The organism is Pseudomonas mediterranea CFBP 5447, assembly GCF_000774145.1.
Lineage (GTDB): Bacteria > Pseudomonadota > Gammaproteobacteria > Pseudomonadales > Pseudomonadaceae > Aquipseudomonas > Aquipseudomonas mediterranea.
The window spans coordinates 57672-146422 of sequence record NZ_KN322961.1; the positions used below are offsets into that span (position 1 = coordinate 57672).

Genomic DNA, 88751 nt, shown 5'->3' on the forward strand with positions numbered 1-88751 from the left:
CGCCGCTACCCTGCCCTTGTTCACCGTGGGCACTGACAATTGCCAGCATCCCGAGAAACGACACCATCAGCCAGAACAGCTTTTGCGCGGTGATTTTCTCCCCCAGGAACAGCGCCGCCAACCCCACCAGCATGAACGGCTGGACGTTGTACACCGCCGTGCCGATGGCAATCGAGGCTCGCGAGTAAGAAGCGAACAACAACACCCAGTTGCCAACGATCGCCACCCCGCTGAGCACCGCCAGCAGAAATGTCGTGCGGGTCAGGATGTCCCGGCGTAAAAAACCGAAACCGGCGCAAATCAGCAACAAGGTGGCCGCGCCGAACACGCAACGCCAGAACACCACATCCAGCACCGGCAGGCCGGAAACCAGCACGAACCAGCCTATGGTTCCGGAAATCAGCATGGCGGCGGTCATTTCCAGCGAACCGCGACGTAAGGTCTTGTCCATCATCAGGCTCCTTCAGCAAGTGGGCACAGTATGACAAGCCGGCGAAGGGGTTCTCCATGGGCCGAAAAAGGCTAAACTGCCGTTCGACCTTTTTTATCAAGGCAACTTCAGGCATTCGCCTAACGGAGTCGAAATGACGGACGATATTGACCAGATTCTCATCAGTGCGCTGATGGAAGATTCCCGGCGCTCGCTCAAGGCCCTGGCAAACCTGAGTGGCCTCTCCTCGCCCAGCGTGGCCGAACGCCTGCGACGGCTTGAAGAGCGCGGCGTGCTCAGGGCCTATACCGTCGAGGTGGACCCGAAGTGCTTCGGCTACCAGCTCCAGGCCATTGTCCGCATCCGCCCGTTACCGGGGCAGTTGCAGGAAGTGGAACGGCAGATCCAGACCATCGCCGAATTCACCGAATGCGACAAGGTGACCGGCGAGGACTGCTTCATTGCCCGGCTGCATGTACGTTCCATGGAACAACTGGACACCTTGCTGGACAAGCTCAACGTCCTGGCCGAAACCAATACCGCCATCGTCAAGAAGACCCCGGTCAAGCGACGTCTGCCACCGATGATGTGAATCGAGGCAGAAACGGGGACGAAAAAAAGCCCGCCGAAGCGGGCTTTGAAAACGTGTGCGATCAGTCGTCGCGGCCCATAAGGCCAAATAGCTGCAGCAGGCTGACGAACAGGTTGTAGATCGATACATACAGGCTGATGGTCGCCATGATGTAGTTACGCTCGCCGCCATGGATGATGGCGCTGGTCTGGTACAGGATCATCAGCGCGGAGAACAGTACGACACCGGCGCTGATTGCCAATTGCAGGCCGCTGATCTGGAAGAAGAAGCTGACCAGCATCGCACCCACCAGCACGAAGAACCCGGCGGTGAGGAAACCACCCAGGAAGCTCATGTCCTTGCGGGTGATCAGCACATAGGCCGACAGCCCACCGAACACCAGTGCGGTCATGGCGAAGGCCGAGCTGACCAGTTCAGCACCGCCCTGCATCTTGAGGTACAGGTTGAGGATCGGGCCGAGTATGAAACCCATGAAGCCGGTCAGGGCGAACGCCGAGACCAGGCCCCAGCCCGAATCACGAAGCTTGTTGGTCAGGAAGAAAAGCCCATAGAAGCCGATCAGCACCACGAACACGTTCGGGTAGCCGACATGCATCTGCTGGGCGACATAGGCCATCACACCGCTGAAAGCCAGCGTGAGTGCCAGCAGGCCATAAGTGTTGCGCAGGACACGGCTAACCTCTAGCTGCTCGGCCTGCACGCTGTTGTTCACTGCGTAATCCTGTTCGCGCATGGCGACACTCCTCCGGTTTGAAACATTCAGTGGCAAGGATCATAACAGACGCCCTGTAACAAGCTACGTAGAGAGTTTGACAGTGTGTTTCATTCGGGTATTATGGCGCCCGCAACGCAATACGGAGGTGTGGCCGAGTGGTTTAAGGCAACGGTCTTGAAAACCGTCGACTGTAACAGGTCCATGAGTTCGAATCCCATCGCCTCCGCCATATTTGTACGTCAAAGCCCTGATCATTCAGGGCTTTTTCGTGTCTGGCGTTCAGAAAGCAGCTGTCGACTTCAGTGCCGGATCCGGCACATCGCAACCCCAGCCCACTCTCAAAGGAAAGAACAGTGACCAGCAAAACCATCGGCTCTCTTGTTGCAGCAATCGTGGGCGTCGTCCTGCTCTGCGTATTCTTTGGCAGTTGGTACACCGTCGACGAAACCGAACGCGGCGTGCTGCTGCGCAACGGCGCGCTGGTCGGGGTCGTGGAGCCGGGATTGTCGTTCAAGACGCCCTTCATCGAGTCCGTGCGACTGATCAGCGTACAAAGCCAGGTCACTTCCTATGAAGACCTCCAGGCCTACAGCAAGGATCAGCAATCCGCCCAGTTGAAGGTGTCGGTGTCCTGGCACATTGCGCCGGCGGACGTGGCGAAGGTCTACAGCCAGTTCAAGGATATCGAAGGTATCCGCGACCGGATGATCAGCCGGCAGGTACCGACCCAGGTAGAGAACGTGTTCGGCAGGTTCAATGCCGTGGCCGCCGTGCAGAACCGCGTCCAGCTGGTCAACGATATTTCCAGCGCCATCAAGTCCACCATCACCGGCCCGGTGATCATCGACAGCGTCCAGGTCGAAAACATCGATTTCAGTGACGCCTACGAAAAAGCGATCGAAGCGCGCATGGCAGCGGAAGTCCAGGTCAAGACCCGCGAGCAACAGCTCGCCACCGAGCAGGTCCAGGCACAGATTCGCGTGACCCAGGCCCAGGCCGAAGCCGACTCGCAGATCGCCCAGGCGAAAGCGGATGCACTGGCCACGGAACTGCGTGGCAAGGCCGAAGCCGAGGCGATCAAGGCGCGGGCCCAGGCCCTGGCCAGCAACCAGAACCTGGTGGAACTGACCAAGGCCGAGCGCTGGAACGGGGTCTTGCCGACCACCGTGCTGCCCAATGGCGCCCTGCCCTTCATCGACACCAAGTAATCCCGCTGGCGCGGCCTGCCCTGGCCGCGCCTGTTTCGCAACGTCTGGAGCCATTCCCCCCGCCAGCATCGCTCCATCCCGTTAGCGCTACACTGGCCTGAGTGACTGTTCACCGCCAGCAGGGAGCTCAACGTGTACCCAGGCAAAAGCAGGCCAGCGCGCCCATCAATCCGCTCAATACAGCCTCAGTCCATCGTTCCACGCCCTGAAACCCTCGCCCGCCCCGTAAACCCGGCGACTCCGTCGATCAACATCCCGGACAGGAGAACAGCGTGACCACCACTATCCAAAAATATAAGTGGCCTGCCTTGTTGGCCGTCGCACTGGCCGTTTTCTCAGCCTTGATATTCTTCCTGATCAAGTCCTATACCTACGACACCACGACCTATTTCGAGTCCCGCGATTTCATCCGGCAACTCAAGCAGTCCGACGCCAACTGGAACGTCAAGATTCTGAGGAAAAAGATCGGCGTCAATAACAACCTGTCGCTGGTCCCACCGCCGGAAGCAGGCAGCCGCTGGGAGCAACTGGAACGGCTCAACAACACCGGCCCCTTGGCCGCCCTTTGGAACTCCAGGCGCCAGGGTTATGTGGATGCGATCAAGAACAAGACCCTGCTGGTGGAAGAGTTCGAACGGCACAATGCGAACTTGCGCACGGCCCTGGACGCCTTGCCCACGGCCGAGGATGACATTCAGACCCGGCTCAAGGAATTGCAAATGGGCAGTGCGACGGAGCGCCTGACAGCGGCTTCCAACGTCCTTGAACTGACCTTGACGACCATGGAGTACGCCGCCTATGTCACCTCGGACAAAGCCAGGGAAGTAGAGAGTCAATTAAGCGAGCTGGAAAACTACATCCGCCAATTGCCCGCCCCCTATCAGCCTCCCTTTGTCACGCTGACGCAGCATGTCCGATCGATTATCGAAGAGCAGCCGATCGTCAATGATCTGCTTGACCGCATCAACGTGATTCCGGTGGCCCAGGAGCTGGACAACATCAATGAACTGTTGAATGAGACACAGCGCCGGACCGCCGCAACGGATCGTCAATACCATATCTACCTGGCCGTATGCGCCAGTCTCATGGCATTGCTGATGATTTACCTGGCGGTGCGACTGGTGCGCAGCTACGCCGTTATCAACCTGATCAACCATGAGTTGCAGTCGTCCAATGAGCGCCTCGAGGAACGGGTCGAGGAGCGCACCCGCGAACTGATGGAGGCCGAGCGCGAACTCGTGGACGCGGCGCGGATGGCGGGCATGGCCGAGATTGCCACGAACGTATTGCACAACGTCGGGAACGTCCTGAACAGCGTGAACATTTCCGCTGAGCTCGTTACCCGCAAGTTGAAGAACAGCAGGACACTGGGACTCGGAAAAGCGGTGAAGATGATGAATGAACACGCCGAAGACCTTGGCCAGTTCATGACCCTCGATGAAAAAGGCAAATTGCTTCCCCGTTACTTCAATGAGCTGGTCGACTCCATCGCCGCCGAGCAGGCACTGCTGATCGACGAACTGGCGCAATTGACCAAGAGCGTCGACCACATCAAGGAAATCGTCACCACCCAGCAATCCTATGCCGGGGCGGCCCGGCTGATCGAGCCGCTCAATGTCAGTGATTTGTTCGAGGACGCGTTGCGCATGAACTCGGGCGCACTGAGCCGGCATCACGTCACGGTCATCAAGGACTATCAGGATGCGCCCACGATCATGGGCGATAAACACCGGCTGCTGCTGGTGCTGATCAACCTGATCAGTAATGCAAAATTCGCAATGTCCCATGTTGCCGAACCACGGGAGATGACCTTGGGTATACGGATCGTCGACCGGACAACGTTATGCCTGAGCGTCAAGGACCGCGGCGAAGGCATTGCCCCGGATAATCTGGCGCGCATCTTCAACCACGGGTTCACCACTCGCAAGGATGGTCATGGGTTCGGCTTGCACAGCTGCGCCTTGGCAGCGGTCGAAATGAATGGCCGCCTCCACGTCCATAGCGATGGACCTGGTCAAGGCGCCCTCTTCACCCTGGAAATTCCACTGGAACTGGCACGGCCTTGAAAAGCCTGGTGTAGGGCAAGCGATTGGTGGTGAATGTGCCGACGCCATCGCGAGCAGGCTCGCTCCCACAGGTGCTTGCTGGAAGCCAGGATTGTGTGATCGCGCAGAACCCTTGTGGGAGCGAGCCTGCTCGCGATGGCGGTGGGTCAGTCAACATCAACGCAAGCAGGCCCACTGCTATCGCGGGCAAGCCCTAATGCCAGTCATTACGCCACAAACCTGTGGGAGCAAAGCTTGCTCGCGATAACGACAGACCAGTCAACATTGGTGCTGACTGACTTACCGCAATCGCGAGCAAGCTTTAATCCCAAAGGCGTTGCGCCGTTTGATCCTTAACTGACAGGCATCAGGGCAAGCCCGCTTCCACAGAGTTAACGTCCAGCGCAGTTATTTATCGTTCATCGTCCGCGCCTCGCGGCTTCTCCTGGCCGGCAACGCCGCCGCATAAGCCAGCGCTTCTTCACGCGAGGCGAAGGAACCCAAGCGGTCAGCCTGGGTACAGACCCGCCATGGGCCGCTGTTTACGCTGAGGACGTCATATCCGTTGATGTGCATTTTCGTCAGCATTGCGGTACTCATCGTCAACCTCCTTCGGTATGGACCAAGGGTTACAGCGTCTACCTTACACTCAGTTGCGCCAGGGTGCCGACCGAACGTCGCAACTTGCATCAGTGAGAATCCGAGTCCCAGAGCCAGTTCCACAGGCCGGGCAGGCGCTCCGGCTGGCCGCTTTCCTTGACCGTACGCGCCATGGCGGCCCGCTCCAGCGCCTGGCGATCGTCATAGAACGGCTTGGCGTCGGTCCTCACGCCCGTGGCACTGGCGCTGTCGAGCAGGATCTGCAGGTATTCCCGGGCGTGTCGGGCGGTATAGCGATTGAGGTCGTGGAACGTCACCACCACCGGAATCACGCCATCGACTGCCGGCAATTGCCCGGCAGCGATGCGCTCGCGCACCTCGGAGAGCTGGCGGGTCAGGTTGATCCGTCGGCGCGGACTGACGGTGATTCCCCAGATCTTGCCGTCGTTGGCGCTCAGGTCGGTGAGCAGCACATGCATGCCATGCCGTTGATAGGCCGCGAAGGTGCGCCGGTCATAACTCCAGAATGGCGGCCTTACCAGGAGGGGCGGCGCACCGGTAATGGCAGCTATGTCGGCCCCACCGTCAGTGAGCGACTGCTCCAGATCCTCGGGACTCAGGAAGCGATGATTGGTGTGCCAATGGGTAGCCGTATGAAAACCCAACAGGTGACCTTCGCTCTGCTCACGGTGCATCACCGATCGACCGATATCGCTATCGCCGGCGCGCCAGGCACGGGTCTGGACAAAGAACACAGCCTTGATCCCGGGCTGCACCGGGTTCTGCGCAAGGGCATCCAACACATCAATACTCGGATTCCAGAAGGACGATGCGCTCGGCCCGTCATCGAACGTCAGCAGGAAACGGATCGGGGGCTGTTCGCGCAAGCGTTGCTCGGTTTGCGCAGTCAATTCGATGGGTGATCCGATGCACCCCGACAAACCGCTGGCGAGGACTGCAATGACCAGCGCCCTGGCGATGTTTTTCATGTTCTGCCTTTATGTAGTACCGCACTGCTACGCCTCCGCTCCCTGGCGCATGATGTTTGAAGCCCACCTTGGAGAAGGTTAACCGGGTTTGGTTCCTGGCGGTGAGCATTGCTTCGTTTCGCTTGTCGTAGACCGGATCTGCCGCCTGACGTGTCTATTTCGACCGTCTGGAAATCCGATTGAATTTTCCGAACGCCTCCGCATCCATCCGTATAGGACTAATTAGGGAGGATTTATGGGCGGGCCATCGCTTTACATCATCGACTACATGCTCCATGGCGAGCCCAAGTCATTCATCATTCGAGCCGAAGTGATGAATAACTCCGAAGCTTGGCATTGGGCCAGTTGCGACGCGGGTGTCGGGCGCATACCCAAATTCGGCAGGGAGAAGGTCAAGCGGGTTACCAAACCTCTTGCAGAGAAGTACGGCATTACCGACGTGCGCTGGCGGGCGAGCGTCGCGCCCAGTTGGATCAAGGAGTCAGGCTGATTCCATGACCTTCATTCATTCGGCGCGCCGGCCACTCGTCGAGCGCCGGATGCCCGGCAAACCCGCAATAACTCAACTACGCTTTAAACGACCAGCACGACCCGCCCGTGGCGGGTCTAGTGCTGCCTCATCAACCCTGAATGGAGGTGTGACATGTCCGAAAAAGAGTCCATCACCACCCTGCTCACCCTGCTGGAATCGCGCCAGACTCGCCTGACGGCGGCTTGCAAGGAAATTGCCGACTGGGTCGACCACAATGGCGGCCACCCGACCGCCGTACGCATTCGGGATCGCCTGAACGATATCGATAAGGACGTTCCATCGATCCAGCATGCGCTGTCATCCCTCAAGCCCATGGAACGGCCCTTGCCCAAATTCCGCTAACGCCTGGCGTCAGCCGCGCGGCTCCTGAGTTCTACCGGCTGGAAAGCCGATGGAACGCGCACTCCTTTTGCGCCTCGATATTGATAGGTGCAAAAAAACGCGAAAAGGAGAGCCACCATGAATACCAGAATCCTGTTACTGATTGCCTGTGCGAGCCCTGCCACCGTCATGGCGCAGGGCTGCGACGTCATCACTCGGGCCCAGAGCCAGTCGGTTCCAGCCGTCGAAACCCATGCCTGTTACGAATACAAGGGCATGCCGGACGGAGCCATCGGCTGGTCATGCAGCAACGAAAACCAGACAGCACTCAGCACCCAGAAAGCGCAGGTCGAACGCTGTGCCGAAGGATATGTAGCGACCTGCCAGGCCAGGCTCACTCAGGAAACCCTGGCGAACCCTCGCTCCACCAGCAAAGACAGCAGCGGTGGATCGGTCAACATCCCCGATCAAGCGCAGATCACCTGGTACTACTATGGCGTCGAACAGTTGCAGCAAGCGCAAAAAGACTGTGAAAGCACCGGCGGTCGCTGGAAGAACCGTTAGCCCTTGCTGTGTTCCGGCGACGACGGGCCTTCCTTGATTCCCCGAGGCCCGGCCACGCCCCAGATGATCAGACCCAGCACCGGCAGAATAATCAGCAACAAGGCCCACCCTGCCTTGGTCCCGGCCGACTTGTCACTGCGAAACACACTGACGATCGCCCACAGGTCAACAAGCAATAGAAGTACCGCAACAGCGATCCAGAAATAACTGGCTAATTCAGACATGACCCAATCCTCGTTTTGATGGCCTGCACGAATCAGCTACACAGGTCACTGTTGATTAGGCACAGGCACTTCGGGTCCGTTCAAAGAATCTGTCGTCGGCAGGTCTATGAACGCTCGTTCAAATAGCCGATCCATCGTTCATAGGCTTCATGCTGGCGGCGCACAGCCTCTTCCCAAGCCGCCCCGGACATCTGATGGGCACAAATAAGCGTCATCATTTCCGATGTCGCCGAGTCGAGCTCCACCAGGAGCTCATGGGATTTGACTTTGAAATCTTCAACAGTAGTCATCTTTCCTCTCTCCCCGCTGCCTCAGGGGTCGGCCATCCACCCAACATGGATACCTTTTTTTGGATCTGATTCATTTTTGGCGATGGCCGGTCATGGAAGCAGCCAGCGCCAGCCTGCCCGCCACACGAGTAAGCAGGCAGAAAATGAAGGCAGTCTTTCCCGCAGCGCTGCGGTCGTAAAGGTATGAGCCGACGAGCGTTGCCCGGGAATGTCGATGACGCCAGACGCAAATATTTCAGTTATATTTCATTTTAATGACAGTCACTGAACGAGCATGCCGATGAAAATCCGAGCGACCGTCATCTGTGAGGAAAATCGCCACATCTTGCTGGTACGCAAACCCAACAGCCGTTGGGCCTTGCCGGGCGGTACCATCGAGCGCGGCGAAAGCCATGCCGATGCAGCCCTCAGGGAACTTGCAGAAGAAACCGGACTGGGCGCCGAGAACCTGCTCTACCTGATGCGCATCAGCGATGGCGACACCCTGCATCACGTGTTCGAGGCTTCAGTCAGCGACATCGGTGCAGCGAGGCCACAGAACGAGATCAGTGATTGTCTCTGGTACCCGCTGGACACCATTGCGCAATTGCAGATGAAGAAAGGCATGCGAGAGATACTTGAAGCGTTCAGGCGGCGGTTATGAGAGTCTTCGACACCACTCGGTAAACTGAGCGCAAACAAAAAGGGTTGCTTGAGATATCTCACGCAACCCTTTGTTTTGTATGGTGCCCGAAGCCGGAATCGAACCGGCACGCCCTTACGAGCGGGGGATTTTAAGTCCCGAGAGGAAATCAATCAGGATGCGGCTTCCGATAGGTTTTCTGGTTCGCAATCGTGCGCAAATGCCTGCCATACAGCCCAATGTTTCTGCATGCCTGTAAATAATTGCGGACCAGAAAATGTTGCAGATTTCGACGGCTGATTGACGACTCCGCAGATGCAACGGCCGGACGGGTTATGCCGATGTTGCATACATCACACTCGCCCAGCAGGCAATCAGAACCGAGGTGCCGATGACGAGTCACAGGTATGTCCATCGTGGATAAGCAAATCGGAATCGCACTACCCAGGAGACTGACATGACCAAATCAAGTGGCGGATCAGGAGGCCCCAGCACGGGCGGAAAGTCTGGCGGATCGAAAGGAGCACCTGTTCCCAATCTGCCAAGCAAGACCGGGAACCCATCAGGTGGCGGCCGTGGAAATGCGGCACCGAAAGGAAAGTGATTACGATGCAACCGGCGCCCGCGCTTAGGCGCCGGATCGTTGTCAGCCCACCACCGTGTCAAGGTGACCATAAAACCTGCGCAACCGCTTGATCTAAAAAGGAAAACAGGTGTCATTGAGTAGGTAAAAAACAAGCATATTGCCCCATAAGAATCAATAACTTAGCGTTGGATATTCCTACAGTATTCCCTCTCCTCTCCGGCGTCATGGCTCCCGAAAATCCCTACCCTGCTACGCTGATCTCTACTCAGCGGGAGTCAAAAATGCACAACCTCGATCTGCTTCCCCAACTGCTTTCCAAGATCAACGAAAACCAGCTTGCGCTCGAGGCAGCCATCATGGAGTTGTCTAACTGGGTCGCTCTCAACGGCTCGGCCGTGGTCGCTGCCAATGTGCACGGCGCCCTGGATACACTCGTTCAGAATGATGAGTTCATCAAAATGGCCTTGGCGGTAATAAGCTCTCCCGACTGACAGCACGCTGCTCGTCGGCGAGTCCTCACCGGTTTCCTAGCGCCTCGATTACTGTATATCCAAACAGTAAAGCTTGAGGCGTTACCCGTGGATCCGCTAGACATAGAAGACACCGACGATTGGTTGGGCTGCCCTACTCCTCTGGAGATGTACAGGCACTCCTGCCTCATGCTGGAGAACGAAGTGCAGGAGCTGACCACCCAGCTTCGCAAGGCTCGCCAGGATATTTTCGGCTTGATAGAAATGCATGCAGCCGAGGCTAAAGAGTGCGCCCGACTTCGGGCTGAGCTGGCAAAAATCAGACGGAACCTGAGCGATCAGTACCGGGAAAATACGAAACTCGCGAACAGCACTCGGTCGGAACTCTTGGGCCAGGACGCCCTAATAGCTGAATTATACAAGCGGCTTAAGGTCTTTGAGGGTGATCGCCTTCCGGATATGCGAACAGGGAAGAATCGATCCTGACCAGCCCCGGAGAACTTATGTGCGGACGTCTCTCGCAATAACCGGCATCCACGACTTCGTGGCTGGGTCGGTCATGTGGTCCGGGACCTTTGTCGATACCCTGGCGCCCCCGGAGCGGTACAGTGCAGCGCCTTCGCAACTGCTCGCCCTCTTCCACCAGGAGGGCGACGATTTGTACGCCGAACTAGTACGCTGCGGCTGGAAGTCGTACAGGGCAAAAGATCGGGAAGCACCGATGATGCCAGAGTAGAGAAGGTCACCCACGGCCCACTCTTCCGCGCGAACTGGCCGCACCAGGCGATAATCGGCGACCGAAATACGGTTTGAGTGGGTTGACGAGGACGGACCAACAAACAGCCTTACCTGATTAGGCAAATGGAGCAAGCGCCAAGCCACTCTGCCGCCATCGGCCAGTATCCGAATGAAGTGCGCGATGTCGGCGAGGCAAACAGAACGAGCTCATAACTCAATCCATCGCCTAGACTTCCCATACAGGGTTGAGAGATAGCGTATACAGAAAGCTTTGTGACCCTCATGTCATATTCTAAAATTTATCAGGCATACAACCACATGGAAGAGCCACAATGAATAGGAATATTATCGTTATACATCCTTTCGAAACAGAAGAAGACACTCAATTTTCCGACACCAAAAAAAACTGGAATAACGCACGCACCGCAAAAAGAAAAATCCTATATGAAGAAATACGAAAGGAGATACAAATAGAAGAAAAAGAACCTGCTGACTCAGACTCCGACGACGAACCATCCTTAAAACACAAAAAAAGACAATTACACAACCAAATCACCGAGCAAAATATCAAAAAAGTCAAAATAGATTCGAGCGAGCGAATTAATTCAATAAAAAACCACTACACAGACTATCGCTTCATCAATGGATCAGACATCAAGTCTACAAACCAAAGAATCCGTACAAAAGCTGAATCTACTATAAGCTCAGCAGCTTCGTCCTTTGATACAATATACATTCTGGGTCACTGCTCCATTGGAGAAGATTCGATCTCATCTATCGACAACGACAGCAGAATAACCGCAAAGGAATTAGCCGACTTTCTGAAAGAGGCAGGATTAAAAACTAGTTACGCCGGAAAAATTAAAATATATGGCTGCTATTCTGGCTTGGGAATATCAGCGGAAAGTAAATCCTTCGCAAAGAGATTCAGCGAAGAGATGAAAATATTAATGTTTCACAATTGTAGAGTCCAGGGTTATACCACTTATGTAGGAAACTATTTCAAGGGCCATAAAATCGCCTTCACTGGCAACGAAAAAGAGTTAGATCAATTTCAAAAACTAGACAGCACCATAATGAAAACTCACGATTTCGAAAGAAGACAATTATTGGAAAAGAAACTAGATAAAGGACTAAAGAAAATATCAACCCGCTCTAGCAATAAAATAGTAGACGTCTGAAGACATTGCAGAAAAAACCAACAGAAATCACCATAAGATCTGAACTGCGAGAGGCTCTAAGAGATTAACGCACATACATAGCTGGTCCACTGGCAGTTCTCCGGTCGTCACTCCCAACTGCTTCAGGCTTGCTAGTCTCTCGCACACAAGCTTGACATATTCCACGGCAATCAATTGCTGATCAGACACGGTTTTAGCCCTGAGCCAACTACTGAATTCGGTACTGGATGGCCAAACAGCCAACTGTTCGTCCTAAATGTGCTTGCGCCGAACTTTTTCAGCGAGAATTTTCAAGCACATAATTCTGGCATGCCTTCAGCGCGATCAGCCCCCGGTCGCCGTCGTCGGTGATGGCGACAATTCTTTGAGCATGCGCTGGGTCAAGTTGGGCTCTTGCTCCTCCATGAACCACGCCGACGGCGCCGGCAGTGGCAGGCACTGCGCTGCAACTGGCTGGATCCTCGAGGAGGACTGACAGCCGCAAATCAGAAGTGGCAAGGCGATCGCGCAGACGAGCCTGATTGGTTTGAGCATCGCTCAGTTCCTTGAAGTGGGTTTGTTCGCTGGCTGATAGCCGCTGCTCGAGCGCGAGGCGTTTGTCCTGCTCGGCTCGGGCCTGGGTGGCGGCTGCGTTGCTGATGGCGGTGAGGTCATCCTTGTGCAGGCCGGCCTGCTCCGCCAACTGCTTCCCATAACGCCAGTCCTGGACTTTCCAAGCTGCAACGAATGCCAGCAGCACGGCCACCAGCAAGCCGACTGCCCAGGCCTTCCCACCCACGGGGTTCATGGCACGTCCTTGAAGAACAGGTGATTGCCCAGACGCAGGGTCTGCTTCGCCTTCGCCGCCCAGGCCGGTGCCTTGATGCTAGTCGCGTAGTAATGCGTGGCGCCGCCGGTTGGATCGGGCACCGCACCATCGATCACTTTGTCAGCAGCGATCCGGCATTGCGCCAACTCGCGGAACGGGATCTCCTTCACACCGATCAGGAACTGATAATTCGGGTCTGTCTTGTTCCAGCAACTGAACTGGTATAGCGCCTGGCACACACCGGCATATCCCTCGCCCCACCAGGACTTGGCCCGGCCATCTTCCACCCTGTTGCGGATGGCCCAGGCCACAGCGATCTGGCCAGCCAGCCCTTCGCCGCGGGCCTCGCCCCACAGCGTGCGGGCCAGGGTGTCGCGGTCTTTCTCGGATACGGTCATAACTTTTCTCCAGGCAAAAAAATCCCGCTCAATGGCGGGTTTCGTTGGTTGATCTAAATAACGTAATTAGAGCTTGGCAAATACAGCAGGTAGAAAGAATGCAAATGGATTTGAAGAGCCGACCGTTAATGCATAAAGATTCCCTCCAGAGAAATCCCACCAACAGTAAAGCTGCCTATTTTGCACTCCATCATCAAGCATAGGCATGCCAAATGTATTAATCAGCATAAACTCACCAACAGGAAAATTAAACGCAACTCGATAATAGTTTCTGGGAAGCCCCGGACCTGTGTAGTCGGTTTTTACATAGGTCCAATTTTGAAATGATCGTGTAAACCTCGCATAAGGCGTGCCGCTATCAAAAAGCAGCTTCGAATCACCGTCCCACAGCCTCATTCCGAAATCAGCCAAGGCTGTCGCAGCAAATCCACAGGCAAAATAGGATCCATTGGGCTGGAGCGTATTGACATCATAGGCCCGAACATAAAAACCGGTCCAGGCTCCAGGGGAGCCGATCACACGCATCTGGCACAAACCAGCTATACCGCTGCTACCAGACGGCCTTATAAATACAAGTGGTGGTTCTTGGCTCGTTATTGTCCTAGGAAATGTGGTTGCCGATCCAAGTCCAGACTCTTGGTTAGGGACATATACACCCTTCGCAAGTACCACTAGCCGCGTGAATTCTGAATCAACAGTCACGACATCACTACTATTTGTGTACTGTAATCCATATGACATCATGAGAACCTTATCACAACAAGTCGCATTATTGTTCCGGTGGTATTACTGTACTGCTCGCGACCTCTTATGTAGCTATATACACGAACAGCACCTGTCAAAACTTGCGTCTCAAGCTGCATGTCAACATTCATATTGTAGTTTCCAATAGGTACGACAAACGCCGTGCCATTGGTAGGAGTCAGCCCAGGAACCGATATTGTTTGATAAGAGATTGAGTTCGACCCCTTCACAATCCCACTGTAAACAACTCGCATCGTGAACGAAGTTTCATCAAGCGTTACGTTTCCGCTCTCATCCCAGATTTGCAGGCCATAACTCATGCCGATAGATCTCCGAGCTGCACCCGTTTAACACCGTTTTCGTCAAAAACCTTGATGGCGCGATTGGTCATGGTCAGTCGACCGCCTCCGGGCGCTGGCCCGTTGAACTCGAGATTCCCTGCTTTGTCCAGGCGCCATCCTTGAACGCCGGCGACGTAATTATCCGATTGCAGGTATTGGCCGATCTTCAGCATGCTGATGCTGCCGTCACGGATGAAGGCGGTATCGATGTATGCCGCACCGCCTTGAATCACGAATGGATAGAACACATTGGTGGTGTTCGGATCGACCACGGCGAACCGGCTGGCCGCGATCAGCACCTGGCTGGTGATGATCCCCTCGTCATTCTCAACGCCAATGCCAATGCCGGCCAGGTAAGGCTTGCCGTCAACGGTGAGCTGGGTCTTGATGCTGTACATCGCAGCGAGCTCGGTTTTCAGTGCCTCAACTTCAATCTGAGCGCCGCCACCGGAATCGATTTTTTCCAGCAGATGCTGACTGAGCTGTGTCTCCGTGATCTGGTCGTTGAGGTAATCGAGTATCGGTCCTGCATCCGCTGACGACTGCCCGAAGACGGGACCGAAGAAAGCACCTACATTGCCGATTCGATCAACCAGGCGAGCCCAGAAGAAGAACGTTTTTCCGGAGGCCAGCCCCATGATCGTCAGGTCGGTCTGCGGATATGCGTAGTCGCCGAACTTGATCGCGTTGCTGATTTGGTTTGTCTCGCCGTACCAGATCTCCGTCCGCTGCAGATCGGCAGTGTTCAACTCCTGCGGGATCCCCCACTTGAGCTTTATGCCGAACACAATCGAGTCAGCAGTGAACGTGGACACCACCGGAGGCGGCGTCGTCTTTCCGTTCAGCACTGTTTCCTCGGATGTCGCGAAAATCGACCCAATGTCGAGCGAGTTGATCGCCCTAACCTTGGCAACATAGCGGCCGGCATAAATACCGCTCACCTCGATTGAGGTGGTCCCGGTGCGGCCCGCGAAGATCCAGTCACCATCGTTCTTGCGCCAGTACACCTCATAGGCAATCGCCGCCTCCGGCTTCTCCCATGCGATTGTCATGACGCTGACGGCGCTGCCCTGGTCCACAAAGTGGTCATTGCTGACCGTCACGTTGGTAGGCGGTTTTTGAACGCTGGGGGGAATCACGGTGATTGGCGGGCGCTCGATTCGGCTGCCGTTGTCGATTGCGTCATATTTGCTTGAGTTGTGCCGGACAGCGCTGATGGTGAACTTGATGTCTGTATCCGAAAAATCCTCAATCACTGACATGACACGGAACTGCTGCACCGCCAGCGTCGGTGAGTCGATTGCCCACATGGAGTGTTTCGGCGGAAGGTCGTCGAGCTCTTCGCTCAGCACCACCTGCTGAACCTCAGAGGGGAAGCCAGTGGTGTCGAAGGTCAGGTTCCCGTTGTCCCAGGTGATGCCGGTACTGTCCCAAGTCAGCGGGTAACCCACAGACTGGATTGAGCGGGACACAGCCTTGCCGTTGGGCATGATCAGGGTAATGGTATCGCCCGGGAAGGCGGAGACATCAGCATCAAGAATCAGCGTGTCCAAGGTGGCAGAGCGTAGACGGCCACCAATGCGCCGGCCTGCCCGATCGTTATCGGCGACGCGGATAATTTGCCCGGGGCGGGCCAGGGTTCCGTCCAGGCCGACCGAGAATCCAACGCTTTCGGTTTCCAGGCGGTTGGTGAGTAGTGCCCATTTGCCAATCCTTTGCGCCTGTGCCTGGGAGGTGCAGCCTGTTGCCGTGATCTCGGTCTGTTGGATGCCATACCGGGTGATCCCCGCCTGATCGTCCACATACTCAACCTTCTGGCGGTAGAAGTCGGCCGGGTCGTTCCAGCTCACCAGGGCAACAGTGTAACGAGTCTTCTTGGCCGATCCGGTGTAGCCGAATTTGCCATCGATGACGTTGGCATTCGAGTAGGTGTAAACAGGATCTTCGGGAATATCTGCCACGGCCATCACCGAGCCGGCAGCCCAGTACGCCATGCCTCGGAACGTGGTAGCCAGGTCCTGAAGCACGCGCAACGCATCGGCGCGCACGGACAGATACAGGTTGCAGGTGAAGCGCGGCTCTGTGCCGCCTTTGCCGTCTGGAACAGGTTGATCGCAGTACTGCCCGATTCGGTACAGCTCCCACTTGTCCACCTGTGCGGCATTCAGCAGGTGGCCGAGGCCATAGCGGTAGTGCAGCAACAGGTCGTAGAAGATCCAGGCAGGGTTGTCAGTCCAGGCGCTCTTGAAGCTGCCATCCCAAACGCCGGCATAAGCCCGGGTTTCCGCATCGTAGTTGCTCGGTACCTTGATGATCCGACCGTACCAGTCGCCCGAGCGGGTTGGAATCGACTGAAACTGCGAGGCGTCGAATTGCAATCCCATGAGCGCTGAGCCTGGGTACCGCAACTTCGCGTCGATGATCTCGGTAATGGCGTCGACATTGGTGGTGTCAGCAATAGCGCCACTGGTGGAGTTGGCGGTCAATCGAACAACCCGCACGGTCCATCCACTGGCTGCTTCAGGGAGATCCACACGGTGCGAACGCTCATATTTCGTCGAGGTCTTGCCGCTGAAGGCGGCAGTCAGCACAGGAACGAATGGCCCGCCGTCCGTGGACAACTCGATCCGGTAGCGGATGGTGTAGCCATTGGTGTCGCCATTGGTCGTGTTGGTCTGCGCCAGCCGCGGTACCGAAAGACGGATACGTACCGCTGATAGCTGCAGGTTGCTGATCGCCCGCACCCATGGCTGGTCGGAGCGAAGCTCAACGCCAATTCCAATCTCGCTTTCCACAGCAGGGAAGCCAGGAATATGCAGTTGGTCCTGACTACCGGTGCGCACGTCCAGGGTCACACCGCTGAAGTTCAGGCTGCCATCCGCGTTTGCCAGCGGCGTCTCGTCGAGGAATACCGAGCGCATGCCATTGACCAGGCCCCGGATCTCCCCTTCGCTGACCAGATCAAGGATCCGCGCAAAAGCGGTGCTTTGCAGATTGTCCGGCGCCTCAACAGACGGGCGCGGCTTTGACTCTCCGCCCTTGCTGCCGGCGATAGCTAAGTTGGTCATGGCTTTCCTTCAGGCGAAAAAAAGCCCGCTCAGTGGCGGGCTGTGTGGCGAGGGTGAGGGTTACATCTGGTCTTCGGAGTAGATACCGGCGCTGACAACGGCGCTACCGACGATCATGCGGCCGTAGAGCAGCGGCACGCAGCCACCCTGGACGCTGGTGTTGACGGCACCATTGAAGCTGTAGCTCGGCCGGTTATTCGGGCTGTCCTGAGTGCCCAGGCCTTTTGCTTGAGGGCTGAGCATTTGCACAACTCCCCCGATAGCCATAGAAGTGCCAGCCGCATAGAGAAATGGTGATGCTGCGGCAAAAGGCGTGAATGAAAGCACGTAAGCGGCAGCGATCATTACTGTGCCGATGATCGTCTGCAAGCCACCGGCACGCTTCGATCCGACAATTACAGGGGAAATACTGATTACTTTGTTGCCTGTAGGCTTCTGCAGATCATCCTCGCCGATGTTTTTTTTGCCGTTGAACACAGCAAAACAGAGTCCTTTATCTCGGCTTTCCATCATAAATTTTTCGAACCCAGGGTACTGCGATCTGAAATAGCCCATGATGTCTGCCCAGCCGCTGCTGGTCGTCATCACATGCTTTCGCTTACCGGTGATCTTGGCTAGCGGGCCATAGACCATTACTGTCTGCATCTTCTCTGCTTTGCGACTCATGCTTTTCTCCAGGCGATAAAAAACCGCCCGAAGGCGGTCGCTCAAAGTGTCGTAGGAAGTATGTCTATCTGCCCGTCGCCACCAGTAAATATTCGGTATTTTTTGACCGTGCCATCTTTCACGATCGCTTCGCGCTCAACTCGCTCGGCGCCCATGGCACAAATGCCAGAACCGGTATACGCCGCTCCCACCGAGACGGAGTCAGGCGGCAAATAGAAAGATGCCTTCTGCCCAGGGTCCAGCTTCGCGGCCTGCTTGCCATTGATGAAAATTGCCATAGAGCAAAGGCTGCCGGTTTGCCCTGAGTCGCGGATTACCTGGAGGGTTCCGTATGCACCAGAGGGCTTGGCCTGGTACGCGGAAAGCTGGCCGGCCGGCGCCTGGACTGCCTTGCTTGATGGCGTTGGGGACGTTGCACACCCTACCAACAAAGCAACAGCTACCACGCCTACGAATAATTTCATCTCGGTCCCTCGCTTGGATTTGAAACGACTTTAGCATTCGGCGAGGGAAGGACCAAAACCCCGCTTATGCGGGGTGATGGCCTGAACGATAGGGCGGTTTAGCGGGTGACGCCGCCGGCAATCACCGAAGGCATGTCAGACCTGAGCTTTTCAGCAAGTCGCGCAAGCATTTCCTGCACCGACTCCTTCCAAAGGATCTGCTGGACCGGCTTTCCGTCGCTGTGTTTCTTGCCAGTGTCGGTAATGACGACGAACAGCTTGCCGTCGGGCGTCACTTCCCAGCGCTTCTTGCCGGGCTTGTAGATCACCTGATGTTGAAGGCCGCAATCAGCCAGCAGCTTGTTCATGCTGATCGCGCTCACTCCGAACTTCGCACCAAGCTCCGTCGGCGTGTAGTTCAGCTCCTGCGATTCATTTACCAAGCGTTTCACACCGGCCATTTCCATCAGATCAACGCCGATGGCTGATTTGACCATGTTGTTGGCGCACAACATAGCTTGATTGCCCGCAAGACCCAGGCTTTCTGCGATGCGCTTGGCCGCGTCAAGATTTTCGGCAGCGATTGGCAGACGCTTCTCCTGTGGGATCACATGGTCATTTGCGGCGACAGTGTCGAATGTGCGAATCACGTGAAGGCTGAAAACTGGGCTTACCCACATGGCATAGGCGTAGACCAATTCTTTGCAGGCGTAGGTTCCCGGAGCCCTACCGCCTCTGACTACCCTCAAAGCCGGAATTCCGGCTTTGCCGATTTCGTCGACCAGATCCTGAGCCTGCTGATTCTCGACCCATCGTGAAGGTCGGTGACGATCCTCCCCGCCAGCAGCCTTATGAAAGTCATTCAGGCTGAACCGACCGTCCTGATCCTTGTGAATCTCGATGCCTGCAATCATAAGCGCGCTCATGCTGCTTCCTCCTCGCTGATTGCATAGCGATGAGGCTCTTCGATTGCAGTGCCAAGACCTTTCACGAAAGATTCGAGCTGGCGCAGCTTATTCCGGTAGGTGCGAAGCTCCCACCATGCCCCATCAACGTTATAGCCTGCCTCTCGCAGCGCATAGAGGATGGATTCGCACGGAGTGCTTTCGCCTTTCAAGTCGCGCAGATCATGAATCGTCACCTCGAGCCAAGCTTGGTTGCTTCCGCGGAGCTTAACCATTTCAGGTCGGCGCTTCGCAAGCGCCTGGACCGGAAAATGAATTTCCAGAGCAGACTTATCGTTCTGATTTGCCTTGCCAAGATACTCGCCTTCAATTGCATAGTTGGCCACAAAGTTGGCTGCGGCGTCGAATTGGGAGCGCGGGATCAGCTCAATTCGCGGAACACCGAAACAAGCATGCACTGCGGATGCGAGCTTGGCAGTCGCGCTACGCTGATGCTCGGCATCCAGCTTGGCAACTCGGCAACGCATCACATTGCTAAGCCTCAGCGCGCCCGACTTGCCGAGCAGATCGTCGACCATCGGCACCATCACACCCTTGGAGTCCTCATAACGACCGTACTTACGAATTGCTGGCAGCACCTCAGCAGTCACCCACTTCTTGAAGCGTTTGGCTTCAGCCTTACGGCTTTTGAAAATCAGCGCATAGAGGCCCGATTCGCTCACAACCAGCATTTCCTGAGAGCCAGAGGAGGTATTGACAGTGGCAATACCCTTCTCGTCTTCATCCAGGCCGTCAGATTCACGGTCGGCCCGACCGTTCACGGCAAGGGACACGTTGCCGATCCCCAAAGACGCGCAGACATCTGCCGCCACGAACCAAGGTTGATTATCAATCAGTAGCGTACGAACCGGCTTCGATTCGAAACGGAATGGGATGACATTGTTAGCCTCTGTGCTAATATTCGACATGACGATTTCTTCCTCGAAGTTGATCTCGTTTCCCGAAGCCTCAGTGTTCCCGCACTGGGGCTTCTTCGTTTTCAGGCTGCTGCCTGCTTGCTTTGTGCTTCCCGCCATTTCAGCCCCTCCTCAATCAGAAGGCCAAGCTCAGCGTTCAACCTGCGTCTATTTTTTCTGGCTTCTTGCTCAGCCTGCCCCTTAACAGACAAATCCAGGCTCAATGGGTACCGCGCTTTCTTTTCGCAGATCATCGTTACACCTCCTTGCTAATCACTTGATATCATTTGGCATCATTTTAGGTGTCTAGTCAACATCATTTGACATCATTCTCTTGCAGGAAGAATGTTTCCCGAACATCATGCCTCCATACGAGACTATGGAATCACCATGCATCACCCGAAAGGCTTCCCCTCAAAGTTAGTTCGCTTGCGTGCAGACGCGGGAATGACGCAGCGCGAGCTCGCCAAGGCCAGCGGACTCAGCGTTCCGCAGATCAGTCGGTATGAAATGGGCACGTCCAAACCGCGCATGACAGCCCTAGTTAAGCTAGCTGCCGCGCTTAATAGGGACGTTTCAGAGCTTGTCGATGTTGAGGATCAGCCGGAAATTACTGAAATAAGCCTTGTATCCGAGGATGAATCATCCATACCAATAGCTTTGCCAAAGGAAACTTATGAGCGCCTACAGCAAGAAGCCAATGAGTATGGTGTTTCGCTTGATGTAATGCTTAGCGCGGTGATTCATTGGCATCATTCACTGCACACTGGCAATGTGCTCACTCTAGAGGAAGCGTTGGAAAAGGCCGTCGCCGAGCTTGAAGCTTGGCCAGGATGAGTGTCAGTTCCCAATCACGCTTCCTATACGCATCCTAAGTAACGCACCTAGACATTAGAGTAGTGGCCCTCGACCTCCAAAATAATAGGACCGATCAACCTACGTCCCGGTGCCGCCAGTAGCTGACCGTGACCCCAGTCCAGTAGCCGCCGAACACGTCCCGCTTGCTGTTGGGGTTGTACAAGTGGTGCAGGATCGAACCCGGCGCCGGATGGTGCTCGGGCTCAGTCTTAAGCACCCCGTCGGCCAGGTACGCCCCCGCATGGTTCGGTACCGGCGACCGGATCTGCATCAGCACCAAGTCACCGTGCTGCAGTAGCCTGGTACCGGTCGAGCGACCAGAGCGTTCAGGCCTCCAGCTTCGGCCAATTGAATTTGTAGTTGAGAGGGGGCAACTCGAAATGCTGAGCTAAATAAAGCGCAAGCATCTCGCCTTCCTTGGCGTACGCCGCTGATTTATCAACGGTCGGGTACCAACTGACCCATAGCGTTTCCAGTGGAAAAATAGTTTCGAAGGAGGAGCTGCTAAATCGCCAGCCGGCCATATGCCCAGCTACATCACGATCTTTGGCACACCTAACAAAAGCCGAAAGTCTGCGCCTCAAATTGACTGATTCACCGATAGTCAGTATGCCGTTCTCGTCGACGCCGACAGCACGGTTGATCGGCCGATCCGCGCAGATCAAATAAGCACCAGGTGCTGCCGGTGCATTTTTGAAATGATCAGTCAGCTTTAACCATTCAGGCTCCCAGCCTTTCCAGCTACTCATCTTCATTGGTGCCTCCCTAGTTGAAGGCAAAACGATATCATAACTGGACGAATCCCCAGTAACGCCCCGCTTCGCTCCAATAGTAGCCTCATGCCTTCATGCAATGGATTCTCCCAGTCCTTTGCCTGCAAGCCCAAGGACTGGGAACTGCGCCAATTTCGGCGCGCTTGTGACCGTGGAGGTCAATGTGAGTGATTTACCAGCAGGTTTTTCTGATCGAGATGCATATACGCTTGGACTGCTCCGCACAATTCAATCGCTAACGGCTGCCGTATGTTGCGATTCAAAAATGCGGGCAGTCCTTCAGGATCGACTTGGAGAGTCTCTACAAAAAGTGGATTCGCGTTATACGGACCCAATGATTGCTGCGTACCGTGGACCAATTCTCAACGTGCTGGATGTCGTTAAGCAGGTTAACGATCATATCGCGAGCAAGAAATCCTGAAGCTCATTCCCTGTGCAATAAGGTAGTCAATTGAGCTTTGCGTGGCGCTAACACCTTGTGGTCTGGCGCCACCTTTCGACTGATTGTTATCGGTAGTTTTCTTCATAGCTCCCTCCAGGAAAATACAGTTTCAATTCGAAGGTGCGCTTCGGTGCCGCCAGTAGCCGACTGTTACCTCAGTCCAGTAGCCGCCGTACACATCCCGCTTGCTGTCGCGGTTGTACAAGTGATGCAGGATCGAGCCCGGCGCCGGGTAGTGCTCGGGCTCGGTCTTCAGCACCCCGTTGGCCAGGTACACGCCTGCATGGTTCGGTACCGGCGATCTGATCTGCATGAGGACAATATCGCCATGCTGTGGTGCGGATACCCTCTCGAAGCCGGCGGCGGGCAGGTTCTCCAGATACAGATTCCCGCCCTTGTCCCACCAGCCGTCCTCGCGCTCGTAGTTGCCCAGGTCAATTCCCATCTCGCGACGGTAAAAGTCCAGGATGATGCTGAGGCAGTCGTGCACGCCGTGGACGAACTTCCGGCCGATCAGAGGCGCCTCATATCCAACCGGCGCAAAGCTCACCATTTCACCAGCACGCACTATCCCGTCACCACCCTTGCGCACCTCCAGGATGTACCAGGGCAATTCTGAGGCTTCACATGAAACGCGGTCCGCTTCACTCGGCGTGGCAGGGTAATCCGGATGGCTGTGCACCACGGCCAACACATGGCCGCGATCCTCGGCGGCGGCATAGTCCTCCGGCGCCAGGCGAAAGTGCTCGCTGGGCGTCGAGGCTGTATTTCGACACGGCACGTACACTTCTTTGCGCCCTTCGCGCACCAGCAGCCCGCAAGCCTCGCGCGGATACTCGGCCAGGGCATGGGCCTCTACTGCCGCTCTGTTTGACTTGTTCATGGGTTCACTCGCTGAGGCGTTATTGCCGCAAGAGGCCGGCGGCGGGGAAAGAGCCGTAAGGCAGTGGGTTGTTTTCACCGAAGCGAAGCTTGCAACTGGTCAGGCGGCCGCCGCATTTGTCTTTGGCTGCGTCAGTGACAATGACGTCGTTCTCGTCCGCCACGGGCGGCCCGTTGTAGCCACAGTACGGCCCTCGGTATCCACCACATGACAGCCACCAACAGACGTTCGCCACAATTTGCCGACGAGGCAATTGCACTCCAGCGAAGTCCAGCGCGGTTGCCAGTTCGAACTGAACGACCTGGTTGTCCTCCGAGGACTTGCGCTCGACGTACCAGATGTCTGGTGGTAGCTCTTCGTCTGGGTCGGCTTCGGGCTGGCCGTCCAAATACTTGCCCAGTGTGCGATGGCGAATCAGCTTCGCTCCGACCAGATCCTCGAAGTAAAGCACCAGGGCCGTGATGAAGCCGCCAACGTTGCCCACAGAAAGCGTGGGTGTAGGCTGGGCGCCCTGCCCTGTCATTTCGAAGCCCTCAGCTTTGATCGGCCACGGCGAATACTCCTGTCCCTGCCAGAAAATTGAGGACTGTTGCGGGTAACCGTGGAATCGGTAAAGCTCAGCACCAAGAATCGTGGCATCGAGCTCGAAAAGCTCCACCCACGCGCCCGGCTCCAGAGTCTGGATATCAGCCGTGATCGGCATGGAATTTCCTCAGAGAAACACCCTTGCTGGGTGCCGGTGTTCAGAAGGGGATCAGGTCGGTTTGACCGGTCGCTTGGTGGTGTCAGGGAAATCCGTATTTGCCTCATTCCACGCCCGAAGCGCGATGCGGTAGTCTCGCCATTGGCGAGAGGTTCCAGGCAAAGCCGAAGGGTCTTCGTCCTCTAGCATCACCAGCTGCTCGGCGATGACGACCATCTCCTCCTCCACCCAAGAAGCCTCGCGTGCGGCGGCGATACGCTGTCGGGTTGTCTCAGAGATAACCCACCTCCCTGTATCAGACGCCGTGTAGAGCAAGGTATCTTCGCCATCAGGGCGCTGGCTGATCATCTGAATCCAACCGTCCGGACAATCCCCGCCGACCTGTTGAAAATTGCTTCCGACCTCAGCATAAACACTCAATGTCATGCGTGTACCCTCCATACTTTTAAGCGACAAGTAGCAGAGGACAGCCCTGTGGCTGTCTGTCCGAAGGGGTCACCACTGGCATTCGACGTATAACTAACTCGCGTCGCCCCCGTTTGAACAACCAAAGTGTTCAAATCCAATTGCGAACCCTTGGTCCCATAGCCACCCGAACTGTAGAACCAGCCCGCATCGCCCCACTTACCTCCTATCAGGATTTCGGCGAGTACAATCACTTCATGGCCAGGAAACGGGTTGGCTACGGTATATCGACTGTTGATGGTGATGGTGGCGGGGGCAGCTTCCGTTCCGCCATTCGGATAGGCATATGCAAAACCAACCGTTGCGTCAGTAATCGTCAATCTCCAGTCGCTCCAGACAGCTACGTATCTTGATCTCACATACTGTTCACCGGTGTTGTACACGGTGTAGGTCTGAGTAGTGATAGCGCTCCCGAGCTGGACGCTCACAAGGGATCCTGCAGCTGCAACCGGGTAATTCAGAGCAAGAGTCGCGTTAGCGTTAGCCTGCTGCATATAAAATCCGGTAGCTTGAATGTTATTCAAGTCAGTTCCGGTAGGAAGATTTATTGCCGAGTTTATACCTAGCGCCGTTTGAGCAGCAGCAAGCGATTTGGCCCCTGTCCCACCTTGAGCAATCGATAGAGCCGTAGTTAATCCGGACAAGGAGGTGATATCTCCGTTGGCACCATTCGTAGCTTTATTGCCCAGCGCCGTTACTGCATCGGTGATCTGCCGCTGTAACTTTCCTAGGGCGCCAAGAATGCTATCGGCCGCAGCGATTGCAGAAGGGTTGGTAGTGACGAGCCCTGTAAGAACACTCGCAATGGTTCTGGCGTTGGTCCAATACTTGTTGACCGTGCCTTCCGGCACCGCGTCCGTAGAGCCTGGTGAAGCGGAGAGCTGGATGTACTGGGAACCGCTCCAACGGTACTGACTGTTGGCGTTGATGGTGACGTAGATCTTGCCCGTCTCGCCTGTGACAGGAAATGCGGCGGCGCTGGCGAACTCCAGCACGTCGTCCACATAACTCGGCAACTGGCTGGCCGGCACGACACCGCTGCTGTCCAGGGTCGCCACTCCATCTGGCTGCCCCTTCTGGGTTGCTGGAATAGCGGCGTCAGCCTTAGCCTGGGCTCTGCTCGCTTGAGCACCTGCATCGGCCGCACTGCCTGCTGCGGCGTCTGCTGTCGCCTGTGCCGTAAGGGTGCGCTGGTCCAGTTCGGCGAAATTGGCATTGATAACCTGACCGCCAGAACGCAGATTCTGTCCAGCGCCGTCATTCTCAGAGGCGCCAAGGTTAAGTGAGACAATGCTCATGGATGGAAGGCCTGTTCGAAAGTTGCAGTCAGAATGTAGGCGTTTCCGCCGGCGTGCTTAGGCTGGTATTCGCGGCAGCGGATCAGTAAGGACTCACCGAAGGGCTCAGTCCAACTGAAGGCCGCAGCGCCCTTGTGCGCGTCGAGAAACGCCTTGATTTGAGCGATCCGAGACTTGGGGCCGGTAAACGTCAACGGCCACGACTGGGTTTTGTTGTTGATTCCGTCCTCCGCAACCTGCTCGTAGCCGTCACCGAACTTTGCAGACTTGACGCGAAAGCTCACGGTCCCGGAAGGCCCCTTGTCGGGAGCCCAGGTAAAGGTTTCCATTGCCAAATGCCTCCCTGAAAAAGAAAACCCCGCCGAAGCGGGGATTGATTACCGGCCATTGATGGCTTGCCAGATCTGGCCGCCCGGGCGCAGATCTCTTGCAATTTGCTCCTGCGCGCCCTGCTTCGCTGCCCTGGCGTACGCTTGGGCAACGGCCTGGCTGGTGGATGTATCAGTGCCACCACCGGTCTGTCCTTCCGGTACCGCGAAGCTCTGCTGAATCACCACCTGGTTGTTACTGGAGCCGTTCCCGCCACCAACAGCCATGACGCCAAGCTTTCCGCCAGCAGTGCGGGTCAGGGGCATGATCGCCTCCTCCCCTGCCTCGCCCATTACGCCGATGTCACCACCGGCCATGCCAAACGCGGTCGGCTTGTTGACGATGGAGTTGGTAAATGCCGCGCCGTTGGCGAATAGCTGCACGCCACCCGACCAGACGCCACCCTTGGCCTGAAGGCTGCCAGGGGTGAATCCGGACAGGTCGCCGGAATACCCGGCCTGGGTAGAGCCGGCAGATGTCGCCCCGCCGCCGAAGTACGAACCGGCAGCAGAAGCGGCAAGGCCGAACAGCGAACTGAGGGCAGAGGAAGCTGCTGCCCGGGTTGCGATCCGAGCCATGTCCGCCAAGATTGATTTCGCAAAGTCAGCAAACGACAGTTTCCCGGTCATGGCGAAGTTGACGAGCGCATCCTCCATGGAGCCGAAAGCGTTGGTGAACAGGCTTTTGGTTTGCCCGGCCACGTCCCGCGCCGACTCCAAGTAGTTTTGCCAAGCTGAGGACGCACCCGCGCTCCAACTACCTTGAGCAGCCGACATGTCGTCATAGTTGGCCCGGACGGTGTCGTGCAGGTCCTGCTGCGTGGCCTTCAGTGCGTTCAGCTTCTGAGTGTATTCATCAAGGCTCATGCCTCTCGAACCATCGCCATACTGGTTCGCCAGCTCCAGCTTCTGCTGATCGAACCGGTCGTCGATGCCATTCTGCTGATTCACCAGATCACGCTGGCGGTCCCCCATGCCCAGGCCCGCCGCCGCCCGCCGGCCCTGCTCGCGCAGAGTTTCGACTTGCTGCTGCAGCGCCCCCCTATAGGTATCGACTGCCAGGGTTTGCTTTTTCAGCCGGCCTTCTTCGTTCGTTGCGAGAACGTTCAGCTCGGTATCGGCATCCTGCTGAGCCTTGACCATCGCGGCTCGGGCGTCAGCGATCTTCTGGTCCAACTGGATGCTTTGCGCGGCAGTCGTGGTCTTCCTCTCCTTGGCTTCCTGCAGCGCGGTGATCTCCGCCTGGTAGGCAGCAGTCACCTCGTCGCGTTCATTGCCGATCAGCGCCTCACGCTTCAGCAGGTAGTCGGCCTGTGAAACCAGCCCAGCTTTCTGGGCAGCATCCAGTTCCTTCTGGGTGTTTTTGTACTCATCGAGGATTGCAACGAGCTGATTCTTCGAGCCGTTGAATGCAGTCAGGTCAACGGATGCGGAGGCGGTTTTCGGATCTTTGTTCTGATCGTCAATCGCCTTGCGGAGCTGGTCATACGCACCACCTGAGAACCGTTTTCCATCAAACTCAACCCCGTCCAGCAGCGGAGATTTCTGGCGGGTTTTCTCGGCGTTCTCATAGAGTTTGGCGAACTGATCATTGAGCTTTTTGTAAGCATCCTGACGCTTCGCGAGCGGACTCAGGTTATCCATTTGTCTGTCCAGTTCTCTCTGGACTTCGATCAGCTCCTTGTTCGCCCGAGTCTCTTCACTGACTGCAGCGGCGTTGCTCTCGCTTGCGGCCTGCCGTGCTTTCAATGCGGCAAGTCTAGCCTCCAAGGCCGCGGTAGAGTCGTCATTCTCGCCATCGTCCAAACCCAAGAATGAGTTGAGCGAACTGAGGCCATTCGACACTGCCCCCGCCACGCCCCCCCTATTGCGCGTGTCCAGCACCCGCTGGGTGATTTCGATCTGCTTCGCCAGGTCTGGAAAAATCTCCGAACGAACTTCGGAGTAGGCTCCTTTGATTGCCTCCTTGACCCGGTCCCAATCCCGCTCGATATCGGAGAGCGATTCACGGTAGTTCTTCAGCCTCTCCTGCGCCGATTGGTTCAGGTTTTCACTGAGCGTATCCAGCGCACGTTGGTGGTCGCCCTGCTCGTCAATAGCTTTGATGGTTTGATATTGCTCATAGGTCAGCAGCCCATACTGGTCGCTGATCTTCGCCGCTGCGTCAGTCGCCGTGTCACCGGCATTGGCGAGTGATTTTGCGATATCCCCCGCACCCTTCCCTGTCACCTCGCCGATTGCCGCAGCGGCTTCAGCAAGGTTTCGCATTTGGATGCCACTGGTTGCCGCGCCAGAAGCCAATGCGACCACCGCCTCGCGAGCACCCGCCAAGTTGCCGGTAAGTACACCGGCCGAGTCGCTCATCAGCTTCAAGCTGGCAATGCTTTGGCCCGCGTCATTCGAGCCACCATTAATGGCTACGTTGAACTCCCTGGCCTGCTTCACTGCATCGAGGTAGGCGTATCCCAGGCCACCGATTACCCCGGCCAGCAGTCCAGCGGGAATCAACGCCGCTGCAAGGCTCTTCGCCGAAGCTCCCGCGCCCGCGCCAAGCTGCGCGACAGCCCTTGCACCACTGCCCCAATCACCAGACTGCAGCGCGTTGGTCAACTGCATCACGTTTTCTTGAGCCTGGCGGGTGCCGAGCTTCAACTTGTCGAACGCGGTTTCCGTTGCAGTGAGGCCGGACCGATCCTTACCGATCTTTGCCAGCCTGTCCGCATATGTTTCCGCGTCAATTCCGCCGGATTTTTGGAGGTCGTTAAGCGCTTTCTCCTGCGCTTCCAGCTTGGCCAGCTTTGCCACCAGCGGGTCGATTCCGTTGACCGTGCGCTTCAGCGCTTCGACTTGCCGGTTCTCTGCATCAATCAGACGCTGCTTTTGCGCCGTCTCCTTGGCTTCGGCCTTCTCGATCTGGTCGTAAGCCTTCCCAAGCTTTACTTGATATGTCTCCTGATCCTCCGCAGTGACCAGGCCACCCTTGCGCGCCTTTTCCAGCAGGCCCTCGGCCCGGATCAGCGACTCCATGTTGTCGATGTTGCCGCTCATGGCTTTATCGAGCTGGCGGATTATTGCGATTTCGTTAGAAGCCCCGGCGACCATCCCTCTGCTGCTTTCCGCATAGGCGGAGCCCAGGCCCTTGGTGGAGGACAGCACGCCTTGCTGTGCTTCTGAAAGACCTGTGGCGGCTGATGCGAGGTTCCGCTGGGACTCGCCCGCGGTAACCGCAGCCTCTGCCAGCGCGATAATGCTTTTCCTGGAGACATCGGCAGTTGTACCAGCCGACTTTTGAGCATCACCAATCCCAGCGAGCGCGTTAAACGATTGCTCGATCTTCTGCTGGTAGGCCGTGAAAGCCTCAGCGCCGATGAGCCCCGCACTTCTCGCCTCTGCGAGCTTCTGCTCCCGATTGGCGAGGTCGTTTAACTTTTTGGTCAGTGGATCAATCTTGCCCAGAAGCGCATCCAGGTCCTGGCGCTGTCTTTTGGCCGAATTGCCGGCTTTTTCAAAGCCCTGGGAAACGCTCTCCGCTGCCTTCTCAGCCCTGCCTCCGGCATCGACAACCTTTTCCAGGTCGGTGGTAGCCTTCGCAACGTCCGACGTATCAATGCTTATGCCGAGCGATGCAATGTCCATTGGCTCACCTTGAATAAGTGCCCGCTCTACGGGCTTGTTTCTCTTGCCTCTGCCATAACAGCGATCGCCTCGACCTCCATCACCTGAAGATCCGGGAATATCTCTGCGATCTGCTTTTTCTTGATGCCAATGAATCTGGCTACGTCGCGGATGGACGTGTAATCAAGACCCGTCGGGCCGGATGCGCCCATTCGCCACTGGGTAGACAAAGCATTGAACAGGCGGAAGGCCGGCCAGTTATCCGGCCAGACCTCGACATCACGCACCAGGTCATCAGCGGACAGACCAAACATCAGCATCTGCGAAGGTGGTGCGCTCGGCTCGTACATGAAGCGCACCACGTCGATCAGTTTCCCAAGCGGGCCGGCTCGAATGCTTCCCGGTACGCCTTGAGAATCGCATCGGCTACACCGGGATAGGTCGCCACCAGTTCATAGATGGCTTCGTGGCTGAGTTGTTCATCAAACCCCCAGCCTACAACCACATCCCGTACTTGATCGGTCTCGCGTGTAATGGAGGCATCGGTGATCTCGGCATACGTCACAGCCTCGCCCTTCTCTTTGATGACATCGAAATCAGCCTTGTTTCGCTGAATCCATGCATCAGTCAGCTCGGCCAGTTCCTTGCGGGTGCGAGACTTGAATTCGAATTCGACCTCAGTCGCAGCATCCCCTAAACGGGGAATGCTGACCCTTGCCGAGAACGTTGGGGCCTGTGCAATCTTGATTCCGGCCATGATTTACACCGTCCCGACATAGCGAGTGGGTTCGGACTGAAGCGCCAAACTCACCGTGCGGGTAAGCAGGTTGCTGCGCGACACGGCCGGCTGTTTGGAGAACGACGTGTAGGTGCCGTACAGCAGCATGTCACTGCCTGGAAGGTTCAGGCGAGCTGCCTCGACCCGTTTGCGAGCATCGGCGGCGAGCAGAACGGCATTGAAGGCTTGAGCCGGATCATCAGCGATGGTCAGCGTCATGCTGGCAGCAGCCTTGTCTGTTGGGATCTGCTTGCCCTGGTCGTTCTCCAGAAAGACCACGTCCAGATAGTTCTGATCGCCGCCGGCGAAGGCCAGGTCTGTGACCTGTGGAATCTGCACCCAGGTCATGATCTTCTTCATCGTGCCTGCGCCGCCGCCGACCGGGTAGATCTCGGTGTCGGTGGTATCGATCCCCTCCAGGGTGATTGCGGTATCGGTAGCGGCTTTGATGCGCACAACCTTGCTGTCCAGCTTGCTCCAACCGGAGGTCAACAGGACGATATCGCCGGCGTAGAGATCGGCGTCGACGACAGTAGCGACTGCTTCTGTCGCGTTGGTGACGGCCGTGAATGCCAGCGGCGCGGCATAAGTTGCGGCGTGCTGGAAAGTGCCGCCGTTAGGAATTTTGTAGCCCATTGGGTGTTTCCTCTTCTCAGAAATGACAAAACCCGCTCAACGGCGGGTTGTAGGGTTGCCCAATGGGCGTTTAGAAAGTGTCTGCGCGGTACTGGAAGGACAGCGGCAAGGTGCTGGTCGTGTCGCCCTGGATAGGCGCTGCACTGGACATCGGTGAGCGGACGAAAACAGAGAAGCCCGCCTTCGTCAGTTCCAAATTATTCGGGTAGAGGTTCTGTATCTCTTCAGCAATCACCCCAGCCGGGCCCCGGCCCAGCCCGGCTTTTGTCACAACGCTGACCTGGAACACACCACGGTATCCGACATGCTTGCCTTCCAGGTCCTGGCTGTCAGTGTTGGCCGGCATCAAGTACGCCCGAAGGTAGGTATCGTCACTCGCCGGCGGCGTGAAAGCCCGGTCCTCGTAGGCTATTTGCAAAGCCGGCGCTCGAGCTGCAGCCCATGCGCCCAGCCGAGACTCGAACAGTTGCCGAATCTTCAGATCACTCATTCGGGTAGCTCCGTAATGGCGCGGTTCACAAACGCCTGAAATTCCGTCACCGAAATCCGAACCATGCCCGCGGGGGCCTGGGTGGACCAGCCCTCATACTCGAGACGGTGACCGTAGGGCAGGTTGTTGATCAGCCAGATACTGCCGACTCCGAGGCTGAAGGTTTGAATGGTTGCAGTGCCCTGTCTTTTGGACAGAGAGCCGCTAGGGTCGATTTGCTCAAGAGTGCCCTCCTTGGCGGTTTCGAAAGACACCTGCCAGTTGCCACGGAACCGTCCGCCCACATAATTTTTGCCCGTGGACAGATCCATGCCGTCCTTGATCAGTCGTCCGGGTTTGACCCGGCCATTCGTGGCTAGGTTTTCGGTATTGGCCCTGATCGCCGCGTTGAGCCGGCTCACCTCGTTGTTGTATTGCACGGCCACGGCGTTCGAGGCCCATAGCTCAGGGTTACCGACCGGTGACCGATCAACCACGGCAGCCAGCAGGTCGATGGAAACCTTCTTGACCACCTGCTCTGCATTCCCTTTGGCCTTTTCTACGAACTCCTTGAGGTCGAGGCTGAAGCTCATTTGCGGGCCTGCACGTAGAAGCCGACTGCCAGACCGGCATAGTCCATCGGGTCGACGCTGTTGATGGTGTAAGTCTCACCGTCGAACAGGACGATGTCTTGAGTCGTCGGCCTCGGCATATCGTCTCCGTTCAGCAACACCGGGGAAATCATTATCTTGAAGTCGCCGTGCTTGATCAGGGTGCCGTCGATATCCTTCAGTGCGTAGCTTTCCCTGAAACCAGATCCTTCGTAGTCGATGGTCGCCCCGCCAGTGCTTCCCGAAGTCTCAGGGTCGTATTCGCCTTCCGTGGTGCGGCGCAGGATGAGCTCCAACCCCTTGCCGCCCCTAGATCGGGGAGCAAGGTTTCTCGCGACAGTAGCCTTGGCGCGATCATAAATATCAGGCATAAAAGAACCTCGACAGGTGAAACATAGGGCCAAGGAATGAGGACAACTGATCAGCACATCGAGGCAATCGGAAAGGCTATAGCCAGATTGGTTGAGGCCGTGGTCGAAGACGCAGATTTGTGGTCACCCAGCCTTGGGCTGCGAGACGCTTTGCACGCGCCTTTTCAAGGCACTACCGCTTCAGCCTTCGGCGCTGCTTTCGTATCCCGCTACGTCAAACCCGGCGAGTTCCCAAACGACAACTCCTGGCAGGCTATCGAGAGGCTGCTGGAGGAGCTGGAGACCGGTGGACATATGCTGGCATTTTGCGAGCAACACCTTGTTCGCGATCTGGGCCTTTAGCTACGCAGCAGAGCAACCTGACTCGATGACTCCAAAAAGCCGGTGAACTGCGCATATGACTGCCGGCTTGCGGCCGGCTTGCTTACATTCGCGCTCGCTACGGCGAAAGTGGTACTGATCGGTCCTACGGTCTCCGAGACGATTGCCCCAGTCTTCGTGTTTGGATCGACCAAATCATCGGCATGAATCTCGGTTGCCAGCGCAAGCTGACCTGCCTTGATCTGTGCCGGAATCTCGTCGGAGGGAGCGATCCACTGCCCCCGTTTAACGCGTGCCCTGGGCCAGGCAAGAGCCTGATGCGGACTCACCTCGTAGCCTTTCCAGGGCATGGAACTCATTTCCAACGCTGCCCGGCGCAGTAGCTCCTCCTGCGCGACTTCATCCACTGGTACGGTCTTGCCGAAGTTCGCGGCATAGGTGACCAGTTCGGCTGCGGTCGCAAAGCTGTCAGCACCTGGCACCACTTGGCCTGTCTCGATCACCAATGCCATAGCGTTACTCCGCTTCGTCCAGCAATTTCTGCAGATCCGGTTTGGAGGCGCTTGCCAAGTAAGCAATGCCCTTAGCATCCAGCGCTGCCTTCAGATCATCGACCTTCAGGCCATCAGAGGGCTTCTTCGCTGACTCCTTGACCCGCTCCCGCACCAACGATTCGTCGCCGTCAGTGAACAGCTCACCGAAATGAGTGCGCATGTGCTTTACCACGTACTCGGGATTGGTGTGATCGCCCGGAAGTGCAGACAAGGCGGAATCCAACTCCTCGCGTGTAGGGGAGATGGTTTCGATCTGGGCGCCCGTGGGTTGGAACCGGGAGTCAATGATCCGCAGGCCCTGGCCGCGCAGTTCGGCTTTCCGCTCCGGCAGCACCGGATGCGGCTCGTAATGAATTTCCATGATGATCTCCTGAGGAAAGAGGCGACCCAGCAGGGCCGCCAATATCGGCTTTAGGCCTGGCCGATCGCCATAACACCAGCAGTGTGCTTGATGCTGGTAGCAACCTTGTCCCAGTTGGCACCAGTACCCAGCGCGGCGTCAGACGGAGAAGCACCGCCGTTGGCGATATCCCAGGCGTAGCCGCGCAGTCCCACGCCGAAGCTGTAGTCGATCTGCAGCGTGGTTTCGATGCGGTCCTTCCCGTTGCTGGTATCGATGTTCGAGATCAAGTCCCGGGCATCGTGGACAGTAGCTGCGCCCTGAGTGAGTGACAGCACACGGCGTTTGGCAGGAGCCGCAGGGGTGGTCGTTGCGGCGCTGTAGAGTGCCGGGGCATCAGTAACGACGATCAGGCGACCCAGGATGTCCACCACCTGCACACTACCAGCCAGAAACAGGCGCTCGGCGTTGGCGAGGTTCTGGCCGATGAAGCCGTGGAACTGCGCACCATCCATGACCTGGGCGATCAGTTGGCTGGAGCTATCGCCGAACAGGGCGTGACTGTCGTTGACCGAGATGTAATCCAGCTTTTTCGAGCCGGATACGTCCACAACTGCCGCGGCACCTTGATTACCGATGGCTGCTGCCAGAGAGGCGATAGCGGTATTGAGCTGGTCCTGCAGCAGCGACTCAGCAAAGAAGCGGGAAGCCACTTCAACGCCTTCAGCAGTCGGCTTGCGCAGCCAGGTCATTTGCGATGGCTCATAGCGTACCGGACCAAAACCGCCTGCAACTTTCACCGTGTTGTGGCTGAGTTGGGTGAGATCAACCGAAGCGACGGCGCCATTCGCACTGTTGCGGTTAACACGACGGCGCGCACCGGCCAGGCTGGCGTAGAAGCTGGTTTGCAGGAAATCGCCACTGAAACCTTCAGTGGTCAGCAAAATAGCGCCGCCGCTCGCAGCATTGAAGCGATCCACCATCTGCGCCAGCGTCTCGATAGTCGCGGGCATGAAGTAGGTGTTGAACACCTCCATATCGGAAAGTGCCATGTGGTATTACCCCTTTTTTGGTATTGCCCGGACGGGCGGATTTTAAGGAAAGTCGGGGTATCCACCCCATAGCGCCGCACCCCATCCGGGATTACAGCCTTCCTCCGATCAGCCGTTGGACAGATCGGGAAATTGCGAGCTGATCGCGGCAAGACGCTCTTCACGCGACCCGCCGAAATTGCCTTGAGTTTTGCCAGGTACAACCTTGTTGCCGTTCTGGCCTGCGCCGCTGCCCGACTGATTATTCCCCTTCAAGATTTGATCCTTATAGGGGTACTGATCGACCAAGGTTTCCAGAGCTTCATCGAAGTCGGCCAGTTCTCCAGCGCGGGAGCGGCTGTAAATTTTGTTGCCGGCTTGGTCGTAGGCCACGACCTTGCCGTCCTCGAATTTGAAGGATTGGCCGAAACGGGCCTGGACCAGGTCTGCTGGAATGGAAAACTTCTCACCGATCAACTTGGAGCGATTGAAGTTGCCGCCGATGACCTCTCCATAGAGTTGGCTCTGCACCTTCTCCAGATCGGCGGTGAGGGCCTTCTCACGCTCAGTCGAAGCCTTTGCTGCAGCAGCTACCTGCTCTTCCGCCGCTCGCTTGGCGGCCGCCTTGATCTCTTCAACCTTGCCGACGGTAACCAGATCGCCGTCTTTCAGATTCTTCACCGTTTCCAGGGCCTTGAGTGCTGCCGCTGCATCCTCGATACCTTCGAAAGACTTGGCGCGTGCCTCGGCCTGCTCCTTCGCCTCGCGGTGGCCCTGAGCTTCTCGGTTCAGCGCAGAAATCTTGCTGACGGCGGATTGCGCATCGAAGGGCGCTTCTTTGCCATCATCGTAGACGTAGACCGGCTGGCCGTTCTGTACAACCACGTTGCCGTTTTCGTCGAGTTTGAGTTTCATCTGTATGTCTCCGGGCATCCGCCCATTTGGTAGGCCATCCGGCCCGGTGCGGCGCTATCCATCCGGAATCGCGCCCATAAAAAAGCCCCGGCGGATGCCAGGGCTTGATGTAATTAAAAACGTGAAGGCTAGTTGTGAACGGTAGCCATGATTTTGTAGCCGCCGTCTGGGTACCCATCGGACCTTACGGTTCGCTTGGGAAAGCGGGCTTTCAACCATGCCACGAATTGGTCGCGAATCTCTGATCCCACAGATATCTGCTCAGGCTTATCCAACACAAAGGAAAATGTCTGAACCGCTTTATTTGGTTCTCGCTCCTCTCTGTCTTCAACTGCCTGCTTCAACACTTCAAGCGTGGAGCTAATAACGTCAGACATCGCCACCTCCATATCAAGGGGATGGACTCTAAGGCTCAAGTCAGCTCAAGACAACCCTCTCGCCTTGGAGCAGGCAACCAACGCATATCAGGGTCTTCGTCCCCCCAGCAGGCTTGCCGCTCTTGATCATTACGCCAATCTTCGTTTCGATCACCTCTCGCCCTCCGCATCGATGACACTGAAGCATCTCCGCCGGCTTTGGCATGGCTCGCACGCGCTTGCGTACCTGCTCCGCCGGAGTGTCCGGGGCTGGCGTGCCTTGGATGAGGTGAAGGCGGGGTTTCTCGGTCATGCTGCCATCTTAGCGAATGTCGCTGCGTCCCGCTCACGCAACTGCTCCAAAGTGAGGAACGTACCATTCGGGGAGTAGAACTCTTCGAGCTTCATGCCGTCGCGCATCATCTTGGCCCGGACAGGGCCCAGCACCTGCTCCTGGCGTTCCGCCGACTGTCGGCCCAGCCATTCGGCATAGGTCGTATCTGCCGGCACCTGGCCGTCCATACTGGCCCGCTGCTGCTGTGTCATCTCATCTACCGGAATGCCAAGTTCACGCCAGGACCTGGTCCGCGGCGTTGAGGTCGACCTGCAGTTGAAGTGAATCCGGCCAGGCCCTTCGAGCCAGGGCACCTTGTGACCAATTGGGCGATGGGTGCCAACCTCGTAGGGAAGCTTGTCCCGGATGCGGCAGTCCTTGGAGGTTTTGGTATCCAGGGTGCTGGTCCAATCCTCCGACGCGATCAGATCGCTGTTTGCAGCGTTGAAGTTCTCCCGGGCCACGGCCGCGGTATGGCTGACTGCCGTGCGCACGATTGAAGCCAGGTCCTGCCGTGGACGCTCCAAGAAGCCATCGGCGTAGTTGTTCGCCCTGCTGCCCCGGATACTGCGCACGATCTGGTCAGTGGTCTTGCCCTCCAGATAACCGATGCGGACTGCATTGCGAATCTTCGCCATCCGGCCCGCTGCAATCTCCTTGCCCCAGTTGCGCAGCAAACGTCCCTGAAAGGGCCTCGCCATAGCGGCCGCATAGATTTGCTCCGCACCGATGCTGACGATTGGGAAGCGGACCAGAACCGGCTCAGGCACCGTCGCCTTGAACAGATCCTGCTGCCAATCCATTTCGTATCCGGCGAAACCCTTCAGCTCGGTTTCGAGCAGCTCCATGACCTGGGCATACGCAGCCTCGTTGACCGCACGGACCTCATCCAGCAGCCCTTCCAGGCGCTCCACCGTGAACGACTCGGCCGGCATTCGCTCCAGGGCTTCGGCCAGTGCGGCCGTCAGGCTGGCATCGGACCGATTCAGCAAAGCGATGATGCGGCGCACTACGCCCAGCTTGTACTTGTCGAGGTCTACGGCGTGCGCCAGGCCCTCGTCCCGCAGTGTCTCGTTGACCGTTGCCATTTACAGCACCCCGAGTGCTGGCCCCTGGTCAGTGATCCGTTGCTTTTCCTCCTCCCAGTTCAAGTCGTCGGAAACGACGCCACGGCGCTGGAATTCGGAGAACAGGGTCTGATCCGAAAGACGACCCTGCGATGCCATATTGAGCAGCAGAGGCAGGGTTGTTTCAGGGGCGAAATCCACATCGAAATTACCATTGAGCTGGACGTGCCCGCCCTCTGGCTGATTGGTCCATGCCGCGAAGAACTGCAACACCTGGTCGATCATGTCCTCGAAAGATCCAGCCATGGTCTGTAGCGGGCTCATTTCCTGAGCGGCTTCGTCCTCGGCCTGGGTGGCGGTCTTGGTTGCCTGCTTGTCCTTCTGAAGCAGCTTCGCTCCGGCCAGGCGCATGTCATCGACCAGATCCTGCAAGGCTGTTCGCCCTGCTCCGATGGCCGCTCCCGTGTGCTCCACCCACTTCATGTCGCCATCCTTCGGCAACTTGGTAGCGGTGCTGGTGCCGACCTTCAACTCGAAGGCAGCGTCATCGATGCCGATGATCGCCAACATGGGCACCCGGGCGACATGCAGGATGTTGTCCTGATCGCTCTGCGACTGCCAGTGCTTCACCGCCAGATGGGCCAGCTCGAGCAGAGGTGGTGTGGCGGTCATGAAGCCGGTACGCTTCGTGTAGAACGTCGCCAGGGCGATCATATCCAGGCTTGTCGTGCCCTGGTCATGCAGCGCCCATTCCTTACCGCCCTTCTGGCTATCGCGCTCGCGGTAGGTTGCCCAGGCGCCAGGTATCAGCACTCGAATCTGCAAGATTGGCTTCACGCCGAACAGACCGTCATCCTCTTCGATGCACTCCATGTAGCGGAACTGCGTCAGGACCTGGCCGCCATTCTTTGAAGCAGACCGCCAGCCCAGGACCTGATCGGGCCGGATCATAACGGCGTATGGGCGAACCCCGGCAGCCTTATCGTCTGCCCGAGTAATAAGCCCTTCAGCTTTTGGGTAGTCCACCAGCACATGGCAAAGGCCGTGGGACAGCCCGACAGAGAACACCGTCTGAGCCCAAACCTGCAGATTGTTGCCCTGACGGTCGATGTCTTCGGTGTAAACCTGGATCGATTCCGGGATATCGTCGCTCAGCACAATCGGCTCGGCGAACACCCGACCGGTCATGTTCTGCACCGTCTCGCTGTACGCTGGTAGCAAGGTCGAGCTGTTGAGGCGATCCCTGTAAGCGTCGTCTTCCTCCTTGGGCCACTTGGGCAGGAATTTCTTGCCGGCGGCCCGCATCGCCTTGGTCCCGCCCATCAGCGCATCGACGATCTCCCAGTCCTGGCGCATGGCATCCACGGCCGGCAGTGTTTTGCTTGGGTCATCGCTCATATTTACATTCTCAGAGATTCGCTGGAGGCGGTTCGGATCTTGATTGGGTACCGCTTGGCAATGAAGTAGCCGGGGGCATCGACCAGGTGGTCATAGCCGGCCTTCTTGTCGGGCTCGCCCTTGTCGTTGTAGACCTGCCGTTCAAGGCATTGGGTGTACTTGGGGCACTGGTCAACGTTCACCCGGTACCGGCGCTCGCCGTATGTGTTGGCGAACATCGCGCACATGGCGTTGACCCGGTCCTTCACCGCGGGGTTGGTCGAGTCCACCACTACGGTGAAGCCGGCCTTTCTCAGCAGTGACAGGTCGGACTCGCTGGCGCTCTTGCTGCTGGTGTTCTGGCCGCTGGCGTCCGGGTAGATGGCAATACTGTGATCAGGGAAGCGAAGCTTGATCTTCTCGATCATCTCGGGCGTGTCACGCACATCGAAAAACTCACTGAGAGCCAATGGCAAATCGTCACGAATGACATGCACCACTGCCGCCATCTTCATGACGTTGAAGTCCATGCCGATGTGCAGCGCCTCACCGCGCTTGATCGTCTCGCTGGTGCGGTTCGCCTCACGGTTGAATGTGTAGTAGACGACCCCTTGATAATTCTCGAAGCTGGCCTCGTACTCCTGCCTGAACGTCCGCGGGTCCATCTTGCGACGGGCAGCGTCGAGTTCATCAGCGGGAACGTTGCCGCCGTCGAGCGAGGTATAGAGCCAGCTCTTGTGGTCCGGCTCATGGCCTGGCCGCCCGTCTTGGTAGGTGTCGTAGCAGTGATTGAAGCCTTTCGGCGTACCGATGCGCAGCGCATGGCCGCCCTTCCGCATCCCGATACCTGGAATCGTGTACTGACAGGTGGACAGCATCGGCCGCAGGACTTCCTCCCAGGCCTCCCACGGGCAGTCGGCCCATTCGTCCACCAGGACAAAGAACAGACCCGAGCCGCGCAGGTTGTCGTAGTTGTCCAGCCCCACCACGCGCATGACATGACCAGACTTCAGCGTAATCGAGCATTCCGTCTCGTTCGGGCGGTACGCTCGCCATGCTTCGGGAATGGCCTGCTTCAGTCGCCGCCAGAACACACGCTTGGCCTGCTTGAAGGTCGGCGCCCCATACCAGATCTCGTCCTCAACGCTCACGCCCCACTCAGCAGCCAGTCGCGCAGCGCGGCGCATCTCCGCCTTACCCAGGAACGTCTTGCCGAATCGTCGGCCACACACCGCATCACGGAAACGCGCTTCAGGCTGGAAGCCCCAGCAATAAATGTTCGCCTGTTTCGGCGTCAGCTTTACCGGTGGCTCATAGGTACGGGGTAGTCGGAACATTATCGTCTGGCTCCAGCGTGTACTCAGCAACTGCGTGCTGCTGGTCCGCCTGGGAGCCCAGGGGTTTTTCAGGTTCGAGGCGGCGATTCACGTAGACATCACCCACCTCTTTGGCGGCCTGCTCGAGGATCTGCATGGCCAAGGCGATGTTCTTCATCGTCTCGGCCTTCTCCACGAACCGGTTCATGGCGCGGAGGCGATAGGCGCGGTTTGCGATCGGGATCTCTGCCGTTTCTTCACGGAACCGCTTGCGGGCATCCTCAAACATCGTCACCCAGCGCTTGGCCAAGCCTTTCCCGGATGTCTTCGTGGGGTCGTGTGTCTCAACCTGCTGGCGAGTCACCGTGATTCCGTATTCCTTTTGGACGGCTTCAACAACCTGTGAAGGCGTGTCGAAGCACGCCAAGGCCTGAACGATAAAGGCCTTCACGTCGTTTTGAAGGGCTGCCATAGATTTTCATCCGTCCAGAGCCTGTCCAGAATCAGGCCGACTTGAGCAGACAGGTTCCGCAGGCCCTCGCAATGTTCAATTTCCCCACCTCGGCAGGACTGTTTGCAGCATCCACCAACGCTTGAACGTCAGGGCTCGCACCATAGCGGCGGACCACGCCGACGAACTCCTCGACGTCGTGTCCGCGCATCTCAAGCTTGGGCAAACCGTCCTGTGTGAACTTGGGTGCGCCGTACTGATCCTTCGCCTGGGCGATGTGGTACAGCTCATGTTCGACCAGCGCGCAGAAGTCAGCGTCGGAGCACTCGGCACAGTAGTCAGCAGCCAGGGTGATGATGTAGGCCGGCACATCGCCGAACCAATCACGCATCTGTTGCTCCATCCGGGCCTTCTGCCAACCGCCAGCTCGGAATGCTAGCTGCTCGGCCTGGCCCACCACCGTCCTACCCTTCTTCGTGAAGGCGGCAGACGCCCACATCACACGAATGTTCGCATCGATCAGATGGGCATGCTCTTCGTTGTGGATGCTACCGGTTTCGGCGAGGATCTCGGCTTGGAGCCACTCCCAGACTTCGGGAGCTGGGATAACGCTAGACGGGGAGTTGTCGCTATCACTCAACAAGCCAAGGCTTTTTGGTGGCATTGGCCTTTTCATGGTGATTACCTACCAGGGAGGGTCTGGTCCTCGAGGAGTAAACGTTGTCATCAGACGAAATTGACGGTCGTCAGTTGAATACCGGATTCACCCAGAAGGTCCACGACCTCTTGGCCGGTCAGCATTTCACACGATACTTCAATGTTGACTGACATTATTTCGTCGTCAATTTTGTTCTTCAGTACGGTTAATCCGTAGGTCAGTGCCTGGTCCTTCGAGGTGAACGTTAAAATCTGACCGGGTACAAACCAACCGTCTCGAATGAATTGGACAGTGGTTCGCTCGGACCAGATGGGACGAGACAAATAGATGGACGTGTTGTGCGATGCCGTATTGAAACGGATGGATTGTGTTGTGATGTTCACTTTCATACCTTTTTGTTTAGCCAGGATTGGCATAGGTATTTAGTGGGCGACTACTACCAAAATCGCAAAAAAAGGCCATTTCATTGAAAAATTAACGAGTTATTTGTAACAAATTAATTCACGTCGGTTTTTTCGATATCTGTCCAGTTATCACGTGTCGCGACTCACTTGGCTCGACGCTCTATTCCGCCCGGGGCCTTGTCACAGCCCATGCAGTGCTCGCAGTTCAGGTGACGGCAGATCCAGGCCTTGACCCTCTGCCAATACGTGACCATGAACAAATGACGGACGCCGGCCAGGGCCAGGGCGATGTGCAGCGTCAACCCGGCAATCGTGGGACCGAACAGGAAGCTGTTGTGCCCTGTGGTCACAACATAGGCGCTGATGGCGATGGTCGAGTAGATAAGCTTCCCAAGGATGCCGTCCCTCACCTTCCCGCTCACCACGCACCAGAACGCCCACAACGCGATGAAGGCACAGGCGATGGAATTGATCAGTTCGAGTTTCATGGTGGATTGCCTCCCCCGAACCGCTGGCGAATGAACGCCCAGAGGTCAGCGGCTTTGATGGCCCGGATGATTGCCGCGATGAGCGATCCGCCGAAGGTGCCCAGGAGGAACCCAACACCCGCCACGCTGCGCGGCTCGACTACTCCGAAGTAGGAACTGATCAGGCCCGTCAGGTAGTGGGCGCAGACAGCGCCCGAGAAAATGAAGATTGACCAGGCCTTTCGGTCTACAAGGTCGTCCCGGTGCCAAAAGCTGGCGGCGATCGCGCCGAGCAATCCCGCAAATGCCCAGTCGAGCTTATCGAACAGGCGCTGTAGTAACTCCATGCGCTCGACTCCGTTGGCATGACTTGATTTGAATCAGCCCCAGCAGCACTCCCAGCCGTGGCGATGGGTGTGGTGGAGCCAAAAACGAAAAAGCCCCGGCTCAGGCCAGGGCTTTTCTAAAACACATAAAGATCACTAAATAGGCTTGACTGTTCCGATCTCGAACTCGCCTTTACTTTCACTCTTGCCTTGTATCCACTTGCAACCAACCAGATCGTGACGCACGGAACCGGTATTTCTCACAACCCGACCACCAATGCCCAGGGCACCAACACTAAAGTCTTTGGGGCCGCAACGATTCACAATCATCCGGGGACCACCCGAAGCGAGCTCAACCATCTCTCCTTCCTTCGGATGATACATTTCAGTCGAGCTAACAAACTCCAGCTCCACCTTTTTCAATATCTTCCTATGCAACTCAGACTTTTCAAACCATTTGCATTCTACGTGATCGTGACTAAGCGTCTGCGGTACAACCATCCTCGCCGTTACGCCCAAAGCGCCGCCAACGTTAACAGGACCAGCGTCGATCACCGTCATTAGCTGATTGTTAAGTTTATAACGAACCACATCGCCCAGCTTCAATGCCCCACTCATCGCGAGCCTCCTTTTTGTGTCGCTACAACATGGGGGCTAGCAAAAAAAAAACAAGAGCGATCCACTGTACTGGTCATTCGCTTGAAAACGAAAAAGCCCCAGCAGATGCTGAGGCTCAAAATAGGTGTGAGGATCTTCCCCCTCCTGTCCGCCAAAGGCTTTCTCTGCGTCGACGCCACTTTACATCTATCTCGCAGTCCAGTCTCGCGCCACCCCGGAGCATGTACGGCCAGGGTGCGCGGGCTGCCGGTATTTTCTCGTGTCACTGCACTACCGGCTTATCAGTATCCAGGCCTTCCCGAAGGCTGTCCTGGCTACAGGCAAATTCGAAGCATAAAAAAGCCCGACTCAATGGTCGGGCTTTTAGCGAGTATGAGACTCAAATGAAATCGGCGGCAAGACCGCTTGCCAAGCAACTGCACCCTACGGCGTGAACGGTATCAACTACTGCTATTCCGAACGATTTAACCATAGAGCTAACCCCCTTCAAGGACAAAACCGCCTTGGTCGGCATTACATTATTAATGGCTTCTGATTTGATCGCGGCCAAACTTAACAACGCCAGGGTGCTAGTTGCCATTACTTCCGGGGTTGAACCGGCGCCTCCGAGAAAATGGCTCGTCAATCCGCAACGCGCAAGATCGACAGGATGGGTAAATACTCTCTCACTTTCTCACTCATTGCAATGGCTTTTTGCTACGCGGCGTAATTTTCGATCAGCCCCTCTGAATCCAACAGCTCCTGCGCAGTGGTCAGCGCCTCGTTGACTTCATCATCCAGCGCTTTGCGGATGTTCGATCGCCACCGGTACCTGGTCGATTCTGGCTTGCCGTCGTTGTCCCAGTTGGTGATGTTGTACCAGGCTGCCGGCAGGACATTCGCAGACCGCTTGCCCTCGGCACCGGCGACTTGAGGGATTGCCCAAGTCAGAATCGCGCATTCTCGGAACCGCTGCGGCGCTGGCGACTTCACCGAGTTGAGCAGTTCAAGGATTGCACCATGCTTACGCTCGTCATGGGTCGAGTACTTCGCCACCAATGCCCGCCAATGCGCCGGCGACAGCGTTTTATGCAGCCGGCCAAACACCCAGCAGTCCTGGAGAAACGCCGCTTCCTTCCCGACGATCTCCCCCTTCTGCTTGGCGCACTGGACCTTGGGCTCGAAGTCGCAGCCGCCGGCGGAGTTAATGGTTTCCGCGGCCAGGGCCCGGACTACTGCTGATACAACGTTCCGATAGGTCATGCTGCAGTCCTCTTCAGTTCGCGGGTCTTGGCCCGGTATTCGGCGGTCATCGCCTTCAGTTGCTCGACGGTATATTTCTTCGGTTCGTGTGGGCCTTCCAGCCACTCGACGGCCTCGGCGCCAATCCGCTTCACCAGCTCGATACGGTAGTTCACGATGTCGCCGGACTTGTGGTTGTTGCAGGGCGCGCACTGCTTGTGAACATTGAGCGGCTCGAAGCGCAGCTCAGGACTGGCTGCGACCGTCCGGTAGTGCCCGGCGTGATATTGGCCGTCGTGGTGCCGGCCGCAGCTCACACAAGGCAGGGCGGCATCGCGCAGGCGTACCCACTCGTTGAAGGCCTGCTGGGTGTCCTTCGCATGCGCAGCCCTGCTCTTCAGCTTCTCCTTGCGGACCTTGATCTCCCGGCGCTCGCGCTGGGCAAACGACTTGCGCTGCTTCTCCTGCCGCTGCCGCAGGATTGTCACGGCGCAATCTGGCGAACACCATGTCTGGAAGCTCACCATAGGAACGAAAGAGGCCCTGCACTCTGCTACGCGGCATCTCTTCGGGCGGGGTTGCTTGGCTATGAGGCTCATGCCGCCACCTCGCTCAGCAGGTCGCTGAACACCACACCCTGGCCAATGAAGTAGGCGGCGATGCGATCTGTGTACTGGACGCCCTGGGCACGATTGAACAAGCTGGTAACCGGGAACCCGTCCGGGCCGAAGAGCTTGCACTCGCCCATCATCGCCAGCTTCGTCTCATACGGCAGGTGACGCATCACTTTGTACCAAGCCGCCTGGAAGCCGGAATCCTCGTTGAGCAGGATCTGTACGCCTATGTGAAGCTTGCAGTAACGTCGGGCGTCGGCTGGGTCGCCGATCTGGGTCATTTCCGAGATCCGCTTGTACATCGCGAACCACAGGGCGTTCTGGTCAAGCGTACGATCCTTGCCCGGGCGCAGGGACACAACCACGAACTTCTTGTCCCGATACATCGTGCTGAGCTTGGTGATGGCCTCGGAGAGCTTGGCCTGGCAGTTGACGCTGATCTTGTCGATCACTGGCCGAACTCCTTGAGCAGTTGACGTGCGCCCGTAACGGCACCCTTATCGCCGGATGTGTTGCTGATATCGGAAAGGAAGTCACGCAGGCGCTTGTTCTCGGCCAGTAGTTCCAGCGCCACCTCCTCCACGGTCTTTGGGCCCAGGAATTCCTGAAGGGCTTCGGTGTTGCGCTGCCAGTCTGCGCAGTCAGCGCGGAATGATGCGGCTTCGGCCCAGAGCAGCTGTTGCAGTTTGATTTTGTCGATGGTCATTGCGCCGCCCTCCTCTCTCCCAGTTCCTGGGCCTGCTGGATCAGCATCGCCCGGCGATCCGCCAATTCGTTGGCCGCTTCAATCCGCATTTCGGTCTTCCTGTTGGCGCTGGCTCTCCGAAACTCCAGCATTGACTGCCTCACCATCTGGAGCTTTGCGCGAAGCTTTGACGAAGGCCGCGCAACCTCACCGGTGAGTAGCGCCACCACCGCCCGCCCGTCTTCGGTGACCGGCTCGACACTCAGGTCTGCTAGGTACTTCCGTCCGTGCTCTTGTGGGATCCGTTTCATCTCAACGGCTTTGGTGACCGCCTGGATCCTGCGACTAGCATCGAAGCCCACAGAGACATGCCAGTTGACTGGCTTCGCATCCTCACGGGCCTGGCCGACAAATCGCTCGTAAGCACTGTTGAACGCCATGCGGGCGCCGACTTTGTCGCCGGCATCGAGCACGGGTTTGGCAGCAGCCAGGGCAAGCTGGATTTCGTCGGTCAGCACCACGGTTTCGAACTCATCATTCGTGGTCATGGCAATAGCCCAGGCCTCGTCCTTGCCCGGGCGGCCGTCGGATGACTGGACGCGCTGCAGGATGTCGGCCATTGCCAGCTTGCCCTTCACTTCGAAGCGGCATGCCTTCAACGCGGCTTTGACGACAGGAACCGAGTAGGCGCAGAGGTCTTCGGCCATCATCGCCGCGGTGCCGGGGTTCATTTCCTGGCCCATGGCTTCGGCCGTCGCGCAGATGGCAGCAGCCAACCCGGCAACCTGTTGATCGTTCATTTCAAAGGTATTCATTGCGCTCTCCTGCCTGGCGCTTGGCCAAGACCATTTGCGCAGCCTGCTCGGCAGCGGAGACGTTCGCCTCGGTACGCTCCATCTGGCGAGCGGTCGTCCCGTTGATGCGTTGACCGGTCACCCACTGGGTGTGGTAGCTCTCAGCGTTGGCCAGCAGCTCGTTGAGGCTGTGGCATTTGCGAAGGACTGCCGCATCGCTCGTTCTCAAAAAATGGGCAGCGACGTGATGGGCAACATCCGCGCCGAGGCGGTCGACGAGCTGACCGAGCTGACCACCAACCTTGGCGTTCCACACCGGCCAGGTGCTGTACCGCTTGCGGTAGGCCATGGCGTAGTTCGCCCAGACTTTGAAGGTCTTGCAGGCTTGGTCCTTTGGCCCTGGCATGTCAGCGGGGATCTCGACCCGGGGCGCCTCGGTGCGGTCAACAACCAGCACCAGGTTGCGAGATTGAGCCGGTGCGGCCTCGGCGTGAGCCGGGGCTGCAACTGGTTCAATGACCGGTTCATTGACTGGTTCAGAAGAGTGACTGGTTCTGGGTGCAGCTCCTGCACTACCCCCTGGTGCAGGAGATTCACTAGGGGGTGAACCTGCTGCACCTCCCTGGTGAATCTGCTGCACTACCCCTGGTGCAGGAGGTGCACCACCATCCAGTGTCAGGAAGTAAACGTTGGAAGAGTTACCCTTGGGGCCGCCCTTGCGGATTTCCTTGCGCAGCAGGCCAGCCTGCTCCAGGGCAGTGATGTGGTTCATGACGGAACGCTTGCTGATCTCGCACTGGTCGGCGATGTGCTGATAGGAAGGCCAGCATTCGCCCATGTCGCTGGCGTTGTCTGCCAACTTGATCAGCACCAGCTTGCGCAATGGATTGCCGACGCGAATTTTCATCGCGGCGACCATAAGTCCCATGCTCATGCCACACCTCCGGAGAAGGCGCGGAAATCAATCGTCTGCACACCTTTCCAGCTATTGCAGGACATGCAGAGGGTTTGGAGGTTGCCCAAAGAGGCCTCTCCGCCTTGGCTTTCAGGTTTGATGTGATCAGCCCTCAAGCGAATCAGCACCGAGCAGCCACAGCGCAGACAGGCGTGACCGTCGCGGGAGAACACTCGAGCGCGCAGGCCGGATGGAATTGGCTTTTTTTTCGACCTGCGCCGTGGCGGGAGGACTGGGGGTTGGTAGGCGGTGACGCGCCCCATTCGATCCGGGTTCCACTCGCAGCCTTTTTCGGTGAGTCGAAATGCCTCAGCGCGCAGCTCGATCAATCCGGCCTCCTCCAGGGCCTTCAGCATGCGGTAAGCGGTGTCCGGTTTATCGGTGAGCAGCGGCAGTTCCTCGGTGATCTTTGCCTTGCTCAGCGCGAAGAAGACTCCGTCGTCAGTCTTGACCGGCTTGGCCCAACTCGGGCAGCCGTAGACGAACGCGAACAGCAGAGCCTGTTGGGAGTTCAACCCCCACTCCAGCGCCTTCGCCTGGTTGATCGTCACGGTGAATTGCATGTCAGGCCTTCCCGACCAATTTGGCCAGTTCAAGGAAGTGATCGACGTACCAATGAGGCTGCGTCTCGCGTGGACATTGGGGGCTGGTTAGGTTCTTGCCGTACTGAAGACCCTTTTCAGTCACGGACCAAAACGGAACCATCTCGCCCTTGGAGTTTTTGCGCTGGAGCTGCTTGAGAAAGCCATGGGCCGCCAGGGCATTGTTGAAGGCGGCAGGCGAGCAACGGATGCCGTTGTCCTTCAGGAGGGCCGTGGCCGACTTGGTGGGCATCGAGGATCCGCCGGCAGAATCAGGCGCGGCGTCCACGGCATAGCCAGGCAGGAATTTGGCGTCCAAACCGTTGTTGGTGGCGATCTGAGCGAGCATCATCATCTTGCTGGACGGCGCCGGCTTGAGCAGGCGGTCGAAGCATTCCAAGATGGCGAGCTCACCGACGATCTTGGAATTGTTCGGGCCCTGGGTGGAGAACGTGCCGGTTTTTCGAATGGCCGGCAGGACCTGGCCCACTACCCACTCTTCGAAACTTTCCGCGGCAGGCAGCTTGGATTTCATCACCAGGCGGTATAGGTCGCGCTCCGGTATAATGGTCATGAAACCACCACCCTGTTTCGGGGTAGTGGTAGCAGCCTTGCAGTGGCGAGCTACGGCGTTCTCCGGCTTGGAGTAGCCAAGGGCGTCGGCGACGTCACGGGCGATAAACCATGGATCACCGAGCCTGTCGGTGATGACGCGGATCGCGGCGCCGTCGAAGTCGAACGGAATCACAGAAGAATTGCGCGACACGTTTTCAGATCCGGCAAAACGTGTCGCGACATTGGCCGGGCTATTGATCGTTTGGTTGGGTTGGTGCATGATTTGCTCCACGAGTTTTACTGTTGTTGAAAAAGCCGGGATTGCGCCCCGGCTTTTTTGTGTCTGAAATTCAGGCCGCCTTCAGCGACTCGCGCAGCACATGCAGTGCATCGATCGCTTCCTGGATGGCTTTGTCGCCCTGGGCTTTTTCGTGCTGGCTGATGTGGTTGTCTGCCGTGGCATCGAAGATCAGCCGACCCACGTCGCCGCACTCAGCAGTCAAGTGGCACAGAGCAGCCATGAGCGGCTTCGGGTCTGGGCGCTTACGTCGAATCACATCGCATTCGAACTCGTTAGCCAGCGAGCCAAGAACGGCAAGGCGCCCTTCTTCGGAGAGATGCGTGAGAACCTGCCCAAACATTTCCAGGTTCATGCGGTGCGCTTCACGGTTCGGATTCGCGCAATCAAGCAGCCGGGTTTCGTTGACGCCCATGCGCTTCGCCAGCGCGGTCCCGCCGCCAGCCTTAACTTCGCGATGCAGGGTCCGTTCGAATTCTTCCATTGCGAAAACCTCTCTTCTTCTCGCGTGGCAGTCCGCCACTACTTCCACGATGATTTGCTTACCAAACGAATCACGGAAAATTCCATGACCGACCAACCGGAACTCCAAGGTGAAATAGCTGCCCTCTGCTGCTTCATCGTCGCCTTGGGGTCCATCCTTCCGCTGTCTTGCCAAATAAGGCTTTCCCCAGCATTCGAATCTCGATGTGAGGCGATGCGACACACCGACTGACGCCTGAGGAGCTGCAGGGTTTTGATAAGGCGGCGCTCTCGCTCAGATCAACGCGCCAGGTCCCTCCTAAGCAGCGCCGCGCAGGACCTTATGGGCTAGGTCAACGAGATCGGGACGAAGACCGGCAATAGTGATCTCTCCTCCTGATGCATCCTGAAGGCGCTCAGCAAGCTCCGCAGAGGCTTTGCGGTGGCCGCCTGCTAACTGCCAAAGATGGCCTACAGTGGTCTTTGCGGCGGCCGCGACGTCTTGGCGCCGATCATTCGCAGCATTGGCGAGCCAGTCTCGCAGATGGTCATTCATGGAATTCTCCTTACACACGGAGTGAATTTAGCTTAGGGCTAATTTCAGAGCAAGGAAATAATTTAGCTATGAGCACATTTAGCAATAAGCTAAACGCTGGCATTCTTGCGCATATGGATATTTATGAAATTCGTAAACGCAATCTGGTGAAGCTGATAGGCAACCAGAGAAAGGGAGCTTGCGCGGAGCGCTGGGGGATGGCTCCTGCGCATCTCAGCCAGATCCTCTCTGACAAGACAGCCAAGAACCTTGGTGACGACGTAGCGCGCCGAATTGAAAGCGTCGAGAAACTGCCGCGGGGCTGGTTTGACTCAATACCCCTGGGCGAGGAGATTTCTGTTTCCGACTTAAATGGTTCCGCGCCGGAAGCGGGTGAGGAGATTGAAGTCGCAGCTCTCTCCGCCGCTGACCTAGTGCGGCAGATGCTTGCAAAACAGGGAAAGGGGCTGTCAGACCAAGCCCGCCAACGCTTACTCGCTATTGCCGAGGCGGATGATGGCGGCGCCCTTGAGATCGATTACTACCGGCCTGGCGCCGTCGGTGACGAAGTGTGGATTGCCCACTACGACGTGCGGGCAGCAATGGGCGGCGGTCAAATCCCGCACGACTATCCTGAAATGCTCCAGGACGTGCGCGTCAGCCCTCAGCACCTGCGCGAGATAGGCGTCGAATTCAAAGAGCATTTCCACCTGAAGATCGTCACCGGCTGGGGACAGTCAATGGCCCCGACGATCAAGCACCGCGACCCGTTGCTTGTGGATATCAGCATCCGTGAGTTTGTTGGGGATGGGATCTACATGTTCTCCTGGGAAGGGCATCTGTACATAAAGCGGCTCCAGTGGCTGGGCGATGACCAGCTCAGCATGATCTCGGACAACGCTCTGCATCCGCCGCGGACGATTCGAGCAGACGAGACCTACATACAGGCGCGGGTGCTGCTGGTGTGGAATGCGCACCTAGTTTAAAAACAAAAAGCTGGGTTTCGAATCTGGCTTTTCATTTAGCTGTACAGGGAGGGAGCGAAATGTCAGGGCGAAAACCAATAACAATCCATTACAGAAAGTTTGTGAGACCTGAAAAAGCCAAGTTCAGCTTGGAGCAGATGATTAGATCTGCAATGGACTACCCTATCGATGGTGGAATTCAGTTAAAACATAGATATCTAGAAAGACTACGGATAGACGGTACGGACAATTACTTCATTAACTTATATCAAGACTCCGCCGAAAACTTGGGATTCGTCTATGGAGATATACTTCACTTCTCTAAAGGGCATTTACAGGCTTTAGCAAAGACCGCAGACCCTCAAGCACAATCTGTACCGGTGCAACAATTAAAAGCCCCCGAACAATCCGAATACGTTCACTCCCAGATGTTTTGGATGATAAAAGATGATCACGCTTTTGTTGTTCAAAGCATGTCACTTAAGTCAGCGGATCTTGAAGATTACCTATCTTGGTTATTAAAAACCAAATCCAACACTTTAAATGCGGATGATACTGTAACTCTTACATCCAAATTTGATATCGATGACGTGGGTGGTGAATTAGCGGACATTCAAGAAATTGTCATCGGTGGCGTTGCATCACCTCCTCCGGTGAAATTCGAGCCTCAGCCCTCTACGCCACAGACAGTAGAGGAGATCAGAGAAGTTACTCAGCACGGACAGATAGATACAGGTCGAACCACTGGCTGGGCTACGGCCCGAAGGATATTGGCGGAGCTGCTTGGTGGTGATGCAAACGTAACATCGCTGATGCAATCGGTACCGCCCGACGCAGAGCTCGATGTACAAGTTCATATAGGATTCAAGACCAAAAAACGCAAGATAGATCGTGTTGCGCTTACGCAGCTCGAAACTGGCTTGCGAAATCTCCCTGATAGTCAGCTCCAAGTGAAAGCGAAAGGCGGCAAGATTGGAAGTGATGGCTCTATACGACTACATCACAACGCCTCTATAAAACTTATCACTGCAATGGATGGAAACAATGAAATTATTGGTTCGCTTTTAGACCCAGCTGATGTGTTGCGTGCTACAATTGAAGCCTACGCTACTTTTGTAGCAAATGGCAAAATCCCAGAGTGATACTATATGAGGCGGCCGACCAAGAGGAAGATATTTTCACTATTATTGCCGGTTATTGCAGGCATAGCGGCCGCTTACTACACGCCACTTTCTTTATGGTTTGACATGAAGGAAGGATTAATTGCATTCTTAGGATTCATCGCTGCTTCACTTATGCAGGTTATGCCTATCACTGCAAACTTTGTCCAGGCAGACAAGCTCACCCCTACAGAAGCCAAGAAGATTGTAGACTCTTTAACTCGCCAGCAGCATTATTGGATAGGTCTTCTGACCGCTACAGTTGCTGCACTTCTTGTAGTAATTATTTCCTCCGCACTAAAAAACCCGTTGGAAAAATTGCCGGGTGAATGGCACGGATTCAGTTTCTCTAGTATTCCCTGCTTTTTTATAGCCTCTTTTTTCGGCTTTGTTTTAATTAAAATGGTCGGGCTTTTCGAGGGAATGTTATCGCTTCACAACCTACGAGCTGAGCTAGTTATTGAGTCCGCACTTAGGGCCGCTGTTGAAAAGAAAACTGCAATTCAGTCAAGCGCAGGCTCGGTAAAACCCATCTTGCCGGATGGTTACGGGGCAATCGTCGATCAGCCTAAATGAAGCCCGCCACTGAGCGGGCTTTTTTGGTGCCCGTCAGAATGGGGCCGCTTCCTCTGCCCTCTCAATGACCTCGACCGTCCGACCCTCCTCGGCGCACGCCTCCCACCTCAGCGTCACCGACCCATCGTCGTTGAACGTCATATCTATGCCGTCCGTTTCAGAAAGCATGCCCATCACCTCGTCCCATTCTCGCCCCCCGTCGCTGTCCAGGCGATGGATCGTCACCCAGCGCTGAATCTGCGCGACCGGGTGATTGATCATGTTGGAGACGCGCAGGCCAAGCCTTTCGATCCCACTCATCCCCTGCCCTACTGCTTTCTCGAACTGATCTGCTTCCTTCATCGCCACCCCCAACATCTGTACATATATCCAGTACACCAAAGCATAGCGCAGTGCTAAACGACAGGTAAAGATCAGCGCTTGATAGACTTGGGGGCCTATACATATGGAGGCGGCAATGAGAATTGTATTGGCTTGCGTAGTGGTGGTCTGTGCTATTGCTGGTTCCGCGCTGGGCGGACAATTGAGCGAGAAGGTAGACAGGTTTAAAGGGACAAAGACCCTGTCTTGGGAGTCGTTCCGAGATCAAGATCGAGGGTATTCATTCAACGTTTACGCTCACTTCTCAAAAGCAGATGACTCCGCCCCGTACGGCTACTACAGTCTACTTGTCCCTCCAGGTGGGACAGAGTCCTTCGCTTCCTGCCACCGGAATCACTGGTTGGTGGATGGGGTCCCGGTTCCAGAATTAGAGGCTGCATACAGCGCATCAGGACGATCCCAAATATTCCGCTCCACCCTAACCAGGAAAACCCTAGAAAGGATATCCAGAGCTAAAACCGTCGAGTTCAAGATCTGCAATACGGAAGGCTCCGTAAGCGCAAGCGATCTCGACGGACTCCGCCAGCTCCTTCATGCAACGAATTAATTCTCCCCAATGAAGCCCGCTCGCTGCGGGTTTTTTTACGTCCAGCTGAAATAATTTAGCTCTTAGCTATTGACCAATGTTTAGCTTATGGCTAAATTAACCTAAACGCCAAGCAACAAGGCGCCAGGGCCTCAACAGCCCCACCGTTCTTTAGCGACACCCCTTGCCGGATCACCACCGGCCCAGCATCAAAGGCAGCGATGAACCGGCCTCAACGGTTCAGAGGGTTGGCAACTGACCCGGGCGTGCAGCGCTGGAGAAACAATCAGAATATAGCCGGAGGCTGACGCCAGTAGCGGGTCCCGACTGGAAAGCAAGACCACAGATTTACTGATGCCGCTTCTATGGGGCGGCATTGGAAATCAACGGAGAGCAACACATGAAAGTCGATAAAGAAGTAATGGCGCTGCTCAGCGCCTCGCGCACCGAAGATAACAAGCTGTTCATCACCGGCGGCCAGCTCGACAAGAGCCTGTATCAGCGCCTCGACAAGACGCTCAAGGCGGCCGGTGGCAAGTGGAACACCAAGGCAAAAGCGCACCTGTTTTCCGGTGACGCAGCCGACGCAATCGAAAACATCCTGATGACCGGTGAAGTCACCGTCCCGCAGGACTTCGGCTTCTTCCCTACCCCGCCGCACGTTGCAAAACAGGCTGCGGATCTCGCCATGATCGGTGACGGGATGATGGTGCTGGAGCCAAGCGCGGGCCATGGTGCTCTTGCGGTGGCCGCCAACTCCGCAGCGGTTGGCGTAATGGTCGACATGCATGAGTTGCTGCCGGACAACCATAGAGCGCTGATCGAACTGAAGTTGCCACTATCGGGAGTTTCCGAACCCGGCGACTTCCTGCAGGTCGAGCCGAAGCCCATCTATGACCGCGTGCTGATGAACCCGCCCTTCGACAAGAAGCGCAGCGACATTCACCACGTCATTCATGCCCTGAAGTTCCTCAAGCCCGGCGGCCGACTAGTGGCGATCATGCCTTCCGGCGTGACCTTTCGCGACGACGCGCTGACCCGAGACTTTCGCGGGATCGTAGAGCAGCGCGGCGGCAGTATCGAAACCCTACCTGAAGCCTCGTTCAAGCAAGCCGGAACGATGGTCAACACCGTGTTGGTAGTGATCCCGGCCGCAGCCTGACAACCAGCGCCACGTCAGCACTGACGTTAACTGCCCGAGCACCTGGTCCTCCCCAGCACCAGGCCGCATCGGAGTGTGATCTGGAAAGGCGACTCCGTACCGGGCGTATCGTTAGCACGCTGACGCTTTGACCCGGTACTGAATGGACGTTCTGCGATGACAAGCGCGGATCACTCCCGGATGCGGAGAAAAAACGACCTGTGCACCTTAGGATCAAGGCCGTTATTTCGCCTCTTTCGGTAAGTAGAATGGGCAGAGGTACTTCATTGCTAACGGGTCCCCAGCGATGTGCATTTTTGTCGTCATGACTTCATCCTGACGGGCCGGGTCGGCATCGATCTTGGCGATTTCTTCCTTTAGCTCTGGGCTCACTCCGCGATCGGGCACGCTGAGCAAGTTCTGCACCGAGTAGTTCATCTCGGGCTTCAACTCCGCACACATGCGGCCGATCGCAACGACATTCACAGCAGTAGATGCGCTTTCATTGGTCGGAAACGAAACCTGTCCAACGCTACTTAGCGCAACAAAAGCCAGCAGATAACCGCTTTTTGAAATAAATCGCATATCTAAATCATCCAAAAAAGATGACGGCGTTATAGCAGCAGAAACACGAGCGTCAACCCCTCATACCTATCGACGCAGCTCAAATGCCCTCCGCGCCCAACGGCAACCAGCGGAGCGGATGAGTGCATTGCGAGTTTTGTTGGATCAACCAAACACTGGAGGTCGTCATGCACAACTGCACCGACACACAAGCAGTTTGCCGAGGTTGCGGACTGAAGCTGCGCGGCTCGCCATCGTGGAAAGGCGGCCTCGCCTATCACCCTGAGCCGAAAGGTGAAGTCCACCAATGCCACTACGGTGGCTGGGTCTGCTCGCGCCGCTGCGACATCCGCGCCTGTGTCGAGCTGGAAGGAACCATGCCTGGCTGCGGTGGCGTGAACAGTTACAAGCGGCTGTCCATTTACGCCAAAGAGAGTATTGAGCGCCATTGGCCGGAGGCAGCATGAACGCAGCACTGAATATCTGTCAGACCATGCACGACGCTAAGTTGCCTCCACCGGTGAGTGAGACGCGGGAAGAGGTAGCGCGGGCTGAGTGGCTGTACAACGCCGCCGAGGACCTGCTCCGGGGCGTGGACGTAGAGTTCCAGCGCCGGATGCGCCAGCCCCAAGGCGTCACCGTGGCCGAGCTGGCTCTGGCAGTTGATGAGCACGTGAACGCCCGGCTGGCAGATGGTGAGGTTCACTCCCCCGCCCTGGGATGGCTGATGCTCTCACTAGGCCGGCCGGACAAGAACGCCATCGCCGAATTGCTCGGGCCCAGCGACCACCCGCTCGGCAAGCTTGGCGAGATTGCTGAGGGCCTGCTTTGGCCCCTCGTCGAGCACGCCCTGATCGCCCAGGCAGAGGACGACGAGCAGTGAGCCCTCACATCTTGATCGATGAGGAGCTGGCAATCCTTGAGGATCGCGAAACACCGGTCAACTGGTCGGTGATGATCCAGAAGCAGCTCACCGAAATGATGGCTGACCAGAGAATCACCATTGACGAATTCACCCACTACTGCGGGCGCCTCAACAAGATCGTTGCCAGGCGCAAGGAGTTGTCATGAGTACTGCACCGGTTAAATCCCTGATCGACGAGCAGATCGCCGAAATCGAGCGGAGCCTGACCATCCTCGGCGCCGGACTGCCGCGAGAGCTGCCCGTCGCCTCTCTTCCACCGAAGCTGGCCGCAGCCATCAAGGGCGGTCGGATTGCCGTGCGGGTTCGCCAATGAAAGCTCTGTCCTGGATCCTCGCCACTGCCCTCCTCATGACCATGCTGGCCTACACCGTTGTGAGTGACCGGCCAGGGAGTTGCCAGCTCCCTCAGCTATCGCAGGTGCTGCGATGAGCGGCGAAGGCGCAAATAAACGCCAGCAGGCCCTAGCCAAGCGCTGCGCCAAGCTGCGACGTCAGGGGCTCAGTCTCGGCGGCATCGCCAGCATCACCGGCATTGACCGGGACAAAGTCGCAGCACGCATAACGCTGGGCGAAAGGCTGCTCAGCCTGGAGACATCGCGATGACCAAAATCCAACGCCTGCGCAGGATCTACACCTGGCGCGGATCGGCAATCGTCCTTCTGCTCTGCACTGCTTGGATGCTCACAAGCGCCTACGCCGGTCGCATCACCTCCTAACTCACACCTTCAAGCGCTGCGCACGTCGCGGCAAGGATTCGCTCGTGTCCGCAAACACCGAACTGGCCGTTGTGCCGCCAGCAGAAACCGCCCTGACCGTCTACAGCACCCCAAACGGCCTGGAGCCCTGGCTCCAGCAGATCCGCAACAAGATCGACGGCTTCACACCGGACATCAGCACCCGCAAGGGGCGTGAGGCAATCGCATCAATGGCCTATGCCGTGGCCCGTTCCAAGACAGCCCTGGATGACGTCGGTAAGAAGCTCGTCGCCGACCTGAAGGAAGTGCCTAAGAAGATCGACGCCGAGCGCAAGCGCGTCCGGGACACCCTGGAAGCTTGGCAGGAAGAGGTTCGCCGGCCGCTGAACGATTGGCAGGCCGCCGAGGACGCCCGTGTCGATAAGCATACCGAGCGCCTGAACTGGCTGAAGTCTCTTGCGGACGATCTGGGCGAGCTGGCGTCGCTGCATATCAAAGGCTTGATCGCCGAAGCCGAAGGCATGCAGCTAGGTGCCCATTGGGAGGAATTCGAAGCCGAGGCGGCAAATGCCAAGGACAAGATTCTGACCATACTACGGGCTGCCCTGGAGAAGCGCGAAACGCTTGAGGCCGAGCAAGCCGAGCTGACCCGCTTGCGCGCCGAGAACGAAGCCCGTGAGAAAAAGGACCGTGAGGAACGCATCGCCCGGGAGGCCGCCGAGCGCGCCACCCGCGAAGCGGAAGAGAAAGCCAGGCGGGAGCGCGAAGCAGAAGAGCAGCGCGCCCGTAACGAAAAGGCCGCGGCCGAGAAACGCGAGAACGACCTGAAGCTGGCCGCCGCCGAAGCCGAGCGCAAAGCCGAGCAGGCCAAGCGGGAGAAGATCGAGGCGGACCAGAAGGCGGAGCGCGACCGCCTACAAGCGATTGAAGATCAGAAGCAAGCCGTCGAGAAAGCACGCCTTGAGGAAATTGCCCGCCAAAAAGCTGCAGCGGACGAAATCTTGCGTCAAGAGCGACTGCGTGAGGCTGACAAGGCACACAAAGCCAAGATCAACCGTGCCGCCCTGGAGGCATTCATCGCTGGCGGCATGACCGAGGAATGCGCGAAGCAGGCAATCACCCTGATCGCCCAGCGCAAGATCCCGGCCATTTCAATCCAATACTGATACTGAGGCATCGAGCATGAGCACCGACATCATCATGCCGGAGCAGCGCCGCCAAGTGGTGACGCCGATCTCCAGCGACAACAGCATCATGGCCGTGATCAGCCGCGCCGCTGCCGATCCATCGTGCGACATCGAAAAAATGGAAAGGCTGCTGGCGATGCACGAGCGCATGCAGGCCAAGACAGCCGAACAAGCCTTCAATGCGGCGATGGCCGAAATGCAGTGCGAGATACCCACGGTGTTCGAGGCCGCGGTGAATCTCCACACCGGCAACGCCTACGCCACTCTCGACGACATCACCCGGACCTTGAAGCCAATCATGCAACGGCACGGGTTCGCCATCACCTTTAAAGTCGAGAATGCCGAAAAAGCCATCAAGGTGACCGGCATATTGATGCACAGGGACGGCCACCGAGAAGAGACAACCATGACTCTCCCGGCAGACATCGGCAAAGGCCGCAACGAAGTCCAGGCGGTCGGCTCATCCACCACCTACGGCAAGCGCTACGTCATGTGCGCGTTGCTGAACATCACCACCGGCGAAAGCCGAGACGATGACGGGCAGTCATCCGATGGCTCGGATACTGATGACATGCGTGCGCAGGTTGTCGCAGACATCCTCGAGCGTGTAGCGCAGACCGCGACGCCGGAAGAACTCAAGGACGTCTGGCAGGCAAGCCTGAAGGTGTTGCAAGCATCGGGTGATACCAATGGGTATTCCACAGTGAAGACCGCCGTCACCGTCCATAAAGCCAAGCTGGAGGCGCCTCAATGATCGTCGTCAACTGTGCACAGGGTTCCCCTGAGTGGCTCCAGGCCCGCGCCGGAGTCATAACCGCCAGCATGTTCAGCACGGCCCGTTCCAAGGTGAATGGGCTCACCGCACAGCAACGTACCTACGTCGACGCCATTCTTGCCGGCCACAGCGAGGCCCGCGCCCGCGATCTGGCCGGCTACAAGGCTGGACCGAAAGCCGAGGTCGTTCAGCGTGCCCTTGACGGCGAGAAAGTCGGTGAGCCATCAAGCGCCGCTTTGACCTACGCCTTCGAGTTAGCAGTCGAGCGGATTGGCGGTGCGCCGCTGGATGGAGGCTTTGAAACCTGGCAAATGCGCAGAGGCCATGAGCTGGAGCCTGAGGCGCGCATGGAGCACGAGATCCAGACCGGATTGATCGTCACCCAAGTGGGCCTGGTAAAAACGGATGACGGCGTATTCGGCGCCAGTGCGGACGGCTTCATCGGTGAGGATGGCGGGTCCGAGTACAAATGCTTTCTGGCGCCCGACAAGCTCCGTGCCTTTCACATCGACAACGATGCCAGTGACGTCATTGACCAGGTGCAGGGATGCATGTGGATCGCTGAGCGTAAATGGTGGCACCTGGGGATGTACTGCCCTCTATTGAGGCCGGTAGGCCGCCAGCTCTGGTGGAAAGAGTTTCAGCGGGACGACGACTACATCGAAAAGCTCGAAGAAGACCTCTGGGAGTTCAAGCTTCTGGTGGATGGGTACGAGCAGAAGTTGAGGAGCAAAGCAGCATGATCAGCAACCACCTCAGCCTGGTCGAACACAATCGGCCCCAGGCGGACGCGATCTCAGATCGAATCGCCCAGTACCTGGCGGCCGGCGGCCAAATCGACAAGCTGCCAAGCCCTCCGCACAACCCGATCCCGCCGCCCCGCTCAACTCGGATAGACCCTGAAACGGTCCTCAAGCGCAAACCGCTCAAGCTCACCCTGGCCGAGCGCCGAGCGGTGCGCAAAATGGTGGATTCGCTATGAGCAAGCGCAAGCCATGCAATCGGCGCGTCCAGATCGAACGAAGCATGCGAGCCCTGGTTAACACCCACCACGCCGCGGTCATCAACATCGACCCAAGCGGCGTCCAGGTGATGATCAACTGGAAAAACGGGAAGCAGATTCTTTCAAGAAAGGTTTCCGACGCGCTGTGCGATATAGCCCACCGATGGACGATTTACATCGCCGGCATCTGCATTCGGCAGGATGGCGCCCAGTACATCAAATCCATCGACATCACACCGGACGGCGTCCACATGGTGGAAAGGCTTTCGGATGTACTCGAACACTTCTACGACGAGGTGAAAGCCGACTGCAATGCAAACCACTTGGTTGGCATGGGCTGGCTGGCCGTGCCTGGCAACACCCGAGTCACGGAGGCGCAACTGTCCTCCTTGCTGGCCTCGGTCGGCGCCTGGAACCAGGTGAAGGTAGCAGCGTGAGACGTTTCCGCTCCCAACAACGCAAACGACAGACCTGGCTGGCGCTGCCGGCCAGTGGAATTGAGGAGGTAGGCCATGGCCAAGAGCAACGCGCAATTGCAGAAGGACAAGCGCGCCAAGGAGAAGGCGTTGCTCGAGCGGATCGGCGCCGAGAAGCGTTCGCTGATTGTTTCGAAAGCACTCGATGATGCGCTGCAGATCCTCGGCGAGCGCCACGGCTTCGAGGAATGGCAGGAGACAGTGTCGACGATGATCCTAAATCTGGCCGCAGCGCCAGCCGCAGAGTCTGAGCGCTTCGCCAGCATGTCACGACCGGAAATAGCGATTACCGAAAGGCAGTCGCGACAGCTTGATAGATTCGCCGAAACCGGTATTGATTATGATCGAGCGGTCAGCACTTCCGATTAACAAAATCTGACAACTCATGGTTCTCAATAACCCATCGCGCTACATCTCCAAAATCACCAGGATCATCTTTAAATATATGAGCGGTACGAGGGGTTATTAGGGGGCTGCTTATGAGGGGACCAGGAAATTTGATCACATCGTATCGAAAAGCGTAATCCCAGTTCGCCACTGCCGCCAAACTTAAAGAAATGTTTGTGTTCTCCACCCGACTCCAAATATCTTTTTGATTTTGGAGGTTCATACGCTCCCCCATATAAATAGATTTAATGCATTCAATCGGTATATCCATAGTCAAAATTGGAAAATTGTTCAGCATTTTTTCAGCCTTAGTAAGATCCACCGCAGACCTTACGATCCTAACTTCTTTTTCATAAGACCAAACGTTCGATTTCACGCAGAGATCAGCGATGGGAACAGGCTGCTCATAAAAGTCAGAGATATTAAATGCAGGCCGGCGCTTTTGGTACTTAACCGCGTGTAGCCCGCTAAAAAATTCGTGATGCTCATCAAACTCTATGACCGCGCCTGAATATTCTGAAGCGTAATGGCCCCACATCAGAAGGCTTTCACGGTTACGACTTAAGCAAAGAATACCGAGCTTTTCATTAAATTCGCCCATCAATTGTCTAGATTGGATATCACTGCAATATTTATCATCTACGGCGATATGACTACGATCTAGCCCTTTTCTTCTTGGACTGAGAACGCAGTAAGAAAAAGTCCTCACGTGCTGTTCGATATCTTTTGTAATTATTAGCTGAGGAAGCAACTCAAAAGGATCGTTAAAAGCGCCGGGCTGTGTAAATCTAATGCTCCCATCCAGTATTCTTTTTGCGGTATCGGCAGTGACATATTTATACAAGCCCATCGAGACTCCTTGATCCGGCTCCATGCCGGTCACCCGTAATATCCCAACCCAAACCAAATTGCCACCACCGGTCACGGAGGGCTTTTATTCAAATTTGATCTTCATGCTGGGCTCGGTTTCCATAGTTGGACGCCGCAACTCCGGATCGTTGGAGTCAAGACAACGGAACTGCACCTCGGCACTCGCATGACGGCCGTACCCTTTGTCTATGGATGAATCTTTGAGCGGCATCAGCTGCTCACCCTTACTCTCGCAGAAACGATTCGCCTCTTGATATAGCTCCGCCTTTACCGCCCCGCCACTGAAGGTAGTAAAGCTACCTTCCCTCGCGATCATGTAGGTGTCGCGCCCCATGGGCACGACACCAAGGCCTGAACAACCCGTGATCAGTAAGGCAATCGTTGGAACCAGCAAATGCCGCATCGGCAGCGCTCCTTGCGAATTGATGATACAGAGCCATCACTTTGCCACACAGCAAACCCTATCACCACTGCCACCACCGGTCACGGAGGGCGGCGCCTACCTGAGGTAATCGCAATGCCTGTTCTTCACAGCGTGATTCACAAGATCGATAAAAAGCCCGACGGTAACCCCGCCGTCCTGCACTTCGCCAGCAACGAGCAGGTCGACAGCCCGGCACGGGACGATCTGATCCAGCAGCTCAACGAAACCTACAACGCTGCTGCGGGCAAGGGCTGGGGATTCTTCCAAGCCGAATCGGGCGCCTTCCCGCTCAGTGGGTGGCTGGGCACGTACCTGGCCGGTGGGAGCGACTTCCTCTCGTTCAGCATCATTGCCGTCGAGCACCTGACCAAGTTGATGGAAGAGTCGAACCTCACCACCGGCGGGCACGCCCTCTTCTGCCACTACCAGCAAGGCATGACCGAGTACTTGGCCATCGCCTTGGTGCAGGAAACCGAAGCGGTGACCATGACCGAAGAGCTGCGCCTTATGACCATGAAGCACCTGGACCTGGATCATATCCGCCTGGCCACACGCATCAACATCAGCGAATGGCAGAACAACCGGCAGTCGAAGCAGTACATCTCCTACCTGAAGGGCAAGCAGGGCCGCCGGCTGACTGATTACTTCCGCGACTTCATCGGTTGCCAGGAAGGAATCGACGGCCCTGGCGAAACGCGGACCTTACTCAAGGCGTTCAGCGACTTCGTTGAAAGCGAGGATCTGCCAGAAGAATCCGCCCGCGAAAAGACCCAGACACTGGTCAGCTACGCGATGGCCCAGGCCAAGCTTGGCGAACCGATTACTCTGGCTGAGCTGTCGGAAGTGATCGATGAGGGCCAACCCAAGGCATTCGCCGACTTCATCAAGGCTTCCGATTACGGGCTTTCCGACACGCTGCCGGCTGACAAGAAGACCCTCAACAAATTCCGGCGCTTCACAGGCCGGGCAGAAGGCCTATCGATTAGTTTTGAGCAGCACCTTCTCGGTTCGAAAATCGAGTTCGATGCGGCCGGGGGAACGCTGACCCTGCGCGGCCTCCCAACCCAGCTCACCGAACAACTCAGGCGTGCCACCGCCTGATCACTCCCAATGCCCCGCGCCCTGCTTCCTCGTACCAGGGAGGCAGGACCTTAACCTCCGCGCAGAAAAAATTCAGTCCAATCGTTATCTAAGCCTATTGAATCTGAAGCAAATTTCTCGACCTCATTTTCTGCCTGTCGCATAGATTTCCAATGGAATCCCTGAATGTACTCCGCCTTGCATTCATAGCGCCCCACAGGAAACAAGCACTGTACTATCGCTCCTACAGGACAGTCATCTTCATTCGCGTTCCATATGTAATATCTGAAAACTTTTACCCCGTTTATGCTGTAAGGTTCCAGCATAGGTCTATGTAACTCGTATGGCTCGCCGCGTTTTTGAGCGTCAACTTTTCCGTCCACGGTTACACCATTTATGTGAGGTAGGCTCGCACGAGCAATCGCGAGCAAGTCTCGCTTTGCTCTGAGTGCAACTAACATGTCAGGCTGGGCGTAGCCTCTTCCAGCCCATAATGGGAGCTCTCCTGCCACACGTTGCCCAAATTCAACTGCGTCTCGAAGGTAGCCAAGCGTCCTCGCACTTTCCGGTGGTAGCTCAGCAATTGGAATTTTATTCACCGCATCGAACAAGCCCGACCAATCTTGGTCACGCTTATAATAAAGATAATCTCGCATCATTCTGGGAGCGTTCTCTAACTTCAAAAATGAGTTTGAAAGTAGCCAAAGCTTTTCGAGAGCCTCGTCTGACAAGACACGCATAACCCCAAGCAAGTTTTTTTGCTTAACAATTGTAGCAACTTTTGCATGCCACATCGGAATATAGGCCGCTGTGATAATTGCAATACCTGCGCCGACTGCCTGTGCCCACCCTGAGGCTTCATTAGGCAGCCATCCATTCCTACTAAAAAATCCAATAGATCCTACGATTACCCAAAACGCAGCGCCACCAACAACCAACCACCATAGGGCCCAAAGCGACGATTCAAGAAACTTTTCCAATTTCATTACATGCTCCCTTCAGAAACGGTACTCCCCCCGCTTAGTTAATCACCAAATTGGCCTCCAGCGAATGCAGGGGGCGAGGACTTCTCATGCCCGCTCACCAGAAGAGACACCCCTTCGATTTCAAAACCCAGTATGGACTCGGCTTTAACCCCCAGGATGATGAGATCGTCGTCGACTTCTTCTGTGGTGGTGGCGGCGCCGGTACCGGCCTGGAGATGGGCCTGGGCCGTGCGGTGGCCGTGGCGAAGAACCACAGCCCCACCGCTATCAGCATGCACACCGTCAACCATCCGGCCGCCCGGCACTTCACCACCGATGTCTTCGAGGGTGATCCGGATACGGAATGCGGCGGCCGGCCGGTTGGCTGGTTCCATATGTCGCCGGACTGCACGCACTTTACGCAGGCCTCCGCCGGCCAGCCACGCAAGCGCGAGATTCGCAGCCTTTCATGGATTGGACTGAAGTGGAGCGGAAAGAAGAAGCCCCGGGTACTCAGCCTGGAAAATGTTAAGCAGATTCTTCAGTGGGGACCTCTCATTGCCAAGCGCTGCAGAACAACGGGCCGAGTTGTGAAGCTCGATGGCACGGTTGCTGAATTTGGCGAACGCGTGCCCGTCGAGCAGCAGTACTTGGTGCCAGACCCCAAGCGACGTGGCCGGACCTGGCGCCGTTTCGTCGCCCTGCTGGAAGGCATGGGCTATGTCGTCGAGTGGAAGGTGATCAAAGCCTGTGACTTCGGCGCACCCACCAGCCGGGAACGCCTGTTCATGATAGCCCGCTGCGATGGCCAGCCGATCGTGTGGCCGGAGCCCACCCATGCGAAGAACCCGGTCAAGGGTCAGCAGAAGTGGAAGACAGCCGCCGACTGCATCGACTTCAGCGATCTCGGCAAAAGCATCTTCGGTCGCAAGAAGGACCTGGCCCCGGCCACCCTGCGCCGAGTTGCCAAGGGCATGAAGAAGTTCGTCATCGACAACCCGGCGCCGTTCATTGTGCCGATCGCGAATTGGTCCGGTGAGACGGTGCAATCGGCCGACGAGCCCCTGCGCACAGTCACCAGTTGGCCACGCGGCGGATCGTTCGCCATGGCAAGCTCGGTGATCGCGCCGGCTACACACCAGGGCAGCGTCCGGGTGAACGATCCGATGGAGCCGCTTCCCACTGTGACCTGCGCCAACCGCGGTGAGCTGACGCTGATCAGTCCGCTGATGGTTGGGGCTGGTGGCCCGGAGTACTCAGGCAAGCCGGTGGGCATTGATCAGCCGGTGGGCGCGCTGATGACACAGAACCACCGGGCGGTTGCCACCGCCTTCATGGCTCAGATGAATGGGGGCTTCAACACCACCGACGCCAAGGGCATGGATGAACCGCTGACGACGGTGACCAACACCGGCAGCCAGCAGCAACTGGTGTCCGCCAACCTGGTGCACTTGCGTGGCAACTGCGATGCACGCGACGTCAGCGACCCGCTACACACAGTGAGCGCCGGCGGCCAGCACCACGGGTTGGTGAGCGCATTCATGGAACGTGCATTCGGCGCCAGCGTAGGCCAAGGCCTGGAAGAGCCCGCCCCCACCATCACCGCCGGCGGTGGCGGGAAAAGCTCCCTGGTGTCGCTGACTCTCTCGCCAGAGCACGAAGCCAGTGCCCTGCGAGTCGCGGCTTTCCTGATCAGCTACTACGGCACCGAAAACATCAGCGCCTGCGATGCACCGGCGCCGACGATCACCACCAAGGATCGCCTGGCCATGGTCACCGTGATGGTGAAGGGCACGCCTTACGTGATCGTCGACATCTGCCTGCGGATGCTGAAGCCGTCCGAGCTGTACAAGGCTCAGGGCTTCCCGGCCGATTACATCATCAGCCACGGCGCCGACGGCAAGCCTTTCACCAAGACCCAGCAGGTGCACATGTGCGGCAACAGCGTCAGCCCACCGCCGATGGCAGCCCTCGCCCGCGCCAATGACCCGTGGCGCGTTGCCGATCTCCAAGCCGAAGCAGCGTAACTCCCCTACTCCACCGCCCGGGCATGGCCCGGCATAGGAAGCAAATGCCCACTGCAATCAATTTGTTCGCCGGCCTCGGCGAATTTTGCAACGGCACTAGATCACTTGTCCGCCGGTAGGCTAAGGTCTTTTTTCGCTTGCCCCCATGCTTTTTCAATTTGCTCCACTATTAAATTTTCAAGGCGGCTTAGCTCATCCCTGAGACCTGACGAGGAAAACTCACCCTCCTCGAATGAATTAATATCAACCAATATCCCAGATGAAAGGCTATTAATTTCTTTTGCCAAATCACTTTTAGTGCCGACATAAAGCTTTATTTTAATTTGGAGAAAGAGCGCATCTCGCTTCTTAGACATCATCATTGCAACATCTTCTGAAGAGAACTCTTCTTGATCGAGCAGATTTATAACTATAGCTACACACTGGAGAAACTCAGCCGAAGCGACTCGAAGCTGCTCCATCCATACGTTCCGGAGCGACGCTGCGTTCGCTCGTATTTGATTCTTCTGAACTCTATATGTAAAAAAACCGATAACCAAACTTGACAGAATAGATGCAATACCAATGAGCATAACACCCGGATCTGGCTCGCTGACTATTTCAATTTTCGGCGGAATCTCCAGTCCATTTAAAGTTACTGCCTTGCTTACTTCATGTTGGATAACTCCTGCATATTCACTTCCTTCAGCATCAAGTTCAAACCAACTCATAAGTGCCCCCCAAAAATGGCCAAATTTACTCCATAGGCTTCCCCATGCCCACAGAAAACAAAGCGACCGAACCACCACCCTACCCCGACCGCCTCTGTCATATCTATTACACGGCACACCCACATCGTTGCGGGTGCTTGAGTGGCGACGATGAAGCGCAGCGGCGTTTTGACGAACGCCAACGCGATACCAAGCTTGCAACAGCCGAGGGTGAGGTTCCGCGACTCATCGCCGAGCGTGAAGCCCTGCAACAGCGCCTGACCGCGGCAGACCAGCGCATCGACGAGCTGGAACAGGCCTTGAAGTTTTACGCTGAGCGCGAGCACTACCACTTCGAAAGCGGGAACTGGGACACCGTGAGCGGCGAGCCGCTGAATATTCTTTGGTGCGGTGACGAGCCCGATTTCATCGAAGATGGTTCCGTTGCGCGCGCCGCCCTATTCGCCAGCGCAGAGCCCGCCATGGAAAGTAAGCCTCCAGCCTACAAGCCGGGCCTCTACGCGGTGCGCCACATCGACAACTGGGATGGCGAGCGCGACGTGGTACTGACATTCGCTCTGCTGGACGCTGACGGTAAATGGACTGACAAGGAAACCGGTAAACCCCTGATGACTTACAAAGGGGACAAGGTTCTCAGGGCTTGGCCGCTGGACTGCTCCGACGCGCCTGACACCCAGATTATCGGCGTGCCACACAACTGGCTCGAAGACTGGGCGCTTGAACTTGTTGAGGCCGCGCAAGATGGCGGGCAGATGTCCAACCAAGTCGAACACCTTCTCGAAATTCACGCCAAGCCCTAACCCCTTCCCCTATCAAGCCTGCCCATGCGGCGGGATGGAACAGGTATTGCCCAATGGAAAAGCAAGCCAAACAACGATGGTCACTGAATGGCGAGAGCGGATCATGGGATTACACCGCCCTGACCGATCTGATCCGCGATAACTATGGAAGCGCTGAGGACGGTACAAGCTTTGGCCCTGGACTCGGCAACGGGCTGGCCGTAGGCGACAAAATCTACCGAGCCACGGAATGCAAGGACGATCCGGCGGGCTTCCTGCCTGATGCGAACCAGATCACTGAAATCATGTGGGATAACGCTGCATCCAGCGATGCGGGCGAATGGGTAGAAGACTATCCCCTCCTGAGGGGGGAGGCATCAAGAGATCTTGAGACCGCGCTCGAGCCGCTGAAAGCCTGGGCACGCAAATTTTGCCAGCCGGACTTTTTCACAGTTAAGGACGTCGCTCAGTACACAGTCACTGCTGAAGATGTGAGGAATGTCAGCAGGCAGGTGACCCCATGACCCTCCGCCAGCGAATCACTACCTATATGAGCGGCGCAATCGACCCCCGGAATGATTGGTTCTGCACCTGGTGGTTCAAGTTTCACGTTTCGGGCGCCCGCGACACTCCTGAGATCCGCCGCGAACTGGAAAGGATGGAGCGTGACGGCCTGGTCGAGTCTGATCGAAGCCAGCGCAACAACACCAAATGGCGGCTCATCAAGCACAAGGCTGAGGGAGTGAGCCCATGATCCCCAAAGCCCTGGCCCTCAGCGCAATCCTGTGGGGCCTTCTCATCCTCTCTGCTGCATTGGGGATGTCATGAGCATTATGACCAAAGGGGTTATCGGTCAGCCCTACACGCTGGCTATGCACAGCGATTTGACCCGTCGTCAGTTCTACAGCCACGCTCAGGCGCTGCTGGCCGAACGCGACCAACTTAAGGGTTTGGTGCCTGGGTATCCGCCGCGCCCGCCGGACGGAGAAGGTCTACCACGCTACGGGCTGCGTTGGAATGGTCCCCAGCAGCCGCTGGCTGTCCCGATGAATGACGGCTACTGGACGCCATGGCACTTGGCTCATCAGCTCAAGGCCGAGAACGAGGTGCTGCGCAAGGCCATCCAGTCCATCGCCGCCCAGGTCGACGGAAATATCCGCCCAACGTTGCGCGACGGAGTCAGCGGACAGGGCCACGTTCAGGACATCTATCGATACTGCGACACCATCGAGGCGATCATCACGGGCGCGATAACCCAGGAGAGCAAGCCATGATCCTCCCCCTGCTCTACATGGCCTGGCTTGTATATAGGGGGCCGAGGCCATGAACACGGTGGATTGAAATAGTCGGGAAACCGACAGTTGCAAGCATTGACCATTGAGCCTCGACCACCAACGAGGAACACCTCATGAGTAAGTTTGCTGAATCGATAGTCGCCGCTGCCCATATCACAACCCGTCGGTCAAGAAATCAATTTTTCCGTGATTGCGACCGTTGGACCAACCGCCTTTTCAAAAAGGCTCTGATAACTCTACGCCAACGCCAAGAACAGCGACAGCAGATTGCTGAGGCATATCTAGCCACTGTGATGTAACCCATCCCTTCAACTGAAGCCTGCCGGTAAACGGCGGGCGGAGCTATGCCATGAACAAAGAAGACCTTGCCGACCGCATTAGCGGAATCGCCTACCCCTGCCGCATCCACAAGGATCTGATCCAGATCGCAAAGGACTCAGGATTGGTGATTGTCTACGGCGCCAGCGACGACCTGATGGAGTTCGAAGGCACAGCCCCGGAAGAGATCGGCTGCTACGACGGAGGAACCGCTCTGGTGGATGCCCTGGGCGTGCTACCCGACCGGGACAGCATCGATGATGACGACGAGCTGGAACAGTATTTCCAGCGGAAGGCCAAGGCCAGGCCAATCGAGGCGCTGTGGTGTAAAGAGCCGGGCTACTCCTGGACGTACAAGACCGATATCCCCCACGCCACATTCGAAGTGCTGGACGACGTCGACAAATATTGCCGGGGCATCGTCTTCTCGCTGGCCGACCTGGCCTGATCCATCAACACCTTCTGCCGCCACGCGCGGCATGGAGCATCGCATGAGCATCCAGTTTCTGTCCCATGAGGAGGTTTGCGAGCTCACCGGCGCGCGGACCAAGGCTGGCCAGATCCTCAACCTGAAAAAAAATGGCATCAGACATACGATCAAGGTCAGCGGCTGGCCCAGCGTAACGGCCCAGGCCGTGACTGCGGTAGGTATGTTCGAATCAGAAAAACCCGTATGGACGCCACGTAAGGCCAGTTGACATGGGAAGACGACCAAGCAAGCCAGGATCGATAGCGCGACTGCGCGAACGGAAAAAGGCCAGCGGCCGGGTTTACTACTATTACGACACCGGCGGCAAAGGCCGTCGGGAAATCCCGCTGGGCAGCGACTACGGGCTTGCGATTATGGAATACGCAAAGCTCGAACGCGATCGCACCGCTACAGACCTGGTATCGAAGGTCATCACGTTCCGGTATGTCGCTGAAAAATATATGGTGGATGTTGTCCCGACAAAGAGCACGGCGACCCAGGCTGATAACAAGCGTGAGCTGAAAAACCTGATCGCCTTCTTCGATGATCCACCGGCGCCGCTCGAAACAATAGAACCGCTGCACGTTCGACAGTACCTGACCTGGCGAAAATCCGCCCCGGTCCGGGCCAACCGTGAAAAAGCGCTGCTGAGCGCGATCTGGAACTACGCCAGGGACAAGGGCTATACGGCGCTGGCGAACCCCTGCGCAGGTATCAAGGGCAACAAGGAGACGGGAAGAGACACCTACGTCGAAGACGAGCTGTTCAAGCGGGTGCATGACAAGGCTGACGTAGGTCTGCAAGACGCAATGGACTTGGCCTACCTGACCGGCCAGCGCGTGACTGATACCCGATTAATGGACGAGCGGGATGTCCGCAACGGGCAGATCTGGGTAACCCAAGGGAAAACCAAAGCGAAGCGGCGCATTGAAATCAGCGGTGAACTGGAGGTATTGATTGGTCGAATCATGGCCAGAAAGGCTGGTCACAAGGTCCGCTCGACGCGGCTGATCGTTGCTGAGGATGGCTCACCGATGACGGCGGCAATGTTGCGGAGGAGATTTGATATCGCCCGGGAAGCGGCTGGGGTTTCCAAGCCTGAGTTCCAGATGCGAGATTTGCGCGCCAAGGCAGGCACGGACAAGGCGGAATCCAGCGGAGACATTATGCAGGCCAAGGATCAACTTGGGCATACGACCGTTGTCATGACAGAGCAATACATCCGCAATCGGAAAGGCAAAAAGGTATCACCAACGAAGTGAATTGCGGACCGGCATCAAAATAGCGGACCGGAAAAAATCAAGGGTTTGCATTAGCTTTCGCTTGCAAACCCTTGAATTTAAATGGTGCCCGAAGCCGGAATCGAACCGGCACGCCCTTACGAGCGGGGGATTTTAAGTCCCATGCGTCTACCAGTTTCGCCATTCGGGCGGTAGCGCGGTCAAGCCTCGTGAAGCGGCGGATCAGAGGAACCGACAGCATCGAGGCCGGTGCAGCAGAGGGACGAAATATATACATCCCGCCCCGACGAAGCAAGGTTGCCCAGGTCCTTTTCAAGACAAAAGCCTCATTACCCCATAAAGAAAAAAGCTCTGTAAATCATAGATCTACAGAGCTTTTTTATAGTGGAGGCCGAAGTCGGAATCGAACCGGCGTAGGTGGATTTGCAATCCACTGCATAACCATTTTGCTATTCGGCCTCAAAACGCCTGATGCAATCAAACCGCATCAACCGTGTACTTACCTGGTCGGAAGAAAACCGCTTGCTCAGCGCTATCTCCTTGAAAACATTGAAGTTTTTTACACCTCAACGCATTCGATGGGCGCAATTATGTACTCATTTGCCAAAGCTGACAACCCCTTGATTTCAAAAAAAAATCGTCCGGCTGGCGGCCTTTCTCTTCTCGATCCCGCAGCCATACATCCGGCAGGGAACCTCCTCATCGGAAACCCGAAACGTCGATGGAACAACCACAGGCGCGGCGGCTCATTCCTTATGTCGCCTTCGATTGATAAGGAAAACCATCATGACTGAACGTCCACCACTGGTCGCGAGCCGGGCTGCGGTGCCGAGTCCGTCGCGTCCCAATCTGGGTACACCGGAGCGTGCGGTATCGCTGCTGGCCGGCACCCTGCTGATTGCCAACGGGTTGCGCCAGGGCGGACTCAGGGGTTGGCCGCAAGTCCTGCTGGGGGCTTGTGCGACCTGGCGCGCTTACTCCGGCTCGTGCAGGGTCAAGCAAGCACTGACCCACAGCCCGTTCGAGCGGGCTTTCGAGCAGGATCGGGGTTGGGATTCAAGCAAAGTGATCTCCCGCAGCATCACGATCGGCAAACCCCGGGAGGAAGTCTTCGCGTTTTGCCGCAACCCGGCCAACCTGGGGGCCCTGGTGCCCTGGGTGGATACCATCGAGCAGACCGGCGAGCGTACCTACCGTTGGGTAGCCCATGGACCGAGGGACAAGACCTTGCACTGTGATCTCGAACAGAGTGAACCCAAGGAAGGCCGCAAGTTGCACTGGCTGGCCGCACCGGGCACCCGGTTCAAGCACGATATCCAGATGCATTTCAGCGATGCACCGACGGGCCGAGGCACGCAGATCAAGATCATCGTCGCCTGCCAGCCCTCTTTCGGGGCTGCCGGCTATGCCTTGGCCGCGGCCATTTCCAAGTTCTCGGACAAAGCCTTGCTGTACCTGCTGCGTAGCATCAAGCAACAACTGGAAACCGGCGAAGTGATTACCAACAGGATCCGGCCCCATGGCGAGAAGGATCTCCTGTTCATCCACCCGCCAAGTTCCGCCACCTCTGCATCGACCGATCCGTCATCCACGCCTCTCAATGGAGGAACTGCCTGATGCGCGCACTGACCTGGCAAGGCCCCAACAAGCTGCAAGTCGAAACCGTCGATGATCCGTCCATTCTCAGTCCCCGGGACGCCATCGTGCGGGTAACGTTGTCGTCAGTATGCGGTTCGGACCTGCACCTGCTGGGCGGCTACGTGCCAACCATGCAAGCTGGCGACATCATCGGCCATGAGTTCATGGGCGAGGTGGTGGAAACCGGTTCGGCCATTACACAACTCAAGAAAGGCGACCGGGTCGTTACCGTGTCGATCCTCGGTTGCGGTGCATGCGAGCACTGCCAGCGCGCGGATTTTTCCTGCTGCGACAACTCCAATCCCAATCCCAGTGCCACGGACATCGCCTACGGTCAGCCGGCGTGCGGCATCATCGGCTACAGCCACGCCTTTGGCGGTTTTGCCGGCAGTCATGCCACTTACATCCGCGTGCCCTTCGCCGATGTCAACCTGTTCACCATCCCCGAAGGCGTCAGCGATGAACAGGCGGTATTCGTCTCTGACGCGGTGCCTACCGGTTTTTTTGCGGCCGACAACGCCAATATCCAACCCGGTGACACCGTAGCTGTCTGGGGTTGCGGCGGCGTCGGCTTGATGGCGATTTCCAGCGCCTACCTGCTGGGGGCCGAGCGGGTGATCGCCATCGACCGCTTCCCCGACCGCTTGCGCCTGGCCGAGGAAAAGGCCGGTGCGATTGCCCTCAACTACGAAACCACCGACGTGCATGCCGCCCTGCTGGAGCTGACCGGCGGCCGCGGTCCGGATCGCTGCATCGACTGCGTGGGCATGGAAGCCCACGGCACCGAGGTCGATTATTACTACGACAAGACCAAGCAGATGATGCGCCTGCACACCGAGCGCGGGACGGTGCTGCGCCAGTCGATCCGAGCCTGTCGCAAGGGCGGCACGGTATCGGTGGTCGGGGTGTATGGCGGCCTGCTGGACAAGTTTCCGATGGGCGCCATCGTCAATAAGTCCCTGACCCTGCGCTCAGGGCAACAACCGGGACAGCGCTATGTGACGCGACTGTTCGACTACATCCGGAACGGCCAGCTAGACCCGTCCTACCTGCTGACTCATCCCATGGGGCTGGAACAGTCGGTCGAGGGTTATGCGATGTTCAAGGATAAACGCGAAAACTGTTTACGCGCAGTGTTTCGGCCAGAGTGATCAAGCTATGACGAGGGGGCAGCTACACAGCCCAAGAAGAGCAAGCTCCCTCGCCAACGACTGCCCGACGCCCTCACACCAGAGTCGCAGCCCAGAGCCATTATGGGTAACATACCGGCCTTCCCCGCAGCCCTTCTGCGACCTGCCGAATAAGCCTTTCCCATGCCTTTTGAACTCAGCGTTGACCTCACCACCCTCGCCATTCTGACCGTTGTCGCGTTCCTGGCCGGTTTCATCGATGCCATCGCTGGTGGCGGTGGCTTGCTGACCACCCCGGCGCTGCTGACCGCCGGCCTGCCGCCTCACCTGGTCCTGGGAACCAACAAGCTCAGCGCGACCTTCGGCTCGGCTACGGCCAGCTTCACCTTCTACAAGCGCAAGCTGTTCGATCCGAGGCAGTGGACCCATGCGTTGGTCGGCACGCTGGTCGGTGCCTTGAGCGGTGCCATCGTCGCCCATTACCTGCCGGCCGAATGGCTGAACAAGATGCTGCCGGTGATCGTCTTCGCCTGTGGCCTGTACCTGTTGTTCGGCGGTACGCCGAAGGCGCCGCTGGACAGCGACGCGCCGATCAAGAAGACCTGGCAATCACCCCAGGGTTTTGCCCTGGGTTTCTATGACGGCGTGGCCGGCCCCGGCACGGGCGCGTTCTGGACCGTCAGCAGCCTGCTGCTCTACCCCATCGACCTGGTCAAGGCCAGCGGCGTGGCCCGCAGCATGAACTTCGTCAGCAACATCGCGGCGCTGGTGGTGTTCATGTTCTCGGGGCAAGTGGACTGGATCATCGGCCTGTGCATGGGCCTCTCGGTGATGATCGGCGCGTTCTTCGGTGCCCGCACCGCCATCAGTGGCGGAGCGAAGTTCATCCGGCCGGTGTTCATCACCGTGGTGCTGGGCCTGACCGTGCGCCTAGCCTGGCAGCACTGGTTCAACGTGGCCTAAGCGCCGCGCCACATAAAGGTCGATCAGGTAACGCGCGATGGAGCGCGAAGCCGGCAACGGTGGCAAGTCGTGGACGCTGAACCACTGGGCGTCCTCGATTTCATCCTCCTGACACACGATGTCGCCCCCGGCGTATTCGGCGTGGAAGCCCAGCATCATCGAATGCGGGAACGGCCAGCACTGGCTGCCCATGTACTGGATGTTCTTCACTTCGATGCTGACTTCCTCGCGCACTTCGCGAACCAGGCAATCCTCGGCCGACTCACCCGGTTCGGCAAACCCGGCCAGGGTGCTATAGACCCCAGTGACGAAGCGGGGCGAACGGGCCAGCAGGACTTCATCGCCGCGGGTGATCAGCACGATCATGCTCGGCGAAAGCCGCGGGTAGTGCCGCAGGTCGCAGACATCGCAATACATCGCCCGCTCCAGCGGAATCTGGCTCATGCACTTGCCACAACTGCCGCAAAACCGGTGCTCACGGGCCCAAGTGCCGATCTGCGCCGCATAGCCCAGCACTTTGAACAGGGTGTGATCGTCCTCGAGCATGAAGGCCCGCAGGCCTTTCCAGTTGCAACCGGGAATGTCCTGCGAGGCGTGCAACTCCAGCAGGTAGACCGCCTCGCCATCCAGGTGGCCGATGCCATGTTCGGCGAGGACCGGCAGGTCCTGGCGCTTGAGCCATTGGCGGGGAAACAGCGCGCCGTTGTCATCGAACAGGAAGCCCTCCGGGCTGCGGGCCACGGCCCAGCCGCCGGGAAGATCGGTGTCGAGTACTGCGGTGGTCCAGCGTGAAATCATGGTCAGTCAATCCAGAAATTCGGGTTTCTGTTTGCTCATATGGGCGGTCATGGCCACGCGCAAGTCGGCCGATTGCAACATGGCGGCGTTCCAGGTAGCGACGTATTCCAGCCCGTCGTCGATGCGGTGGTCGCGCATGTAGCTGATCATTTCCTTGGTGCCGGCGATCGCGATCGGCGACTTGGCGGCGATTTCCCGGGCAATGCCCATGACGCCGTCGAGCAGGCTGGCGGTGTCGCTGTAGACGCGATTGACCAGGCCGATACTGCGCGCTTCATCGGCACCGAATGTGCGCCCCGTATAAGCGAGTTCACGCAGCATGCCGTCCCCGATGATCCGGGGCAAGCGTTGCAATGTGCCAACATCGGCGGCCATGCCGATATCGATTTCCTTGATGGAGAACTGGGCGTCTTCGGCGGCGTAGCGCATGTCGCAGGCGCTGATCAGGTCGATGGCGCCGCCCAGGCAATAGCCCTGGACCGCCGCGAGCACCGGCTTGCGGCAGTTGTCCACGGCGTTGAACGAGGCTTGCAGCTCCAGGATCTTGCGCCGCAGCAGGCGGGCATTGCGGCCGACGTCCTTGCCCAGCTCATTGGCCACGCCGGCCAGCATCATCAGGTCGATGCCTGAGGAAAAATGCTTGCCGGCACCACTCAGGACCACGACCCGCACTTCGTCGGTATCGTCGATCCACTGGAATATCTCGACGATCTCGCTCCAGAACGCGGCGTTCATCGCATTGATCTTGTCCGGGCGATTGATCTGCACATGGGCGATGTTGTCTGCAAGTTCAACGTTGAACGCTTGGTATTGCGACATGGCAGTGATCCTTTACCGGCTGAAGAAGAGGCTTGAACTATAACAAGCGATTGCGACAGGTCGTAGGCAGTGCATCGGCCAAAAGCAGGACTTGCTGCATGATTGAAAACGATGGGCAGTCACTGGGCCATGGAACTTGAATCTGTGGGAGCAAAGCTTGCTCGCGATGGGGTCGGCAGCCTCAACATCCTGGGAGGCTGGTCCACAGCTATCGCGAGCAAGCTTTGCTCCCACAGTTGTTCTCCAGAACTATCTCCCACTGCGATCTTTGATCACTCGTCCGTCTCCACCTGCCCATCCCAGCCCCCGCCCAACGCCGCGATCAACTGCACGCTGGCGATCAACCGGCTCTGCTGCAGGCTCAGCACACTACGCTCGTTGCTCAGGGCGGTGGCCTGGACGGTCACCACGTCGAGGTAGGCAATCAGCCCGGCCTTGTACTGGTTCTGGGTCAGGCGCAAGGATTCGCGCGCGGCGTCGAGGGCTTCCTGGCGCACGCGGGCTTCATCTTCCAGCACCTTGAGCTGGATCATGTAGTTTTCCACCTCGCGGAACCCGTCGAGCACGGTCTGGCGATAGGTGGCGACGGTTTGGTCGTAGGCCGCGACGCTGCGGTCGACTTCCGCCGAACGCTGGCCGCCGTCGAACAGCGTCATGGCCAGTTGCGGCCCCACCGACCAGAAGCGATTCGGCACGCTGATCCAGTTGTCGTAGGTACTGCTGCTGTAGCCGCCACTCAGGCTCAGGGTCAGGTCCGGGTAATACGCCGCCTTGGCCACGCCGATATTGGCGTTGGCGGCCATCACCGAGCGCTCCGCCGAGGCGATGTCCGGACGGCGTTCGAGCAGTTGCGACGGCAGCGCCACCGGGATTTGTGGCAACGACGGGATAGCCTGGGTTTCCGCCAGGCTGAACTCGGCCGGAGGCAAGCCCATCAGCACGGCGATGGCGTTTTCGAACTGGGCCCGTTGCCAGATCAAATCGATCAGGTCGCCCTGGGTGGTCTTGAGCTGGTTTTGCGCCTGGGCCACTGCGTCCTTGCCGGACACCCCGGCGCGGTACTGGTTTTCGGTCATCTTCAGCGAACGCTGATAGTTCTCCAGGGTGGCCTGCAGCAGACGTTTCTGTTCGTCGATCACCCGCAATTGCAGGTAATTCTGCACCAGCTCCGATTGCTGGCTCAGGCGCATGGCGGCCAGGTCGGCGAAACTGGCCTGGGCGCTGGCCTCATTGGCCTCCAGGGTGCGCCGCAGCTTGCCCCAGACGTCGGCTTCCCAACTGACCCCGGCCTGGGCGCTGTAGGTGTCGCGGATACCGCTGGCCGAACTGCTCAGGCTTGAACTGCTGCTACCGGTGCCCTGGCTGGAGCGGTTCTTGCCGACGGTCAGGTCCACCGAGGGGAAAAACGCCCCCCGGGCACTGCGCGCCAAGGCCTGGGCCTGACGGTACTGGGCTTCGGCCTGGGCCACGGTCTGGTTGGACGTGTTGAGCTTTTCCACCAGGCCATTGAGCTGCGCGTCCCCGTACAGCTCCCACCAGGCACCACGGGCCAGGGCGTCGCTGGGATTGGCCTGACGCCAACCCTGGGCTTCCTTGTACTGCGCCGGCGCGGCGGCCTGCGGACGTTGGTAATCCGGGCCGATGGCGCAGGCGCTGAGCATCGCCACGCACAGCACCAGGCTCAGCGCCCGCGAGCCACGGGCGGTCGCCAGCGGCGCGACAAGATTGAAGAACGAACGGTCGGTCATAGCGGAGTTTCCAGGGCAGCATCGGTGCGCACGCCACGCCAGCGGTTGAAGCGATGGCGCAGCTTGTCGAGATAGAGGTAAACCACCGGCGTGGTGTAGAGCGTCAGAACCTGGCTGAACACCAGCCCGCCGATGATGGTCAGGCCCAATGGCTGGCGCATCTCCGAACCTTCGGCGCCGCCGATCAGCAGGGGCACGGCACCGAGGATGGCCGCCAGGGTGGTCATCAGGATCGGCCGCAAGCGCAGCAGGCAGGCGCTGCGGATCGACTCCAGCGGTGCCTGCCCACCCCGCTCCAGTTGCAAGGCCAGGTCGATCATCAGGATCGCGTTCTTCTTCACCACGCCAATCAGCAGGAACAGTCCCAGCAGGGAAATCAGGCTGAACTCCCCGCCCAGCACATAGATCGACAGCAGCGCGCCGACCCCGGCCGACGGCAAGGTGGACAGGATGGTCAGCGGATGAATGTAGCTTTCGTACAGCACACCCAGCACCAGGTACACCGCCAGCAATGCCCCGAGGATCATGAACGGCTGGCTCTTCTGGGTCGCCGCGAAGGCGTCGGCGGTGCCGGCCATTTTCACGATCACATCCTCGGGCATGCCGAGCTTGGCAATGGTCCGTTCGATGGCGGTGGTGCCCTGCTCTACCGTCACCCCCTCAGCCATGTCGAAGGAGATGCTCTCGGAAGCGAACTGACCTTCATGGCTGACCCGGTCGTCCTCCAGGCTGTTCTCATAATGGGCGATGGCCGACAGCGGCACCCGCGCACCGTCGGCGGTGATCACTTGCACCTGCTCCAGAGTATTGGGGTCGCGGGCGTATTTGGGATTGACCTCCATCACCACCTGATACTGGTTCAGGCTGTCGTAGATGGTCGAGATCTGGCGCTGGCTGTAGGCGTTGTTCAGCACGGCGGTGACCATGTCCATGTCGATACCCAGGCGCTTGGCCTGGTCGCGGTCCACCACCAGCGTCACCTGCTGCGCCCCGCCACCGTCACGGGCATCGATGGCGGTCAGCTCCGGCAAAGTCCTGAACGCTGCCACGAGCTTGGGATACCACTCACGCAGGGACGCCAGGTCGGCACTTTGCAGGATGTAGGAATATTGCGAGGTGGTCTGCTCGCGGCCGCCACCGAATTGCAGGTCCTGATCAGCCATCAACATCAATTGGGCGCCAGGCACCTTGGGCATTTCCTTGCGCAGGCGCTCGATGACTTTCTGCGCGGAAAGGCTGCGTTCCTTGATTGGTTTGAGGCGCACCAGCATGAACGCGTTGTTGGTGCCGTTGTTGCCGCCAATGAAGCCCGCCACGCTCTGCACCGCGTCGTCCTTGAGCACGGCACGGCGGAAGATCTCCATCTTCGGCTGCATCACATTGAACGACAGGCCGTCGTCGCCGCGCACGAAACCGATCAACTGACCGGTGTCCTGCTGTGGCATGAAGGTCTTCGGCACCACTACATATAACGCGACATTGACCCCGATGGTCACCAACAGGCTCAGCAAGGTCAGGCGTCGATGACGCAACACCCAGTCCAGGCTGGTGGCATAACCGCGAACCATCCACTCATTGATACGCCGGCTCTCCCGTTGCAGACGGTTTTCCTGGCCTGGCTCATGGGGCTTGAGCCAGCGCGAGCAGAGCATCGGCGTGAGCGTCAGGGACACCAGCAGCGAGACCACGATGGCCGCCGCCAGGGTAATGGAGAATTCGCGGAACAGGCTCTCGATGATGCCGCCCATGAACAGGATCGACAGGAACACCGCCACCAGCGAAGCGTTCATCGACAACAGGGTAAAGCCCACCTCCTTGGCACCGAGGTACGCGGCCTTCATCGGCGGTACACCTTCATCGATATGCCGGGAAATGTTCTCCAGCACGACGATGGCGTCATCCACCACCAATCCCGTGGCAAGGATCAATGCCATCAGCGACAGGTTGTTCAGGGAAAACCCGTAGAGGTACATCACGGCGAACGTGCCCACCAGCGACACCGGTACCGCCAGGGTCGGGATCAGCGAAGCGCGGAAGTTGCCGAGGAACAGGAACACCACCAGTACCACCAGGGCCACGGCAATCAGCAAAGTCATTTCCGCTTCGTGCAAGGTCGCCTTGATCACCGGGGAACGGTCCATCGCCAGGTTGAGCTTGACGCTGGCCGGCAGCACCGCTTGCAACGCCGGCAGTTGCGCCTTGATTTCGTTGACCGTCTCGATGATGTTGGCGCCGGCCTGGCGATTGATCACCAGCAGCACCGCGGCATCGTTATTGAAGAAGCCGCTGTTGTAACGATCCTCGACGCTGTCGGCGACCTTCGCCACGTCCTTGAGGCGCAGTACCGAGCCATCCTGGTAACGGATGATCAGCGTTTCGTAGTCCTTGGCCTTCTCCAACTGGTCGTTGGCCTGGACCTGCCACATGCGCCGGTCGTCCTCGACCGAACCCTTGGGCCGGCGCACGTTGCTGTTGGCGATCGCCTTGCGCACGTCATCCAGGGCCACGCCGTACTGGTTGAGCAATTGCGGTTCCAGTTCGATGCGCACCGCCGGCAACGAACTGCCACCGATCTGCACTTCGCCGACACCCGACACCTGGGACAGGCTCTGGGACAGGATGGTGGACGCCAGGTCGTAGAGCTGGCCTTTCTCCAATACGTCCGAGGTCAGCGACAGCACCATGACCGGCGCCTGGGACGGGTTGACCTTCTTGTAGGTCGGCATGCTGCGCATACCGCTGGGCAACAGGTTGCGCGAGGCGTTGATGGCCGCTTGCACTTCCCGCGCGGCACCGTTGATGTCGCGGTCCAGGTCGAATTGCAGGATCACCCGGGTCGAGCCCTGGCTGGAGCGGCTGCTCATGGTGTTGACCCCGGCGATGGCACCGAAGGACCGCTCGAGGGGCGTCGCCACCGTCGAAGCCATCACCTCCGGGCTGGCCCCCGGCAAGTTGGCCTGGACCACGATCACCGGAAAATCCATCTGCGGCAACGGCGAAACCGGCAACAGGCCGAAGCACACACCGCCGAGCAGCATGATGGCGAAGCTCAGCAGCATGGTGGCGACGGGACGCTTGATGAAGGGACCGGAGAGGTTCATGGGGGGCAGCTCCAAGCAGCAAGCTTCAAGCTGCAAGCTAAAGGCATGCGCCGCCCTTGCTCTTCTCTTGCAGCTTGCAGCTTGCCGCTTGCAGCTCGCGCCGTCATACCGACACCTCTTTGGTGTCGGTTCGAGTAAACCGCCGTCCCAATCGATCGAACGCCAGGTAGATAACAGGCGTGGTGAAGAGCGTCAGCACCTGGCTCACCAGCAACCCGCCCACCATCACCAGCCCCAGGGGCTGGCGCAGTTCCGCGCCGGAGCCGGTGGCGAGCATCAAAGGTACCGCGCCGAACAGGGCCGCCAGGGTCGTCATCAGGATCGGCCGGAAACGCAGCAACGCAGCCTGATAGATCGCCGTCTGTGGATCGACACCCTGGTTGCGCTCGGCATCGAGGGCGAAGTCGATCATCATGATCGCGTTCTTCTTGACGATGCCGATCAGCAGGATGATGCCGATGATCGCGATCATGCCCAGGTCGTTGCCGCTGAGGATCAACGCCAGCAAGGCGCCGATGGCCGCCGAGGGCAAGGTCGAGAGGATCGTGATCGGGTGGATGTAGCTCTCGTACAGCACGCCGAGCACGATGTACATGGTCACCACCGCCGCCAGAATCAGCAGCAAGGTGCTCGACAGCGAAGCCTGGAAAGCCTGGGCCGCGCCCTGGAACTCGGTCTGCACGCCCACCGGCATGCCGATATCGTGCTGGACCTTCTCGATCACCTCCACCCCATGCCCGAGGGCCACGCCCGGCGCGAGGTTGAAGGACATCATCACTGCCGGGAACTGGCCGATGTGGGCAATCGCCAACTGGGCCTGACGCTCCTCGACCCGGGCCAGGCTCGACAGCCGCACCTGCCCGCCATCGGTGGTCTTGACGTAAATCTGATCCAGGGCCTGGGGACCAATCCTCTCCCCGGACTGGGCCTGAAGCACCACCCGGTACTGGCTGGCCTGGGTGTAGATGGTGGAAATCTGCCGCTGGCCAAAGGCGTCATACAGCGCATCGGTGATGTTCGACACCGACACGCCCAGGCGTGAAGCAGCGTCGCGATCGATCACCAGGTAGACCTGGAGTCCCTTGTCCTGCAGGTCGCTGGCGACGTCGGTCAGTTCCGGCTGGTGGGCCAGGGCCTCCACCAGGCGGCCGCTCCACAGGGTGAGCAATTCGGCGTCCGGCGACGACAGGCTGAACTGATACTGGGTGCGACTGACCCGGTCCTCGATGGTCAGGTCCTGCACCGGTTGCATGAACAGGCGGATACCCACCAGGCGATCCAGTTGCGGCTGCAGGCGGGCGATGATTTCGCTGGCACTGTCATCCCGTTCGCTGTGGGGCTTGAGGTTGATCAGCAGGCGGCCGCTGTTGAGGGTGGCGTTGTCGCCGTCCACGCCGATGTACGAAGACAGGCTCTCCACCGCCGGGTCGGCGAGGATCACCTTGGCCAGTGCTTGCTGGCGTTCGCTCATCGCGGCGAAGGAAATCGACTGCGGCGCCTCGGAAATGCCCTGGATCACCCCGGTGTCCTGCACCGGGAAGAACCCCTTGGGCACGGCCAGGTACAACACCACCGTGAGCACGAGGCTGCCGACCGCCACCAGCAGGGTCAGCGGCTGATGCCTGAGTACCCATTGCAACTTGCGACCATAGGCGGCGATCAGCCAATCGATCCACGCCCCGCTGGCGCGGTAAAAACGCCCCTGTTCATCCGCCTTCGGCTCACGCTTGAGCAAGCGCGCGCACATCATCGGCGTCAGGGTCAGGGACACCACCAGGGAAATCAGGATCGCAACGGCCAGGGTGATGGCGAACTCACGGAACAACCGCCCCACCACATCAGCCATGAACAACAGCGGGATCAACACGGCAATCAGCGACAGCGTCAGGGAGATCAGCGTGAAGCCGATCTGCTTCGCGCCCTTGAGCGCGGCCTGCAACGGGCTGTCGCCTTCCTCGATGAAACGGGCGATGTTCTCCAGCATGACGATGGCATCGTCCACCACGAAACCGGTGGCAATGGTCAGGGCCATCAACGTCAGGTTGTTGATGGAGAACCCCGCCAGGTACATCACGCCGAACGTACCGATCAGCGACAGCGGCACGGCCACCGACGGGATGATCGTGGCGCTGAAACGGCGCAGGAACAGGAACGTCACCATGACCACCAGGGCGATGGCGATCAGCAGTTCATGCTGCACGTCGGTGACCGAAGCACGGATGGTCTGGGTGCGGTCGGTGAGCACGGTGACGTCCAGGCCGGCCGGCAGGTTGTCGGTAATGCTCGGCAACAGCGCCTTGATCCGGTCCACCACTTCAATGACGTTGGCCCCCGGTTGGCGCTGGATGTTCAGCAGTACGGCCTGGTTCTCGTTGGCCCAGGCGGCCAGGCGCTCGTTCTCGGCGCCATCGACGATCTGCGCCACGTCCTTGAGCCGCAATGGTGCGCCGTTGGCGTAGGCCAGGATCAGCTCGGCGTAGTCCTTGGGCGAGGTCAACTGATCGTTGGCATCGAGCATCGACACCCGGGTCTCGCCGTCGAAATTGCCCTTGGGCTGGTTGACGTTGGAAGCGCCGATCAGGGTACGCACGTCCGCCAGATTGAGGCCGTTGGCCGCCAGGGCTTCGGGGTTGACCTTGATCCGTACCGCCTGGCGCTGACCGCCGGCGACGGTGACCATGCCGACGCCGCTGATCTGGGCAATCTTCTGCGCCATGCGCGTATCGACCAGATCGTTGAGCTTGGGCAGCAGCATGGTCTTGGAGGTGATCGCCAGGGTCAGCACCGGGGTGTCGGCCGGGTTGACCTTGTTGTACACCGGCGGCGCCGGCAGGTCGGTCGGCAACAGGTTGGTGGCCGCGTTGATCGCCGCCTGCACCTGCTGCTCCGCGACGTCCATGTTGATCTCGAGGTTGAAGCGCAGGGTAATCACCGAGGCGCCACCGGAGCTGGTGGAGGCCATCTGGGTCAGGCCGGGCATCTGCCCGAACTGCCGCTCCAGGGGCGCGGTCACGGCGCTGGTCATCACGTCGGGGCTGGCGCCGGGGTACAGGGTCATGACGCGGATGGTCGGATAGTCGACCTGAGGCAAGGCCGACACCGGCAGCAGCCGATAGGCGATCAGGCCGGCCAGGACAATGGCCAGCATGCTCAGGGTGGTGGCCACCGGACGCAGGATGAACAGCCGCGAGAGGTTCATGCGCTGCCCTTTTTCGCCTTGTCGGCCCCGGTCGGTTCAGCCGGGGCTGCCGCAGGCTTGCCCTGCAAGTGTTCGGTCGGCGTGGTCGGCACCTCCTGGCTGTCGTTGACCACTTCCACCTCGCTGCCTTCCTTCAGGCGGTCGGTGCCTTCGAGCACCACCCGGTCGCCGGCGGCCAGGCCTTCGGTGACCACTGTATGCTCGCCGTCGCTGGCGCCAATCTTGAGCGGCTTGATGGTGACTTTCTTGTCGCCTTCCAGGGCGTAGACGAAGGTGCCGTTGGTGCCGAACTGAATGGCGGCGGTCGGCACCAGGACCACCCCCTTGAGCGTGTCGGCCAATAGGCGCACGTTGACGAACTGATTGGGGAACAGCGATTGCTCGCGGTTCTCGTAGCGGGCCTTGAACTTCAGGGTGCCGGTGGTGATGTCGATCTGGTTGTCCAGGCTTTGCAACACGCCACTGGCCTGGAGTTTCACATCGCCACGGTCCCAGGCTTCGACGGGCAGCTTCGCGCCGCTGCGGTAGCGGGCGAGCACTGTATCGAGGTTGTTTTCCGGCAGGGTGAACACGACGTTGATGGGCTGGGTCTGGGTGATGACCGCCAGGGCCGTACTGTCGTTGGCCGCCACCAGGTTGCCGATGTCCAGTTGCCGCAAGCCGACGCGCCCGGAGATCGGCGCACGGATCCTGGTGAACTCCAGGTTGAGCCTGGCGTCGTTGACTGCCGCCTGGTTGGTCTTGACCGTGCCCTGATACTGCCCCACCAGCGCGGCCGCGGTGTCGAGGGTTTGCTTGGCAATGCTGTCCTCGGCATACAGGCCGCGATAGCGTTCAAGATCGACCTGGGCGTTTTTCAACTGGGCCTGGTTCTGCAGCAACGTCCCCTCTGCCTGCAGCAAGGCATTCTGATAAGGACGCGGATCGATCTCGGCCAGCAGGTCCCCGGCCTTCACCATCTGCCCTTCCTCGAAGGCGATCTTGACCAGCTCGCCGCCGACCCGGCTGCGCACGTTGATGGTATTGAGCGCCGTGACCGTTCCCAACGCTTTGTAATACAACGGGAAATCCCCGGTGACGGCGGCAGCCACCCGAACCGGGATCGGCCCCGTCGCACCGCCAAACCCGGGCCGCATGCCGCCCGAACGCCCCATGTGCCCAGCGGCGGCCTTCTGCCCGGTGGTGGACTTGTGATCCGCGCCGGAGGGCCAGAATTTCCAGGCCAGCACCGCGACGACCAGCACGATGAACAGGCTCAACAGCCAGCGACGGGAATTGCGGGGAGCAGAGGATTGCATGGAGTGATCAACCATTGGGCGCGTGGGCATCTTTTATGGAAGGCTGAACGATAAGCACTGGCGGGTATTTAGCAAAGCGCCTTTACCGGCAATTTACCTTGGGCTTACGTATCGCGTGGCAGGCTAAGCGTTTGAAGTACAAAAGAAAACGGCCTGGACAGGTCCAGGCCGTTAACAATTGTAATAAATACTCCGATCAGAGCACTTATTTCAGGACAGCGAGCGCGGCGTCGTAGTTCGGCTCTTCGGCGATTTCCTTGACCAGTTCGCTGTGCAGCACGGTGTCGTTTTCGTCCAGCACGACCACGGCGCGAGCGGTCAGGCCTTTCAGCGGGCCGTCGGCAATGGCCACGCCGTAGTTCTGGATGAACTCGGCACCACGCAGAGTGGACAGGTTCTGAACGTTCTCCAGGCCTTCGGCGCCGCAGAAACGCGCCTGGGCGAACGGCAGGTCAGCGGAGATGCACAGCACCACGGTGTTGCTCAGCTCGTTGGCCTGGGCATTGAACTTGCGCACGGACGTGGCGCAGGTCGGGGTGTCCACGCTTGGGAAAATATTCAGCACCTTGCGCTTGCCGGCGAAATCCTTCAGGGAAACGTCCGACAGATTGCCGGCAACCAGGGAAAAGGCTGGCGCCTTGGAACCGGCTTGCGGCAACTGGCCATTGACTTGAACCGGGTTGCCTTTGAGGGTGACTTGAGCCATGAGCGAATTCCTTCTGACATGTTTGAAAAAGGTCGAGGCCGGAGTTAACCATGAAATGCCGCCGCGACCTATGGCTGGACATAAAAAGTCATCGCTTGGGTATCGCTACTTGCCCTTGAGCTTCAGGAGCGACTGATGCAGGTCTACCGCCCACCCGTCGATGACGCCTTTGACATCATCCGGTTTCATGACCTGGGAGTCGTTGGACAATGGCTTGCCCGTGCCCTTGCGTACCACCTGGGCGACCACCGCGTTGTTACCACCGTCGAGGAACACCGCCTCGGTGCCTAACGTGGTTTCCTGGTCGCGAATACCGCTGGCGGTACTGACTGCGGCCGCCACCAGCGCAATCGGCACCACCTCATAAGGCTTCAGGCCCTCGGTCTTGCTGCCAACGGCGGTGATGGCCGCACGCATCACCAATACGCCCGGGCCTGGAGCGGTCGCCAGGGGCAAGGACTTGCCTGCTTCTCGCCTGAGGGCCTGGTCGTAATACGCAGTGATGCCGGACAAGGTGGCCTGGGGAATCTTCACGGTCGGCTGCGGCTTGGGGTACAGCTGCGTCGGCTCGATATAGAGGTGGGTGTATTTGCCCGGATCGATCTGCGGATCGACCCAACGCATCACCTCGGCTCTCGAAGGTGATTTTTCTTCCTTGAGCCGGCTGTAATCCCCCAGGAACCCGGAGTACTCATCCGGCTGAGTGACTTTGCTGGAGCACCCCGCCAAGGCGAGCGAGACGATGCATGCGGTGCCGATCGTTGACGCGAGTTTCATGCTGTCACTCCTGTAAGCCACATGAGACGGGCCGGGACTACAGGTATAGCCAATGGATCGAATACGCGCCTGCTCAGGTTTATCCGTCGCTCTCGGGATAGCGCCGGCATGCCCCAATACCATGACACCTGGCGCAAAGATGAGCGTTACAGTTGATCTTCCTCTGGCATCCGCTTCTGAACAATTGGAGACTCCAGGCAGGCCTGTCCTGTCGACACAGGCCATTGCCCGAGGACATCCAATGCGCACCATCGGCCTTATCGGCGGCATGAGCTGGGAATCCAGCGCCGAATATTATCGCTTGATCAACCAGCAGGTACGGGACCGGTTCGGGCCGTTGCGCTCGGCACAATTGCTGATGCACAGCGTGGATTTCGGCCCCGTGGAGCAGGCCCAGCACGCCGGGCGCTGGGACGATGCCGCCGCCATCCTGGTGGATGCCGCGCAACGCCTCCAGGCCGGCGGTGCCGAGTGCGTGGTGCTGTGTACCAACACCATGCACAAGGTGGCGGCGCAGATCCAGTCGGCCATTTCGATTCCATTCCTGCACATCGCCGACCCCACCGGCCAGGCCGCCCTCGACGGGGGGACCGTGACGGTCGGCCTGTTGGGCACGGCGTTCACCATGGAGCAGGATTTTCTCAAGGAGCGGCTGAGTGCCCAGGGGCTGACCGTGCTGGTACCCGACGCAGAAGAACGCCAGGCGGTGCACCGCATCATCTATGACGAACTCTGCGTGGGCGTGATCAACCCGGCATCGCGCCAGGTCTACCAGCAGGTCATCGAATCCCTGACCCGCCGTGGTGCCGAGGCGATCATCCTGGGCTGCACGGAAATCGGCCTGCTGATCAAACCCGAGCACAGCGCCCTGCCCCTGCTCGACACTACCTACCTGCATGCGCGAGCAGCGGTGGCGTTTGCCTTGGAAGACTGATCGGCAGGCCCTGAGGAGCGCGGCCTTGCTACAACCTGCTCAACGGAGCCGCGCCATGGCCAGGGTGTCGACCCAGCGCCCGTCACGCACGGCATAGTCACGCATCAGGCCTTCGGTCTCGAAGCCGAATTTACGGTACAGCCCGACAGCGGCTTCGTTGTCGGCGTATACCGTCAGTTCCACCCGACGCAGGTTCATCCAGTTGTCCGCCACCTCCAACGCGGCGGCCAGCAGCATCGAGCCCACGCCCTTGCCTTGCCAGGCGACGGCAACGCCCATGCCGAGGCTGCCGCAGTGGGCACGACGGACACGCGAGTACTGCTCCAGCCCCAGGTTGCCAATGACCGTGCCCTGATGCAGCGCGACCAGTTTCACATGGCGCTCATCATCCATTGCCAGACGCTTGCGCCACACCTCGGTGGACTGGAACGGCATCTGTAGCACCTGACGGGTAACGGCGGGGTCGTTGTAAAGCGCGGTGACTGCGTCGAGATGGGCTTCAGTGAAACGGGCAATGGTGATCGTGGGCTCTGACATACGGCTCCTTCCTGGAAGCGTGACATGGCCTTCGACTATAAACCGACGCTCATCCGGTAGCGAATGTACGGGCGCCTTCGCGGGCAAGCCCGCTCCCACACTGGACCTGGATGTACGCAGTTTTTGCATACACCCCCAGACCCTGTGGGAGCGAGCCTGCTCGCGATAGCGGTGAGTCAGATTACGGGGATGTTGGATGTGCAACCGTCATCGCGAGCAGGCTC

At 58.0% G+C, this 88751-nt stretch carries 107 protein-coding genes, 3 tRNA genes and 1 pseudogene (1 of these 111 only partly in view); 41 read left to right on the plus strand and 70 right to left on the minus strand.

From position 1 onward, the window contains the following. Window positions 1-451, minus strand: the 5' portion of a protein-coding gene (locus N005_RS01020; protein ID WP_047698604.1) for a DMT family transporter. The gene continues 443 nt to the left of window position 1, outside the view; 451 of the gene's 894 nt are visible here — the first part of the coding sequence; its start codon is at window positions 449-451; its stop codon lies beyond the left edge, outside the window. Between the two features lie 133 nt (window positions 452-584). Between N005_RS01020 and N005_RS01025 the strand changes: the two genes are divergently transcribed. Continuing rightward, the gene (locus N005_RS01025; protein ID WP_047698606.1) at window positions 585-1022 is read left to right on the plus strand and encodes an Lrp/AsnC family transcriptional regulator; all 438 of its coding nucleotides are present in this window, start codon (window positions 585-587) and stop codon (window positions 1020-1022) included. 61 nt (window positions 1023-1083) lie between these two features. Here the strand turns inward: N005_RS01025 and N005_RS01030 are convergent, their stop codons facing one another. Next, window positions 1084-1755 (minus strand): Bax inhibitor-1/YccA family protein, encoded by a 672-nt coding sequence (locus N005_RS01030; RefSeq protein WP_041022045.1) that lies wholly within the window; start codon window positions 1753-1755, stop codon window positions 1084-1086. Window positions 1756-1878: 123 nt separating this feature from the next. Between N005_RS01030 and N005_RS01035 the strand changes: the two genes are divergently transcribed. From N005_RS01035 to N005_RS01045, 3 genes are all read left to right on the plus strand, one after another. Further along, window positions 1879-1966: transfer RNA gene (locus N005_RS01035), tRNA-Ser, on the plus strand. A gap of 124 nt (window positions 1967-2090) precedes the next feature. Next, entirely contained in the window at window positions 2091-2945 is an 855-nt protein-coding gene (locus N005_RS01040) for a prohibitin family protein (RefSeq protein WP_047698608.1), read from the plus strand. 272 nt (window positions 2946-3217) lie between these two features. Then, window positions 3218-5011: a DAHL domain-containing protein gene (locus N005_RS01045; protein WP_047698609.1), complete on the plus strand. Its 1794-nt coding sequence runs from the start codon at window positions 3218-3220 to the stop codon at window positions 5009-5011. 387 nt (window positions 5012-5398) lie between these two features. On the opposite strand, the gene N005_RS01050 is transcribed toward N005_RS01045, so the two are convergent. Next, window positions 5399-5590 (minus strand): hypothetical protein, encoded by a 192-nt coding sequence (locus N005_RS01050; protein WP_047698611.1) that lies wholly within the window; start codon window positions 5588-5590, stop codon window positions 5399-5401. Between the two features lie 89 nt (window positions 5591-5679). Beyond that, complete coding sequence (locus N005_RS01055) at window positions 5680-6579, minus strand: polysaccharide deacetylase family protein (protein WP_047698613.1); 900 nt, start codon at window positions 6577-6579, stop codon at window positions 5680-5682. A 235-nt stretch (window positions 6580-6814) separates the two neighbouring features. On the opposite strand from N005_RS01055, the gene N005_RS01060 reads away from it, so the two are divergent. From N005_RS01060 to N005_RS01070, 3 genes are all read left to right on the plus strand, one after another. Then, window positions 6815-7069, plus strand: a complete 255-nt coding sequence (locus tag N005_RS01060; protein ID WP_041022040.1) for a DUF6555 family protein — start codon at window positions 6815-6817, stop codon at window positions 7067-7069. A gap of 153 nt (window positions 7070-7222) precedes the next feature. Beyond that, window positions 7223-7453, plus strand: coding sequence for a hypothetical protein (locus N005_RS01065; protein WP_047698615.1), 231 nt, complete (start codon window positions 7223-7225; stop codon window positions 7451-7453). A 117-nt stretch (window positions 7454-7570) separates the two neighbouring features. Beyond that, window positions 7571-7996 (plus strand): hypothetical protein, encoded by a 426-nt coding sequence (locus tag N005_RS01070; RefSeq protein ID WP_047698617.1) that lies wholly within the window; start codon window positions 7571-7573, stop codon window positions 7994-7996. On the opposite strand, the gene N005_RS01075 is transcribed toward N005_RS01070, so the two are convergent. Both N005_RS01075 and N005_RS01080 read right to left on the minus strand, forming a co-directional pair. Continuing rightward, complete coding sequence (locus N005_RS01075; RefSeq protein WP_047698619.1) at window positions 7993-8220, minus strand: PLD nuclease N-terminal domain-containing protein; 228 nt, start codon at window positions 8218-8220, stop codon at window positions 7993-7995. The genes N005_RS01070 and N005_RS01075 overlap by 4 nt on opposite strands. A 104-nt stretch (window positions 8221-8324) precedes the next feature. Next, window positions 8325-8510: a hypothetical protein gene (locus tag N005_RS01080; protein ID WP_047698620.1), complete on the minus strand. Its 186-nt coding sequence runs from the start codon at window positions 8508-8510 to the stop codon at window positions 8325-8327. A 280-nt stretch (window positions 8511-8790) separates the two neighbouring features. On the opposite strand from N005_RS01080, the gene N005_RS01085 reads away from it, so the two are divergent. The 4 genes from N005_RS01085 to N005_RS27725 all read left to right on the plus strand — a co-directional run bounded on the left by N005_RS01085 (window position 8791) and on the right by N005_RS27725 (window position 12107). Further along, on the plus strand, window positions 8791-9153 hold the full coding sequence (locus N005_RS01085) for an NUDIX hydrolase (RefSeq protein ID WP_047698622.1): 363 nt from the start codon (window positions 8791-8793) through the stop codon (window positions 9151-9153). Window positions 9154-9999: 846 nt separating this feature from the next. Continuing rightward, window positions 10000-10209 (plus strand): hypothetical protein, encoded by a 210-nt coding sequence (locus N005_RS01090; RefSeq protein WP_047698624.1) that lies wholly within the window; start codon window positions 10000-10002, stop codon window positions 10207-10209. A gap of 168 nt (window positions 10210-10377) precedes the next feature. Next, complete coding sequence (locus N005_RS01095; protein WP_231983237.1) at window positions 10378-10674, plus strand: hypothetical protein; 297 nt, start codon at window positions 10378-10380, stop codon at window positions 10672-10674. A 584-nt stretch (window positions 10675-11258) separates the two neighbouring features. Then, a complete protein-coding gene (locus N005_RS27725) occupies window positions 11259-12107 on the plus strand; it encodes a hypothetical protein (protein ID WP_052126341.1) in 849 nt (282 codons plus the stop codon). Window positions 12108-12384: 277 nt separating this feature from the next. On the opposite strand, the gene N005_RS01110 is transcribed toward N005_RS27725, so the two are convergent. The 8 genes from N005_RS01110 to N005_RS01140 all read right to left on the minus strand — a co-directional run bounded on the left by N005_RS01110 (window position 12385) and on the right by N005_RS01140 (window position 20556). Then, window positions 12385-12894, minus strand: a complete 510-nt coding sequence (locus N005_RS01110; protein ID WP_047698628.1) for a lysis system i-spanin subunit Rz — start codon at window positions 12892-12894, stop codon at window positions 12385-12387. After that, window positions 12891-13313 (minus strand): cell wall hydrolase, encoded by a 423-nt coding sequence (locus tag N005_RS01115; protein ID WP_047698629.1) that lies wholly within the window; start codon window positions 13311-13313, stop codon window positions 12891-12893. Before N005_RS01115 ends, N005_RS01110 begins: the two co-directional genes overlap by 4 nt. Window positions 13314-13379: 66 nt before the next feature. Then, on the minus strand, window positions 13380-14054 hold the full coding sequence (locus tag N005_RS27910) for a hypothetical protein (RefSeq protein ID WP_081993202.1): 675 nt from the start codon (window positions 14052-14054) through the stop codon (window positions 13380-13382). Window positions 14055-14373: 319 nt separating this feature from the next. Further along, a complete protein-coding gene (locus N005_RS01120; protein WP_047698631.1) occupies window positions 14374-17466 on the minus strand; it encodes a TipJ family phage tail tip protein in 3093 nt (1030 codons plus the stop codon). Window positions 17467-17526: 60 nt separating this feature from the next. Beyond that, window positions 17527-18132: a tail assembly protein gene (locus tag N005_RS01125; RefSeq protein ID WP_047698632.1), complete on the minus strand. Its 606-nt coding sequence runs from the start codon at window positions 18130-18132 to the stop codon at window positions 17527-17529. Between the two features lie 41 nt (window positions 18133-18173). Then, window positions 18174-18596: a hypothetical protein gene (locus tag N005_RS01130; protein ID WP_047698633.1), complete on the minus strand. Its 423-nt coding sequence runs from the start codon at window positions 18594-18596 to the stop codon at window positions 18174-18176. A gap of 98 nt (window positions 18597-18694) precedes the next feature. Then, on the minus strand, window positions 18695-19501 hold the full coding sequence (locus N005_RS01135; protein ID WP_047698635.1) for a KilA-N domain-containing protein: 807 nt from the start codon (window positions 19499-19501) through the stop codon (window positions 18695-18697). Then, window positions 19498-20556, minus strand: coding sequence for a BRO-N domain-containing protein (locus tag N005_RS01140; RefSeq protein ID WP_231983238.1), 1059 nt, complete (start codon window positions 20554-20556; stop codon window positions 19498-19500). The genes N005_RS01135 and N005_RS01140 overlap by 4 nt, the downstream gene beginning before the upstream one ends. Window positions 20557-20826: 270 nt before the next feature. Between N005_RS01140 and N005_RS01145 the strand changes: the two genes are divergently transcribed. Continuing rightward, complete coding sequence (locus tag N005_RS01145; RefSeq protein ID WP_047698637.1) at window positions 20827-21273, plus strand: helix-turn-helix domain-containing protein; 447 nt, start codon at window positions 20827-20829, stop codon at window positions 21271-21273. Window positions 21274-21367: 94 nt separating this feature from the next. Here the strand turns inward: N005_RS01145 and N005_RS01150 are convergent, their stop codons facing one another. Together N005_RS01150 and N005_RS01155 are read right to left on the minus strand one after the other, a co-directional pair. After that, window positions 21368-21565, minus strand: coding sequence for a hypothetical protein (locus tag N005_RS01150; protein WP_231983281.1), 198 nt, complete (start codon window positions 21563-21565; stop codon window positions 21368-21370). Window positions 21566-21620: 55 nt separating this feature from the next. Continuing rightward, entirely contained in the window at window positions 21621-22049 is a 429-nt protein-coding gene (locus N005_RS01155) for a hypothetical protein (RefSeq protein WP_047698641.1), read from the minus strand. Between the two features lie 181 nt (window positions 22050-22230). Between N005_RS01155 and N005_RS28625 the strand changes: the two genes are divergently transcribed. Continuing rightward, window positions 22231-22488, plus strand: coding sequence for a hypothetical protein (locus N005_RS28625; protein ID WP_144402600.1), 258 nt, complete (start codon window positions 22231-22233; stop codon window positions 22486-22488). 130 nt (window positions 22489-22618) lie between these two features. On the opposite strand, the gene N005_RS01160 is transcribed toward N005_RS28625, so the two are convergent. The 37 genes and pseudogenes from N005_RS01160 to N005_RS01345 all read right to left on the minus strand — a co-directional run bounded on the left by N005_RS01160 (window position 22619) and on the right by N005_RS01345 (window position 49962). Next, on the minus strand, window positions 22619-23392 hold the full coding sequence (locus tag N005_RS01160; RefSeq protein ID WP_047698643.1) for a C40 family peptidase: 774 nt from the start codon (window positions 23390-23392) through the stop codon (window positions 22619-22621). Between the two features lie 19 nt (window positions 23393-23411). Continuing rightward, window positions 23412-24095, minus strand: a complete 684-nt coding sequence (locus tag N005_RS01165) for a phage minor tail protein L (RefSeq protein WP_047698644.1) — start codon at window positions 24093-24095, stop codon at window positions 23412-23414. A gap of 51 nt (window positions 24096-24146) precedes the next feature. Continuing rightward, window positions 24147-24521, minus strand: a complete 375-nt coding sequence (locus tag N005_RS27730; protein ID WP_052126342.1) for a hypothetical protein — start codon at window positions 24519-24521, stop codon at window positions 24147-24149. Continuing rightward, entirely contained in the window at window positions 24518-25858 is a 1341-nt protein-coding gene (locus tag N005_RS01175; RefSeq protein WP_047698646.1) for a pyocin knob domain-containing protein, read from the minus strand. Before N005_RS01175 ends, N005_RS27730 begins: the two co-directional genes overlap by 4 nt. Then, window positions 25855-26193, minus strand: coding sequence for a phage tail protein (locus tag N005_RS01180; RefSeq protein WP_047698648.1), 339 nt, complete (start codon window positions 26191-26193; stop codon window positions 25855-25857). Before N005_RS01180 ends, N005_RS01175 begins: the two co-directional genes overlap by 4 nt. Before the next feature lie 42 nt (window positions 26194-26235). Then, window positions 26236-29862: a phage tail tape measure protein gene (locus tag N005_RS01185; RefSeq protein WP_081993198.1), complete on the minus strand. Its 3627-nt coding sequence runs from the start codon at window positions 29860-29862 to the stop codon at window positions 26236-26238. Window positions 29863-29888: 26 nt separating this feature from the next. Further along, a complete protein-coding gene (locus tag N005_RS01190) occupies window positions 29889-30191 on the minus strand; it encodes a DUF1799 domain-containing protein (protein WP_047698649.1) in 303 nt (100 codons plus the stop codon). Window positions 30192-30208: 17 nt separating this feature from the next. After that, a complete protein-coding gene (locus N005_RS01195) occupies window positions 30209-30598 on the minus strand; it encodes a phage tail assembly chaperone (protein ID WP_047698651.1) in 390 nt (129 codons plus the stop codon). A 3-nt stretch (window positions 30599-30601) separates the two neighbouring features. Further along, complete coding sequence (locus N005_RS01200; protein WP_047698653.1) at window positions 30602-31255, minus strand: phage tail protein; 654 nt, start codon at window positions 31253-31255, stop codon at window positions 30602-30604. A gap of 70 nt (window positions 31256-31325) precedes the next feature. Next, window positions 31326-31745, minus strand: a complete 420-nt coding sequence (locus tag N005_RS01205; protein ID WP_047698655.1) for a phage tail terminator-like protein — start codon at window positions 31743-31745, stop codon at window positions 31326-31328. Next, window positions 31742-32317, minus strand: a complete 576-nt coding sequence (locus N005_RS01210; protein ID WP_047698656.1) for a hypothetical protein — start codon at window positions 32315-32317, stop codon at window positions 31742-31744. The genes N005_RS01205 and N005_RS01210 overlap by 4 nt, the downstream gene beginning before the upstream one ends. After that, window positions 32314-32706 carry a hypothetical protein gene (locus N005_RS01215; protein ID WP_047698658.1) on the minus strand — a complete coding sequence of 131 codons (393 nt, stop codon included), beginning with the start codon at window positions 32704-32706 and terminating at the stop codon, window positions 32314-32316. Before N005_RS01215 ends, N005_RS01210 begins: the two co-directional genes overlap by 4 nt. Before the next feature lie 338 nt (window positions 32707-33044). After that, window positions 33045-33539: a DnaT-like ssDNA-binding protein gene (locus N005_RS01225; RefSeq protein WP_047698662.1), complete on the minus strand. Its 495-nt coding sequence runs from the start codon at window positions 33537-33539 to the stop codon at window positions 33045-33047. 4 nt (window positions 33540-33543) lie between these two features. Next, on the minus strand, window positions 33544-33942 hold the full coding sequence (locus N005_RS29515) for a HeH/LEM domain-containing protein (protein WP_047698663.1): 399 nt from the start codon (window positions 33940-33942) through the stop codon (window positions 33544-33546). 50 nt (window positions 33943-33992) lie between these two features. Then, complete coding sequence (locus tag N005_RS01235; protein ID WP_047698665.1) at window positions 33993-34973, minus strand: major capsid protein; 981 nt, start codon at window positions 34971-34973, stop codon at window positions 33993-33995. Between the two features lie 108 nt (window positions 34974-35081). Next, entirely contained in the window at window positions 35082-35867 is a 786-nt protein-coding gene (locus N005_RS01240; RefSeq protein ID WP_047698668.1) for a DUF6651 domain-containing protein, read from the minus strand. Between the two features lie 128 nt (window positions 35868-35995). Continuing rightward, window positions 35996-36244: a hypothetical protein gene (locus tag N005_RS01245; RefSeq protein ID WP_047698670.1), complete on the minus strand. Its 249-nt coding sequence runs from the start codon at window positions 36242-36244 to the stop codon at window positions 35996-35998. 288 nt (window positions 36245-36532) lie between these two features. Further along, a complete protein-coding gene (locus tag N005_RS01255; protein WP_047698674.1) occupies window positions 36533-37645 on the minus strand; it encodes a phage Mu F like family protein in 1113 nt (370 codons plus the stop codon). Continuing rightward, window positions 37646-39022 (minus strand): DUF4055 domain-containing protein, encoded by a 1377-nt coding sequence (locus N005_RS01260; protein ID WP_047698675.1) that lies wholly within the window; start codon window positions 39020-39022, stop codon window positions 37646-37648. A gap of 2 nt (window positions 39023-39024) precedes the next feature. After that, a complete protein-coding gene (locus N005_RS01265; RefSeq protein ID WP_047698677.1) occupies window positions 39025-40338 on the minus strand; it encodes a phage terminase large subunit family protein in 1314 nt (437 codons plus the stop codon). After that, window positions 40313-40789: a DUF2280 domain-containing protein gene (locus tag N005_RS01270; RefSeq protein ID WP_047698679.1), complete on the minus strand. Its 477-nt coding sequence runs from the start codon at window positions 40787-40789 to the stop codon at window positions 40313-40315. Before N005_RS01270 ends, N005_RS01265 begins: the two co-directional genes overlap by 26 nt. Before the next feature lie 31 nt (window positions 40790-40820). Then, window positions 40821-41444, minus strand: coding sequence for a putative metallopeptidase (locus N005_RS01275; protein ID WP_047698681.1), 624 nt, complete (start codon window positions 41442-41444; stop codon window positions 40821-40823). A 50-nt stretch (window positions 41445-41494) separates the two neighbouring features. Next, the gene (locus N005_RS01280) at window positions 41495-41809 is read right to left on the minus strand and encodes a hypothetical protein (RefSeq protein ID WP_144402601.1); all 315 of its coding nucleotides are present in this window, start codon (window positions 41807-41809) and stop codon (window positions 41495-41497) included. A gap of 164 nt (window positions 41810-41973) precedes the next feature. Continuing rightward, window positions 41974-42318 carry a hypothetical protein gene (locus tag N005_RS01285; RefSeq protein WP_047698685.1) on the minus strand — a complete coding sequence of 115 codons (345 nt, stop codon included), beginning with the start codon at window positions 42316-42318 and terminating at the stop codon, window positions 41974-41976. After that, window positions 42315-42644 (minus strand): hypothetical protein, encoded by a 330-nt coding sequence (locus N005_RS01290; protein ID WP_047698687.1) that lies wholly within the window; start codon window positions 42642-42644, stop codon window positions 42315-42317. The genes N005_RS01285 and N005_RS01290 overlap by 4 nt, the downstream gene beginning before the upstream one ends. A 135-nt stretch (window positions 42645-42779) precedes the next feature. Next, on the minus strand, window positions 42780-43241 hold the full coding sequence (locus N005_RS01295; protein ID WP_047698689.1) for a DUF2158 domain-containing protein: 462 nt from the start codon (window positions 43239-43241) through the stop codon (window positions 42780-42782). A 696-nt stretch (window positions 43242-43937) separates the two neighbouring features. Continuing rightward, a complete protein-coding gene (locus tag N005_RS01300; RefSeq protein ID WP_047698691.1) occupies window positions 43938-44483 on the minus strand; it encodes a hypothetical protein in 546 nt (181 codons plus the stop codon). Further along, complete coding sequence (locus N005_RS01305) at window positions 44480-45061, minus strand: recombination protein NinG (protein WP_047698693.1); 582 nt, start codon at window positions 45059-45061, stop codon at window positions 44480-44482. Before N005_RS01305 ends, N005_RS01300 begins: the two co-directional genes overlap by 4 nt. Further along, window positions 45058-45528 (minus strand): NinB/YbcN family protein, encoded by a 471-nt coding sequence (locus tag N005_RS01310; protein WP_047698695.1) that lies wholly within the window; start codon window positions 45526-45528, stop codon window positions 45058-45060. Before N005_RS01310 ends, N005_RS01305 begins: the two co-directional genes overlap by 4 nt. After that, entirely contained in the window at window positions 45525-45782 is a 258-nt protein-coding gene (locus N005_RS01315; RefSeq protein ID WP_047698698.1) for a hypothetical protein, read from the minus strand. Before N005_RS01315 ends, N005_RS01310 begins: the two co-directional genes overlap by 4 nt. Next, a complete protein-coding gene (locus N005_RS01320; protein WP_047698700.1) occupies window positions 45779-46576 on the minus strand; it encodes a hypothetical protein in 798 nt (265 codons plus the stop codon). The genes N005_RS01315 and N005_RS01320 overlap by 4 nt, the downstream gene beginning before the upstream one ends. Next, entirely contained in the window at window positions 46563-47489 is a 927-nt protein-coding gene (locus N005_RS01325) for a helix-turn-helix domain-containing protein (RefSeq protein WP_047698702.1), read from the minus strand. Before N005_RS01325 ends, N005_RS01320 begins: the two co-directional genes overlap by 14 nt. Then, a complete protein-coding gene (locus N005_RS29600) occupies window positions 47486-47773 on the minus strand; it encodes an HNH endonuclease (RefSeq protein ID WP_231983282.1) in 288 nt (95 codons plus the stop codon). Before N005_RS29600 ends, N005_RS01325 begins: the two co-directional genes overlap by 4 nt. 6 nt (window positions 47774-47779) lie before the next feature. After that, window positions 47780-48073 (minus strand): annotated as a pseudogene (locus N005_RS29605) (phage replication protein); the annotation flags it as partial. Between the two features lies 1 nt (window position 48074). Then, on the minus strand, window positions 48075-48926 hold the full coding sequence (locus N005_RS01335; protein WP_047698704.1) for a BRO-N domain-containing protein: 852 nt from the start codon (window positions 48924-48926) through the stop codon (window positions 48075-48077). 70 nt (window positions 48927-48996) lie between these two features. After that, entirely contained in the window at window positions 48997-49650 is a 654-nt protein-coding gene (locus N005_RS01340) for a phage regulatory CII family protein (protein ID WP_231983239.1), read from the minus strand. Window positions 49651-49725: 75 nt separating this feature from the next. Continuing rightward, window positions 49726-49962 carry a helix-turn-helix domain-containing protein gene (locus N005_RS01345; RefSeq protein ID WP_047698707.1) on the minus strand — a complete coding sequence of 79 codons (237 nt, stop codon included), beginning with the start codon at window positions 49960-49962 and terminating at the stop codon, window positions 49726-49728. A 113-nt stretch (window positions 49963-50075) separates the two neighbouring features. Between N005_RS01345 and N005_RS01350 the strand changes: the two genes are divergently transcribed. Genes N005_RS01350 through N005_RS01360 form a run of 3 tightly spaced genes read left to right on the plus strand, consistent with a single transcriptional unit; the run spans window position 50076 to window position 52642 of the window. Continuing rightward, a complete protein-coding gene (locus N005_RS01350) occupies window positions 50076-50927 on the plus strand; it encodes a S24 family peptidase (protein ID WP_047698847.1) in 852 nt (283 codons plus the stop codon). Continuing rightward, window positions 50906-52048: a hypothetical protein gene (locus tag N005_RS01355; RefSeq protein WP_144402602.1), complete on the plus strand. Its 1143-nt coding sequence runs from the start codon at window positions 50906-50908 to the stop codon at window positions 52046-52048. Before N005_RS01350 ends, N005_RS01355 begins: the two co-directional genes overlap by 22 nt. 6 nt (window positions 52049-52054) lie before the next feature. After that, window positions 52055-52642, plus strand: coding sequence for a hypothetical protein (locus N005_RS01360; RefSeq protein ID WP_047698711.1), 588 nt, complete (start codon window positions 52055-52057; stop codon window positions 52640-52642). Between the two features lie 33 nt (window positions 52643-52675). Here N005_RS01360 and N005_RS01365 read toward each other — a convergent pair whose 3' ends face one another. Next, window positions 52676-52984 (minus strand): DUF1654 domain-containing protein, encoded by a 309-nt coding sequence (locus tag N005_RS01365; RefSeq protein ID WP_052126346.1) that lies wholly within the window; start codon window positions 52982-52984, stop codon window positions 52676-52678. 965 nt (window positions 52985-53949) lie between these two features. On the opposite strand from N005_RS01365, the gene N005_RS01370 reads away from it, so the two are divergent. Continuing rightward, a complete protein-coding gene (locus tag N005_RS01370) occupies window positions 53950-54711 on the plus strand; it encodes a DNA methyltransferase family protein (RefSeq protein WP_047698713.1) in 762 nt (253 codons plus the stop codon). Between the two features lie 222 nt (window positions 54712-54933). Here the strand turns inward: N005_RS01370 and N005_RS01375 are convergent, their stop codons facing one another. After that, window positions 54934-55275: a hypothetical protein gene (locus N005_RS01375; protein ID WP_047698716.1), complete on the minus strand. Its 342-nt coding sequence runs from the start codon at window positions 55273-55275 to the stop codon at window positions 54934-54936. 167 nt (window positions 55276-55442) lie between these two features. Between N005_RS01375 and N005_RS01380 the strand changes: the two genes are divergently transcribed. The 11 genes from N005_RS01380 (at window position 55443) to N005_RS01425 (ending at window position 60683) form a co-directional block, all read left to right on the plus strand. Beyond that, window positions 55443-55721, plus strand: coding sequence for a hypothetical protein (locus N005_RS01380; RefSeq protein WP_047698718.1), 279 nt, complete (start codon window positions 55443-55445; stop codon window positions 55719-55721). Continuing rightward, on the plus strand, window positions 55718-56137 hold the full coding sequence (locus N005_RS01385) for a hypothetical protein (RefSeq protein WP_047698720.1): 420 nt from the start codon (window positions 55718-55720) through the stop codon (window positions 56135-56137). The genes N005_RS01380 and N005_RS01385 overlap by 4 nt, the downstream gene beginning before the upstream one ends. Next, window positions 56134-56325 carry a hypothetical protein gene (locus N005_RS01390; RefSeq protein ID WP_047698723.1) on the plus strand — a complete coding sequence of 64 codons (192 nt, stop codon included), beginning with the start codon at window positions 56134-56136 and terminating at the stop codon, window positions 56323-56325. The genes N005_RS01385 and N005_RS01390 overlap by 4 nt, the downstream gene beginning before the upstream one ends. After that, entirely contained in the window at window positions 56322-56492 is a 171-nt protein-coding gene (locus N005_RS29380; protein WP_162843605.1) for a hypothetical protein, read from the plus strand. The genes N005_RS01390 and N005_RS29380 overlap by 4 nt, the downstream gene beginning before the upstream one ends. Window positions 56493-56604: 112 nt before the next feature. Further along, complete coding sequence (locus tag N005_RS29385) at window positions 56605-56781, plus strand: hypothetical protein (protein ID WP_162843606.1); 177 nt, start codon at window positions 56605-56607, stop codon at window positions 56779-56781. A gap of 157 nt (window positions 56782-56938) precedes the next feature. After that, on the plus strand, window positions 56939-58039 hold the full coding sequence (locus N005_RS01400; protein ID WP_047698727.1) for a coiled-coil domain-containing protein: 1101 nt from the start codon (window positions 56939-56941) through the stop codon (window positions 58037-58039). Between the two features lie 16 nt (window positions 58040-58055). Then, window positions 58056-58814 (plus strand): ERF family protein, encoded by a 759-nt coding sequence (locus tag N005_RS01405; RefSeq protein WP_047698729.1) that lies wholly within the window; start codon window positions 58056-58058, stop codon window positions 58812-58814. After that, window positions 58811-59578: a lambda exonuclease family protein gene (locus tag N005_RS01410; protein WP_047698730.1), complete on the plus strand. Its 768-nt coding sequence runs from the start codon at window positions 58811-58813 to the stop codon at window positions 59576-59578. Before N005_RS01405 ends, N005_RS01410 begins: the two co-directional genes overlap by 4 nt. Beyond that, entirely contained in the window at window positions 59575-59817 is a 243-nt protein-coding gene (locus tag N005_RS01415; RefSeq protein ID WP_047698732.1) for a hypothetical protein, read from the plus strand. Before N005_RS01410 ends, N005_RS01415 begins: the two co-directional genes overlap by 4 nt. Then, window positions 59814-60275, plus strand: coding sequence for a hypothetical protein (locus N005_RS01420; protein WP_047698734.1), 462 nt, complete (start codon window positions 59814-59816; stop codon window positions 60273-60275). Before N005_RS01415 ends, N005_RS01420 begins: the two co-directional genes overlap by 4 nt. Before the next feature lie 75 nt (window positions 60276-60350). Beyond that, entirely contained in the window at window positions 60351-60683 is a 333-nt protein-coding gene (locus tag N005_RS01425; protein WP_047698736.1) for a hypothetical protein, read from the plus strand. Here N005_RS01425 and N005_RS01430 read toward each other — a convergent pair. Both N005_RS01430 and N005_RS01435 read right to left on the minus strand, forming a co-directional pair. Beyond that, window positions 60667-61551, minus strand: a complete 885-nt coding sequence (locus N005_RS01430; RefSeq protein ID WP_047698738.1) for a DUF2971 domain-containing protein — start codon at window positions 61549-61551, stop codon at window positions 60667-60669. The two genes, N005_RS01425 and N005_RS01430, sit on opposite strands and share 17 nt — an antisense overlap. An 84-nt stretch (window positions 61552-61635) precedes the next feature. After that, complete coding sequence (locus N005_RS01435; RefSeq protein WP_047698740.1) at window positions 61636-61974, minus strand: hypothetical protein; 339 nt, start codon at window positions 61972-61974, stop codon at window positions 61636-61638. 114 nt (window positions 61975-62088) lie between these two features. Between N005_RS01435 and yejK the strand changes: the two genes are divergently transcribed. After that, window positions 62089-63096, plus strand: a complete 1008-nt coding sequence (gene yejK / locus N005_RS01440; protein WP_047698742.1) for a nucleoid-associated protein YejK — start codon at window positions 62089-62091, stop codon at window positions 63094-63096. Between the two features lie 50 nt (window positions 63097-63146). Here yejK and N005_RS01445 read toward each other — a convergent pair whose 3' ends face one another. Continuing rightward, complete coding sequence (locus N005_RS01445) at window positions 63147-64061, minus strand: hypothetical protein (RefSeq protein ID WP_047698746.1); 915 nt, start codon at window positions 64059-64061, stop codon at window positions 63147-63149. Window positions 64062-64147: 86 nt separating this feature from the next. Here N005_RS01445 and N005_RS01450 point away from each other — a divergent pair, with 86 nt between their 5' ends. Continuing rightward, window positions 64148-66067: a DNA cytosine methyltransferase gene (locus N005_RS01450; protein WP_047698748.1), complete on the plus strand. Its 1920-nt coding sequence runs from the start codon at window positions 64148-64150 to the stop codon at window positions 66065-66067. Window positions 66068-66168: 101 nt separating this feature from the next. On the opposite strand, the gene N005_RS01455 is transcribed toward N005_RS01450, so the two are convergent. Further along, the gene (locus tag N005_RS01455; protein ID WP_047698750.1) at window positions 66169-66777 is read right to left on the minus strand and encodes a hypothetical protein; all 609 of its coding nucleotides are present in this window, start codon (window positions 66775-66777) and stop codon (window positions 66169-66171) included. Window positions 66778-66914: 137 nt separating this feature from the next. Here N005_RS01455 and N005_RS29610 point away from each other — a divergent pair, with 137 nt between their 5' ends. The 7 genes from N005_RS29610 (at window position 66915) to N005_RS01490 (ending at window position 70900) form a co-directional block, all read left to right on the plus strand. Continuing rightward, a complete protein-coding gene (locus tag N005_RS29610) occupies window positions 66915-67577 on the plus strand; it encodes a hypothetical protein (RefSeq protein WP_052126343.1) in 663 nt (220 codons plus the stop codon). 53 nt (window positions 67578-67630) lie between these two features. Continuing rightward, window positions 67631-68080 carry a hypothetical protein gene (locus N005_RS01465; protein WP_052126344.1) on the plus strand — a complete coding sequence of 150 codons (450 nt, stop codon included), beginning with the start codon at window positions 67631-67633 and terminating at the stop codon, window positions 68078-68080. After that, on the plus strand, window positions 68077-68310 hold the full coding sequence (locus N005_RS01470) for a hypothetical protein (RefSeq protein WP_047698752.1): 234 nt from the start codon (window positions 68077-68079) through the stop codon (window positions 68308-68310). Before N005_RS01465 ends, N005_RS01470 begins: the two co-directional genes overlap by 4 nt. 70 nt (window positions 68311-68380) lie before the next feature. Then, complete coding sequence (locus N005_RS29520) at window positions 68381-68830, plus strand: hypothetical protein (protein ID WP_197678625.1); 450 nt, start codon at window positions 68381-68383, stop codon at window positions 68828-68830. Window positions 68831-69200: 370 nt separating this feature from the next. After that, window positions 69201-69617, plus strand: coding sequence for a hypothetical protein (locus tag N005_RS01480; RefSeq protein ID WP_047698758.1), 417 nt, complete (start codon window positions 69201-69203; stop codon window positions 69615-69617). Window positions 69618-69660: 43 nt separating this feature from the next. Next, the gene (locus N005_RS01485) at window positions 69661-69867 is read left to right on the plus strand and encodes a DUF4224 domain-containing protein (protein WP_047698760.1); all 207 of its coding nucleotides are present in this window, start codon (window positions 69661-69663) and stop codon (window positions 69865-69867) included. A 1-nt stretch (window position 69868) separates the two neighbouring features. Next, complete coding sequence (locus N005_RS01490) at window positions 69869-70900, plus strand: site-specific integrase (RefSeq protein WP_047698763.1); 1032 nt, start codon at window positions 69869-69871, stop codon at window positions 70898-70900. An 82-nt stretch (window positions 70901-70982) separates the two neighbouring features. Here the strand turns inward: N005_RS01490 and N005_RS01495 are convergent. Together N005_RS01495 and N005_RS01500 are read right to left on the minus strand one after the other, a co-directional pair. Further along, a tRNA-Leu gene (locus N005_RS01495) sits at window positions 70983-71069 on the minus strand. A 195-nt stretch (window positions 71070-71264) separates the two neighbouring features. Further along, window positions 71265-71338, minus strand: a tRNA-Cys gene (locus N005_RS01500). A 327-nt stretch (window positions 71339-71665) separates the two neighbouring features. On the opposite strand from N005_RS01500, the gene N005_RS01505 reads away from it, so the two are divergent. From N005_RS01505 to N005_RS01515, 3 genes are all read left to right on the plus strand, one after another. Next, window positions 71666-72496: an SRPBCC family protein gene (locus N005_RS01505; RefSeq protein WP_052126345.1), complete on the plus strand. Its 831-nt coding sequence runs from the start codon at window positions 71666-71668 to the stop codon at window positions 72494-72496. Further along, window positions 72496-73668 (plus strand): zinc-dependent alcohol dehydrogenase, encoded by a 1173-nt coding sequence (locus N005_RS01510; protein ID WP_047698764.1) that lies wholly within the window; start codon window positions 72496-72498, stop codon window positions 73666-73668. Before N005_RS01505 ends, N005_RS01510 begins: the two co-directional genes overlap by 1 nt. A 162-nt stretch (window positions 73669-73830) precedes the next feature. Further along, window positions 73831-74610 carry a TSUP family transporter gene (locus N005_RS01515; protein WP_047698766.1) on the plus strand — a complete coding sequence of 260 codons (780 nt, stop codon included), beginning with the start codon at window positions 73831-73833 and terminating at the stop codon, window positions 74608-74610. On the opposite strand, the gene nudC is transcribed toward N005_RS01515, so the two are convergent. From nudC to N005_RS01555, 8 genes are all read right to left on the minus strand, one after another. Further along, window positions 74578-75408, minus strand: a complete 831-nt coding sequence (gene nudC / locus N005_RS01520) for an NAD(+) diphosphatase (RefSeq protein ID WP_047698768.1) — start codon at window positions 75406-75408, stop codon at window positions 74578-74580. The two genes, N005_RS01515 and nudC, sit on opposite strands and share 33 nt — an antisense overlap. 6 nt (window positions 75409-75414) lie before the next feature. Next, window positions 75415-76227, minus strand: a complete 813-nt coding sequence (locus N005_RS01525; protein WP_047698771.1) for a crotonase/enoyl-CoA hydratase family protein — start codon at window positions 76225-76227, stop codon at window positions 75415-75417. Between the two features lie 272 nt (window positions 76228-76499). Beyond that, a complete protein-coding gene (locus N005_RS01530; protein ID WP_047698772.1) occupies window positions 76500-77975 on the minus strand; it encodes an efflux transporter outer membrane subunit in 1476 nt (491 codons plus the stop codon). Continuing rightward, window positions 77972-81076 carry an efflux RND transporter permease subunit gene (locus tag N005_RS01535; RefSeq protein WP_047698774.1) on the minus strand — a complete coding sequence of 1035 codons (3105 nt, stop codon included), beginning with the start codon at window positions 81074-81076 and terminating at the stop codon, window positions 77972-77974. The genes N005_RS01530 and N005_RS01535 overlap by 4 nt, the downstream gene beginning before the upstream one ends. A gap of 103 nt (window positions 81077-81179) precedes the next feature. Continuing rightward, window positions 81180-84275 carry an MdtB/MuxB family multidrug efflux RND transporter permease subunit gene (locus N005_RS01540; protein WP_047698775.1) on the minus strand — a complete coding sequence of 1032 codons (3096 nt, stop codon included), beginning with the start codon at window positions 84273-84275 and terminating at the stop codon, window positions 81180-81182. After that, complete coding sequence (locus N005_RS01545) at window positions 84272-85588, minus strand: MdtA/MuxA family multidrug efflux RND transporter periplasmic adaptor subunit (RefSeq protein ID WP_047698779.1); 1317 nt, start codon at window positions 85586-85588, stop codon at window positions 84272-84274. The genes N005_RS01540 and N005_RS01545 overlap by 4 nt, the downstream gene beginning before the upstream one ends. 190 nt (window positions 85589-85778) lie before the next feature. Next, window positions 85779-86279: a thiol peroxidase gene (gene tpx, locus N005_RS01550; protein ID WP_047698781.1), complete on the minus strand. Its 501-nt coding sequence runs from the start codon at window positions 86277-86279 to the stop codon at window positions 85779-85781. Window positions 86280-86384: 105 nt separating this feature from the next. Beyond that, window positions 86385-87056 carry a DUF3313 domain-containing protein gene (locus tag N005_RS01555; protein WP_047698783.1) on the minus strand — a complete coding sequence of 224 codons (672 nt, stop codon included), beginning with the start codon at window positions 87054-87056 and terminating at the stop codon, window positions 86385-86387. A gap of 241 nt (window positions 87057-87297) precedes the next feature. Here N005_RS01555 and N005_RS01560 point away from each other — a divergent pair, with 241 nt between their 5' ends. Beyond that, complete coding sequence (locus N005_RS01560) at window positions 87298-87990, plus strand: aspartate/glutamate racemase family protein (RefSeq protein WP_047698785.1); 693 nt, start codon at window positions 87298-87300, stop codon at window positions 87988-87990. A 39-nt stretch (window positions 87991-88029) separates the two neighbouring features. Here N005_RS01560 and N005_RS01565 read toward each other — a convergent pair whose 3' ends face one another. Next, window positions 88030-88527 carry a GNAT family N-acetyltransferase gene (locus N005_RS01565; RefSeq protein ID WP_047698788.1) on the minus strand — a complete coding sequence of 166 codons (498 nt, stop codon included), beginning with the start codon at window positions 88525-88527 and terminating at the stop codon, window positions 88030-88032. Window positions 88528-88751: the final 224 nt, after the last annotated feature.

Bases quoted from the DNA above. Each gene is read 5' to 3' on its own strand.
- N005_RS01450 (WP_047698748.1), top strand. From the start codon at position 64,148: ATGCCCGCTCACCAGAAGAGACACCCCTTCGATTTCAAAACCCAGTAT.
- N005_RS01120 (WP_047698631.1), bottom strand. From the start codon at position 17,466: ATGACCAACTTAGCTATCGCCGGCAGCAAGGGCGGAGAGTCAAAGCCG.
- N005_RS01410 (WP_047698730.1), top strand. From the start codon at position 58,811: ATGATCGTCGTCAACTGTGCACAGGGTTCCCCTGAGTGGCTCCAGGCC.
- N005_RS29385 (WP_162843606.1), top strand. From the start codon at position 56,605: ATGAGCGGCGAAGGCGCAAATAAACGCCAGCAGGCCCTAGCCAAGCGC.
- N005_RS29515 (WP_047698663.1), bottom strand. From the start codon at position 33,942: ATGGAAATTCATTACGAGCCGCATCCGGTGCTGCCGGAGCGGAAAGCC.
- N005_RS01075 (WP_047698619.1), bottom strand. From the start codon at position 8,220: ATGTCTGAATTAGCCAGTTATTTCTGGATCGCTGTTGCGGTACTTCTA.
- N005_RS01175 (WP_047698646.1), bottom strand. From the start codon at position 25,858: ATGAGCATTGTCTCACTTAACCTTGGCGCCTCTGAGAATGACGGCGCT.
- N005_RS29600 (WP_231983282.1), bottom strand. From the start codon at position 47,773: ATGGGGCGCGTCACCGCCTACCAACCCCCAGTCCTCCCGCCACGGCGC.
- N005_RS01530 (WP_047698772.1), bottom strand. From the start codon at position 77,975: ATGACCGACCGTTCGTTCTTCAATCTTGTCGCGCCGCTGGCGACCGCC.
- N005_RS01480 (WP_047698758.1), top strand. From the start codon at position 69,201: ATGAACAAAGAAGACCTTGCCGACCGCATTAGCGGAATCGCCTACCCC.
- N005_RS01095 (WP_231983237.1), top strand. From the start codon at position 10,378: ATGCTGGAGAACGAAGTGCAGGAGCTGACCACCCAGCTTCGCAAGGCT.
- N005_RS01320 (WP_047698700.1), bottom strand. From the start codon at position 46,576: ATGAATACCTTTGAAATGAACGATCAACAGGTTGCCGGGTTGGCTGCT.
- N005_RS29380 (WP_162843605.1), top strand. From the start codon at position 56,322: ATGAGTACTGCACCGGTTAAATCCCTGATCGACGAGCAGATCGCCGAA.
- N005_RS01345 (WP_047698707.1), bottom strand. From the start codon at position 49,962: ATGAATGACCATCTGCGAGACTGGCTCGCCAATGCTGCGAATGATCGG.
- N005_RS01420 (WP_047698734.1), top strand. From the start codon at position 59,814: ATGAGCAAGCGCAAGCCATGCAATCGGCGCGTCCAGATCGAACGAAGC.
- N005_RS29520 (WP_197678625.1), top strand. From the start codon at position 68,381: ATGAGCATTATGACCAAAGGGGTTATCGGTCAGCCCTACACGCTGGCT.
- N005_RS01365 (WP_052126346.1), bottom strand. From the start codon at position 52,984: ATGAAGGAAGCAGATCAGTTCGAGAAAGCAGTAGGGCAGGGGATGAGT.
- N005_RS01150 (WP_231983281.1), bottom strand. From the start codon at position 21,565: ATGCAGATCCGGTCGCCGGTACCGAACCATGCGGGGGCGTACCTGGCC.
- N005_RS01240 (WP_047698668.1), bottom strand. From the start codon at position 35,867: ATGAAACTCAAACTCGACGAAAACGGCAACGTGGTTGTACAGAACGGC.
- N005_RS01515 (WP_047698766.1), top strand. From the start codon at position 73,831: ATGCCTTTTGAACTCAGCGTTGACCTCACCACCCTCGCCATTCTGACC.
- nudC (WP_047698768.1), bottom strand. From the start codon at position 75,408: ATGATTTCACGCTGGACCACCGCAGTACTCGACACCGATCTTCCCGGC.
- N005_RS01070 (WP_047698617.1), top strand. From the start codon at position 7,571: ATGAATACCAGAATCCTGTTACTGATTGCCTGTGCGAGCCCTGCCACC.
- N005_RS01215 (WP_047698658.1), bottom strand. From the start codon at position 32,706: ATGCCTGATATTTATGATCGCGCCAAGGCTACTGTCGCGAGAAACCTT.
- N005_RS01490 (WP_047698763.1), top strand. From the start codon at position 69,869: ATGGGAAGACGACCAAGCAAGCCAGGATCGATAGCGCGACTGCGCGAA.
- N005_RS01125 (WP_047698632.1), bottom strand. From the start codon at position 18,132: ATGAGTCGCAAAGCAGAGAAGATGCAGACAGTAATGGTCTATGGCCCG.
- N005_RS01090 (WP_047698624.1), top strand. From the start codon at position 10,000: ATGCACAACCTCGATCTGCTTCCCCAACTGCTTTCCAAGATCAACGAA.
- N005_RS01265 (WP_047698677.1), bottom strand. From the start codon at position 40,338: ATGTTCCGACTACCCCGTACCTATGAGCCACCGGTAAAGCTGACGCCG.
- N005_RS01535 (WP_047698774.1), bottom strand. From the start codon at position 81,076: ATGAACCTCTCCGGTCCCTTCATCAAGCGTCCCGTCGCCACCATGCTG.
- N005_RS01555 (WP_047698783.1), bottom strand. From the start codon at position 87,056: ATGAAACTCGCGTCAACGATCGGCACCGCATGCATCGTCTCGCTCGCC.
- N005_RS01085 (WP_047698622.1), top strand. From the start codon at position 8,791: ATGAAAATCCGAGCGACCGTCATCTGTGAGGAAAATCGCCACATCTTG.
- N005_RS01350 (WP_047698847.1), top strand. From the start codon at position 50,076: ATGGATATTTATGAAATTCGTAAACGCAATCTGGTGAAGCTGATAGGC.
- N005_RS01385 (WP_047698720.1), top strand. From the start codon at position 55,718: ATGAACGCAGCACTGAATATCTGTCAGACCATGCACGACGCTAAGTTG.
- N005_RS01445 (WP_047698746.1), bottom strand. From the start codon at position 64,061: ATGAAATTGGAAAAGTTTCTTGAATCGTCGCTTTGGGCCCTATGGTGG.
- N005_RS01505 (WP_052126345.1), top strand. From the start codon at position 71,666: ATGACTGAACGTCCACCACTGGTCGCGAGCCGGGCTGCGGTGCCGAGT.
- N005_RS01185 (WP_081993198.1), bottom strand. From the start codon at position 29,862: ATGGACATTGCATCGCTCGGCATAAGCATTGATACGTCGGACGTTGCG.
- N005_RS01405 (WP_047698729.1), top strand. From the start codon at position 58,056: ATGAGCACCGACATCATCATGCCGGAGCAGCGCCGCCAAGTGGTGACG.
- N005_RS01135 (WP_047698635.1), bottom strand. From the start codon at position 19,501: ATGAGCGCGCTTATGATTGCAGGCATCGAGATTCACAAGGATCAGGAC.
- N005_RS01465 (WP_052126344.1), top strand. From the start codon at position 67,631: ATGGAAAAGCAAGCCAAACAACGATGGTCACTGAATGGCGAGAGCGGA.
- N005_RS01510 (WP_047698764.1), top strand. From the start codon at position 72,496: ATGCGCGCACTGACCTGGCAAGGCCCCAACAAGCTGCAAGTCGAAACC.
- N005_RS01455 (WP_047698750.1), bottom strand. From the start codon at position 66,777: ATGAGTTGGTTTGAACTTGATGCTGAAGGAAGTGAATATGCAGGAGTT.
- N005_RS01470 (WP_047698752.1), top strand. From the start codon at position 68,077: ATGACCCTCCGCCAGCGAATCACTACCTATATGAGCGGCGCAATCGAC.
- N005_RS01525 (WP_047698771.1), bottom strand. From the start codon at position 76,227: ATGTCGCAATACCAAGCGTTCAACGTTGAACTTGCAGACAACATCGCC.
- N005_RS01060 (WP_041022040.1), top strand. From the start codon at position 6,815: ATGGGCGGGCCATCGCTTTACATCATCGACTACATGCTCCATGGCGAG.
- N005_RS01245 (WP_047698670.1), bottom strand. From the start codon at position 36,244: ATGTCTGACGTTATTAGCTCCACGCTTGAAGTGTTGAAGCAGGCAGTT.
- N005_RS01305 (WP_047698693.1), bottom strand. From the start codon at position 45,061: ATGAGCCTCATAGCCAAGCAACCCCGCCCGAAGAGATGCCGCGTAGCA.
- N005_RS01545 (WP_047698779.1), bottom strand. From the start codon at position 85,588: ATGGTTGATCACTCCATGCAATCCTCTGCTCCCCGCAATTCCCGTCGC.
- N005_RS01050 (WP_047698611.1), bottom strand. From the start codon at position 5,590: ATGAGTACCGCAATGCTGACGAAAATGCACATCAACGGATATGACGTC.
- N005_RS01380 (WP_047698718.1), top strand. From the start codon at position 55,443: ATGCACAACTGCACCGACACACAAGCAGTTTGCCGAGGTTGCGGACTG.
- N005_RS01415 (WP_047698732.1), top strand. From the start codon at position 59,575: ATGATCAGCAACCACCTCAGCCTGGTCGAACACAATCGGCCCCAGGCG.
- N005_RS01130 (WP_047698633.1), bottom strand. From the start codon at position 18,596: ATGAAATTATTCGTAGGCGTGGTAGCTGTTGCTTTGTTGGTAGGGTGT.
- N005_RS01160 (WP_047698643.1), bottom strand. From the start codon at position 23,392: ATGAACAAGTCAAACAGAGCGGCAGTAGAGGCCCATGCCCTGGCCGAG.
- N005_RS01485 (WP_047698760.1), top strand. From the start codon at position 69,661: ATGAGCATCCAGTTTCTGTCCCATGAGGAGGTTTGCGAGCTCACCGGC.
- N005_RS01325 (WP_047698702.1), bottom strand. From the start codon at position 47,489: ATGAGCATGGGACTTATGGTCGCCGCGATGAAAATTCGCGTCGGCAAT.
- N005_RS01295 (WP_047698689.1), bottom strand. From the start codon at position 43,241: ATGAGTGGGGCATTGAAGCTGGGCGATGTGGTTCGTTATAAACTTAAC.
- N005_RS01200 (WP_047698653.1), bottom strand. From the start codon at position 31,255: ATGGGCTACAAAATTCCTAACGGCGGCACTTTCCAGCACGCCGCAACT.
- N005_RS01195 (WP_047698651.1), bottom strand. From the start codon at position 30,598: ATGGCCGGAATCAAGATTGCACAGGCCCCAACGTTCTCGGCAAGGGTC.
- N005_RS01255 (WP_047698674.1), bottom strand. From the start codon at position 37,645: ATGGCAACGGTCAACGAGACACTGCGGGACGAGGGCCTGGCGCACGCC.
- N005_RS01315 (WP_047698698.1), bottom strand. From the start codon at position 45,782: ATGACCATCGACAAAATCAAACTGCAACAGCTGCTCTGGGCCGAAGCC.
- N005_RS01565 (WP_047698788.1), bottom strand. From the start codon at position 88,527: ATGTCAGAGCCCACGATCACCATTGCCCGTTTCACTGAAGCCCATCTC.
- N005_RS01110 (WP_047698628.1), bottom strand. From the start codon at position 12,894: ATGAACCCCGTGGGTGGGAAGGCCTGGGCAGTCGGCTTGCTGGTGGCC.
- N005_RS01140 (WP_231983238.1), bottom strand. From the start codon at position 20,556: ATGGCGGGAAGCACAAAGCAAGCAGGCAGCAGCCTGAAAACGAAGAAG.
- N005_RS01145 (WP_047698637.1), top strand. From the start codon at position 20,827: ATGCATCACCCGAAAGGCTTCCCCTCAAAGTTAGTTCGCTTGCGTGCA.
- N005_RS01430 (WP_047698738.1), bottom strand. From the start codon at position 61,551: ATGGGCTTGTATAAATATGTCACTGCCGATACCGCAAAAAGAATACTG.
- N005_RS01225 (WP_047698662.1), bottom strand. From the start codon at position 33,539: ATGGCATTGGTGATCGAGACAGGCCAAGTGGTGCCAGGTGCTGACAGC.
- N005_RS27725 (WP_052126341.1), top strand. From the start codon at position 11,259: ATGAATAGGAATATTATCGTTATACATCCTTTCGAAACAGAAGAAGAC.
- N005_RS01360 (WP_047698711.1), top strand. From the start codon at position 52,055: ATGAGGCGGCCGACCAAGAGGAAGATATTTTCACTATTATTGCCGGTT.
- N005_RS01205 (WP_047698655.1), bottom strand. From the start codon at position 31,745: ATGAGTGATCTGAAGATTCGGCAACTGTTCGAGTCTCGGCTGGGCGCA.
- N005_RS01235 (WP_047698665.1), bottom strand. From the start codon at position 34,973: ATGGCACTTTCCGATATGGAGGTGTTCAACACCTACTTCATGCCCGCG.
- N005_RS27910 (WP_081993202.1), bottom strand. From the start codon at position 14,054: ATGTCATATGGATTACAGTACACAAATAGTAGTGATGTCGTGACTGTT.
- N005_RS01370 (WP_047698713.1), top strand. From the start codon at position 53,950: ATGAAAGTCGATAAAGAAGTAATGGCGCTGCTCAGCGCCTCGCGCACC.
- N005_RS01155 (WP_047698641.1), bottom strand. From the start codon at position 22,049: ATGAAGATGAGTAGCTGGAAAGGCTGGGAGCCTGAATGGTTAAAGCTG.
- N005_RS01285 (WP_047698685.1), bottom strand. From the start codon at position 42,318: ATGAAACTCGAACTGATCAATTCCATCGCCTGTGCCTTCATCGCGTTG.
- yejK (WP_047698742.1), top strand. From the start codon at position 62,089: ATGCCTGTTCTTCACAGCGTGATTCACAAGATCGATAAAAAGCCCGAC.
- N005_RS01055 (WP_047698613.1), bottom strand. From the start codon at position 6,579: ATGAAAAACATCGCCAGGGCGCTGGTCATTGCAGTCCTCGCCAGCGGT.
- tpx (WP_047698781.1), bottom strand. From the start codon at position 86,279: ATGGCTCAAGTCACCCTCAAAGGCAACCCGGTTCAAGTCAATGGCCAG.
- N005_RS01300 (WP_047698691.1), bottom strand. From the start codon at position 44,483: ATGACCTATCGGAACGTTGTATCAGCAGTAGTCCGGGCCCTGGCCGCG.
- N005_RS01065 (WP_047698615.1), top strand. From the start codon at position 7,223: ATGTCCGAAAAAGAGTCCATCACCACCCTGCTCACCCTGCTGGAATCG.
- N005_RS01025 (WP_047698606.1), top strand. From the start codon at position 585: ATGACGGACGATATTGACCAGATTCTCATCAGTGCGCTGATGGAAGAT.
- N005_RS01115 (WP_047698629.1), bottom strand. From the start codon at position 13,313: ATGACCGTATCCGAGAAAGACCGCGACACCCTGGCCCGCACGCTGTGG.
- N005_RS01165 (WP_047698644.1), bottom strand. From the start codon at position 24,095: ATGCCGATCACGGCTGATATCCAGACTCTGGAGCCGGGCGCGTGGGTG.
- N005_RS01425 (WP_047698736.1), top strand. From the start codon at position 60,351: ATGGCCAAGAGCAACGCGCAATTGCAGAAGGACAAGCGCGCCAAGGAG.
- N005_RS01190 (WP_047698649.1), bottom strand. From the start codon at position 30,191: ATGTACGAGCCGAGCGCACCACCTTCGCAGATGCTGATGTTTGGTCTG.
- N005_RS01210 (WP_047698656.1), bottom strand. From the start codon at position 32,317: ATGAGCTTCAGCCTCGACCTCAAGGAGTTCGTAGAAAAGGCCAAAGGG.
- N005_RS01435 (WP_047698740.1), bottom strand. From the start codon at position 61,974: ATGCGGCATTTGCTGGTTCCAACGATTGCCTTACTGATCACGGGTTGT.
- N005_RS01275 (WP_047698681.1), bottom strand. From the start codon at position 41,444: ATGAAAAGGCCAATGCCACCAAAAAGCCTTGGCTTGTTGAGTGATAGC.
- N005_RS01540 (WP_047698775.1), bottom strand. From the start codon at position 84,275: ATGAACCTCTCGCGGCTGTTCATCCTGCGTCCGGTGGCCACCACCCTG.
- N005_RS01290 (WP_047698687.1), bottom strand. From the start codon at position 42,644: ATGGAGTTACTACAGCGCCTGTTCGATAAGCTCGACTGGGCATTTGCG.
- N005_RS01335 (WP_047698704.1), bottom strand. From the start codon at position 48,926: ATGCACCAACCCAACCAAACGATCAATAGCCCGGCCAATGTCGCGACA.
- N005_RS01260 (WP_047698675.1), bottom strand. From the start codon at position 39,022: ATGAGCGATGACCCAAGCAAAACACTGCCGGCCGTGGATGCCATGCGC.
- N005_RS01375 (WP_047698716.1), bottom strand. From the start codon at position 55,275: ATGCGATTTATTTCAAAAAGCGGTTATCTGCTGGCTTTTGTTGCGCTA.
- N005_RS01560 (WP_047698785.1), top strand. From the start codon at position 87,298: ATGCGCACCATCGGCCTTATCGGCGGCATGAGCTGGGAATCCAGCGCC.
- N005_RS01030 (WP_041022045.1), bottom strand. From the start codon at position 1,755: ATGCGCGAACAGGATTACGCAGTGAACAACAGCGTGCAGGCCGAGCAG.
- N005_RS01270 (WP_047698679.1), bottom strand. From the start codon at position 40,789: ATGGCAGCCCTTCAAAACGACGTGAAGGCCTTTATCGTTCAGGCCTTG.
- N005_RS01080 (WP_047698620.1), bottom strand. From the start codon at position 8,510: ATGACTACTGTTGAAGATTTCAAAGTCAAATCCCATGAGCTCCTGGTG.
- N005_RS27730 (WP_052126342.1), bottom strand. From the start codon at position 24,521: ATGACATTGAGTGTTTATGCTGAGGTCGGAAGCAATTTTCAACAGGTC.